The sequence below is a fragment of the Nonomuraea sp. CA-143628 genome (assembly GCF_050942315.1).
Lineage (GTDB): Bacteria > Actinomycetota > Actinomycetes > Streptosporangiales > Streptosporangiaceae > Nonomuraea.
In genome coordinates, this window is the sequence record NZ_CP192072.1 from 13,567,135 (window position 1) to 13,680,430 (window position 113,296).

The 113,296-nt window shown below is 69.3% G+C and carries 105 protein-coding genes, 1 tRNA gene and 1 other RNA gene (1 of these 107 cut by a window edge); 55 read left to right on the top strand and 52 right to left on the bottom strand.

The features are described from left to right. A protein-coding gene (locus ACQP2T_RS62275; protein WP_433513974.1) for an AAA family ATPase crosses the window boundary here: on the top strand, positions 1–826 show its 3' portion. Its footprint begins 770 nt before the window's first position; only the last 826 of its 1,596 coding nucleotides appear in the window; its start codon lies beyond the left edge, outside the window; its stop codon occupies positions 824–826. 31 nt (positions 827–857) lie between these two features. Here the strand turns inward: ACQP2T_RS62275 and ACQP2T_RS62280 are convergent, their stop codons facing one another. After that, positions 858–3,113: an AAA family ATPase gene (locus tag ACQP2T_RS62280; protein WP_433513975.1), complete on the bottom strand. Its 2,256-nt coding sequence runs from the start codon at positions 3,111–3,113 to the stop codon at positions 858–860. A 114-nt stretch (positions 3,114–3,227) separates the two neighbouring features. Here ACQP2T_RS62280 and ACQP2T_RS62285 point away from each other — a divergent pair, with 114 nt between their 5' ends. Then, complete coding sequence (locus ACQP2T_RS62285; protein WP_433513976.1) at positions 3,228–4,184, top strand: NAD(P)H-quinone oxidoreductase; 957 nt, start codon at positions 3,228–3,230, stop codon at positions 4,182–4,184. Between the two features lie 5 nt (positions 4,185–4,189). Continuing rightward, positions 4,190–4,705 carry a bacterial proteasome activator family protein gene (locus tag ACQP2T_RS62290; protein ID WP_225301362.1) on the top strand — a complete coding sequence of 172 codons (516 nt, stop codon included), beginning with the start codon at positions 4,190–4,192 and terminating at the stop codon, positions 4,703–4,705. On the opposite strand, the gene ACQP2T_RS62295 is transcribed toward ACQP2T_RS62290, so the two are convergent. Next, positions 4,696–5,502, bottom strand: coding sequence for an HAD family hydrolase (locus ACQP2T_RS62295; protein ID WP_433513977.1), 807 nt, complete (start codon positions 5,500–5,502; stop codon positions 4,696–4,698). The two genes, ACQP2T_RS62290 and ACQP2T_RS62295, sit on opposite strands and share 10 nt — an antisense overlap. Positions 5,503–5,725: 223 nt before the next feature. Here ACQP2T_RS62295 and ACQP2T_RS62300 point away from each other — a divergent pair, with 223 nt between their 5' ends. Both ACQP2T_RS62300 and ACQP2T_RS62305 read left to right on the top strand, forming a co-directional pair. Then, entirely contained in the window at positions 5,726–5,929 is a 204-nt protein-coding gene (locus ACQP2T_RS62300; RefSeq protein ID WP_043619750.1) for a cold-shock protein, read from the top strand. Between the two features lie 271 nt (positions 5,930–6,200). Next, positions 6,201–7,298 carry a hypothetical protein gene (locus ACQP2T_RS62305; protein WP_433513978.1) on the top strand — a complete coding sequence of 366 codons (1,098 nt, stop codon included), beginning with the start codon at positions 6,201–6,203 and terminating at the stop codon, positions 7,296–7,298. 60 nt (positions 7,299–7,358) lie between these two features. Here ACQP2T_RS62305 and serS read toward each other — a convergent pair whose 3' ends face one another. The 4 genes from serS to ACQP2T_RS62325 are packed head-to-tail and all read right to left on the bottom strand — an operon-like array spanning position 7,359 to position 11,255. After that, the gene (serS, locus tag ACQP2T_RS62310; protein WP_433513979.1) at positions 7,359–8,621 is read right to left on the bottom strand and encodes a serine--tRNA ligase; all 1,263 of its coding nucleotides are present in this window, start codon (positions 8,619–8,621) and stop codon (positions 7,359–7,361) included. 41 nt (positions 8,622–8,662) lie between these two features. After that, complete coding sequence (gene pheA / locus ACQP2T_RS62315; RefSeq protein WP_433513980.1) at positions 8,663–9,583, bottom strand: prephenate dehydratase; 921 nt, start codon at positions 9,581–9,583, stop codon at positions 8,663–8,665. A gap of 49 nt (positions 9,584–9,632) precedes the next feature. Next, positions 9,633–10,049 carry a DUF4446 family protein gene (locus ACQP2T_RS62320; protein ID WP_433513981.1) on the bottom strand — a complete coding sequence of 139 codons (417 nt, stop codon included), beginning with the start codon at positions 10,047–10,049 and terminating at the stop codon, positions 9,633–9,635. A gap of 21 nt (positions 10,050–10,070) precedes the next feature. Further along, positions 10,071–11,255: a glycosyltransferase 87 family protein gene (locus tag ACQP2T_RS62325; RefSeq protein WP_433513982.1), complete on the bottom strand. Its 1,185-nt coding sequence runs from the start codon at positions 11,253–11,255 to the stop codon at positions 10,071–10,073. Between the two features lie 180 nt (positions 11,256–11,435). Here ACQP2T_RS62325 and ACQP2T_RS62330 point away from each other — a divergent pair, with 180 nt between their 5' ends. Further along, positions 11,436–13,913: a hypothetical protein gene (locus ACQP2T_RS62330; RefSeq protein WP_433513983.1), complete on the top strand. Its 2,478-nt coding sequence runs from the start codon at positions 11,436–11,438 to the stop codon at positions 13,911–13,913. Here ACQP2T_RS62330 and mptB read toward each other — a convergent pair. Continuing rightward, positions 13,795–15,300, bottom strand: coding sequence for a polyprenol phosphomannose-dependent alpha 1,6 mannosyltransferase MptB (gene mptB, locus ACQP2T_RS62335; RefSeq protein WP_433513984.1), 1,506 nt, complete (start codon positions 15,298–15,300; stop codon positions 13,795–13,797). The genes ACQP2T_RS62330 and mptB overlap by 119 nt on opposite strands. A 93-nt stretch (positions 15,301–15,393) precedes the next feature. Beyond that, the gene (locus ACQP2T_RS62340) at positions 15,394–16,287 is read right to left on the bottom strand and encodes an NmrA/HSCARG family protein (protein ID WP_433513985.1); all 894 of its coding nucleotides are present in this window, start codon (positions 16,285–16,287) and stop codon (positions 15,394–15,396) included. 120 nt (positions 16,288–16,407) lie between these two features. Here ACQP2T_RS62340 and ACQP2T_RS62345 point away from each other — a divergent pair, with 120 nt between their 5' ends. Then, entirely contained in the window at positions 16,408–17,121 is a 714-nt protein-coding gene (locus tag ACQP2T_RS62345; protein ID WP_433513986.1) for a TetR/AcrR family transcriptional regulator, read from the top strand. Between the two features lie 41 nt (positions 17,122–17,162). Here ACQP2T_RS62345 and ACQP2T_RS62350 read toward each other — a convergent pair whose 3' ends face one another. The 4 genes from ACQP2T_RS62350 to ACQP2T_RS62365 form a co-directional block, all read right to left on the bottom strand. Further along, a complete protein-coding gene (locus tag ACQP2T_RS62350) occupies positions 17,163–17,624 on the bottom strand; it encodes an STAS domain-containing protein (RefSeq protein WP_433513987.1) in 462 nt (153 codons plus the stop codon). 120 nt (positions 17,625–17,744) lie between these two features. Then, positions 17,745–19,175 (bottom strand): PH domain-containing protein, encoded by a 1,431-nt coding sequence (locus tag ACQP2T_RS62355; RefSeq protein ID WP_433513988.1) that lies wholly within the window; start codon positions 19,173–19,175, stop codon positions 17,745–17,747. Then, entirely contained in the window at positions 19,172–19,675 is a 504-nt protein-coding gene (locus ACQP2T_RS62360; RefSeq protein WP_433513989.1) for a PH domain-containing protein, read from the bottom strand. The genes ACQP2T_RS62355 and ACQP2T_RS62360 overlap by 4 nt, the downstream gene beginning before the upstream one ends. Positions 19,676–19,736: 61 nt before the next feature. Then, positions 19,737–20,333, bottom strand: a complete 597-nt coding sequence (locus ACQP2T_RS62365) for a TetR/AcrR family transcriptional regulator (protein ID WP_433513990.1) — start codon at positions 20,331–20,333, stop codon at positions 19,737–19,739. Between the two features lie 112 nt (positions 20,334–20,445). Between ACQP2T_RS62365 and ACQP2T_RS62370 the strand changes: the two genes are divergently transcribed. The 4 genes from ACQP2T_RS62370 to ACQP2T_RS62385 all read left to right on the top strand — a co-directional run bounded on the left by ACQP2T_RS62370 (position 20,446) and on the right by ACQP2T_RS62385 (position 23,594). After that, positions 20,446–21,045, top strand: a complete 600-nt coding sequence (locus ACQP2T_RS62370; RefSeq protein WP_433513991.1) for a sulfite oxidase-like oxidoreductase — start codon at positions 20,446–20,448, stop codon at positions 21,043–21,045. After that, positions 21,046–21,771 carry a ferredoxin reductase gene (locus ACQP2T_RS62375; RefSeq protein WP_433513992.1) on the top strand — a complete coding sequence of 242 codons (726 nt, stop codon included), beginning with the start codon at positions 21,046–21,048 and terminating at the stop codon, positions 21,769–21,771. It begins immediately after the preceding gene. Between the two features lie 33 nt (positions 21,772–21,804). Further along, the gene (locus ACQP2T_RS62380; protein ID WP_433513993.1) at positions 21,805–22,071 is read left to right on the top strand and encodes a DUF6510 family protein; all 267 of its coding nucleotides are present in this window, start codon (positions 21,805–21,807) and stop codon (positions 22,069–22,071) included. 116 nt (positions 22,072–22,187) lie between these two features. Further along, the gene (locus ACQP2T_RS62385; protein ID WP_433513994.1) at positions 22,188–23,594 is read left to right on the top strand and encodes an LCP family protein; all 1,407 of its coding nucleotides are present in this window, start codon (positions 22,188–22,190) and stop codon (positions 23,592–23,594) included. Positions 23,595–23,624: 30 nt separating this feature from the next. Here ACQP2T_RS62385 and ACQP2T_RS62390 read toward each other — a convergent pair whose 3' ends face one another. Further along, entirely contained in the window at positions 23,625–24,221 is a 597-nt protein-coding gene (locus tag ACQP2T_RS62390; RefSeq protein WP_433513995.1) for a TetR/AcrR family transcriptional regulator, read from the bottom strand. A gap of 69 nt (positions 24,222–24,290) precedes the next feature. On the opposite strand from ACQP2T_RS62390, the gene ACQP2T_RS62395 reads away from it, so the two are divergent. Further along, positions 24,291–25,577: a cytochrome P450 gene (locus ACQP2T_RS62395; RefSeq protein WP_433513996.1), complete on the top strand. Its 1,287-nt coding sequence runs from the start codon at positions 24,291–24,293 to the stop codon at positions 25,575–25,577. On the opposite strand, the gene ACQP2T_RS62400 is transcribed toward ACQP2T_RS62395, so the two are convergent. Further along, positions 25,540–25,710: a DUF3073 domain-containing protein gene (locus ACQP2T_RS62400; RefSeq protein WP_433513997.1), complete on the bottom strand. Its 171-nt coding sequence runs from the start codon at positions 25,708–25,710 to the stop codon at positions 25,540–25,542. The genes ACQP2T_RS62395 and ACQP2T_RS62400 overlap by 38 nt on opposite strands. An 86-nt stretch (positions 25,711–25,796) precedes the next feature. On the opposite strand from ACQP2T_RS62400, the gene ACQP2T_RS62405 reads away from it, so the two are divergent. Beyond that, positions 25,797–26,129 (top strand): ArsR/SmtB family transcription factor, encoded by a 333-nt coding sequence (locus ACQP2T_RS62405; RefSeq protein WP_358437194.1) that lies wholly within the window; start codon positions 25,797–25,799, stop codon positions 26,127–26,129. A gap of 60 nt (positions 26,130–26,189) precedes the next feature. Here the strand turns inward: ACQP2T_RS62405 and abc-f are convergent, their stop codons facing one another. Beyond that, complete coding sequence (abc-f, locus tag ACQP2T_RS62410) at positions 26,190–27,869, bottom strand: ribosomal protection-like ABC-F family protein (protein ID WP_433513998.1); 1,680 nt, start codon at positions 27,867–27,869, stop codon at positions 26,190–26,192. Positions 27,870–28,020: 151 nt separating this feature from the next. Continuing rightward, positions 28,021–28,590 (bottom strand): hypothetical protein, encoded by a 570-nt coding sequence (locus ACQP2T_RS62415; protein ID WP_433513999.1) that lies wholly within the window; start codon positions 28,588–28,590, stop codon positions 28,021–28,023. A 76-nt stretch (positions 28,591–28,666) separates the two neighbouring features. Here ACQP2T_RS62415 and ACQP2T_RS62420 point away from each other — a divergent pair, with 76 nt between their 5' ends. The 6 genes from ACQP2T_RS62420 (at position 28,667) to ACQP2T_RS62445 (ending at position 36,305) form a co-directional block, all read left to right on the top strand. Continuing rightward, positions 28,667–29,179: a PadR family transcriptional regulator gene (locus tag ACQP2T_RS62420; RefSeq protein ID WP_433514000.1), complete on the top strand. Its 513-nt coding sequence runs from the start codon at positions 28,667–28,669 to the stop codon at positions 29,177–29,179. Positions 29,180–29,188: 9 nt separating this feature from the next. Further along, positions 29,189–30,067 carry a 1,4-dihydroxy-2-naphthoyl-CoA synthase gene (locus tag ACQP2T_RS62425; protein ID WP_225301384.1) on the top strand — a complete coding sequence of 293 codons (879 nt, stop codon included), beginning with the start codon at positions 29,189–29,191 and terminating at the stop codon, positions 30,065–30,067. Positions 30,068–30,248: 181 nt separating this feature from the next. Continuing rightward, positions 30,249–31,394 (top strand): hypothetical protein, encoded by a 1,146-nt coding sequence (locus ACQP2T_RS62430; protein ID WP_433514001.1) that lies wholly within the window; start codon positions 30,249–30,251, stop codon positions 31,392–31,394. A gap of 204 nt (positions 31,395–31,598) precedes the next feature. After that, positions 31,599–33,977 carry a DUF4132 domain-containing protein gene (locus ACQP2T_RS62435; protein ID WP_433514002.1) on the top strand — a complete coding sequence of 793 codons (2,379 nt, stop codon included), beginning with the start codon at positions 31,599–31,601 and terminating at the stop codon, positions 33,975–33,977. A 302-nt stretch (positions 33,978–34,279) separates the two neighbouring features. Further along, positions 34,280–35,110 (top strand): DUF3800 domain-containing protein, encoded by an 831-nt coding sequence (locus tag ACQP2T_RS62440; protein WP_433514003.1) that lies wholly within the window; start codon positions 34,280–34,282, stop codon positions 35,108–35,110. Positions 35,111–35,390: 280 nt separating this feature from the next. Next, positions 35,391–36,305, top strand: a complete 915-nt coding sequence (locus tag ACQP2T_RS62445) for an aminoglycoside phosphotransferase family protein (RefSeq protein WP_433514004.1) — start codon at positions 35,391–35,393, stop codon at positions 36,303–36,305. Positions 36,306–36,436: 131 nt separating this feature from the next. On the opposite strand, the gene ACQP2T_RS62450 is transcribed toward ACQP2T_RS62445, so the two are convergent. Continuing rightward, the gene (locus tag ACQP2T_RS62450) at positions 36,437–37,357 is read right to left on the bottom strand and encodes an NADP-dependent oxidoreductase (RefSeq protein ID WP_433514005.1); all 921 of its coding nucleotides are present in this window, start codon (positions 37,355–37,357) and stop codon (positions 36,437–36,439) included. Between the two features lie 154 nt (positions 37,358–37,511). Between ACQP2T_RS62450 and ACQP2T_RS62455 the strand changes: the two genes are divergently transcribed. The 3 genes from ACQP2T_RS62455 to ACQP2T_RS62465 are packed head-to-tail and all read left to right on the top strand — an operon-like array spanning position 37,512 to position 45,046. Continuing rightward, positions 37,512–38,045: a hypothetical protein gene (locus ACQP2T_RS62455; protein ID WP_433514006.1), complete on the top strand. Its 534-nt coding sequence runs from the start codon at positions 37,512–37,514 to the stop codon at positions 38,043–38,045. Continuing rightward, positions 38,045–40,141, top strand: coding sequence for a flotillin family protein (locus ACQP2T_RS62460; protein WP_433514007.1), 2,097 nt, complete (start codon positions 38,045–38,047; stop codon positions 40,139–40,141). Before ACQP2T_RS62455 ends, ACQP2T_RS62460 begins: the two co-directional genes overlap by 1 nt. A gap of 6 nt (positions 40,142–40,147) precedes the next feature. Next, positions 40,148–45,046 (top strand): DNA repair ATPase, encoded by a 4,899-nt coding sequence (locus ACQP2T_RS62465; RefSeq protein ID WP_433514008.1) that lies wholly within the window; start codon positions 40,148–40,150, stop codon positions 45,044–45,046. An 85-nt stretch (positions 45,047–45,131) separates the two neighbouring features. Here the strand turns inward: ACQP2T_RS62465 and ACQP2T_RS62470 are convergent, their stop codons facing one another. Next, on the bottom strand, positions 45,132–45,575 hold the full coding sequence (locus tag ACQP2T_RS62470; protein WP_433514009.1) for a MarR family winged helix-turn-helix transcriptional regulator: 444 nt from the start codon (positions 45,573–45,575) through the stop codon (positions 45,132–45,134). A gap of 84 nt (positions 45,576–45,659) precedes the next feature. On the opposite strand from ACQP2T_RS62470, the gene ACQP2T_RS62475 reads away from it, so the two are divergent. After that, positions 45,660–46,805: an FAD-dependent monooxygenase gene (locus ACQP2T_RS62475; protein WP_433514010.1), complete on the top strand. Its 1,146-nt coding sequence runs from the start codon at positions 45,660–45,662 to the stop codon at positions 46,803–46,805. Here the strand turns inward: ACQP2T_RS62475 and dapA are convergent. After that, positions 46,795–47,670 (bottom strand): 4-hydroxy-tetrahydrodipicolinate synthase, encoded by an 876-nt coding sequence (gene dapA / locus ACQP2T_RS62480; RefSeq protein ID WP_433514011.1) that lies wholly within the window; start codon positions 47,668–47,670, stop codon positions 46,795–46,797. The genes ACQP2T_RS62475 and dapA overlap by 11 nt on opposite strands. A 71-nt stretch (positions 47,671–47,741) precedes the next feature. On the opposite strand from dapA, the gene ACQP2T_RS62485 reads away from it, so the two are divergent. Continuing rightward, positions 47,742–48,611 carry a LysR substrate-binding domain-containing protein gene (locus ACQP2T_RS62485; RefSeq protein ID WP_433514012.1) on the top strand — a complete coding sequence of 290 codons (870 nt, stop codon included), beginning with the start codon at positions 47,742–47,744 and terminating at the stop codon, positions 48,609–48,611. Positions 48,612–48,688: 77 nt separating this feature from the next. Here ACQP2T_RS62485 and ACQP2T_RS62490 read toward each other — a convergent pair whose 3' ends face one another. Continuing rightward, on the bottom strand, positions 48,689–49,303 hold the full coding sequence (locus ACQP2T_RS62490) for a TetR/AcrR family transcriptional regulator (RefSeq protein WP_433514013.1): 615 nt from the start codon (positions 49,301–49,303) through the stop codon (positions 48,689–48,691). Between the two features lie 84 nt (positions 49,304–49,387). Between ACQP2T_RS62490 and ACQP2T_RS62495 the strand changes: the two genes are divergently transcribed. After that, on the top strand, positions 49,388–50,347 hold the full coding sequence (locus ACQP2T_RS62495) for a quinone oxidoreductase family protein (protein ID WP_433514014.1): 960 nt from the start codon (positions 49,388–49,390) through the stop codon (positions 50,345–50,347). Here the strand turns inward: ACQP2T_RS62495 and ACQP2T_RS62500 are convergent. The 4 genes from ACQP2T_RS62500 to ACQP2T_RS62515 form a co-directional block, all read right to left on the bottom strand. Continuing rightward, positions 50,344–50,898, bottom strand: coding sequence for a TetR/AcrR family transcriptional regulator (locus tag ACQP2T_RS62500; protein ID WP_433514015.1), 555 nt, complete (start codon positions 50,896–50,898; stop codon positions 50,344–50,346). The genes ACQP2T_RS62495 and ACQP2T_RS62500 overlap by 4 nt on opposite strands. Then, the gene (locus tag ACQP2T_RS62505) at positions 50,891–51,742 is read right to left on the bottom strand and encodes an alpha/beta fold hydrolase (RefSeq protein ID WP_433514016.1); all 852 of its coding nucleotides are present in this window, start codon (positions 51,740–51,742) and stop codon (positions 50,891–50,893) included. The genes ACQP2T_RS62500 and ACQP2T_RS62505 overlap by 8 nt, the downstream gene beginning before the upstream one ends. Before the next feature lie 57 nt (positions 51,743–51,799). Next, on the bottom strand, positions 51,800–52,753 hold the full coding sequence (locus ACQP2T_RS62510; protein ID WP_433514017.1) for a serine hydrolase domain-containing protein: 954 nt from the start codon (positions 52,751–52,753) through the stop codon (positions 51,800–51,802). Positions 52,754–53,121: 368 nt separating this feature from the next. Next, positions 53,122–54,276 (bottom strand): hypothetical protein, encoded by a 1,155-nt coding sequence (locus ACQP2T_RS62515; RefSeq protein ID WP_433514018.1) that lies wholly within the window; start codon positions 54,274–54,276, stop codon positions 53,122–53,124. Between the two features lie 278 nt (positions 54,277–54,554). On the opposite strand from ACQP2T_RS62515, the gene ACQP2T_RS62520 reads away from it, so the two are divergent. The 4 genes from ACQP2T_RS62520 (at position 54,555) to ACQP2T_RS62535 (ending at position 58,663) form a co-directional block, all read left to right on the top strand. Then, a complete protein-coding gene (locus ACQP2T_RS62520; RefSeq protein WP_433514019.1) occupies positions 54,555–55,535 on the top strand; it encodes a polyprenyl synthetase family protein in 981 nt (326 codons plus the stop codon). Positions 55,536–55,673: 138 nt separating this feature from the next. After that, positions 55,674–56,624: a 3-oxoacyl-ACP synthase III family protein gene (locus ACQP2T_RS62525; RefSeq protein WP_433514020.1), complete on the top strand. Its 951-nt coding sequence runs from the start codon at positions 55,674–55,676 to the stop codon at positions 56,622–56,624. Beyond that, positions 56,621–57,748, top strand: a complete 1,128-nt coding sequence (locus ACQP2T_RS62530; RefSeq protein WP_433514021.1) for a cytochrome P450 — start codon at positions 56,621–56,623, stop codon at positions 57,746–57,748. Before ACQP2T_RS62525 ends, ACQP2T_RS62530 begins: the two co-directional genes overlap by 4 nt. A gap of 30 nt (positions 57,749–57,778) precedes the next feature. Further along, on the top strand, positions 57,779–58,663 hold the full coding sequence (locus tag ACQP2T_RS62535) for an NAD-dependent epimerase/dehydratase family protein (RefSeq protein WP_433514022.1): 885 nt from the start codon (positions 57,779–57,781) through the stop codon (positions 58,661–58,663). Here the strand turns inward: ACQP2T_RS62535 and ACQP2T_RS62540 are convergent. Then, a complete protein-coding gene (locus ACQP2T_RS62540) occupies positions 58,618–59,496 on the bottom strand; it encodes a class I SAM-dependent methyltransferase (protein WP_433514023.1) in 879 nt (292 codons plus the stop codon). The genes ACQP2T_RS62535 and ACQP2T_RS62540 overlap by 46 nt on opposite strands. A gap of 126 nt (positions 59,497–59,622) precedes the next feature. On the opposite strand from ACQP2T_RS62540, the gene ACQP2T_RS62545 reads away from it, so the two are divergent. Beyond that, positions 59,623–60,990, top strand: coding sequence for an LCP family protein (locus ACQP2T_RS62545; protein WP_433514024.1), 1,368 nt, complete (start codon positions 59,623–59,625; stop codon positions 60,988–60,990). A gap of 55 nt (positions 60,991–61,045) precedes the next feature. On the opposite strand, the gene ACQP2T_RS62550 is transcribed toward ACQP2T_RS62545, so the two are convergent. Further along, positions 61,046–61,774, bottom strand: a complete 729-nt coding sequence (locus ACQP2T_RS62550; protein ID WP_433514025.1) for an SAM-dependent methyltransferase — start codon at positions 61,772–61,774, stop codon at positions 61,046–61,048. Between the two features lie 105 nt (positions 61,775–61,879). Between ACQP2T_RS62550 and ACQP2T_RS62555 the strand changes: the two genes are divergently transcribed. From ACQP2T_RS62555 to ACQP2T_RS62570, 4 genes are read left to right on the top strand one after another with little or no spacing between them, the layout of a single operon-like run. Continuing rightward, complete coding sequence (locus tag ACQP2T_RS62555) at positions 61,880–62,911, top strand: ABC transporter substrate-binding protein (protein WP_433514026.1); 1,032 nt, start codon at positions 61,880–61,882, stop codon at positions 62,909–62,911. 5 nt (positions 62,912–62,916) lie between these two features. After that, a complete protein-coding gene (locus tag ACQP2T_RS62560) occupies positions 62,917–63,705 on the top strand; it encodes an ABC transporter ATP-binding protein (RefSeq protein WP_433514027.1) in 789 nt (262 codons plus the stop codon). Positions 63,706–63,752: 47 nt separating this feature from the next. Next, positions 63,753–64,607 carry an ABC transporter permease gene (locus tag ACQP2T_RS62565; RefSeq protein WP_433514028.1) on the top strand — a complete coding sequence of 285 codons (855 nt, stop codon included), beginning with the start codon at positions 63,753–63,755 and terminating at the stop codon, positions 64,605–64,607. Continuing rightward, positions 64,607–65,017 (top strand): RrF2 family transcriptional regulator, encoded by a 411-nt coding sequence (locus ACQP2T_RS62570; protein WP_433514029.1) that lies wholly within the window; start codon positions 64,607–64,609, stop codon positions 65,015–65,017. Before ACQP2T_RS62565 ends, ACQP2T_RS62570 begins: the two co-directional genes overlap by 1 nt. 71 nt (positions 65,018–65,088) lie before the next feature. Here ACQP2T_RS62570 and ACQP2T_RS62575 read toward each other — a convergent pair whose 3' ends face one another. From ACQP2T_RS62575 to ACQP2T_RS62585, 3 genes are all read right to left on the bottom strand, one after another. Next, positions 65,089–65,979: a lipase family protein gene (locus tag ACQP2T_RS62575; RefSeq protein ID WP_433514030.1), complete on the bottom strand. Its 891-nt coding sequence runs from the start codon at positions 65,977–65,979 to the stop codon at positions 65,089–65,091. 147 nt (positions 65,980–66,126) lie between these two features. Beyond that, on the bottom strand, positions 66,127–69,279 hold the full coding sequence (locus ACQP2T_RS62580) for an NACHT domain-containing protein (protein WP_433514031.1): 3,153 nt from the start codon (positions 69,277–69,279) through the stop codon (positions 66,127–66,129). Positions 69,280–69,312: 33 nt separating this feature from the next. Further along, positions 69,313–70,536, bottom strand: coding sequence for an MFS transporter (locus tag ACQP2T_RS62585; protein ID WP_433514032.1), 1,224 nt, complete (start codon positions 70,534–70,536; stop codon positions 69,313–69,315). A 76-nt stretch (positions 70,537–70,612) separates the two neighbouring features. Between ACQP2T_RS62585 and ACQP2T_RS62590 the strand changes: the two genes are divergently transcribed. Then, entirely contained in the window at positions 70,613–71,176 is a 564-nt protein-coding gene (locus ACQP2T_RS62590; protein ID WP_433514033.1) for a TetR/AcrR family transcriptional regulator, read from the top strand. A 140-nt stretch (positions 71,177–71,316) separates the two neighbouring features. Then, entirely contained in the window at positions 71,317–72,108 is a 792-nt protein-coding gene (locus ACQP2T_RS62595) for a class I SAM-dependent methyltransferase (RefSeq protein WP_433514034.1), read from the top strand. 505 nt (positions 72,109–72,613) lie between these two features. Here the strand turns inward: ACQP2T_RS62595 and ACQP2T_RS62600 are convergent. Continuing rightward, on the bottom strand, positions 72,614–73,141 hold the full coding sequence (locus ACQP2T_RS62600) for a tetratricopeptide repeat protein (RefSeq protein ID WP_433514035.1): 528 nt from the start codon (positions 73,139–73,141) through the stop codon (positions 72,614–72,616). Positions 73,142–73,213: 72 nt separating this feature from the next. Here ACQP2T_RS62600 and ACQP2T_RS62605 point away from each other — a divergent pair, with 72 nt between their 5' ends. The 4 genes from ACQP2T_RS62605 to ACQP2T_RS62620 all read left to right on the top strand — a co-directional run bounded on the left by ACQP2T_RS62605 (position 73,214) and on the right by ACQP2T_RS62620 (position 76,721). Next, entirely contained in the window at positions 73,214–74,155 is a 942-nt protein-coding gene (locus tag ACQP2T_RS62605; RefSeq protein WP_433519998.1) for an ArsA-related P-loop ATPase, read from the top strand. A gap of 77 nt (positions 74,156–74,232) precedes the next feature. Next, entirely contained in the window at positions 74,233–74,619 is a 387-nt protein-coding gene (locus ACQP2T_RS62610) for an SCO5389 family protein (RefSeq protein WP_433514036.1), read from the top strand. Positions 74,620–75,124: 505 nt separating this feature from the next. Further along, positions 75,125–76,303, top strand: coding sequence for a calcium-binding protein (locus ACQP2T_RS62615; protein WP_433514037.1), 1,179 nt, complete (start codon positions 75,125–75,127; stop codon positions 76,301–76,303). Positions 76,304–76,604: 301 nt separating this feature from the next. Continuing rightward, complete coding sequence (locus ACQP2T_RS62620) at positions 76,605–76,721, top strand: DUF397 domain-containing protein (protein ID WP_433519999.1); 117 nt, start codon at positions 76,605–76,607, stop codon at positions 76,719–76,721. Between the two features lie 24 nt (positions 76,722–76,745). Here ACQP2T_RS62620 and ACQP2T_RS62625 read toward each other — a convergent pair whose 3' ends face one another. Next, positions 76,746–77,711 (bottom strand): DUF2332 domain-containing protein, encoded by a 966-nt coding sequence (locus ACQP2T_RS62625; RefSeq protein WP_433514038.1) that lies wholly within the window; start codon positions 77,709–77,711, stop codon positions 76,746–76,748. Between the two features lie 90 nt (positions 77,712–77,801). Beyond that, positions 77,802–78,281: a MarR family winged helix-turn-helix transcriptional regulator gene (locus ACQP2T_RS62630; protein WP_433514039.1), complete on the bottom strand. Its 480-nt coding sequence runs from the start codon at positions 78,279–78,281 to the stop codon at positions 77,802–77,804. Between the two features lie 113 nt (positions 78,282–78,394). On the opposite strand from ACQP2T_RS62630, the gene ACQP2T_RS62635 reads away from it, so the two are divergent. Continuing rightward, the gene (locus tag ACQP2T_RS62635; RefSeq protein WP_433514040.1) at positions 78,395–79,480 is read left to right on the top strand and encodes an epoxide hydrolase family protein; all 1,086 of its coding nucleotides are present in this window, start codon (positions 78,395–78,397) and stop codon (positions 79,478–79,480) included. 105 nt (positions 79,481–79,585) lie between these two features. Here ACQP2T_RS62635 and ACQP2T_RS62640 read toward each other — a convergent pair whose 3' ends face one another. The 4 genes from ACQP2T_RS62640 to ACQP2T_RS62655 form a co-directional block, all read right to left on the bottom strand. After that, complete coding sequence (locus ACQP2T_RS62640) at positions 79,586–80,494, bottom strand: hypothetical protein (RefSeq protein WP_433514041.1); 909 nt, start codon at positions 80,492–80,494, stop codon at positions 79,586–79,588. 148 nt (positions 80,495–80,642) lie between these two features. After that, positions 80,643–81,623, bottom strand: a complete 981-nt coding sequence (locus tag ACQP2T_RS62645) for an LLM class flavin-dependent oxidoreductase (RefSeq protein ID WP_433514042.1) — start codon at positions 81,621–81,623, stop codon at positions 80,643–80,645. 67 nt (positions 81,624–81,690) lie between these two features. After that, a complete protein-coding gene (locus ACQP2T_RS62650) occupies positions 81,691–82,362 on the bottom strand; it encodes a ribonuclease HII (RefSeq protein ID WP_433514043.1) in 672 nt (223 codons plus the stop codon). Positions 82,363–82,374: 12 nt separating this feature from the next. Next, positions 82,375–83,310 carry a LysR family transcriptional regulator gene (locus tag ACQP2T_RS62655; RefSeq protein WP_433514044.1) on the bottom strand — a complete coding sequence of 312 codons (936 nt, stop codon included), beginning with the start codon at positions 83,308–83,310 and terminating at the stop codon, positions 82,375–82,377. A 79-nt stretch (positions 83,311–83,389) separates the two neighbouring features. Here ACQP2T_RS62655 and ACQP2T_RS62660 point away from each other — a divergent pair, with 79 nt between their 5' ends. The 3 genes from ACQP2T_RS62660 (at position 83,390) to ACQP2T_RS62670 (ending at position 88,729) form a co-directional block, all read left to right on the top strand. Continuing rightward, the gene (locus tag ACQP2T_RS62660) at positions 83,390–84,676 is read left to right on the top strand and encodes a pyridoxal phosphate-dependent aminotransferase (protein ID WP_433514045.1); all 1,287 of its coding nucleotides are present in this window, start codon (positions 83,390–83,392) and stop codon (positions 84,674–84,676) included. Positions 84,677–84,817: 141 nt separating this feature from the next. After that, positions 84,818–85,465, top strand: a complete 648-nt coding sequence (locus ACQP2T_RS62665) for a GNAT family N-acetyltransferase (RefSeq protein WP_433514046.1) — start codon at positions 84,818–84,820, stop codon at positions 85,463–85,465. Positions 85,466–85,717: 252 nt separating this feature from the next. Continuing rightward, positions 85,718–88,729, top strand: a complete 3,012-nt coding sequence (locus ACQP2T_RS62670; RefSeq protein ID WP_433514047.1) for an AfsR/SARP family transcriptional regulator — start codon at positions 85,718–85,720, stop codon at positions 88,727–88,729. Between the two features lie 285 nt (positions 88,730–89,014). Here the strand turns inward: ACQP2T_RS62670 and ACQP2T_RS62675 are convergent, their stop codons facing one another. Then, positions 89,015–90,424: a DUF7059 domain-containing protein gene (locus ACQP2T_RS62675; RefSeq protein ID WP_433514048.1), complete on the bottom strand. Its 1,410-nt coding sequence runs from the start codon at positions 90,422–90,424 to the stop codon at positions 89,015–89,017. Between the two features lie 164 nt (positions 90,425–90,588). Between ACQP2T_RS62675 and ACQP2T_RS62680 the strand changes: the two genes are divergently transcribed. After that, positions 90,589–90,933: a hypothetical protein gene (locus ACQP2T_RS62680; protein WP_433514049.1), complete on the top strand. Its 345-nt coding sequence runs from the start codon at positions 90,589–90,591 to the stop codon at positions 90,931–90,933. Here ACQP2T_RS62680 and ACQP2T_RS62685 read toward each other — a convergent pair. Both ACQP2T_RS62685 and ACQP2T_RS62690 read right to left on the bottom strand, forming a co-directional pair. Next, positions 90,887–91,477: a TetR/AcrR family transcriptional regulator gene (locus ACQP2T_RS62685; RefSeq protein WP_225302223.1), complete on the bottom strand. Its 591-nt coding sequence runs from the start codon at positions 91,475–91,477 to the stop codon at positions 90,887–90,889. The genes ACQP2T_RS62680 and ACQP2T_RS62685 overlap by 47 nt on opposite strands. A gap of 26 nt (positions 91,478–91,503) precedes the next feature. Further along, positions 91,504–91,986, bottom strand: a complete 483-nt coding sequence (locus ACQP2T_RS62690; protein WP_433514050.1) for an N-acetyltransferase family protein — start codon at positions 91,984–91,986, stop codon at positions 91,504–91,506. Between the two features lie 60 nt (positions 91,987–92,046). On the opposite strand from ACQP2T_RS62690, the gene ACQP2T_RS62695 reads away from it, so the two are divergent. Next, positions 92,047–92,514: a winged helix-turn-helix transcriptional regulator gene (locus ACQP2T_RS62695; RefSeq protein WP_358534501.1), complete on the top strand. Its 468-nt coding sequence runs from the start codon at positions 92,047–92,049 to the stop codon at positions 92,512–92,514. 31 nt (positions 92,515–92,545) lie between these two features. Here ACQP2T_RS62695 and ACQP2T_RS62700 read toward each other — a convergent pair whose 3' ends face one another. Then, positions 92,546–93,205 carry a VC0807 family protein gene (locus ACQP2T_RS62700; protein WP_433514051.1) on the bottom strand — a complete coding sequence of 220 codons (660 nt, stop codon included), beginning with the start codon at positions 93,203–93,205 and terminating at the stop codon, positions 92,546–92,548. A gap of 164 nt (positions 93,206–93,369) precedes the next feature. On the opposite strand from ACQP2T_RS62700, the gene ACQP2T_RS62705 reads away from it, so the two are divergent. The 3 genes from ACQP2T_RS62705 (at position 93,370) to ACQP2T_RS62715 (ending at position 96,274) form a co-directional block, all read left to right on the top strand. Next, positions 93,370–94,155, top strand: coding sequence for an SURF1 family cytochrome oxidase biogenesis protein (locus ACQP2T_RS62705; protein ID WP_433514052.1), 786 nt, complete (start codon positions 93,370–93,372; stop codon positions 94,153–94,155). A 10-nt stretch (positions 94,156–94,165) separates the two neighbouring features. Further along, entirely contained in the window at positions 94,166–94,915 is a 750-nt protein-coding gene (locus ACQP2T_RS62710) for a tyrosine-protein phosphatase (RefSeq protein WP_433514053.1), read from the top strand. A gap of 162 nt (positions 94,916–95,077) precedes the next feature. Then, positions 95,078–96,274, top strand: a complete 1,197-nt coding sequence (locus tag ACQP2T_RS62715; RefSeq protein ID WP_433514054.1) for an amidohydrolase family protein — start codon at positions 95,078–95,080, stop codon at positions 96,272–96,274. On the opposite strand, the gene ACQP2T_RS62720 is transcribed toward ACQP2T_RS62715, so the two are convergent. From ACQP2T_RS62720 to ACQP2T_RS62740, 5 genes are all read right to left on the bottom strand, one after another. Then, the gene (locus ACQP2T_RS62720) at positions 96,271–96,654 is read right to left on the bottom strand and encodes a YkvA family protein (RefSeq protein ID WP_433514055.1); all 384 of its coding nucleotides are present in this window, start codon (positions 96,652–96,654) and stop codon (positions 96,271–96,273) included. The two genes, ACQP2T_RS62715 and ACQP2T_RS62720, sit on opposite strands and share 4 nt — an antisense overlap. A 136-nt stretch (positions 96,655–96,790) precedes the next feature. Next, complete coding sequence (locus ACQP2T_RS62725) at positions 96,791–98,209, bottom strand: amidase (RefSeq protein WP_433514056.1); 1,419 nt, start codon at positions 98,207–98,209, stop codon at positions 96,791–96,793. Then, positions 98,194–98,355, bottom strand: a complete 162-nt coding sequence (locus tag ACQP2T_RS62730; protein ID WP_433514057.1) for a hypothetical protein — start codon at positions 98,353–98,355, stop codon at positions 98,194–98,196. The genes ACQP2T_RS62725 and ACQP2T_RS62730 overlap by 16 nt, the downstream gene beginning before the upstream one ends. 13 nt (positions 98,356–98,368) lie before the next feature. Beyond that, complete coding sequence (locus ACQP2T_RS62735; RefSeq protein ID WP_433514058.1) at positions 98,369–99,325, bottom strand: LLM class F420-dependent oxidoreductase; 957 nt, start codon at positions 99,323–99,325, stop codon at positions 98,369–98,371. Between the two features lie 158 nt (positions 99,326–99,483). Beyond that, positions 99,484–100,152: a TetR/AcrR family transcriptional regulator gene (locus ACQP2T_RS62740; protein WP_357937857.1), complete on the bottom strand. Its 669-nt coding sequence runs from the start codon at positions 100,150–100,152 to the stop codon at positions 99,484–99,486. A gap of 362 nt (positions 100,153–100,514) precedes the next feature. Between ACQP2T_RS62740 and ACQP2T_RS62745 the strand changes: the two genes are divergently transcribed. After that, positions 100,515–101,618, top strand: a complete 1,104-nt coding sequence (locus ACQP2T_RS62745; protein WP_433514059.1) for a hypothetical protein — start codon at positions 100,515–100,517, stop codon at positions 101,616–101,618. A 150-nt stretch (positions 101,619–101,768) separates the two neighbouring features. On the opposite strand, the gene ACQP2T_RS62750 is transcribed toward ACQP2T_RS62745, so the two are convergent. The 5 genes from ACQP2T_RS62750 to ACQP2T_RS62770 all read right to left on the bottom strand — a co-directional run bounded on the left by ACQP2T_RS62750 (position 101,769) and on the right by ACQP2T_RS62770 (position 105,659). Next, entirely contained in the window at positions 101,769–102,827 is a 1,059-nt protein-coding gene (locus tag ACQP2T_RS62750; RefSeq protein WP_433514060.1) for an aspartate-semialdehyde dehydrogenase, read from the bottom strand. Next, positions 102,824–104,098, bottom strand: coding sequence for an aspartate kinase (locus ACQP2T_RS62755; RefSeq protein WP_358449137.1), 1,275 nt, complete (start codon positions 104,096–104,098; stop codon positions 102,824–102,826). Before ACQP2T_RS62755 ends, ACQP2T_RS62750 begins: the two co-directional genes overlap by 4 nt. Positions 104,099–104,182: 84 nt before the next feature. Further along, positions 104,183–104,713 carry a DUF5063 domain-containing protein gene (locus ACQP2T_RS62760; protein ID WP_358534489.1) on the bottom strand — a complete coding sequence of 177 codons (531 nt, stop codon included), beginning with the start codon at positions 104,711–104,713 and terminating at the stop codon, positions 104,183–104,185. After that, positions 104,706–105,305, bottom strand: a complete 600-nt coding sequence (gene recR, locus ACQP2T_RS62765) for a recombination mediator RecR (RefSeq protein WP_225302238.1) — start codon at positions 105,303–105,305, stop codon at positions 104,706–104,708. Before recR ends, ACQP2T_RS62760 begins: the two co-directional genes overlap by 8 nt. Positions 105,306–105,308: 3 nt before the next feature. After that, a complete protein-coding gene (locus ACQP2T_RS62770; RefSeq protein WP_225302239.1) occupies positions 105,309–105,659 on the bottom strand; it encodes a YbaB/EbfC family nucleoid-associated protein in 351 nt (116 codons plus the stop codon). Positions 105,660–106,048: 389 nt separating this feature from the next. Between ACQP2T_RS62770 and ACQP2T_RS62775 the strand changes: the two genes are divergently transcribed. Then, entirely contained in the window at positions 106,049–107,275 is a 1,227-nt protein-coding gene (locus ACQP2T_RS62775) for a transcriptional regulator (protein WP_433514061.1), read from the top strand. Between the two features lie 151 nt (positions 107,276–107,426). On the opposite strand, the gene ACQP2T_RS62780 is transcribed toward ACQP2T_RS62775, so the two are convergent. Further along, positions 107,427–110,021 carry a DNA polymerase III subunit gamma and tau gene (locus ACQP2T_RS62780; RefSeq protein WP_433514062.1) on the bottom strand — a complete coding sequence of 865 codons (2,595 nt, stop codon included), beginning with the start codon at positions 110,019–110,021 and terminating at the stop codon, positions 107,427–107,429. A gap of 31 nt (positions 110,022–110,052) precedes the next feature. Then, an RNA gene (gene ffs, locus ACQP2T_RS62785) (signal recognition particle sRNA small type) lies at positions 110,053–110,148 on the bottom strand. A gap of 105 nt (positions 110,149–110,253) precedes the next feature. On the opposite strand from ffs, the gene ACQP2T_RS62790 reads away from it, so the two are divergent. The 4 genes from ACQP2T_RS62790 (at position 110,254) to ACQP2T_RS62805 (ending at position 113,002) form a co-directional block, all read left to right on the top strand. Beyond that, positions 110,254–110,338: transfer RNA gene (locus tag ACQP2T_RS62790), tRNA-Ser, on the top strand. 548 nt (positions 110,339–110,886) lie between these two features. Further along, positions 110,887–111,330 carry an HIT family protein gene (locus tag ACQP2T_RS62795; RefSeq protein ID WP_433514063.1) on the top strand — a complete coding sequence of 148 codons (444 nt, stop codon included), beginning with the start codon at positions 110,887–110,889 and terminating at the stop codon, positions 111,328–111,330. A 122-nt stretch (positions 111,331–111,452) separates the two neighbouring features. Further along, positions 111,453–111,686 (top strand): hypothetical protein, encoded by a 234-nt coding sequence (locus ACQP2T_RS62800; protein WP_433514064.1) that lies wholly within the window; start codon positions 111,453–111,455, stop codon positions 111,684–111,686. A 278-nt stretch (positions 111,687–111,964) separates the two neighbouring features. Next, a complete protein-coding gene (locus ACQP2T_RS62805) occupies positions 111,965–113,002 on the top strand; it encodes a hypothetical protein (RefSeq protein WP_433514065.1) in 1,038 nt (345 codons plus the stop codon). Positions 113,003–113,296 lie beyond the last annotated feature (294 nt).

The following is a 113,296-nucleotide window of genomic DNA, read 5'->3' on the forward strand; positions in this document are numbered from 1 at the left end:
GGTCAACGCCCTCGCCAACGAGATCATCATCAAGATGCAGGTGACCGCCAGCATCACCACCGCGCTGGCCGACGAGGCCAAGGAGCGGCTTATCCGGGCCCGCGCCACCCACCTGGACTCGCTGGCGGCCCGGCTGCACGAGCCCCGGGTCAAGCGGGTGATGGAACCGATCCTGGCCGGTGGCCTCTACACCGACCGCAGCAACTCCGACGACCTGTCCTACGCCCGTGATCTGGGCCTGATCACGCAGAAACCTCCGCCGCAGGTGGCCAACCCGATCTACCGGGAGGTCATCCTGCGCGTGCTGGGCGACCTGACGGAACAGAACATCCACGCCGACCCGCACAGCTTCGTACTGCCCGACGGCCGGTTCGACCTGCCACGCCTCCTGGAGGAGTTCGTCGTGTTCTGGCGCGAACACGGCGAAGTCCTCATACAGCAGGAGGGATACCACGAGGCCGCCTGCCAGATCATCCTCATGGCCTTCCTGCACCGCCTGGTCAACGGCGGCGGCTATCTCGACCGCGAGTACGCCGCATGTACCAAACGCCTGGACGTCCTGGTCCGCTGGCCCTACACCGGCCCCGAAGGCGAACGACTGATGCAACGCGAAGCCATGGAACTCAAGGTCTGGCGAGCCGGCGAAAAAGACCCGAAGCCCGACGGCCTCACGCAGCTCGACCGCTACCTGGACCGGCTCACCCTCTCCACCGGCGCGCTGGTGATCTTCGACCGGCGCCCCGAAGCTCCACCCTGGAAGGAACGCGGCGGATTCGCGCAGGCGACCACACCGTCCGGCCGCCAAGTCACCGTTCTGCGCGTGTGACGGGCGGCGGCCGGGCAAAGGTCCCCCGCGTTCACTCCCCCTGAGCGGCGAATCCGTCACCGACGCAGGCGGCCAAGTGCAGGTAGGCCTCCCTGGTCGGTTCCTGGAGCCGGTCGAGGTCGATCTCCGCGCCTTCCTCCAGATGCGGGTCGTACGGCACGCGGATCACCGCGCGGCACCGCGCCGCGAAGTGGGCCTCCAGCTTGGAGATGTCGACCGCCGACTTCGAGCGCGGCCGGACGCTGCAGAGCACCACGGTCGCCTCCCTGACCAGGTTGCCGTAGTGGTGCGCCTCCAGCCAGTCGAGCGTCGCCGACGCGGCCCTGGCACCATCCACGGACGGCGAGCTGACCAGCACGATCTGGTCGGCGAGGCCGAGCACGCCGCCCATGGCCGAATGGAGCAGGCCGGTGCCGCAGTCGGTGATGCAGATCGAGTAGAAGTTCTCCAGCACCTGTGAGACGGCCTGGTAATCGGCACCGCTGAACGCCTCGGACACCGACGGGTCACGGTCCGACGCGAGCACCTCCAGCCGCGAAGGCGCCTGCGAGGTGAACGCCCTGATGTCCACGTACCTCTTGACCTGGTCGCTCTCGTTGAGCAGGTCGCGTACGGTCGCCGAGGTCTCCAACGTGAGCTTGTCGGACAGCGTCCCGCGGTCGGGGTTCGCGTCGACCGCGATCACCCGGTCGCCGCGCATCGCGGCGAGGGTGGCGCCCAGGCCGACCGTGGTCGTGGTCTTGCCCACACCGCCCTTGAGACTCAGTACGGCCACGCGGTGGTGACCGGTGGCGACCGGGGTGCGGGCCCTGGTCAGCAGCTCGCGGCGGCGGCGGACCTCTGGCGGTTCGCCCGGCTTGATCCAGCCGCCCGACGCCTTGTAGATCAGCCGGCGCCAGCCCTTGGAGGGGGCGTTGCGGCGGCCGCGCAGAAGCGACTCGGGGTCGAGGCTGTCGGCCGTGGGCCTGCCGGTGATCGGGGGGCGGGGTGGGGCGTTGAAGACCGGTACGGGGGCGGGGCGGCGGCGCGGAGCGGGGGGCTCTGGCTCTTCGAAGGTGCGCGGCTGCGGCTCTTCGAAGGTGCGCGGCTGCTCGTAGGCGCGGTCCTGGTCGTAGGAGCGCGGCTGGTCCCATGAGCGGTCCTGCTCGTGGGAACGGTCCCGCTCGAAGGAACGCTCAGGCTCATGGGAGCGGTCCTGCTCGTAGGCGCGGTCCCGTTCGTACGGCTTCGGCTCGTCGAACAGCCGGGACGGCGGCTTCGTCTCGTCGAACAGCCGGGACGGCGGCTTCGTCTCGTCGAAAGCGCGAGGGGGCGGCTCGTCGAGGGTCCGCGGCTCCTCGAAGGCGCGTGACTCCTCGAAAGCGCGCGGCTGTGACGGCTGGTCGAGGGCCGACGGCTTGTCCAGAGCCGACGGCTTGTCGAAGGCGGACGGCTGGTCGACGGCCGGGGGCTTCTCGGCGGCCGGTGGCTTGTCGAAGCTCAGCGGCAGATCGAAGCTCAGCGGCTTGTCCAAGCCCGGCTTGTTGAAGAGCGGCTTTTCGGACGCGGGCTTGTCGAAGGCCGGCGAGTCGAACGCGGGCGGGTCGAACGCGGGCGGCGTGTCGAAGTTCAGCGACTTGTCGAAGGTCAGCGGGACCTCCAGCCGTGGCTCCGTGGCGTCCTCCGCGGGCGGCGGCTCGAAGGCGCCTTGGGAAGACTCCTCGGCCTTCTCGGCCGGGCGCGGCTCTTCGGACGTCTCCGTCGGGCGCGACCACTCCGGCGGCACGGGCCAGGCGGACTTCGTCTCCTCCTCCGCCTCCTCGACCACCGGCTTCTTCGCCGGCTCCGGGTACGACAGCAGCGAGTAGGCGTCGGTGTCGTCGGGCCGGGGCAGCGGCTTGAGCGGCAGGAACCCGTCGTCGGCCTTGCCCAGGCTCATCGGTGGCGAGACGGGCTGGGCGTCGTCCTTCGTGCCGATGTCCTGCTTGCCGAAGTCCTTCGTACCGATGTCCTGCTTGCCGAAGTCCTTCGTACCGAGATCCTTCGTGCCGGACGGCGGGCTCCCCCCGTCGGCGAGGTCCTCCGCGGGCGTCGTGCCGTACACCGAGTCGACCGCGGCCCTGAACAGCGGCGTCGGCGTCTCGTGTTGGGACGGCACCGAGAGCCAAGGGTCCTGGGGGTACGGCGAAGCGACGGAGTCCTCCGAGGCAGAGGCGCTGACCGAGATCGGAGCCTCTTCCGTCTCCTTGATCGCGTCCAGCCAGGCCAGCTGTTCCTCGAGAGATTCCTCTCGATCGTGTCTTGCCACCGTGTTTCTCCCCCTGGTGGGTGTAAAGGGGCAGCAAATACATTGCAGGTTAACGCCATGACTCGCGGCAGTGGTCGCCAACCTATAACTTCCTTGCCCGGCTACGGTGATTGCATGCGAGCCATCGAGATCACCAGGCCCGGAGCACCAGAGGTTCTGGAGTGGCGCGAGGTGCCGGATCCGCGTCCTGACCGGGGCGAAGTCCTCATCGAGGTGACGGCCGCCGGGGTCAACCGGGCCGACCTCCTCCAACGTCAAGGATTTTACGATCCGCCGCCCGGCGCGCCTCCGTACCCGGGTCTGGAGGTCTCCGGCGTGGTGGTCGAAATCGGCGAGGATGTGGAGCATGTCACGCCGGGTGATGAAGTGTGCGCGCTGCTGGCCGGGGGCGGCTACGCCGAGCGGGTGGCCGTGCCGTGGCAGCAGGTGATGCCCGCGCCCGAGGGCGTACGGCTGGTCGAGGTGGCCGGGCTGCCCGAGGTGGCGTGCACGGTCTGGTCCAACGTGTTCATGACCGCCCGGCTGCGGCGCAGCGAGACGCTGCTGGTGCACGGCGGGGCGAGCGGGATCGGGACGTTCGCGATCCAGCTGGCCAAGGCGTTCGGGTCACGGGTGGCCGCGACGGCCGGGTCGGCGGCGAAGCTGGAGCGCCTCAAGGAGCTGGGCGCCGACGAGACGGTCGACTACCACGAGGAGGACTTCGCCGAGCGGGTGGCGGCCGATGTGATCCTCGACATCATCGGCGCCAAATACCTGTCCAGAAATATCCGGGCACTCCGTACGGGCGGCCGATTGGTGATCATCGGGCTGCAGGGCGGCGCCAAGGCCGAGATCGATCTGGGCGCCCTGATGGCCAAGCGGGCGGCCGTCCACGGCTCCACGCTGCGCGCCCGCCCGGCCGATGAGAAGGGCGTCATCGTACGCGGCGTCGTCGACAACGTATGGCCGCTGATCAGCGCGGGAGCGGTACGCCCCGTGGTGTACGCGGAGGTGCCCATGGCGGAGGCCGCGGAGGCGCACCGAATGATGGAATCGGGAGAGCACATCGGCAAAATCCTGCTAGTACGGTGAGTGTTATGAATGCTGAGGACAACAACACCCCCCACATCGTGGTGGTGGGCCCGGACTTCCAGGGTCAGGGTGATAACGGCGAGGATGAGCGCTCGGTGACGAACCTCGTCGAGCAGCCCGCCAAGGTGATGCGCATCGGCAGCATGATCCGGCAGCTTCTCGAAGAGGTCCGGGCGGCTCCTCTCGACGAGGCCAGCCGTAAGCGGTTGAAGGAGATCCACGAGTCGTCCATCAAGGAGCTCGAGGACGGCCTGGCCCCCGAGCTGGTAGACGAGCTCGAACGGCTGTCACTGCCTTTCACCGACGAGAACGGCACGCCGCCCAGCGAGGCCGAGCTGCGCATCGCGCACGCCCAGCTGGTGGGCTGGCTCGAAGGCTTGTTCCACGGCATCCAGACGACGCTGTTCGCGCAGCAGATGGCGGCGCGCGCCCAGTTGGAGCAGATGCGCAGGGCGCTGCCCGGCGTGCCCCACGGTGACGACTCGCAGCGGCCGCACGGCGGCTCGGGCCCCTACCTGTAAAGCTCTTCGATTACGAGCGCGACACCGTCGTCGTTGTTGGCCGCCGTCACATGGTCCACGGCGGCCAGTACGTCAGGGTGCGCGTTGGCGACCGCGTAGGACGTACCGGCCCAGCCCAGCATGGGCAGGTCGTTCGGCATGTCACCGAACGCCACCACCTGTGATGGCTTGATCGCGTAGCTTTCGGCGAGCGCGGCCAGGGCGGTGGCCTTTGTCACACCGTGGGCGCTCATCTCGATCAGCCCTCGGCCGCTGGAGTGCGTGGGGGTCACCAGGTGTCCCACGAGCCCGCACACGGCCTCGTGCAGCGGGTCGGGAGCCATGTCCGGGTGCAGGGCCAGCAGTTTGGCGCAGGGTCGTGAGGTCAGCGTCGCCGCGCCGACGCGCAGACCGCCGATCGCCTTGCTGTCCCAACCGCCGAGTGGGAAATCGGACTCGTGCGCAAAACCACCTTCATACTCGACCGAAAATGCGAGTTCGGGCACGTTCGCTCTTAGCTGAGCGACGACTTGCTCGAGTACCTCGACCGTGATGAGGTGAGATTCCACTATCTGTTCGGTATGCAGATCGTAGATCAACGCACCGTTTGCACAGATTGCCAACCCTCGGTGACGCACCGCACCCGCCACACTGCTCATCCATCTAGGCGGGCGACCCGTGACGAACACGAGGACGGCACCAGTTTCTTCGACTCTCGCGAACGCCGCTGCCGTACGGGGAGAGACGGTTCCGTCGGTCCGCAGAGCGGTTCCGTCGAGGTCGGTGGCCACAAGACGCGGCGTTGCAAGGCTTCGCATAACAGGTTCCAGTTTGCCCGGTCATGCCGCCGGCCAGAAATCTTCCTAGGGACGGGAACACCAACGCGCCAGAATGGTGTTAGATGTGATGGCGTTGTATTAGCTGATCCCGTAGTGAAAACCAGCATGACTTTGTCTGAGCCACCCCGGGTGCTTGCTGTACGACACACCGGGACTCGCGAGGTGCGGGTCCCATAGATTCACATCCTGAGGGAGAGCTTTTATGGCTCAGGGAACCGTCAAGTGGTTCAACGCCGAGAAGGGCTTCGGCTTCATCGCCCCGGACGGCGGTGCGCCGGACGTGTTCGTGCACTTCTCCGAGATCGTCGGCAACGGCTACCGCAGCCTTGAAGACGGCCAGCGGGTCGAGTTCGAGATCACGCAGGGACAGAAGGGGCCCCAGGCCTCGCAGGTCCGTGCCATCTGACCTGTAGCAGCGAGACAGACCGGGGTTCGCTTCCAGCGGGCCTCGGTCTTTCGCGTTTCTGGGCCCCGACACGCGCTGTGGTGACAGCCCGGTCACAGGTGTGACTCAACTCACACAGCGGTCGAACCTCTGATCCTTCACCGCCATCGGCCCATATATGAGGTACGCGTGGCTATGTCACCCAGCGACCTTGGTCGCCGTGTTCGTGCTGCTACTCAACGGCCGTCTGTTCAAGCGCCTCTGGCCCTGGCGCGCTCACCGGAGGAGCCTGGTGGGCCCCTCAGAGCGTCTGACAGCGCCGCTGGAGCGTCGGGCGGATCACTGGTGGCTCCAAGGGCTCTCGGAGCGTCTGGCCGGGCTTCCGGAGCGTCTGAGAGGGCTCCCCGATCGGTGGCGGGTGGCGGCGATCGTGCCGTTGGCCCTGTTCGCCGTGGCGGCGGCCGCTGAACCGCCTTCCGTGGTCGACTCCGTACAGGTGGACGGAGATCAGATCATCGTGCTGATCGCCGGCCGCGATCAGGGCTCCCCCACAGGGATCTCCTCCGTGGACGGCGGGGTCACCTGGTCCGCGTACTACGGCCGACAGGTGCGGCCGCCGCAGACCGCCGCCTGCGTGCCCGGACAGGCCCAGCGGTGCTACCGGGTGCTTCCCGGGCGGCCGGCGGTCGCCGAGTCCGACGACGGGGGCAAGACGTGGCGCCCCTCCTGGAGCCTGTCAGATGATCAGTACGACCGCTTGGCCAGGCGGTCCACGGTCGGGCCCAGGTCCCTGGCACTGGCCGTACAGGCTCGGCCCGGCGGTCATGTCGTGGTCGTCGCCGACGGGCTCGACGGCGTGCTCGTACGGGACGTAGCAGGAACGTGGCGGCGGGTGGGATGGCCGGAGCCGCTCGCGTTCGCCGGGGACGAGACGGCGAACCTGGACCCCGAACAGCGCGTGGCGCTGGTCCTCGCCGCCCTGATGCTGCTCGGCGCCGTCGGGACGGGGATGCGGCGGCTCGGCGGCGTCTACGCCGTGTCCGCGTTGGTGGTGTGCGTGGGGCTGTACGCCATGCTCGGCGCGGACCGCGATCCGGCGGCCGGCGTGACAGCGCTCGGGGCCATGGTGTGCTTCCTCGTCGCCATCGCCGGGCAGGCCAGGGGTGTGACGGTGGCCGTCGGGTTCGGGGCGGCGCCGCTGGTGTACGCGGCTGTGTACATGCCCTTCTACGGCTGGGCCCACGGGATGCCGGGCTCGTACGCCGTGGCGGTGGGGGCCGCTGTCGTCATGACGGCGGGAGTGGTGGCGGCGAGCGGCGCGCTCATCAGACGCGACCTCCATCGCCGCACGGCCACCTACTCACCGCTGGAACCGACTCAGGCGCCTTGAGACCGGCTCAGACGCTTTGAGACCGGCTCAGACGCGGACCGCCTGAGCCGGTACAGGCGTCTACTTGGGTGGCTCCAGGACGTCGAGGCCGACATACGGGCGCAGTGCCTCGGGCACCACGACCGAGCCGTCGGCCTGCTGGTGGTTCTCCAGGATCGCGACCATCCAGCGGGTGGTCGCCAGCGTGCCGTTGAGCGTCGCCAGGTGCTGCGGCTTGCCGTCCTTGTCGCGGTAACGCACGCCCAGCCGACGGGCCTGGAACTCGGTGCAGTTGGACGTGGAGGTCAGCTCGCGGTAGCGCCCCTGAGTGGGGATCCACGCCTCGCAGTCGAACTTGCGGGCCGCCGACATCCCCAGGTCTCCGGCCGCCGTGTCGATGACGCGGTAGGGCACCTCGATCTTGGCGAGCATGTCCCGCTCCCAGGCGAGCAGCCGCTGGTGCTCCTCGCGCGCGTCCTCAGGACGTACGTAGGAGAACATCTCCACCTTGTCGAACTGGTGGACACGGATGATCCCGCGGGTGTCCTTGCCATAGGAGCCGGCCTCCCGGCGGAAGCACGACGACCAGCCCGCGTAGCGGAGCGGCAGCTCGCCGCCGCCCAGGATCTCTTGGGCATGGTAGCCCGCCAGCGCCACCTCCGAGGTGCCGACCAGGTAGAGGTCGTCCTCGGGGAGACGGTAGATCTCCTTGTCGTGGGCCACGTGGAAGCCGGTGCCCTGCATGGTCTCCGGCTTGACCAGCACCGGAGTGATCATCGGGGTGAACCCGTTGGCGATCGCCTGCTGCATGGCCATGTTGAGCAGGCCGAGCTGCAGGCGCGCGCCGACGCCCTTGAGGAAGTAGAACCGCGAGCCGGACACCTTGGCGCCCCGCTCCATGTCGATGGCGCCGAGCAGCTCACCCAGCTCCAGGTGGTCCTTCGGCTCGAAGTCGAACACGCGGGGCTCGCCGTAGGTCTCGAGCACGACATAGTCGTCCTCGCCGCCGTGGGGCGCGTCCTCGTCGACGATGTTGGGCACCGACTGCACGAGCTCGTCGAGCTCGGCGCCCAGCGTCTCGGCCTCCGCCTCGGCGGCCTTGACCTGGCCGGCCAGGTCCTTGGCCCGCTGAAGCAGCGCGGCCTTGTCGTCGCCCTGCGCCTTGGAGACCGACTTGCCCAGACTCTTCTGCTCGGCGCGCAGGGACTCGAACGAGGTCAGCGCGGCGCGGCGGCGCTCATCGAGGTCGAGCAGCGTGTCGACGATCGAGTCGTCCTCGCCGCGGGCACGCTGCGAGGCCCGTAGCCGGTCGGGATGCTCACGAAGGGTACGCAGGTCAATCACGCATAAAGGCTACCGGCGCCCGGCCACCGCCCGCCTCAGGATTAGACGCGTCCGGCGCGGATTCGCGCCAGCCACTCGCCCGCCTCGGCGAACTCCGGGTCGGCCGTGCCCTTCTTGATCTGCGGCGCGACACCGTCGGCACGCGGGTAGCTGCCCAGGAATCGCACGTCGCCGCAGATGCGGTGCAGCCCCGAGATCGCCTCGCCCACGCGCGCGTCGGCGACGTGTCCCTCGAAGTCGAAGTGGAAGAAGTAACGGCCGATGCCGCCGCCGGTGGGCCGCGACTCGATGCGGGTCAGGTTGACCCCGCGTACGGAGAACTCCGTCAGCATCTCCAGCAGCGCGCCCGGGTGGTCGTCGGCCAGGAACACGACGAGCGTGGTGCGGTCGTAGCCGGTCGGCGCGGGCAGCTCTCCCCCACGACTCACCCGTACGAACCTCGTCACGGTGTCGTTGCGGTCGCCGATGTCGTCGGCGAGCTCCACCAGCCCGTAGTGCTCGCCCGCGATGCGCGCGGCGATGGCCGCGTCGTACGGCGAGCCGGGCAGCGCGACCTCCTGAGCCGCGGCGGCCGTCGAAGGCGCCGCCACCACGACCGCGTCGGGCAACTCCCGGGCGCAGAACGCGCGGCACTGCGTGATGGCCGCGGGATGCGTGTAGACCCGCTTGATGTGCACGATCTCGGTGTCGGGCCGGGCCAGCAGCGAGAAGCGCACCGGCAGCAGCAGCTCCGCCGTGATCAGCAGCGGCTCGCCCCAGGCGAACTCGTCGAGCGTCGTGGTGATCGCGCCCTCGATCGAGTTCTCCAGCGGGACGACCGCGCCGTCGGCCTCGCCGTTACGGACGGCGGTCAGGGCGGCGGGGACGTTGGCGCGGGGCAGACGCTCGGCTTCGGGCGCGAGGAGCCGCAGGGCCTCTTCGGTGAAGGTGCCTTCCGGTCCGAGATAGGCGAGTCTGGGCATGCTTACAGAGTATCCGCAGGTAGGCGGGTAGTGCGGACCTTTCCGTTCTTTACCATCTGCCCGCTTGTGCGTCGATCAGCGGGCCGTGACCCAGCCGGGCGGCTCGCACCGCCTGCTCCTCCTCCGGGGACAGCGGCTCCTCTCCCTTGCCGCTCACCACCGGGCGTACATAGGTGCGGGTCTCGGTTCGTCCGTTGATCGAGGTCAGTACGATGCCGTCACCCAGCCCGTTGATCATCGCGATCGAGAACGACAACCGCCCGGTCATCTCCTCCAGCGCGTCGTAACGGCACACGGCGACGTCCCGGATGGCCTTGAGATCGCCCTTGCCCTCGCTCGTCTGCAAGACCAGCGTCTCCCGGCACTCGTCGAGAGCGGCCCTGGCCTGCTTGAGCGCTCTGTAGCCAATGGCCACGCCACTCACCCCGGAAACGAGCCCCACCATGACCCATACGGTAATCAGCACGTAACAGAGGGTAATCGTTTGTCACACCACGTCGCGCCGTTTCGGCAACCAGGAGGCCAACAACCAGACCAGACCCAGCGCCCCCAGTCCGTAGCCGTCCTGCACGATCTTGTCGAGCACCGGCACCCCCGCCACCTTCAACGCCACGCCCCACCAAGGAATGGGCAGCACGTAGTACAACCACACCCCCACGGCCACCCGCACCCTGACCGGATCGCGCCCGTCACCCACGATCGCCCCGAGCACCACGACCACCCAGGCGAGATGGTGGATCCAGGCGACCGGGGAAAGCAGCACGGCCATCAGCCCGACCAGCGCGACGGCGGTGATCGGGTCCTTCGCCTGGTACGCGGCGCGCGCCCCGCGGAAGCCGTACCAGCCCACGACCGCCACCAGGGCGATCCAGATCACGGACGTCAGCGCGTCGGGCAGGTACAGGCGGATCAGCATGCCGCGGATCGACTGGTTGGTGGTGGCGGCGTTCGCGCCGAGCCGGTTGGGATCGAACAGCGCGGAGAACCAGAAATCAGCCGCGTCCTGCGGAATCACCACGAACGGCAGCAACGTGAGCAGCGCCGCGGCGAAGGCCGCCATGAAGAACGTCCGCCACTGCCGCGTCACCAGCAGGTAGATCAGGAAGACGCCCGGCGTGAGCTTCACCGCCGTGGCCAGCCCGATCAGGAACCCCCGAGGCCACCACGGCCGCCTGGCCACACAGTCGGCCAGGCACAACGCGACCAGCAGAATGTCCACCTGCCCGAACCGGACCTGGTCGCGGATCGGCATCAAGTACGTGCAGGCCACCATGAGGAAGGCGAAGAGCCACGGCGCGTACCGCGCCCACCCCAGTACCCCTCGGAAGGAGTACGCCACCACGACGGCCAGCGACACGAAGACCCCGGCGGTCCACACCCACTGGGCGGTATCCCAGGACATCTTGGCCAGCAGGACGGCCAGCATCGCCGCGACCGGCGGGTAGGTGAACGGCAGCAGCTGAGGTGCGGGCGTCGCGAACTCGTAGACGGCCCGGCCGTCGAGGATCATCTGCCCGCCGGTCCGGTACACGTCCAGATCGACCAGTCGCTGGTCGTCGGGATTGGTCAGCCACTGCTGTACCAGCGGTGCGACGGCCACCGCGATGACCAGGGCGGCAATCGCCCACGCCCACCACTGCCGCCGGATCGTCGTCGCCCTGCCACCTGTCACGGTGTGGCACGTTACCGTGGCTGTTGTTGATCGAGCGCGTCGATACTGGGGGTCCCGCACATGCCGCACGCCACCTTCAGCGCGGCCTCCCCCACCTCGGACCGCCCTCCAATGCCGCGAGAATCGCCCGGACGACTGCCTCAAGAAGCCCCCCGACGTCGGGGCCATCGTCCGGCCGCCTTGGTCTTCGTCGCGATGCTCCTCGCCACCGTTCTGGCGCTCCTCTTCGGCGCCGGCCCGGCCGCCGCAGCCTCCGCATCCGGTACGGGTCCCGCCTCGGCATCGTCCGCGCGCGGCCGTGTGGCGCTCATCGGGGTGCCTGGGCTCCAGTGGAGTGACCTGGACGAAACCCGTACCCCCAACCTGTGGAAGCTGGTCGCCCACGGCGGCTCCGCGTCGCTGTCCACGCGTGCCGTGCCGCCGCCCGACCGCGGCATCACCTGCCCGATAGCCGGGTGGCTGACCGTGTCGGCGGGCCAGCGGGCCGGGACGCCCGAGCGTGGGTGCCCCGCTGTCCCGACGCCCCAGGTCAGCGGCGAGGGCGCCACGGTTCCGGGCTGGTCGGAGCTGGCCGCGTATCAGGCCGAGACTGGGTACGACGCGCGGCTCGGCACCCTGGGCCAGCTCGTGACGTCCTCGGGGGGCCATGTCGCCGCCATCGGGCCCGGCGCCGCGGTGGCCGCCGCCGACGCGACCGGAAAAGTCGCCACATACGTCGACATGCCGGAAGCTCTCGGCGACCCGGCTCCCTTCAACCTGATCGTCCTGGACGCCGCCGACCTGGCCGACGCCTGGGCCCGCCGGCCGCTCGACGAATACGGCGTGCCGACCCCTCTCCCCACCGCGACGCGGCAGGCCGCCGCCGCACAGGCGGACCGCCGCGTCGGCGACCTGCTCGGCAGGCTGCCGGGCGACACGACCGTCCTGGTGGCGGGCGTCTCCGACATCACCCCGAACCCCCACCTCCACGTCGCCATCGCCACCGGCCCCTCCCCGAGCGGGCGGCCGTACCAGCACGGCTTCCTGACCGCGACCTCCACCCGCCAGGACGCCCTGGTCACGATCACCGACCTGACCGCCACCGCGATCGAGCTGCTGGGTCTGGAGGCGCCGCGCGAGGTGGTCGGACGCGCCTGGCAGACCGACGGTACGGCGAGCGCGGCCACACCCGTCGACACGGTCAACGAGCTGTCGGACAGCGACCTGGCCAGCCAGGTGCTTCGGGACGTCCGGGGGCCATTCTTCGCGGTGTTCGTGACGGTACAGCTGCTCTTCTACGCCTTCGCCGCCCTGGCCCTCCGCCGCCGTCGCCGCTCCGCCTCCGTCTCCGTCTCCGCCGGTGAAACGGCCACCGACGCCACGCCTGCGGGGGTCGCGTCCGGCGAGGCGACGCCCGTCGAGGCCGGGTCCGCTGAGAGCGGGTCCGATGTGGCCGCATCTGCTGAGGCCGGGTCCGGTGTAGCGGCGTCCGCTGAGGCCGGGGCCGCGGAACCCATCTCTGCGGGGACTCACGGTGACGCCGGAGGGCCGTCAGCGGAGTCGGCGGGGTCGGCGGGGGCTCTGCCGGGCTACGAGGCGGCGAGCGCTTCTCGGCTGCTGGCCGTCGTCCAAGTAGTGGCCGTGGTCAGTGGGTCCATCGCCGTCTCGACGTTCCTGGCGCAGCTGGTGCCGTGGTGGGCCCTCCCTCTGCCGATGCTCGGCGTCATCGTGACCATCCTCGCCTTCGCCGCGCTGATCACCGGGCTGGCCTTCGCGGGGCCGTGGCGGGCGCACGTGCTCGGGCCCCTGACCGTGGTCGCGGGCATCACCTCCGTCGCCCTGCTCATCGACGTGATGACCGGTTCGAAGTTGCAGGTCAACGCGGTGACCGGCTACGAGCCTGTCACCGGGGGGCGGTTCTACGGGTTCTCCAACATCGCCTTCGCCGTGTACGCGACGGGGACCGTGCTCGCGCTGGCCGGAGTCGCTCAGTGGCTGCTCAAGCGGGGCGTGTCGAGATTCGTGACGGTGATGGTGTGCGGGGCATATGGGGCGTTGGCGGTGTTCGCCGATGGGTGGCCGTCGTGGGGGGCGGACTTCGGCGGGGTCCCGGCCTTCGTGATCGGGCTGGCCGTCTTCCTCATCCTGCTCGCCGGGCGGCGGGTCTCGATCGTGAAGCTGCTGCTGGTCGGAGTGGCTGGAGCGGTGCTCATCGGGGGCATCTCGCTGTTCGACTGGCTGCGGCCGGCGGCACAGCGTACCCATCTGGGGAATTTCGTCCAGCAGATCATCGACGGTCAGGCGTGGACGGTGATCGGGCGCAAGTTCAGCGCGATGATCGGCGTCACCGTCGGGAACTGGTCTCTCACGCTGCTCACGCTGGTCGCGCTCGCGTTCCTCTTCTGGGTGCTCAACCGGCCGTCCCGCTGGGGCGCTCCGGCGCTCGGCCAGGCGTACGCGCTCGCGCCGACGCTCCGCGCGGGCCTGTTCGGGGCGCTGACGTGCGCGTTCATCGGGTTTCTGATCAACGACTCGGGCATCGCCATCCCGGCCATGGCGCTCACGGTGGCGGTGCCGTTGACGCTCGCGGCGTCCGTACGCGCCTTGCAACTCGCCACGACCACCACACCAGAGCCACCGTCAGCGCGAACAGGGCCCACGGAGCGATCCGCGACCTGACCACCGTACGGAGCCAGTCGAGGTCCTGCGGCATGACGCCGTCGAGGACGCGGGCGGGCAGGTAGGCCAGCGACAGCACGAGCAGGTGCGTGAACAGCAGCCCGTCGAGCGCCGACGCCCCGATCAGGGCGAGCATCCCGAACGCCAGGCCGTCGTACCAGGGCAGGATGTACGGAGTCGCGAACAGGTAGGCGATGACGATCACGGCGGCCACGACGGGGGCACTCAGCCCCGCCGACCCATGGGCGTTGGCATAGCCCTGGTAGCCGTCGGACCTGGACATCAGGCGGAACAGCGACCACGCCACCAGAGCGAGCACCAGCAGCGAGCCGATCTGGATCTCGCCCCGGTAGGCGCTGCCCGCGCCGACGATCGACTGCAGCCAGCCCTGGACGAGTTTCCAGAACGAGGCCAGCGAGATCGACTTGCTGGTGCGGGTCATCGGGCCGATCGCCTCGGAACCGACGATCACGTAGCCGACGACCACCACGGCCAGCGCGGTGCCCGCCATCAGGGCCAGGCGGGCGGGGCGCCGGCACAGCTCCCAGGCGGGGCCGAGCGCCACGAGGCCCGCGTTGATCTTCACCGCCACGCCGAGGCCGAGCAGGAGCCCGGATCCGACCGGGCGGCTCCGGGCCAGGAGGGCGGCGACCATGCAGGCGATGGCCAGGGTGTCGACGTGCATGCCGGCGACCAACTGGTAGAGCAGCAGCGGGTTGGCGGTCCAGAGCAGGGCCGCCCGCAGCCGTCTGGCGGGATCGTCCCGGGTGAACCGGTCGATCAGCAGGCCCGTCGCGATGAACGCGGCCGCGTTGACCAGCGCCAGGACGAAGATGGTCAGCCGGAGCGAGTCGCCGCCGATCCAGCTCGCCAGGGCCTGCACGGCCGTCGCCACCGGGCCGTAGACGCTCGGCTCCTCACGCCAGGGGGCTTCCACCGCGCGAGCGATGGGATCGGTGGGCAGGTCGACGGCTCCGTGGGTGTACGGGTTGACGCCCAACGTCACCATGCGTCCGTAGGCGGCGTAGTTGAGGTGGTCACCGGAGCCCGACGGAGGCAGGAACGCCAGCAGCGCGGCGGCCAGGCAGCCGAGACGCACCAGCAGCCGAGGATCCGGCGACCACCGACCGCCGGCGAGCAGCAGGCCCAGCGAGCCGAGCGCGCCGAGCACGATCGCCGCCGCGCCGAGCCCCACCACGAGGTGGGGGGCGGGGTGCAGGTTCAGGGAGTACGGCGGCTGCCAGGCGGGGCCGCTCAGGGCAGGGACCATGACGGACGGGCCGAGGAGGCTGATGGCGATCGTCAGCAGGACCGAGGCGCCGATCGCCGCCGTGGCCGACTGGGCGAGCCGGCCTGGCGCCTTTCCGCGCCGCGTCTCCGAAGTCACCCGCAAATTCCAGCACACTCGCCGGAACGCTCAGGCCCGAGCCGCGACCTACCAAGGGCCGATGATGGGGGCCGATGACGATGGGTGGGCCGGTCAGGCGCCTGGCAGGGAGTCCAGTTGCGCCAGGAGCCGCGCCTTGCCCGAGCGGTTCAGCCAGGTGCTGAAATCCGTGAGGGTGGTGTTGGCCTTGCGCAGGGGCTCGAGGTCGGTGTCGTAGTAGGTCTCGTTCGCCCAGGTGAAGACCTTCGCGACCTCGGGGTCGTGCTCCCAGAGGACGTCCAGCGGAATCTGGGAGTGCGGAATCTGGCGACCGGCCGCCGTGCCGAGCGCGGCGGCGATCTGCGGGGCGGTCAGCCGATCGCCGGTGATCTCCATCGCCTGCCCCAGGTAGGTGTCCGGGTCCGCGAAGGCCAGCGCGGCGAAGGCGCCGGTGTCGTCGATGGCGATGAGCTGCATGACCAGGTCGTCGTGCCAGGGCACGTTGAGCGAGCCGTTCTGGAAGAACCGCGCCGGGCTGGTGAAGTCCTCCATAAAACCGGCGGGGCGCAGGATCGTCGCGGGCACCCCCAGCTCGCGGATGCGCTCCTCGATCTGCCACTTGTCGATGGCGCCCCACCCGTGCTCCACGTAAAAGCGGTTCTGGCTCTCGACGCCGCCGACCGAGGAGTACACCAAGTGCCGCACGTCCGCGGCCTTGGCGGCGTCCGCGACGTTCATGCCTTGGGCGATCTCGTTGTCGTTGGCGGACTGGACGCTGTAGATGCCGTACACACCACGGGCCGCCGCGTCGATGGAGGCGCGGTCGTCCAGGTCGCCGCGGACGAGCTCGGCGCCGGCGGCGGCGAGCTCGGCGGCCGCGGGGGCGCTCTCGTCCCGGACGAGGGCGCGGACCCGCCAGCCGTCGGCGAGCAGGTGGCGGGCGGTGGCGCCGCCCTGGTTCCCGGTGGCGCCGGTGACGAGGACGGTCTTGTCGCGGGTGCTGTTCATGACTCGCTCCAGTCGCAGGTGTTGCCGCTGTGTCGACGTGACTGTATGACGAAATTTGAAAGATAGTCAATCGACAAATATGAGTTGACCAGATCTCGTATGGGGTCATACGGTCCCTACGTGAGCGCCAACGCCGAACGACTCCGAGACCCGCGGCAGCGCGCCGAACGGGCCACCCGCATCCTCGATGTGGCAGCCGACCTGCTGTTGCGCCACGGCTACCGGCGGGTGACCATCGACGACGTGGCCGAGGGAGCCGGCATCGGCAAGGGCACGGTCTATCTGCACTGGAAGACCCGCGAGCAGCTGTTCGGCGTGGTCTTCGCCCGCGAGGTGCTCTACGCCATGGACGAGCTACGGCAGGCGCTGCGGCAGGACGCGACGGCATGCCTGCTGCACAACTTCGCGCGCGCCTACTTCGTGGCCATCACCAACCGCCCGCTGCTGCGCGGGTTCCTCTTGGCCGATCCCCACCTGCTCGGCAAACTGACCAGCTCGCCCGACACCGCCCGCGACGAGCGGCACGGCACCATGGCGCGCGACTATCTCAACCTGCTCGCCGAGTACGGCCTGCTCCGCGACGACCTGCGCACCGACGAGATCGGCTACGCCTACCAGGCCACGTTCGAGGGCTTCCTGCGCGCCGAAGGCGATGCCGCCGCCGATGGTCCGGAGCGACGGGCGGACCTGCTCGCGCGGACCGTCCAACGCGCCTTCGAGAGCGAGGCGGCCATTCCCGAGGCCAGGCTGCGCGACCTCGCCGCGGCCAGCGTCGCCCTGCTCAGCGACCTGATCGACGCTGATCGCGCCGAGTCCGGCACCCCCGAGGTCTGACGCCTCAGGACGTCTATCGCAGAGACGGTAAGTCAGAACATCTACCGCAGATACGGCAGAACAGTTCGGAAGTCCCGCGCACCGCGGCCCTCTTCGGCGGACGCGCCGCCGGAGCCCGCCCTATGCTTCCGCCCCCGCTCCCGCTCGATCATGATCTCCGCCACCGTCTCCTGGACACCGTCGCGGATCTCCACGTACTCCAGCAGACCGGTACGTTCCAGAGCGGTGAGCAGCCGGTCGGGAGGGCTGGCCAGGATGATGCGGCCGCTGCGCGTGGCCCGTACGCGCTGCAACGCCACCGCCAGCGCCCCGATCAGGGAAGAGTCGTAGAACACCACGTCAGTCAGGTCGAACACCAGGATGGGCCCGTCGGACCAGTCCCATACCTCCCGGATGCGCGCGCTCAGGCGCGCCCGGCCGGCGTGATCCAGCTCGCCGCTCGCTCGAAGGACTGTGCAATGAACGTGTCGGATAGTGTCGATTCGCACCGCACGCGCGCTCATGGTTCGCACTCACTTCCAGTAGCGTCACCTTTCTTTCTGCCCTGGAAAAGCCGCATTCAACGGCTGGCCAACGTGAAGGCCGTCACACACCACGAAACCCCCTGGGATGCTCGTGGTTCCCTAAACCAGGAATTCGGTGAGGATGCCCGGCGCGGCCCCCTCCGCCAGCGTCGGAGCGTCGCCCGCGGCGAGGTCGGGGATGCGGTAGCCCTGCTCGCCCGCCGCCACCGCGGCCGTCAGCGTCACGACACCGGCCCGCCGGCCGAACGGCGAGGAGCTGAAGGTCCAGGCGACGATGCCGGTACGGCGCAGCGCGAGCGTGTCGCGGCTGAACGTGCCGGACCGCGCCACCAGATAGTCGCCATCGACGGCGTGACCCAGGTTGCGGTAGGCGTCCCGGGCCAGCCACCAGACGATCGGTGTCGTCACGACCAGGAAGATGCCCGCGACGAGCGGCAGGCCGAGCGCGGCCAGGACGACGGCCACGGGCAGGACGACCAGCGTCAGACCGCGCATGACGCGGCGCCGCAGCGCGACGCGGGGATGGCGGAGCAGAGTCCGGTCGGCCGCCTTGCCGGTCAGCCGCTCGACCACGCGCAGGGCCTCGGCGCGGGGCGCGGGCGGCAGCAGCGAGCTGCGGCGCCGGTTCTCCTCGTCGTCGCCGAGCCCGCTGGCCACGGCGGTGACCTTGGCGCCGCCACCGGCCCGGAGCAGCAGCGGTTCGCGCAGCAGTACGCCACGCAGCCGCTCGCGGTCCATCGACACCGATCGGGTCGTGAACAGGCCGCGGCGCACCGCGAGCGTGCCGGAGTCCGCCCATTCCAGGCGGTAGTTCCACCAGTTCTCGGCGTACAGCGCGGTCGCCCCCACACTGCCGACGACCAAGAAGGCCAGGAACGTCAGCGGGATCGTCACCCAGACCGCGCCGGCCGCGAGGTCGCGCAGGAAGCCGAGGCGCCACGGCTCGATCCCGATGTCGTTCAGGATCCGGTACGCGGTGCCGAGGACCACGAACACGCCGCCGATTGTCCAGAACGTCAGCGGCGCGTAGCGCACCCACCGCGGATCGAACATGGCCAGCACCGGATCGGCGCTCTCCCGCGTATCGGCCCGCCGCAGCAGCTCACCGCGCAGCCGGGCCGCGTCCTGCCGGGACAGGGCCTCCAGCCGGAGCTCGTCGCGGTCGGCGGTGCTCGCGCGCAGGACGGCGAGGCCGAGGAGACGGTGTACGGGGTTCGCGGTCAGGTCGACGTTGCGGATCCGGCTCAGCGGCACCGAGCGGAGCCTGCGGACGAACAGCCCCGAGCGCACCTCGAAGTGCTCGCCGGTCACCCGGTATCGGGTGCGCAGCCAGCGCGCAAGGCCGTTCGCGCTGATGACGGCGAAGGTCAGGGCGATCGAGCCGAGCGTGATCCAGGCCCGCAGGTCGAACCGGCCACCGGTGGCGAGCGCGGTCAGCCCGAACGTCGCCAGCGGCGCGACCAACCAGAAGCAGTGCGCCGCGATGACGCGCCCATCAAGCCGCCGCCACTGCGTGTCTTGTCCGTTCACGCGGCATCACCCGGTACGGCCTGCGCCGCGGCGCCGATGCGGCGGGCGAGCTCCTCGGCGTCGGCGTCGGCCAGGCCGGCGATCTTCACGTTGCCGGCCGTCGAGGCGGTGGTCACGGTCACCGTGGCCAGCCCGAGCGACTGCTGGATGGGGCCGCGCATGGTGTCGACGGTCTGCACCCGGGACAGCGGCGCGATCCGGCGCTTCTGCCAGAACCACCCGCTGGCCGAGTAGACGGCGAGCTCGCCCAGCTCCCACGCGTGCACCCGGTAGCGCCAGCGCGGCATGACCGTCAGATAGACGACCGCGGGCAGCACCAGGACGACCAGCAGCAGCGGCCCCAGCCAGACCAGCGCCCCGGGGAAGAACAGCAGCGACAGCACGAACAGGCACAGCGCCGTCAGCAGCGCCGGCCCCGACAGGACCACCAGCGCCTGGAGCGTCCACCATCGTCTGGCCCTGGGATCGACCCTGTGCAGCGGAGGGCGGAGATTGTTCACGCGGCGCGTCCTTTCCAAGTCAGCTGTATTGCTTCGACCATAGCAAGACAGCTGACTTGGATCAACCGCCGAAGAGCCGGGCCAGCTGCCCGTCCATCAGCGCCACCGTCTCCTCGGCGGTGTGCACGCCCAGGTGGAAGTTGGCGCGCAGCCCGTCGGCCAGGCTGACCAGCAGCGCCGCCTCGGCCGCCGGATCGCGGGACCCGTCGATGTCGCCCGCCCGCATGGCCAGCGCGATCTGACCCTCCAGCACGCCACGCAGCGCGAGCGCGCGCTTGCGGGCGTAGTCCCGCAGCGGCTCGCTGCGCGCGGCCTCCAGCAGGAAGCTGATGTTGATCAGGCTGCCCGCCTCCGCCGCCCGGTCGACGGGGAGCATCTCCAGGACGATGGCCCGAAGCCTGGCCCGCGGCGCCTGCGACCCGGCGGCCAGCATGCGCTCGGCCACGCGCTCGACGTTCTTCCTGTTCATGAACTCGACCGCGAAGACCATCATGTCCTCACGGTTGGTGAAATAGTGCTGGAGCTGGCCGAGCGACATGTCCGCCGCCGCGGCGACCTCTCTCAGGCTCACCCGGTCGAGCCCCCGGGTCCGTGCCACCCGCCACAGTGCCTTGGCGATCTGGGTACGCCGGGCCTCATGGTCCACCTGCTTGGGCACCCGTGCTCCTCTCTTTTTACGTCCCCCAACGGTACTCAATACGCATGACTTGGCATAACCAAAGCAAGAAGTACCGTGTACTTGAACATGAGATCCGCTGAAGGGAGTGCCGGTGGGCATCATTTCGCGCGGCTTCCAGGGTCGGCGCAGGGGCGACGACGACCGGTTGCCGCCCGGTCAATACCTGGTCGACGACTTCCCGGTGCTGTCGACCGGGCCGACGCCGCGGATCCCGCTGGAGCGGTGGGAGTTCGCCATCGACACCGAGGCCGGGCAGACCCACCGGTGGACCTGGCCGGAGCTGATGGCGCTGCCGCAGGAGACGCCGACGGTCGACATCCACTGCGTCACCAAATGGTCCAAGCTCGGCACCGGCTGGCAGGGCGTCTCGCTGGACACGCTGTTCGAGAACGTCGAGTCGGCCGCTGAATACGCGCTGGCCTACTCGTACGGCGGCTACACCACGAACCTCCCCCTGGAGGACCTGCTCGACGGCAAGGCGTGGCTCGTCCACAAGTTCGACGGCGAGGAGCTCGCACCCCAACACGGCGGCCCGGCCCGGCTGCTGGTGCCGCACCTGTACCTGTGGAAGTCGGCCAAGTGGATCCACGGCATCCGGCTGCTCGACGAGGACTGGCCGGGCTTCTGGGAGACCGCCGGCTACCACAACTACGGCGACCCGTGGCGCGAGCAGCGCTACGAGGGCGACTAGGTGCGCCGGCTGACCTGGCGACCGGCCAGGCTGATCGCGCTGCGCGACGAGACCGCCAGCGCCCGCACGCTGGTCTTCCAGGTGCCGGGCTGGCCAGGACACCTGGCCGGTCAGCACGTTGACGTGAAGCTGACCGCGGGGGACGGCTACAGCGCCCAGCGCAGTTACTCGATGTCCGCCCCGGCCGACGGAGACACGGTCGAGCTCACCGTCGAACGCGTACCCGACGGGGAGGTCTCGCCGTACCTCACGGAGGTCATGGAGCCCGGTGACCAGGTGGAGATCCGTGGGCCGGTCGGCGGCTGGTTCGTCTGGCGGCCCGAGAACACCGCGCCGGTGCTGCTGGTCGGCGGCGGCTCAGGCATCGTCCCGCTGATGGCCATGATCCGTGAGCGTCGCCGGGCGGGCAGCCGGGTGCCGTTCCGGCTGCTGTACTCGCTGCGCGGGCCCGGCAGCCGCTACTACGCCGAGGAGCTGCGCCGTCCCGACGCCGGGCTCGACATCGGCTACATCTACACGCGGGCCGTGCCGGACGGCTGGCCCCGGCCGGCCGGTCGCATCCTGCTGGACGACCTGGCGGAAGGCGGCTGGCCTGCCGGCTTCGAGCCGGAGTGCTACGTCTGCGGGCCGACGGGGTTCGTCGAGGCGACCGCCGACCTGCTGCTCGCGCTCGGGCACGCGCCCGAGCGCATCAGAACCGAACGCTTCGGCCCGACCGGAGACTGACATGACCGCAGAAGGCACCGACCGGAGACTGACATGACCGCCGAACATCTGGACGGCAACGTCCTCGCCGGCCCGCTGAGCGAGATCTTCGCCGTGGACGTCACCGCGGCCGTCGGACGGTGCGCGAGCTGCGGACTGACCGGCCCCGTCGCCGAACTCCGCGTGTATGGCCCCGAACCGGGGCTGGTCGCCCGCTGCCCCGGCTGCGAGGAGGTCGTGCTACGCCTGGTACGCGGACCGGGCGCGGCCTGGCTCGACCTGCGCGGCGCCGTGTCGTTGCGCGTGCGACTACCCGAATAGCGGGTCCCACTCGATCCGGCTTAGTACACTCGGCAGGTCCAACCGGCCGAGATCTGTACGGCGGAGGTCTTGGCCATGGGCGGCGGCCGCCTGCGGCCCTGTCCAATGGGAGTCACGTGAACCGCGGGCTGCTGGACGCGCCACCATCCCCACAAGCTCCGGCACGCGGCCGCAAACGCTGGCTGAGGTGGACGATCGCGATCGTGATGACGATCGTGCTGGTGATCGCGGGCGTCGCGGTCGGCGTCTACCTCAAGCTGTACGGCAACGTGAAGCACGACGCCGTCTCGGCCGAGGACCTCGGCGCGTCCCGTCCGCCCAAGGTGGCGGACACCGCGATGAACGTGCTGATCGTCGGCTCCGACCAGCGCGACGGCAAGAACGCCAAGTACGGCCACCGCGTCGCGGGTGAGCGTACCGACACGATCATGCTGGCACATGTCTCGTCGAAGCGGGACAACGCCATGGTCGTCAGCTTCCCGCGTGACTCACTGGTGCAGCTGCCCGCCTGCCGCGCCAAGGCCGGACTGGCCGGCCAGCAGCCGCACCTGGGCATGATCAACGAGTCGTTCAACTCCGGCGGCATCGCCTGCACCTGGAAGACGATCGAGTCGCTCACCGGCATCCACATCGACCACTTCGTCAAGGTCGACTTCACCGGCTTCAAGAGCATGGTCGACGCCGTGGGCGGTGTGGAGATCTGCCTTCCTGAGGCGGTCAACGACAAGAAGGCGCTGCTCCACCTGGCCGCCGGGCGGCAGACGGTCAACGGCGAGCAGGCGCTCGGCTACGTCCGTGCCCGCTACAGCATGGGTGACGGCTCCGACATCGGGCGGATCCAGCGCCAGCAGATGTTCATCGCGTCGATGGTGAAGAAGGTCATGAGCGGGCAGACGCTCACCGATCCGGCCAAACTCTTCAACTTCCTCGACGCGGGCACCAAGGCCGTCACCACCGACCCCGACCTCACCCCCGGCGTGATGAAGGACCTGGCGACCAGCCTGCAGGGCCTCAACGCGGGGCAGATCCGCTTCATCACCACGCCGTGGCACTACTCACTCACCCAGCCGGGCCGGGTGGAATGGGTCCAGCCGCAGGCCGGGAAGCTGTTCCAGATCGTGTCCAAGGACGAGAGCGTGCAGGGCGTCAAGGGCGGGCAGACCAAGGTGTCCAGGTCCAAGATGCAGATCGAGCTGCGCAACGGCACCTACCGCACCGGTCTCGGCACACAGGTGGCCGCCTCGTTGGAGCAGCGGGGCTACCACATCACCAAGATCGGCGACACGGCCCGCAAGCCGAACGCCAAGACGACGATCTTCTACGGACCCAAGGGCGAGACGGGCGTCCCGACCCTGACCAAGGACCTGCTCACGTCCACGACGCGGTTGGTGGCGGGAGCGCAGACGAGCCGGTTGGTGCTGGTGATCGGCGACGACTGGAAGGGCACCAAGCCCATCCGCACCGACGACACCGAGGCGCTGAAGGGCTTCGACGCGACCCACGACACCTGCGCGGCGTCCTGATCGCGCGATCAGGGGTCAGGCGATCAGGGGTCAGGCGATGAAGTCCGACAGTGCGGCCAGCGCCTCCACCACCTGGTGGGCGTCCGGGGTACTCTCCGGGTCCAGGAGCCATTGGATCATCAGGCCGTCCGAGATCGCGATCAGGACCGCGATCAGGGCGTCCGGCGCGAACCCCAGCTCCACCCCCAGCTCCGCCGCCGCCCTGTTGATCATGTCGACGCCCGCCTTCCTGGCCCTGGCGTAGACGGCGGCCAGCTTCTCCCTCAGCACGTCCTCGCGCAGGGCGGCCGGGTATGCCTCCACGGCCAGGACCAGCTGCGGCCGTACCTCCGCGAAGACGTCGACCAGGGCCACCATGGCGCGTTCGAGCATCTCCTTCGGGCTCGCCAGCGGCCCCCCGAAGACCGACTCCTCCACGTGCTCGATCCAGGCGTCGTAGGCGGCCACGATCGCCTCGTTGAGCAGGGCGTCCTTGCCGCCGAAGTGGTAGCCGATGGAGGCCAGGTTGGTGCCCGACGCGGCGACCAGGTCGCGGGCGGTCGTACGGGCGTAGCCCTTCTCCTGCAGGAGGTTGACCGCCGCCGCCAGGAGTCTCTCCCGGTATCCACCGAGCTCTGTTCTCGACACGCGTTCTATGCTATCGATATATACGAACGTATATGACGTACGTATATATACGAGGAGAGAGGTCGAACGATGCTTCCCCCTGGACCGAGACTCCCCGCGCTGCTCCAGACCGCCTGGTTACTGAGCGACCCGGTAGGCGCGCTCGAGAAGTGCCGCCGCAAATACGGCCCGATCTTCACCGTGCGCCTCTTCGGCTTCCCACCCGAGGTCTACGTCGCCACCCCCGAGCTGGCCGAGCAGGTCTACCGGCTCGACCAGGGCGGCGGACGGGCCGGCCGCGTCCGGCGCGACTTCCTTGAGCCGATGGTCGGCGCGCACTCCCTGCTCACCCTGGACGACGAGCCGTGGTGGCGGCACCGGCGGCTGCTCACCCCGCCGCTGCGCGCCAAGCAGATCGCCGGGTACGAGGGCGAGATCGCCGCCATCGCCGCCGAGAAGATCGCGACCTGGCCGCTCGGCACCCCGTTCGGGCTGCGCGACCGCATGCAGGAGATCACGCTGGAGGTCATACTTCGGCTGGTCTTCGGCATCCGCGACGCCCAGCGGCTGGACCGGCTACGCGTGCTGCTGCCGAAGCTGATCGAGGTCGGCGGCTCGCCGGCGATGATGGTGCTGCCGCCCCGGCTGCGCGAGGCCTCGCGACGTCTGCCGTTCACACCGTACGCGCGGTTCCTGCGGCTGCGCGCGGCCGTCGACGAGATCCTGTTCGACGAGATCGGCCGGCGGCGCGCCGAGCCGGGCGGCACCGACGTGCTGGGCAGGCTCCTGGAAACCGAGCTCGGGGACCAGGAAGTGCGCGACGAGCTGATCACCCTGCTCATCGCCGGTCACGAGACGACGGCCACGGGGCTGGCGTGGGCGTTCGAGCGGCTGCTGCGCACCCCGGACGTGCTCGACCGGCTGCCGCACGACGAAGAGTATCTCGATGCCGTGGTCAAGGAGGCGCTGCGCGTCAGGCCGGTCGTCTTCGAGGCGCCCCGGCTGGTCGACGCCCCGCTGCGGCTGGGCGACTACGAGGTGCCCGCGGGATGGTACGCGGCACCGCTCATCGCGCTCATCCACCAGGACCCGTCGATCTGGCCGTCACCCGAGGAATTCAGGCCCGAACGCTTCCTGGACGGCGCGGACGCCCACGGCAAGGCGTGGATGCCCTTCGGCGGCGGCCGGCGCTTCTGCGTCGGCGCCCAGCTCGCCCTCCTGGAGATGCGCGTCATCCTCCGAGAAGTGCTGGGCCGCCTGGAGCTCTCCGCGCCGGATCCGGCGCCGGAGGCCAGGCGGCTCAAGCTCGTCACCCTTGCCCCTGCGAAGCTGACACGCGTCAGCGCGCGTGCTCGGACTCCTGCTCGGACGCCGTAGGCGGGTGCATCTCGTCATGCGGCGAGTCGGCGCCCAACTCCTTGCGGAGCCGGTCGTAGTCGATGTTGTGATCGGTGTACTTAAGCTGGCGAGCGACCTTCGTCTGCTTCGCCTTGGCTCTTCCTCGGCCCATGGCTACTCCCTAGTCCCCGCTGTCATCTTAGCCAACAACGTTACGACTTGAAGAACTATGCAAGTGCGCTGGATTAGTCTGACACTATGCACGTGGAGGTCTACCAGGCCAAGGCCGATTTCTTCCGAACTCTCGGCCACCCCGCTCGCATCAAAGTGTTGGAGCTACTCCAGGAAGGCCCGCTCCCCGTCCGGGAACTCCTGGCCCAGATCGACATCGAGCCGTCGAGCCTCTCCCAGCAACTGGCCGTGCTGCGAAGAGCCGGGATCGTGAGCGCCATCCGCGAGGGCAGCACCGTCGTCTACACGCTGGCCACCCCTGAGCTGGCCGATCTGCTCGGGGCCGCCCGCCGCATCCTCACCGACATGCTCGCCGACCAGGGCGAACTACTCGCAGAGCTACGAGCCGAGGTTCCCTGACCTGGGGCGTCATCCGGACCGACATACTCCGAGGCGGCCATCTGGGACGGCCGTGACCGGCTATGCCGCCACGCCCTCGTCCAGCTCCAACCGGGAGCCGGCGAAGGAGGCCCGCAGGCGCCGATCGTGCGTCACGACCACCAGCGCGCCACGGTAGGAGGCGAGCGCCTCCTCCAGTTGCTCCACGAGCATCGGCGACAGGTGGTTGGTCGGCTCGTCCAGCAGCAGCAGGTCGACGGGCTCGCTCACCAGCCGGGCCAGCTCGATCCGGCGCCGCTGCCCATAGGACAGCTCCCCGAGGCGCAGCCCCAGGTCGGACGGCCGGAACAGGCCCAGGGCGAGCAGCGCGTCCGCGTGCTCGTCCGGGCTCCCGGGACGCCCATGCGCGTAGGCCCGCAGGACGGTCCACTCCGCCGCCCCGGTCGGCCCGTCCTGCCGGAAGAACCCGACCCGGCCGGTGCGTCGTACCTCGCCCGCGTCCGGCCGCAGCTCCCCTGCGAGAACGCGCATCAGCGTGGTCTTGCCCGCTCCGTTCGGGCCGGTGACGAGCAGCCGCTCACCGGTCCGGACGGCCAAGGACTCCAGGCGGAGCCGCCCCGCCACCACCACGCCGTCGAGCGCGACCACCTCGGTCCCGGCGGTGGCTCCCGCGACGGCGGCTACCCCGGCGGCTCCTGCGGTGCCTTCCGCGGCGGCTCCCGTGGTCGCGAGGGTGGCGGTGAGGCGCAGCGGCTCGGGCGGCGGCGGCGCCGGGTGGTCGGTGAGCCACCGTAGCCGCTGCTGGGACTGCCGGATGCGCCCGGCGGCGCCGTGTGTACGCGAGCGCGCCCGCCAGGCCCCGGTGCCCATGCCCGCCTTGGCCGTCTTGCGCGGGATCACCGCCAGCCGTCCCGCGTTGGCCGCCACCAGCGTGGCATGCCGGTCCAGCTCCGTCTTCCACTCGTCGTGGGCCCGTACCTGCGCGGCGCGTTCGGCGGCCTTGGCCGCCAGGAATCCCGCGTACCCGTCGCCGTAACGGCGCACCTGCCCGTCGGCGACCTCCAGGATGGCGGTGGTCACCCGCTCCAGGAACATCCGGTCGTGCGTGATCGCCACGACCGTACCTCGGTGTGCGCGCAGGCGCTGTTCGAGCCAGGCCACCGCCTGGTCGTCCAGGTCGTTGGTCGGCTCGTCGAGCAGGAGCAGCTCAGGAGCGGAGGCCAGTGTGGCGGCCAGGGCGAGCCTGGCGCGTTCGCCGCCGGAGAGCGTGCCCAGCTGACGGCCCCGGTCCAACGCGGGCAGCCCCAGCCCGTACAGCGCGGCGTCCACGCGAGCGTCGGCCTCGTAGCCGCCCCGCGCCTCGAACTCCACCACCAGGCGCGCGTAGGCGGCCAAGCGGGCTTCCAGACCGGTCTCTCCGAGCGACCGCTCGGCTGCCCGCACCCGGGCTTCGAGCTCTCGCAGATCGGCCAGCGCCAGGTCGATGGCGTCGGCCACCGTCGCGTGCGGCGGCAGCGCGAGCGACTGCGGCAGGTAGCCGACGCCGCCGGGCGCGACGACCACGAGCTCGCCGTTGTCCGGCCGTTCGGCGGCCGCCATGAGCCTGAGCAGTGTGGACTTTCCCGATCCGTTGTCGCCGATCACCCCGATTCGCTCGCCGGACTTGATGGTGAGTGACACTCGGTCCAGGACGACGCGGGTGCCGTAACGCTTGGTGATCTCGGTGAGTGCAAGTTGGGCGGCGGTACGTATGGAGCCCATCTCCTCTTCTCGGCGCGGATATTCACGAGACGAGACGGTCCGCCTCGCGAAAGGGGAGTCTGCAGGCGCATCGCCTCGATGTCAAGACGAAACGTCTCGTCTCGTGCAACAGCACCGATTTCGGGGCAACCTCCAGGCGCGATTCCTCCCCCTACCTGTCGGCTGCGGCCCGGCGGGCGCGGGCCTCGACGACCTTGGGGTAGCGGGCGGTGAAGACGGCCGGGGCGGCGAACGTGATCACCTTGACGGCGATGACCGCGGCGGTCGCGTGCGGCGCGGCGGCCAGCACGAACGCCAGCGACACGGCGGCGACGGTGAACGCGCTGGCCCAGACCGTGGTGATGACCGCGTTGACCCGGTAGAAGGCCGGGGTGTTCCAGGCCTGCTCGGGCGCCATGGTGCGCGCGATGCCGAGCGTGAACGGCCGGCGGATGGCCAGCGAGCCCCAGGCGGTGCCCGCGAGCCAGACGTTGACCAGCGCCGGGCCGTACGGCGTGAGGAACGAATGCGGATCGATCAGCGAAAGGACCGTGAGGCAGGCGAAGAACACCGCGGCGCTCGACTCGATCACCATCTCGTCCCAGGCCCGCCCCGCTCGGCGGTCCACGACGACGAGGACCAGCGCGATGACGAGGCCGGCGATGGCGCCCCAGCGCCACTCGTCGCCGGTGGCGATGATCGCGTAGATGATCCAGGGGGCGAATCCCAGCAGGCCGCGCATGTCGAGCTCCCTATGACATTCCTATGTAGACATGTCGAAAGTAGAACCTGCGCCCTCGATATGTCAATATAGGAATATGAGTCTTCGACATGCCGTGCTCGGCCTGCTTTCCGAAGGACCGGCGAGCGGCTATGACCTGATGAAGATGTTCGACGTCTCCCTGGCGAACGTCTGGCCGGCCACGCAGAGCCAGCTCTACGCCGAGCTCGGCAAACTGGCCGATGCCGGGTTGGTGAGCGTGGCGGCCGAGGGGCCGCGCGGCCGCAAGGAGTATGCCATCACCGAAGAGGGCCTGGCCGAGCTGCGCCACTGGATCACCGACGTGGAACCGGTCAGGACCATGCGCAGCGACATGCTGCTGCGCGTGTTCTTCCTGGCCCAGGTGGATCCGCAGCAGGCCAAGGTATATCTGCGGCGGCAGTCCGAGATCGCGGGCAAGAGTCTGGAGCAGATGGAGGGCATCAAGGACTTCGTGGAGAGCGGGCAGGACAACCTGTCGGTGTTCGGAAGGCTGGCGTTGGAGTACGGCCTGCGTGTCGCCACCACGCAGCGCCAGTGGGCTGAATGGGCGGAGGAGCAGATCCGTTAGGCTCGCCCCATGGTCTCCGAACTGTTCGATCCGAAGGCATGGCAGGTGGTCGAGGGATTCGACTTCACCGACATCACCTATCACCGGGCGGTCGACCAGGGCACCGTACGGATCGCCTTCAATCGCCCCGAAGTACGCAACGCGTTCCGGCCGCAGACGGTCGACGAGCTCTATCGCGCGCTCGACCACGCCAGGCAGACGACGGACGTGGGCTGCGTGCTGCTCACCGGCAACGGCCCCTCGCCCAAGGACGGCGGCTGGGCCTTCTGCTCGGGCGGCGACCAGCGGATCCGGGGCAAGGACGGCTACCAGTACGCCGACGGCTCGGCGTCCACCGGCCGGCTGCACATCCTGGAGGTGCAGCGGCTGATCCGCTTCATGCCCAAGATCGTCATCTGCGTGGTGCCCGGCTGGGCCGCGGGCGGTGGGCACAGCCTGCACGTCGTGTCGGATCTCACGCTGGCCAGCGAGGAGCACGCCCGCTTCAAACAGACGGACGCCGACGTGGCCAGCTTCGACGGCGGCTTCGGGTCGGCGTACCTGGCCCGGCAGGTGGGGCAGAAGTTCGCCCGCGAGATCTTCTTTCTCGGCGACACCTACTCCGCCGCCGACGCGCACCGGATGGGGATGGTGAACGCCGTCGTACCTCATGCCGAGCTGGAGGAGAGGGCGTTGGAGTGGGGCCGCAAGATCAATGGCAAGTCACCCACAGCCCAGCGGATGTTGAAATATGCCTTCAACATGGTCGATGACGGGTTGGTCGGGCAGCAGGTGTTCGCCGGCGAGGCGACGCGGCTGGCGTACATGACGGACGAGGCCGCCGAGGGCCGCGACTCGTTCCTGGAGAAGCGCGCACCCGACTGGTCCCCCTTCCCCTGGCATTACTGACCTTCTCCACCCAATCGTGACCAAGGGCTGGAATTCTGATAGCCCTGTGGCCCATGGGATGGAGATGAGACAGTTGCCGGCTTCCACGGTGTGGCGACGCTTCGTCAGGCACGCGTCCGCTCTGTGGCTCGTCGGCGCGGTGATCGCGTTATGCCTGCCATCTCCCGCGCAAGCGCAAGCCATGGCCGACAAGACCCTCACCCTGGCCTACACCTGCACAGGCGGCCCGTTCAGCGACACCTCGCTCAGCGTGCCGCTCACCATGCCCGACACGGCGACTGGCACATTTGACGTCAAGTGGCGCATTCCCGCCCTGACCCTGCGCACGGCGCCGACCACCACCACGCAGGTCCACGTCGCCGGAAAGCTCATGGTGACCGGCGGAACGCACACGGATCTCAGCAAGACCGGCGCGAGCGTCACCTCCGGATCCACCTCCGTGCTGGCCGCACAGGTGACGAGCACGGTGTCGGTGACCGCCACGACGGGTGGCGAGGTGACGGTCCAGGGCTCCACCGAGCAGGGCAGCCTGAAGCTCAGCCTGGCCAGCGCGCCGTCGGACGTAACCTCGTGCACGACCACCAGCACGACCAGCGTGGTGATCACGGTCGGCCAGGGCGGCGGCACCGGGAACGGCACCGGCGACGTGGTCACCTACTCCTGCAAGACCGGCACCGAGGCCAGCCCGCAGACCGTCAAGGTCAAGGTCACGCTGACGATGCCGACGACCACCCCCAAGACCGGCGAACAGTTCTCGATCGGCTGGTCGGGCACCTATGAGACAGGTTACGAGCTCGAGGCCCCGTCGACCGGGCTGCCCACCGGCAGCAAGCTGTACGCCTACGCCTCGATCTCCGGCATCACCCAGCTGACCTCCGCGACCGGAGTGGGCGAGCTGGCCGCGGTCACCGCGAGCGAGCCCATCACGCTGCCCACCAGCGTCGACATGAAGACCACCTCGAAGAACTCGGGCTCGGCGACGGTGAAGCCGGCCGCCATCAACATCGGCACCTCACCGACCGCCCCGGTCATCGAGTGCGAGGTTCAGAGCGACACCAGCCTCAAGACGTACCCCCTCACCATTGGGGCAGGCAGCGGCAGCAGCCCTTCGCCGACCCCCACGAAGTCCAAGTCCTCGACCCCGAAGTCGTCGACCAAGACCTCCTTCAAGTCCGAGCCTTCCGCCACCCCGAAGGCGGGAGCCGACACGGGCGCGGGCGGCGACGCCGGTCCGGACGGTCGTCTGTTCGTGCTGACGGGCTCCGCCCTGATCGCAGCCGCCGGTATCGGCGGTCTGCTCATGCGCCGCCCCTCGGCCAAGCCCTGAACGGGGGGCAACCTCAGCAGCAGTCGAGATCGAGATTCTGTCGGCAACCGCTGTTATTAATTACGCCATGATCCGATACTTCGCACGGAGGCGTGGTTTCGATGGCGTTGGTGATGTTTCGCGATGAGAGGGCGACAGGACGGGCGTTGATCGCCGACCCCGTCGTCTCCTTCGTCAAGCTCGTCCCGCTGGCCGGCGGCTGACGTGGGCGTTCTCGACGGCCTTCCGCCCGAGGTCCGGCATGTGCTCGACGAGCTCGATCCGGCCACCCTGGAGCGGTTCCGGCAGTACGACGAGACCCTGCGGAGCGGTCATCCCTACCGCTATCCCGACGACTCCCGGCTGCGGCCCCTGGCCGTCGATGACGCCGGGTGGCGGGCCATGGCGCTGTGGACCCAGCTCGCCCTGCGCACCACCGACGGCAGCATGCCCTCGTTCGAAGTGCTCAGGTCACTGGCCCAGCGCAAGATCGGCTGGACCGCCCGCGAACGGGAGCTGCTGTGGCGGACCACCCTCGCCGCGCCGGACCCCAATCACCTGCACCACCAGCTCCCCATCTCCGCGATCAAGGACCTGCCCGCGGCGGAGCTCGGACCGCTGCTGCCCCAGCTCCGCCAAGCCCAGCGAGAGCTGGACCAGGTGCCCTTCTCCAACCTCTGGCTGACGAAGCGCGCCCTGGACATCCTCCTGTCTGAGCACCCGACCGGCGAACCAGGCGAAGCCACCCGCTCCCTGATACCCGAGTGCGACGGCTTCGCCGCCCTGGTGCGCGGGAAGTACAGCGAGCGGCTCGAGGTCCCCGAAGTGCTCCCGATCCTGAGACACTGGGTCACCGCCACCTCGCCCGATCCCACGCCGAAGTGGACCGCGAAAGCACGCGAACTGCTCACGCCCGAGGCCGTCGCACTGGCCGGGGAGATCCTCGGCTGCATCCCGGCTTACCGCGAGAGTCTCTGGAACACCGGTTACCGGGACGAGATCACGTATCTCGAGCAGCGCACCGCAGAGCTGGTGCGCGGGATGGTCTGGACCTGCGAGCTCGTCGACGAACCCTGGGTGGCCGGACTGCTGGGCGACGTGGCCGTGGCCACCGGCACCGGGATGGGCGGGGCCGGCCCGAACTCACGCAGCGAGCGGGTGGCCAACGCCGCTCTGGGAGCCCTGTCCCGGCGCGGCGGGCTGGAGGTGGTGCCCCAGCTGGCCAGGGTCCAGGCCAAGGTGCGCAAGAAGAGCATCCTGGCCAAAGTCACCCGGACGTTGGACGCGGTGGCCGTACGGGCAGGGCTGTCTCCGGAACAGCTGCTGGAACGCACTGTCCCCACCTTCGGCCTCAGCCCGGACGGCACCCGCGCCGAGCAGGGGCTCACCCTCTCACTCAACGGCACGATCACCTTCAACGGCCGCAAAACCATCCCCAAGAGCGTCGACCGCGAACTGCTGGCCGAGTTCAAGGCCAGGGCCAAGGAGCTGAAGAAGGCGATCCCCGCCGAACGATTCCGCGTCGAGCGCGCCCTGGCGACCGAGCGGCTCTGGCGCTGGCACGAGGTGTGCGAGTTCTACCTCGATCCCCCGGTCACCGGCTTCTTCGCCCGCACCCTGATCTGGGAGATCCTCCAGGGCCCGGCCGGGCTTCCCGTCCGCGTCGACGGCGCCTGGGAACTGACCGACCCGGCCGGACGTCGCATCCAGCCCTGTCCCGACACCCCTGTCCTGCTGTGGCACCCCATCTCGCACACGGCAGACGAGGTTCGGGCTTGGCGCGACCACCTGATGGCGATCGGTCTGCGCCAGCCGTACAAGCAGGCATTCCGCGAGCTCTACCTGCTCACCCCAGCCGAAGAGCAGACCCGTGACCGCTCACGCCGCTTCTCCAACCACCTGCTGCGGTACGGCCAGGCCAAGGCGCTGCTGACCGAACGCGGCTGGACCGGCATGTCGCTGGGCCACTGGGACGGCGCCGGAGGATCCGGCATGTGCACCGCCACCAAACAGCTGCCCGGCGGCCTGACCGCCGCTTGGGACTTCCACCTGGACGAGCACTCCTACGAACGCGACGGCTACGGCAACACCGCCTCCATCTGCGTCAGCGGCGATCTCCGCTTCACCTCCGAGGGCGAGACAGTCCTGCTGGCCGAGGTACCGCCGCTCATCCTGTCGGAAGCGCTGCGCGACGCCGACCTGGCCGTCGGCGTCACCTCCACCGGGCTGGACCCCAACGGAACCGGCGACTACTGGCAGTCCTACAGTTTCGGCGACCTGACCGAGTCCGCCCAGGTCCGGCGCGACGCCCTGACCCGGCTGCTGCCCCGCCTGACCATCGCCGACCGCTGCACCGTGGAAGAGCGGTTCCTACGCGTCCGCGGCGACCTGCGCACCTACAGGATCCATCTCGGCTCGGGCAACATCCTCATGGAGCCCAACGACGCCTATCTGTGCATCGTGCCCAGCGGCTCCGGTGACCAGGTCTTCCTGCCCTTCGAGGAGGACGGGGGTGTGCTGTCGATCATCCTGTCCAAGGCTTTCCTCCTGGCTGCCGACACCACCATCACCGACCCGTCCATCACCCGCCAGCTCCAGCTCTGACAGGGACCATCGGCATGCACCTCTCCCCTAGCGCAGCGGCTGACCGAACCGGTGCGAAGCATCCGAAAGGCCGCGAAGCGCTGGAGTTCGGGACCGCAGCGAAGCGAAACCGGGAAGCCCGGCGGCAGCACTACGCCACCACAAACAACATCGAATCACCAGCGCGAACTGATGACCCATTTGCTTTCGGGTATGTGGTTGTGCTTACCTGAATCTAGAAATTTTCTACCGGTGCCTAGGGGCAACCCGAACACCACATCCTAAGGCCGCCCATGGGGCGGCCTTAGCGCTATCTTGACCTAGTGCAGCTCTGTTACCTCGATGAGTCTGGTGGCTGCGAGTCCCCCGACATGAGCTTGACGGCCACCCCAGTCATGGTACTTCTGGGGCTGATCGTCAACAGTGCCTCGATTCCCTCGCTGACCAGAGACTTCCTCGCGCTGAAGCGCAAACACTTCCCCGCAAGGTTCGCTTGCGGACATGCCCTTGATCACATCCTTGAAGAGATCAAGGGCAGCGAGATTCTGCAGATGACCCGGAAGCCTTCGCGCAACCAGCGGCGCAAGGCGCATCGGTTTCGTCAAGACCTACTGGATCTCGTAGAAGCACACGACTGCCGGCTTGTAGGTCGAGTGTGGATCAAGGAAGCTGGCAAGGGGCTCAATCCGTCAGCCAGTTACAGCTACGCCGTTCAGGACATAGCTCGTCACTTTAGTCAATATCTTACATACCGGGGAACTTTGGGCGTCTTAATCGCCGACGGTAGGGATCATGAGACTAACCGCAGTGTTGCACATTCGATCTTCACTCAGAAGTGGAGAACGGGTGGTGACCCTTATACGCCCCTTGGCGAAGTACCGCTGTTTTCCGCCAGCGACAACCACGCTGGGCTCCAGATCGCTGACCTACTTGCGACTACTCTGGTATTCCCTATGGCGGCATGGGCATATTGCCCTCGGCGGCCTGGAAATCCTCATTCATCAGGACTATATGCCAACGTGCAAGCAGACTTCGGTGCCCGACTCCGAACTCTGCAGTATCGCTACCGCGACGAAACGGGGAAGTGGCGCGGAGGTCTCGTCGTCAGCGATCCCGTGTCCAAGAAGCCCGGCTCCTGGCTCTTCGGATCTTAATGGCGCCAGTGGTGCTGGCCGGGATCAGGCTGCTGGCATATCCTCGACGCCGTCCCCGGTTGCGAACGCGACAGCTGGTATCCCGACGTCATGCCCCACCGTGAAACGGATGCCGGTGAGGTGATCTGGTCCAATCTCATGGATCCGCAAGCGGCCGCCTCACTTCTGCCGGATGTCGGACGCGACTAGCGGATCCCCACGATCTCACCGCAAATCAGTCCCCCGGTCAGAGGATCGGCGTGGGCGGCACCATGGATGTCGTCTACGGCAGACTGGGGTGATGGAGATCGTTGTGCCTGCCGCTTTGACCGAGTTTCACGTGAAGCACGATGGAGAGGCCGGGCGCGCCTGGTCGGCGGGGTTACCCGCGCTGGCCGAGCGGTACCTCAAGCAATGGGACCTGCGGCTGGACGGTGCGCCCGCGCACGGGATGGTGTCGCTGGTGCTGCCCGTGGTGCGGGCCGATGCGACGCGGGCGGCGCTCAAGTTGCAGCCCGTCAGCCACGAGAACGTCGGCGAAGGGCCTGGGCTGCGGGCCTGGGCGGGTGCCGGGTCGGTGTTGCTGCTCGACGAGGACCCCGCCACCGGCACCCTGCTGCTCGAACGGCTCGACGCCGAGCGGCCGCTGTCGTCCGTGCCCGATGTCATGAAGGCGCTCGGGATCCTCACCGAGTTGCTCCGGCGACTGGTGGCGCTGCCCGCTCCCGAGGGGATGCGGCGGTTGGGGGACATCGCGAATGACATGCTCGACGGTGTTTCCGACGCGGTGGCGGTGCTGCACAGGGAGCGGGATCGGCACTGGTTGGAGATCTGTGCGGGGGCGGTACGCGAGTTGGTGGGTGAGCCGGGCGATCGGTTGCTGCACTGGGATCTGCACTACGACAACGTGCTGGCCGGGGCACGGGAGCCGTGGCTGGCCATCGATCCCAAGCCGCTCGCCGGGGACCCCGGGTTCGATCTGGCGCCCGCGCTGTGGAACCGGTGGGAGGAGGCCGTGGCGACGGGGGATGTACGGCGGGCGGTGTTGCGGCGGTTCGACTTCATGGTGGACGGGCTCGGGCTGGATCGGCGGCGGGCCGCTGGATGGACGCTCGGCCGGGTGCTGCAGAACTCGCTCTGGGACGTGGCGTGGGGCGAGCGGGAGCTCAACGAGATCCAGCTCGCCGTGGCCGAGGCGGTCCATCATCGTCTGTAGATCTCGGGGTCTTCGTGTGGCAACCGGGCGAAGGTGGGCCCGGTTCAACCAACGCCAGCGCACCGCGGGCTGACCAGCCCAGCCGGCCAGCCCGGGAAGTCCGGTCAGGGCGGGCTGACCGGCCCGAAGGGTCAGATGAGGAGGGCGAGCTTGCCGCGGCCGTGGCGGGTCTCGATCTCGCGGTGCGCGTCCGCCGCCTCCTCCAGCCGGTACGTCCGGCGGATCAGGAACTTCAGCTCCCCCTTCGCGCAAAGGGCGGCATAGCGGCCAAGGCGCTCGGCCGTGCGGACGCCCTTCGTGACCATGACGCCCAGCTCGTCCGCCTTGTCGTGGTCGACCATGGTCAGAATGCGGCCACGGTCCGGGACCAGCTCCAAGGAGACGTCCAGCGCCGCGCCACCCGCTCCATCCAGGGCCGCGTCCACCCCGCCGGGCGCGAGTGCGCGTACTCGGGAGGCGAGGCCGTCCCCGTAGGCGACGGGGATGGCGCCCAGATCGCGTAGGTAGGCGTGGTTCTCCTCGCGAGCGGTGCCGATCACGGTGGCGCCCCTACGGACGGCGAGCTGTACGGCGACCGAACCGACCGCTCCGGCGGCGGCGTGGACGAGGAACGTCTCGCCCGCAGCCGGATTCAGCTGGTTGATGGCGATGTCGGCGGTCTGCACCGCGGCGGTCAGCGCGCCGGCCACCTCCCAGGGAAGCTCCGGCGGCTTGGGGGTCACGTCGGTGGCGGGGACCACGATGTACTCGGCGTAGCTGTTCAGCAGCGAGAAGCCGAGCACCTCGGCGCCCACCTCAAGGGTCACATCCGGCCCCACCTGGTCGACCACGCCCGCGAACTCGTTGCCCGGGATCCGTGGCAACGGGTCGATCAGGCCGGGCGGCGTCCAACCGGCCCGCACCGCCGTGTCGAAGGGCTGCATCCCGGCGGCCTTGATCCGTACCCGGACCTGGCCCGGCCCGGCCTCCGGCATGGGCCGGGACATCACGGTGAGCACCTCAGGTCCGCCGAACTCAGCAAACGCCGCCGCTTTCATGAAATTTCCACTCATGGGGACGACTGTGCATCCTCAAGTGCACTTGAGGTCAAGCCAGATCGCATTTCGGGAACTTTCGGCTTTAGTCACGCTTTATCTGTATATAGTCCGACGGGGGCATAGCAGGGGGCGGGGTAACCGGGGTTCGATGACCGAGTTCTTACATGTCGTGCTGAGCTTCCCGACGGTGGTATTCACCTTCCTTCTCGTCGTGGTGGCCGGCTACTGGTTCATTGTCATAACCGGCCTCTTCGACTTCGAAGACGGCGAGGCGCCCTGGCTGGGACTGGGCGGAGTGCCCGCCGGGATCGCACTGTCACTACTGATCGCGTTCGCGTGGCTGCTCGCCTTGATCGGCAGTCAGGTGGTGCCGGGAATCGCGCTGCCGGTCGTACCCATCCTCGCCCTGGCCGGGGCCTGGTTGGGTACGCGGGCGCTGCTCAGGCCGCTGCGGCGGCTCTTCCCCGACGCGCGGCGCCCGTCGCGCGGCGACTTCGTCGGCCAGATGTGCGTGATCCGCACCGGCCAGGCGACCGCCGACTTCGGCCAGGCCGAGGTCACCGCGCCCGACGGCTCATCGGCCGTCGTCCAGGTAAGGACGACGGGCCAGGACCGGCTCGCGCGCGGCGACAACGCGCTCATCTTCGAATACGACACCCATGGCGAATTCTTCTGGGTCATGCCTTACGAAAGCGAGCATTGATGGACGTCATCTCCACCGGGTTCGGCGTATTCCTCGCGGTCGTGCTGGTCATCGTGATCGGCTTACTTGCCGTCATCAGCCGCCTTTTCCGGAAGGTCGAGCAGGGCAAGGCCCTGATCATCTCGAAGGTCAACAAGGTCGACGTGACGTTCACCGGGGCCACCGTGCTCCCCGTCTTTCACAAGGCCGAGATCATGGACATCTCGGTGAAGACCATCGAGATCGAACGGACCGGCCGCGAGGGGCTGATCTGCCGGGACAACATCCGGGCCGACATCAAGATCACCTTCTTCGTACGCGTCAACAAGACCGCCGAGGACGTCATCAAGGTCGCCCAGGCCATCGGCACCGTCCGGGCCAGCGACGAGTCGACCCTGCAGGCGCTGTTCAACGCGAAGTTCTCAGAGGCGCTCAAGACCGCCGGCAAGCAGCTCGACTTCGTCGATCTCTACACCAAGCGTGACGAGTTCCGCGACCAGATCGTCCGGCTCATCGGCACCGACCTCAACGGCTACAGCCTGGAGGACGCCGCCATCGACTACCTGGAGCAGACCTCGCTGGCCGCGCTGGACAAGAGCAACATCCTCGACGCGCAGGGCATCCGCAAGATCACCGAGCTGACGGCGATCGAGCACGTACGGACCAACGAGTTCCAGCGCCGCGAGGAGAAGGAGATCACCCGCCAGAACGTGGACGCCCGCGAGGCGATCCTGGAGCTGCAACGCCGGCAGGCCGACGCCGAGGTCAAGCAGCGGCGCGAGATCGAGACGATGAAGGCCCGCGAGGAGGCGGAGATCGCCCGCGTGGCGGCCGAGGAGCGGCTGAAGTCGCAGTCGGCCAACATCAAGACCGACGAGCAGCTCGGCGTACAGCACGAGAACCGGGCCCGTGAGGTCGCCGTCGCGGAGAAGAACCGCGAGCGGGTGATCGCGATCGAGACCGAACGGATCGAGAAGGACCGCATGCTGGAGATCATCGCCCGCGAGCGGGAGACCGAGCTGTCGCGCATCGCCAAGGACAAAGAGGTCGAGACCGAGAAGCGGTCGATCGCCGAGGTGGTGCGCGAGCGGATCGCCGTCGACAAGACGGTGGCCGAGCAGGAGGAGAGCATCAAGCGGCTGCGCGTGGTCGAGGAGGCCGAGCGCACCCGCCAGAGCGTGATCATCGCCGCCGAGGCCGAGGCGCAGGAGAACCTGGTCAAGGGCATCAAGGCGGCCGAGGCCGCGGAGGCGGCGTCGAAGTTCAAGGCCCGCGAGGAGCTGACGCTGGCCGAGGCCAGGCAGCAGGCCGCCGAGCTCGACACCCGTGCCAAGATCAGGCTGGCCGAGGGCATCCAGGCCGAGTCGGCCGCTACCGGGCTGGCCGAGGTCCAGGTCAAGGAGCGGGACGCGGAGGCGATCGAGAAGGTCGGTCGCGCGGAGGCGGCGGTCCTGGCCGAGAGGCTGCGGGCCGAGGCCGAGGGCGCCAGGTCCATGGCCATGGTCGAGGGCGACCGGCTCAAGGCGCAGGCGGAGGGCGAGCAGGCGATGGCCCTGGCCGCCGCGACGGCGGTGGGCGAGAAGCTCAAGGCCGAGGCCGAGGGTCTGACCGAGAAGGCCGCCGCGATGGCCGCGCTCGACGACGCGAGCCGGGGGCACGAGGAGTTCCGCCTGCGGCTGGAGGCCGACAAGGACGTACGCCTCAAGCAGATCGACGTCACCCGGCAGGTGGCGGAGTCGCAGGCCAGCGTGCTGGCCGCCGGTCTGGCCAAGGCGAACATCGACATCGTCGGCGGCGACACGATGTTCTTCGACAAGGTCGTGGGCTCGATCACCGCGGGCAAGGTGGTGGACGGGTTCGTGGAGCACTCGCAGGTCGCCGGCACGCTGGCGGCGCCGTACCTCAACGGGTCGGCCAGCCTCGCGGGTGACCTCAGCGCGCTGGTCAACGGGGTGAGCACCGAGGACCTGAAGAACCTGACCGTGTCGGCGCTGCTGCTGCGGCTCATCCAGAACGGCGGACCCGACTCGGGCCCGCTGGGCGAGCTCCTGGAGACGGCCCGCCGCCTGGGCGTGGCCGACTCCCCGGTGGCCGCGCTCACCGCCGCGAAGGTCTGATCGCGCGTGACCGACGACGCACAGCGCCAGGGCTCCCGTACGGCGGAGCCCGGCGCGACCGCTCCAGCCGGCCAGGTCGGCACCAGCGGGCCGGCGGCCGGCCCGAGCGGGCTTGAGGCCGGGACCTATGAGGTGCTCAAGTCCCGGCTGGAAGCCCAGGCCAAGGCCCTGGCCACGGCCACCGAGGGGGTCAACGCCCAGCGCCTGACCGTTTTCGGCGGCACGGAGCTCCGCCTGCTCGGCACCGAGCGCATCCGTACGGACAACAACTGCGTTCCCCGGGACATCGTCTCGCTGGGCGGCGTCATGCTGTTCGGCTACAACGTCTTCATCGGGCTGAAGCCGGAGACCACGGTCGCCGACGTCTTCTCCGTGCACCGCTTCACCAGGGACGGCGACGCCTTCAGGTTCGACCCCGACCGTCTCCCCGCCCTGGAGGAGCCGGCGTTCCAGAAGGACTTCGCCGAGCTGTACCGCTACTACAAGGACTCCAGGCTCCACCACCTGAGACGCGTCGAGGGCAAGCTGCTGGCAGTCTTCCAGACCGGCCCGGCCGACACCCGGGTCTTCAGATGGACGGTCGACTCCCAAGGAGTCACGAAATATCAGGACAACAGGGGTGAGCGGGACCATGCCTTCCCGCCTTCGCACGACTTCGTGTGGACCCCCGCCACCCGTGACGACCACGTGCTCGGCCGCCACCCGCACATCTCCATCCGCGACGAGGTGTTCGTCGAAACGGTCGGCGGCGACCTCACCATCAAGATCGAGAACAACACCGAGACCGGCGAGGGCATCTACGCCGAGCCCGTGGCCGAACCCCTTCAGAGCTTGGCCGACGCCGACGTCGAGCACGCCGTCATCGGCCCGCTCATCCTGATCAGGATCCGGCCGTACAAGGAGCCCGACTGGCGCCACCTGGTCTTCAACACCCGCACCAAGGCCGTGACCAGGCTCGACGGCATCGGCCAGTCCTGCCAGCGCCTCCCCGAGGACCAGGGGTTGATCTTCCCCGGCGGCTACTACCTGGCCACCGGGGTCAGCAAGACGTTCGACACGGACGTCACGGACCTGGAGTTCGACCGCGTGGTCCGCTCCCCCAACGGCGAGGACGTCCTGTACGTCTTCCACGCCAGGGGCGACGGCCGCTCCCTGCTCTTGCCGTACAACGTCATCAGGAAGGAGGTGGCCAACCCCATCGTCTGCCACGGCTACTCCCTGTTCGACGACGGCACGATGGTGGTCTTCCGCGCCACCTCCGAGGAGCCGACGCGGGTCCACCCCATGCAGGTCTGGCAGACGCCGTACGTCTCCGACACCTACGCCGCCGCCCAGCCCACCGGCACCGGCCCGCTGGAGCGCATCGGCAACGCCGAGCTGGTGCGCGGCATCTCCGACTGCCTGTCGGTGGCCCGCATGATCGGCGAGATGGCGCCGTCGGCCGCCACGTTCGAGGCGCTGATCGCCGCCTGCACGCGGGCCTTCGACCACTACCACTGGCTCGGCGAGCAGGGCCTGCGCGCCCCGCTCGCCGAGGTGCGGACCACGGCCGAGCAGGTGCTCGACGAGTACGAGCACGTGGAGGCGCTCACCCACCAGGCCGCCCGCACCCTCGCCGAAGCCACGGAGGAGACCACCCGGCTCGTCCGGCAGGCCCGGGGCGACACCCCCGCCACCGCCGACGCCTGGGTGACGCTGCTGGCCACGTTGCGCCGGGCCCAGGGCCGCCTGGTGACGCTGCGCGAGGTCCGCTACCTCGACCTCGCCCAGCTGGACACGCTGACCGGCTCGCTGGCCGACGAACTGGCCTCCGTGGGGCAGCGGGCCGTCGGGTTCCTCCAGGGGGCCGAGGCGTTCACCGGCTACCACGAGGCGGTCGAGCGGCTGGCCGCCGAGGCCGCCGCGATCACCACGGTCGCCGAGGCCGAGCCCGTCACCGAACGCCTGGCCACCCAGTCCGAGGGGCTGGAGGTCGTCACCGAAGTGGTGGGCTCGCTGGAGATCGCCGACGCCACCGTACGCACCTCCATCCTGGAGCGCATCGCCGAGGTGCTCGGCGGCGTGAACCGGGCGCGAGCCCTCCTGGACGGCCGCCGGCGGGAGCTGCTCGGGGCCGAGGGGCGGGCGGCGTTCGCGGCCGAGTTCGCGCTGCTCGGGCAGGCCATCACCGGCGCGCTGGCGGCGGCGGACACGCCTGAGCGGTGCGACGAGCAGCTCGGCAGGCTGATGCTGCGGCTGGAGGCGCTGGAGACGCGCTTCGGTGAGTTCGACGACTTCGCCGCCCGGCTCGCGGTCAAGCGGGACGACGTCTACGAGGCGTTCTCGGCCCGCAAGCAGACGCAGCTGGACGAGCTCGCCCGCCGGGCCGACCGGATCTTCGCCTCGGCCGAGCGCATCCTGGGCAGCGTCACCAGGCGGCTGCCGTCGCTGGGCTCGCTCGACGAGGTCAACACCTTCTTCGCCACCGACCCGATGGTGGCCAAGCTCCGCTCGGTCGCCACCGAGCTGCGCGGGCTCGGCGACGCGGTACGGGCCGAGGAACTGGACGGCAGGGTCAAGGCCGCGCAGCAGGAGGCGGGCCGGGCCCTGCGCGACCGTCTCGACCTGTTCTCCGACGGCGGCGAGACGCTGCGCCTGGGGCGGCACCGGTTCGCGGTCAACACCCAGCCGATCGACCTCACGCTGGTGCCGCACGACGGTGACATGCACTTCGCCATCACCGGGACCGACTACCGCGCCGCCGCCCCCGCCGCGTTCGCCGACACCCGCCCTTTCTGGGACCAGTTGCTCGCCTCGGAGACTCCGGAGGTCTACCGCGCCGAGCACCTGGCCGCCTCGCTGCTCGACGTGGCGGTGCCGGGCGGGCCGCTCCAGGACCTCGTACGGCAGGCGGCCGAACAGCGCTACGACGAGGGGTACGAACGCGGCGTCCACGACCACGACGCCACCGCCATTCTCGACACGCTGCTGCGGCTCCGGGAGGGAGCCGGGCTGCTGCGGTATCCGCCGGACGCTCGGGCGGCGGCGCAGCTGTACTGGGCGTTCGGGGTGGACGAGGTTTCACGTAAAACATTGGCCACACGGGCCGTGTCGCTGGTGCGCGCCCGCGCGGTCTTCGGCCCCACACCGGAGATTGCCGCTCTGGCAACGGAACTGGGCTCGCAGATCGCCGCATTCCACGTTGGGCCCGGCTCAGTGCCCGGCGAAACGGCTTCGCTCGCCGGGGAGTACCTCGTCGAAGAGCTCGCCACCCAGCCCACCGGCTTCGTGACCAGCACGGCGGCCCGCGCCCTCCTCCAGGGCTTCCACCAGACGCTCGGCCCGGCCAGGTCACGCGAGTTCGAGGAGGATCTCAAGGCCGTGGCGCTGCCGGAGCGGCTGGAGCTGGCCCGGGCCTGGATCGGCGCCTTCGGCAAGGGCCCCGAGGTGCCCGAGTCCATCGCCGTACAGCTCTGCGACCTGCCCCGGCACGACTCCAGCGCCACACTGACCGCCACGGTGGAGGGCCTGCTGGGCACCCACCCGCGCGTCGCCGACCGCAAGCTGGAGCTGCGCCTGGACGAGACGCTGGCCAGGACCCGCCGCTTCCGCACCGAACGCGTCCCCGCCTACCGGGCCTACCAGAAGCGGCGCACCGAGCTGGTGACCGCCGAGCGGGCCCGGCTGCGGCTGGACGAATACCGCCCCAAGGTGATGAGCGCGTTCGTCCGCAACCGGCTGCTCGACGAGGTGTACCTGCCGCTGATCGGCGACAACCTGGCCAAGCAGCTGGGCGCCGCCGGAGGGGACAAGCGGACCGACCAGATGGGCCTGCTGCTGCTCATCTCGCCGCCGGGCTACGGCAAGACGACGCTGATGGAGTACGTCGCCAGCCGCCTCGGCCTGGTCTTCGTCAAGGTGAACGGCCCGGCGCTCGGCCACGCCGTCACCTCGCTCGACCCGGCGGAGGCGCCCGACGCTACGGCCAGGCAGGAGGTCGAGAAGATCTCCTTCGCCCTGGAGACCGGCAACAACACGCTGCTGTACCTGGACGACATCCAGCACACCTCGCCCGAGCTGCTGCAGAAGTTCATCTCGCTGTGCGACGCCCAACGTCGGATCGAGGGCGTCTGGAACGGCCGCACCCGCACCTACGACCTGCGCGGCAAGCGGTTCGCGGTGTGCATGGCGGGCAATCCGTACACCGAGTCGGGGCAGCGCTTCCGCATCCCCGACATGCTCGCCAACCGCGCCGACGTCTGGAACCTCGGCGACGTGCTGTCGGGCAAGGACGAGCTGTTCGCGCTGAGCTACATCGACAACGCGCTCACCTCCAACCCGGTGCTCGCGCCGCTCTCCGCCCGCGACCGGGCCGACGTCGAGCTCCTGGTACGGCTGGCGCGCGGCGACCAGAGCGCCCGGCCGGACCAGCTCCGGCATCCGTACGCCAAGACCGAGCTGGACCAGATCCTCAGCGTGCTGCGCAAGCTGGTGCGGGTGCAGGAGGTCGTGCTTGCCAACAACCAGGCGTACATCGCCTCGGCCGGACAGTCCGACGCAGCCCGTACAGAGCCGCCGTTCCGGCTGCAGGGCTCGTACCGGAACATGAACAAGCTGGCCGAGCGGATCGTGCCCGCCATGAACGAGGCCGAGCTGGAGGCGGTCATCGACGACCATTACCTCGGCGAGGCGCAGACCCTGACGAGCGACGCGGAGGCCAACCTGCTCAAGCTCGCCGAGCTGCGCGGCCGGCTGACCCCCGCCCAGGCCGCTCGCTGGAGCGACCTCAAGGCGGCCTACCTGCGCGCCAAGGCGCTCGGTGGCGCCGAGGACGACCCGATGACCAGGGCCGTGGGCGCCATCGGCCTGCTGGCGGACCGGGTGGGCGAGGTCGGCTCGGCCATCAGGGAGAACACGACGGACTGACGCGCGATCACCGCGACTTCGCGGTGACGCGGCGGACTGACGCACGCCACGGCGACGAAGGCCAGACACCGCGGACCTCGACGCGTCACCGTGGCGAGGTCAGCTGCGTCGTGCACTCTCGCTGGATGGCCGTGGCCCGGGTGAGGAAGTCGAGGATCAGCTCCAGCTGCTCGTCCGAGTATCCGGCGTAGAGCTCGGACAGCCCGGTCACCAGCGGCTCGAACACCTCGGCACCGCCGGCCAGCGCCTCGTGGTTGACCTCGACGATCACCCGCCGCCGGTCCTTGGTGTCGCGGGTGCGGCGCACCAGCCACTTGCCCTCCAACCGGTCGATCAGCCCGCTCACCGAGGCGGGCGCGAGGCCGGTGTGCTGCGCCAGCTCCCCCGCCGTCAGCGGGCCCAGCCGTTGCAGCAGGTCGAGCGCCTTCTCCTCGGTCATCCCCACCCCCAGCAGCTCGCCGACGGCGCTGTGGAACATCACGGCGGCGTTGCTGTTATCCCGCCCGGCCACGAACAGGGCTTCGAGCAAATTCTTTCGGTGTTCCGAAATATCTGTGGACACGGCCCTCCCTCCCGGCATATATTTCGTTCGACCGAACGAAAGGTTATCACCATGAAAGCTCTGATCATAGGATGCGGCATCGGCGGCCCCACCACCGCGATGGCCCTGCGCGAGGCCGGCATCGACGCCAAGATCTTCGAGGCATACCCGGACACGGCCGAGAGTGTCGGCTCGTTTCTCAACGTCGCCTCGAACGGCTTGGACGCCCTGCGCGTGCTGGGCGCGCACCGTCGTGTGCTGTCCGCCGGCATTCCCACTCCACGGATGGTCATGTGGAGCGGCACCGGCAAGCGCCTCGGCGAGGTGGCCAACGGCCTGGCCCTGGACGACGGCACGGTGAGCCACACGATCCTGCGCGCCGACCTCTACCGCATCGTCCGCGACGAGGCGCTCTCCCGTGGCATCAAGATCTCGTACGGCAAGCGCCTGGTCTCCTTCGACGACACGGGCGACCACGTGACGGCCCGCTTCGAGGACGGCACGGAGGAGACGGGCGACATACTGATCGCCGCCGACGGCGTCCACTCGCGGACCCGCGCCCAGCTCGACCCGAGCGCCCCGAAGGCGCGCTACAGCGGCCTCTACAGCTTCGGCGGGCTCGTCCACGACCCGAAGTTCACCGGTGAGCCGGGCGTCTACAACATGGTCTTCGGCAAGCGCGCCTTCTTCGGCTACACCGTGGCCGCCTCCGGCGAGACCTGGTGGTTCGCCAACCTGCCCCGCGAGCTGGGCGACGTACCAGCGGACTGGAAGCCGGTGCTGGTGGCGGCGTTCCGGGACGACGCGAACTTCTCCGCCGAGGTGATCGAGCGGAGCGAGGTGGCGCTGGCGGTGCCGATCCACGACCTACCGCCCCTGCCGACCTGGCACAAGGGACGGGTGGTGCTCACCGGCGACGCCGCGCACGCCACCTCGCCGAGCGCCGGTCAGGGCGCCTCGATGGCCGTCGAGGACGCCGTCGTGCTGGCCAGGTGCCTGCGTGAGGCCAGGGACCACCGGGCGGCGTTCGCGCGGTTCGAGAATGAGCGGCGCGGGCGGGTGGAGAAGGTCGTCGCCTATTCGCGGACGATCAGCAACAACAAGGCCGCGGGCCCGGTCGCCCGGGTGTTCCGCGACCTGATGATGCCGATCTTCCTGAAGAAGCTGGCCAGCCAGGAGTCACTGTCCTGGATGTACCGCCACCAGGTCAGCCTGTGACACCGGTCGCCAGGTCAGCTTGTGACACCGCCTCCGCTGTGGCGGGGAGCAGCGGCAGGCGCACGTCGGGGGTCGGGATCAGGCCCCTGGCGTGCAGGACGCCCTTGATGACGGTCGGGTTCGGCTCGGCGAACAGCGCGGCCGACAGCCGGGCGAGCCGACGACCCAGCACCCGAGCCCTGGCCGCATCACCCGCGCGCCACGCCGCGGCCAACTCGACGAACCGGTCGGTGGCCAGGTGCGCCGAGGCCAGGATGCCGCCCGCGGCACCCAGCGCCAGCAGCGGCGAGATGAACAGGTCATCACCCCCGAGCACCTCGAACCCCTCGGGCAGGTCCCCGAGCAGGTCAACGGCGTCCTGGTCGATCCCGCCCGTCGCGTACTTCACTCCGGCGATCATCGGGTGCCCGCCCAGATGACGCAGGGTCGCGGCGCTGACGGCCTGCCCGGTCCGGTAGGGAACGTGGTACATCACCAGCGGCACCGGCGTCTCCTCCGCCAACGCCTCGAAGTGCGCGATGACACCGCGCTCCGAAGGACGCAGGAAGTACGGCACGGTCACCAGCGCGGCCGAGACCCCCGAGGGCAGCTCCTTCAACGCCGCCGCCGTTGAGCGCGTGTCGTTGCCGGTGATGCCGACGGTCAGCGGCACCTCGCGTTCCGCGCAGACCGCGACGCAGACCTCGATCACCCGGGCCCGCTCGGCGGGCGTCAGCGCCGCGACCTCTCCGGTGGTGCCCAGCGCGACCAGCCCGGCGGCGCCCTGGTCGAGAACGTGGCGGGCGAGCTTGTCGATCGCCTCGACGGCCACCTCACCCTCCTGGGTGAACGGCGTGACCAGCGGCACATGGATTCCTGTCAGCATGCTCTCAGCCTGACGGGGATCAATACGTTAGGTCCAGCGCGGATTTCTGCTGACGAGCTTAAGCTTGTCTGATGCTCGACCCTCGCAAGCTCCACCTCCTGCGCGAACTCGCCCAGCGCGGCACCATCGCCGCCGTCGCCGAGGCGCTCAGCTTCACCCCGTCGGCGGTCTCCCAGCAGCTCAGCGCCCTGGAACGGGAGGCGGGCGTACCACTGCTGGAGCGTACGGGCCGGACGGTCGCCCTGACGCCCGCCGGCCACCTGCTCGTCGAGCACGCGCAGGACGTACTCGAACAGCTGGAAAGGGCGTCCGCGGCGCTCGCCGCGGTGCGCAGCGGCCCGTCAGGACCGCTCCGGGTCGGCGCGTTCCCCACGGCGGCCCGCGTGCTGCTGCCGCCCGCGCTCGCCGAACTGGCCCGCGCGCATCCGGGGCTGCGGCCGATGGTCTCCGAGATCGACCCCGCCGACGTCTCCGCCGCGCTGCGGGCGGGTGAGCTGGACGTCGCGCTCGTGCACGAGTACGACTTCGTGCCGCCGGTCACGGACGCGTCGCTGGAGACGGAGCCGCTGTTCGGGGAGCAGATGTACCTCACGGACCGGGCCACGATCGCCGACGCGCGCGATGACGCCTGGATCGTCGGCAAGCCGGGGACCCTGTGCCACGCGATGGCGATCCGGGCCTGCCAGGCGGCCGGTTTCGAGCCGCGGGTCCGTCACCGGATCGACGACTTCGACACCGTGCTCGCCTTCGTCGCCGCCGGTCAGGGTGTGGCGCTCGTCCCCCGTCTGGCCGCGCTGGCGCCGCCGCACGGGGTGACGCTGACCGGACTGCCGCTCAGCCGCCGCACTTTGGCCGCCTTTCGCAGGGGGTACGGGGAGCATCCCGCGATCAAGGCGGCCGTCGCGGCCTTCCACACAGCGATCACCCACCTCCCGCTCTGAGCGACCGTCGCGGTTGCCCGCCCCACCGTCACCCGCCTCCGCTCTCCGCGCGGCCGTCGCGGTTGTGCGCCCCGCCGTCACCCGCCTCCCGCTCTGCGCGGACCTCCTGAGTCGCCGAGTAGGCCCCTGGCCAGGTCGCCCAGAGTGGCGGCGACCCTGGCCGACTCCCCGGCGAGCAGCAGGCTGCTGATCGGCTCCGTGTGCAGCGTGCCGAGCAGGACGTGCCCGGCCAGGTCGGCGTCGGCATCCGGCCGCGCCTCGGCGATCAGGGCCGAGACGTGCCGGTGCCACGACACGTAGATCGGGTTGGCCAGCCGCGTCCCACCCCCGGCCTTCTGGGTCAGCCGGGCATGCTCGTGCGCGGCGATCAGTCCCGCGTTCCGGGTGGCCATCGCGACCACCGCGTCGAGGAAGGCCACCAGCCGTTCCCCGGCCGGCGCGCCCGGCCCCAGCGGCGGCGGCCCGTCCACGACGGCCTGCTCCAACGCGTGCGCCCGCTCGGACATCAGCTCCTGCATGAGCCCGACGCGGCTGCCGAACCGGTGGAACACCGTCCCCTTGCCCACCCCCGCCGCGACGGCGACCCGCTCGACGGAGACCTCCTCCGGCGGATGCTCCCGCAGCAGTTCCTCGGCGGCCGCCAGGATCGCCCGCCTGTTGCGTGCCGCGTCGGCTCGCTCCCGCCGTTCCATCGGATCATTGTCCCCCATGGACAAACTTGACCGCCGGTCCATATATTAACTGGACCAGAGGTTCACTTACGAGGAGTGTGTCCCATGCGCGCGATCGTTGTCCACGAACTGGGCGGTCCCGAGGTACTCAAGGCCGAGGACTGGCCGGAGCCGAAGGCGGGAGAAGGGCAGCTGGTCATCCGTACGCAGGCCATCGGCGTCAGCTACGCGGAGACCCAGCTGCGGGCGGGCACGATGCCGTTCCCGATGCCGGTGCCGCTGCCCGTGGTGTTCGGCGCCGAGGTGGCCGGCGTGGTCACCGAGGTCGGGCCCGGAGTCGATGAGGCCCTGCTGGGCACCACCGTCGCCGGCGTGACCGGCGGAGTCGGCTCCTACGCCGAGTACGCGGCGGTGTCCGCGTCGCTGATCTGCCCGGTGCCCGACGGCGTGTCGCCGGTCGACGCCGTCGCCGCAGCCGCGCCGGGCGCCATCGCGCTGGGGCTGCTGCACCGGGCCGGGCTCAAGGGTGGGGAGACGGTACTGGTGGAGGCCGGGGCGAGTGCCGTGGGGACGTACCTGCTGCGGCATGCCAAGGAGTTCGGCGCGGGCCGGGTGATCGCCACCGCAGGCGCCGCGCCGAAACGGGAGCGGGCCCGGCAGATGGGGGCCGACGAGGTCATCGACCACCGGGAGCCGGGCTGGCCCGACCAGTTGCCCGACGTGGACGTGGTCTTCGAGTCGATCGGTGGGCCGTCGGCCAGGCAGGTGCTCGATCACCTCACGCCGGGCTCCGGGCGCATGCTCTGCTACGGCCTGCTGAGCGGCGAACCCGCCGCGGTGAGCGCCGCCGATCTGCTCGCTCGCGGCGTGTCGGTCATTGGGTGCGGCGGGCCGGCGTGGGGCGCCGGGGTGTTCGGCGTCAGCTACCCGGAGATGCTGGCCAGGGTCGCCGACGGGCGCAGCCGCGCGTACATCGAGGCCACCCTGCCGTTGGAGTCCGCCGCCGAGGCGCACCGCCGCCTCGAAAGCCGCACCGCACTGGGCAGAGTGATCCTGACCCCTTAGCGAGGGGTGTGGAGGCCCGAGATGACCATGTGGATCAGCAGCTCGTAGCTGTCGTCGAGCTTCTCGGGAAGCCCGAACGCGCCCGCCGCCTCCAGCACCGAGAAGCCGTGGGCGGCCGCGCGCAGGGAGCGCGCCGCGTGGATCGCGTCCGGGCCCTCCAGGCCGTACGCCCTGAGGGCCGCGAGCAGGATGTCGATCAGACGCGCGCCCGCCTTGGCCGTCGCCGGGTCCGGAACCTGGATCAGCGCGGCGTAGCGGCCGGGATATTGCGCGACGTACGAGCGCCAGGCCTCCATCAGCGCCCGCAGCGCGTCGTCGCCGGACCGGCCGAGCACGGCCGCGCCCACGTGCTCCGCCATCTCGTTCAGTATCCGCACGGACAGGAGTTCGCGCAGCTCGGCGAGGTTACGCACGTGTTTGTACAGGGATGGGGTGGCGACGCCGGCCCGCGCCGCCACCGCCGACAGGGTCAGCGCGGCGGGGCCCTCCTCGTCGACGATGGCGACAGCGAGCGAGACGACCGCGTCTGGGGACAGCGCCGCCCTAGCCACGGACGTTCTCCTTGAGGAAGGACTGCTCAAGGAAAGACAGCATGGCCGTGGCGACCTCCTCGGGGAACTGCGCGTGCGGGTAGTGCCCGGCGCCCTCGATCATCGTGACCGTGCCGCGCCCCTGCGGCATGGCCGCGACGATGCCCTGGGCCTCGGCCTCGGGGCTCGCCCAGTCGGGGTCGAGCGTACCCATGACGACCAGGGCGGGAACCTGGAGGTCCGGGAGCACGGAGCCGGCGTCGGTGGGCGCGGACGCGCCCATCTTGCCGACGACCGCCATCCGGCCCGGCCTGCGCAGGTCGGCTTCGAGCGCGGCGATGTACTCGGCGTGGTCGGCCGGCCTGGTGCCGGGGAAGGCCACGTCGAGGTAGCTCTTCCACAGCCCGACACTGCGCAGGATGGCGGCGCCGAGGAGCCGGGTCATTCCCTTGCGGTGGCGGGCGATCCGCAGGCCCTTCAGGTCGAGCTTCTGCGCGCGGGTGAAGGGGTCGATCTCGACGACCGCGCTGACCAGGCCGCTGTCCCGGGTCGCCGCGATGGTGGCGGCCCCGCCGGAGAACGAGTGGCCCACGACGACGGCGGGGCCGGCGCCCAGGTGGCGGATGAGCGCCAGGATGTCACCCGCCACGTCGACGCGCGTGTAGGAGTCCCAGCCGGTGCTCGACTCTCCGTGGCCGCGGATGTCCAGGTTCGCCACCTGGTATCCGGCTGCCACGAGCTTCGGGACCAGGAAGCGGTACGCCTGCCTGCCGTCGCCCATGCCGTGCGCCAGCACGACCAGCGGGCCCTCGCCCGTCACGTCGTACGCGAGTTGTCCACCCTCGTGCTTCAGGAACTCGGTCATGTCGCCCTCCTTGGCTAAGCTCTGTAGCCAGAAAGCTAATGCCTTTAGCCAAAAGCGTCAAGCCCCTTGGAGGACCGCGTCGAGCACGGCCGCGGAGCTGAGCTGTTCGTGGTCGTACTCGCCCGCCGTGATGGCCACGACCAGCCCGCGCTCGGGGGTCACGTGGAGCGCCTGACCCCCGTTGCCGTACGCGGCGATCGAGGAGGGCTCGCCGGTGCCGACGTACCACTGGTAGCTGTAGTGGGACCTGTCGTCGATCTTCACCCGGGGCCGCGACAGCTCCTCGATCCAGCTCCGGGGCACGATCCCACGCCCGCCGTCGAGCAGCATCGTGCCGATGGCGGCCAGGTCGCGCGGCGCCAGCCGCAGTCCCGCCGCCGCCATCTCGGCCCCGTCATCACCTCGCGACCACTCGAACTCGCCGATGCCCAGCGGCTCGAACAGCGCGCTCCTGGCGAACTCGGCCAGCGACCGGCCGGTCCCCTTGACGATGAGCCCTCCGATCAGGGCCGTCGCTCCGCCGCAGTAGATCCGCCGCTGCCCCGGCTCCTCGACGATGGGCCTCTCCAGCACGAAGCGGTAGCGGTCGGGCGCGTACTCCATCGCGATCTCGCTGTTGGCCGTGCTGGTGTACGGCACGCTCTCGTCCCACTCCAGCCCGAGCGTCATCGTCAGTGCGTGCTCGACGGTGAGGCGGGCCCGCTGGGGATCATCGGCCAGATCCGGATATTCCGGGAATTGCGCGAGCAATCCCTCCTCCGGGGGTGCCACCAGCTTGTCGGCCAGCGCGATGCCGTACAGGAGCGAGACCACGCTCTTGCTGACGGACCGGACGTCGTGCAGCGTGTCCGGCCCGAACGTGACGTGCCCGAGAGAGTCGCCGAGCTGGAAGTCCTGGCCGGCGCCGTACCGTTCGAGGATGATCTGCCCGTTCTCGACGACCACGAGCCCGTGCAGATTCGGCGCCTTACCCGCCTGCAGGACAGCGTCCACCCGATCCGCCAATGCCATGACGACCTCCACTTCGCTGGGACTTCCCGGTCTATGACCTGACACCGTGTGAGAGTCAACCGCGCTCAGGGTGCCAGACCACCCAGGACCTCACTCCCAACGAGCCGTCCGCTCGCGGCTCGGAAACTATGATCGCTTCATAGTTTGATCGGATCATAGTTTGGCGCTCTGTGATCGTTCCAGGCTGCCAGGCGCCTTCGAACGCAGTCGAGCCGTCTGCTCGCTTCAGCGGCGAGCAGACGGCTCGAGAGAGTGGGAGCCGCGACCGCGCCGGGCGTCAGGTCAGGCCCGGAGCGGTCGCGTCGGGTCGCGGGTCGGACCGTCACCAGGGACGATGGACCCGCGCCCGTGCTCATCTCACAGCGGAGTTACCTCGTGGCGATCGCCCATGCGCGCTCGGAGCCGCGCGCCGAGTCGCGCTCCGACGATGCCATCCAACCGCTCCAGCCGGCGGTACGGATGCCGTTCCAGGCGGTGGACTGAGAGGCGGACTGGGCCGGCGCGCAGTCCTCGGCGCGGCCGGTGTTCACGGCGATGGCGACGGTGGGCCGGACCGCGGTCGACACGGAAGCCCAGGCCGTACCCACGACGGAGGGGCGGACCGTGATCGCGTTGGCGGTCCAGGCCGTACCCACGACGGCGGGACGGACCGTGGCCGTCGTGTTGGCGGCCCAGCTCGTGCTCACGTTCACCGGACGGACGGTGGTCGTGTTAGCGGCCCAGAGCGTGCCCACGATGACGGGGCGGACGGTGGTCGTCGTGTGGGCGGCCCAGGTCGTGCTCACGTTCGCGGGCCGGACGGTGGTCGTGCTGGAGGGGCAGGCCATGGTCACCACGGCGGGGCACGCCGCGCTCACGACCGGCCGAACCGGGGCCTGCAGAACCGGGGCCGGCTGGACCGGGGTCTGCGGGATCGGAGCCTGCTGAACCGGGGCCGGCTGAGCCGGAGCCTGCTGGATCGGAGCCTGCTGGACCGTGGTCACCGCGGCAGGGCAGGCCGTGCTGCTCGTGGCGGTCGGCCGGACCGTGGCCACTGCGGCGGCGCAGGGCGAACTGGTCGTGGCGGAGGGCCGGACCGTGGTCACCTGAACCGGGCGAACCGTGGTCACGCTGCTCACCGCGGCGGGGCAGGCCGTGCCGGTCGTGGCGATGGGCCGGACGGTGGTCACCGCGGCGGCACAGGGCGTGCTGCTCGTGGCGGACGGCCGGACCGTGGTCACCGAGTCGGGGCAGGCCACGCTCACCTTGGCGGGGCAGGCCGCGTTCGCGGTGGAGACGGTCGTGGGGACGGTGCGGACGCCGGTCAGGCTGGAACGGCTGAGGTCGAACGTGCCGGCCTGGACACCGTGCCAGTAGTCGGTGGCGAAGAAGTGGCCTTCTGCCTTGTCGTTCCGCGCCCCGATCGCACTGCTCGGGGAGCTGGTGAAACCGCTGTCGAACTCGTCGTCGGCGGCCGCTGGCCCCGCAACCAGCAGCAAGCCGGAGGCGGTTAGAGCCAGAGCGGTGATGGCGTGCTTGTACAAGGTCTGTCCCCCAGAAATGGATGCGCTGTTGTTTCGGCCCGCTGGAGCTTACCCCCCAACAATGGAGCATCTATCTCCCAGAACGATCTGGATTTCTTTACACTCGAGGATTTTAACCAGTGGGGCGATCTGCCATTTCCCGCAATTACTTTTAGATCCCAGATCTTTCTCCAAGTCACCGTACTTACGAGTAATCGACGGCAATTCGGGCAGTCGGCTGAGAATTTCCTCAGCGTTTCTCAGGGATGGCTCAGCCGCCGCGGAGCAGGCTGGTGACCATGGAACGACTGCTGAACACCCCCGCCATCGCCCAAGGACTGCGCAAGGTCGAAGCCAGGATCCGCCGTCTCAGCGGATCGTCCACACTGCCGGGCATCAACGCGGGCGCCGGGCGGATCATCAGCGCCGGCGGGAAGCGACTGCGCCCCGCCATGACCTTGGCCACGGCGATCGCCTTGGGCAAGCAGCCCGACCGCCGGGTGATCACGGCCGCGGCGTGTGTGGAGTTGATTCACGCCGGTTCCCTCGTACACGACGATCTGATGGACAACGCCACCGAGCGGCGCGGCACCAGAACGCTGAACGCCGAGCTCGGCGACGGCAAGGCCCTGGTGATCGGCGACTTCATGCTGGCCAGGGCGGGTTTGGCGGCCATCACGGCCGTGTCGAGACCGGTGGCCGAGGTGCTGGCCGCGACCGTCGTCGAGCTGGCGGAGGGCCAGTACCTGGAGACCACCGACCTGTTCGACCCGCACCGGACCGTGGAGAGCGCGCTGCGATCCGTCACCGGTAAGACCGCCGCGCTGTTCCGGGCCGGGTGCCTGGTGGCCGCCGTGTGCGCGGGCGCCTCGCCGGAGGACCGGGCCAGGATGGCGGCGTACGGCGAGCGGTTCGGGCTGATCTTCCAGGTGCTCGACGACCTGCTCGACCTGACCGCCTCCAGCCGGCAACTCGGCAAACCCGCGGGCAACGACCTGCGCCAGGGCGTCTACAGCCTGCCCCTGTTGATGGCCGGCGAGGACGTGTCGGAATTGCTGGGCAGGAATATGACCGAGGAGCAGGTGGCGGAAGTTCTGCGTCGCCTGCGCGCCGGCGGCATGGTGGACAAAACTCTGGAATACTGCCGCGGCCTGGCCGCCGACGCGCTCGCCGCCCTGCCGGTGATTCACGATTCCGAAACAGCCGGCATCCTGTACGCCTTGCCCACGGCATACATAGAGCAGGTTTCGCAAATAACTCTCCTGGCCACCGTTAATTGAGATTCATTGAAATGATTGGCGGTCGCCCACCGGCACGCCGCGACGCCCGGCGAACGGGCCTGGCGGACGAGCGCGGCTGACAGGCCCGGTGAACGGCTCGCAAACGTTCTGCAAGGCCGACCCGCTAGGTTTCGGCAGATGAAGGCCCGCATCACCCAGATCTCCACGTACCTTCCCGCAGCCACGCTGACCAGCGACGAGGTCGAGCGACGCATCGAGGGCTACCGGCCGCCGACCGGGATCATCGAGCGGATGACCGGCATCGAGCGCCGCCACGTGGCCGCCGACGATCAGCAGGCCTCGGACCTGGCCGTCGAGGCCGCCAAGGGGCTGGCGGCCGATGTCGATCTGCTGATCTTCGCCTCGGCCTCGCAGGACCTTGTCGAGCCCGCGACCGCGCACATCGTGGCCGCCAAGCTCGGCCTGTCGTGCCCGGTGTTCGACGTCAAGAACGCCTGCAACAGCCTGCTCAACGGGATCCAGGTGGCCGAGGGCCTGATCGTCTCCGGGTCGTACCGCAGGGTGCTGGTGTGCTCGGGCGAGACGCCGTCGCGGGCGATCCGCTGGCGGGTGCGGGATCGGGCGCAGTTCGTGGACGCGTTCGCGGGATACACGCTGTCGGACGCGGGCGCGGCGGTGCTGGTGGAGGCCGACCCGCTCCGCGGCATCTTTTATCGCGATTTTTCGGCGGATAGTACGGCGTGGGGTATCGGCACCCTTCCGGGTGGTGGGTCCATGCATCCGCGCGACCCGGACTACTCCTACTTCCGCGGCGACGGCCGCCGGCTGAAGGAGGCGTTCCAGCTCGTCGGCCCCGACCTCTTCCTCAACGCGCTCAAACGCACCGGCCTGACCTGGGACGACTTCGCGGTGATCGCGGTGCACCAGGTGGCGTTGCCGTACCTGGACGTACTGTCGCGGGCGCTCGACCTCCCCGAGGACCGGCTGGTGATCACGCTGCCCGAGCACGGAAACTGTGCGTCGGTCACACTCCCGCTCCAACTCGCCCACGCCCGCAGGGGCGACCGCGTGGCGCTGCTCGGCCTCGGCGGCGGCATCAGCCTGGGCATCATGCTGGCGGACCTGTGAACAGCCGCCACGAGACGCGGCTCTACCTCGCCGCCCACCCCTTCACCTACCCGCTGATGCGTCTGCTGGCCCGCCTGGGTCCGGTGGTGCGGGTGCCGGGTCTGGGTGTGGTGGTGAACGACGCGGCCATGGCCCGGCGCGTGCTCATGGACGGCCGCTTCCGTAAGGACGGCCCCGGCTCGCCCGGCGACCTGTGGACGCCCGTGCTCGGCCCGTCGGTGCTGCTCAACATGGAGGGCGAGCCGCACGCCGCGCTCCGTGCCAAGCTGGCGCCGCTGTTCACGCCGTCGTCCGTCGCCACGCTGGTCGCCGACGTGCTGGCCGGCCCGCTGGACGATCTCCGTGTACGCCTGGCGAAAGGCGACACGGTCGACCTGGTGGACGAGATGCGGCTGCTGGCCGGAGCCGTGATCTGCCGGGTGATCGGACTCGGCGAGGTGCCGGCGGCCAGGGCCAGGCGGTTGTTCGCCGATGGGGAGCGGGTGGTGTCGATGGTCTCGCTGCGTACCAGAGGACTGAACGCCCGCCAGCTCACAGTGGCCCGCGAGGTGCTCGACGGGATCGGCGATATAGCGCAGGCCGCCTACGACGCGGGGGATCCCGCCACGGTGATGGGCCGGATGCGCGAGCTCGGGCTGTCGGCGGCGGAGGCCCGCGGGGCGGCCGGGGCGTTCTTTCTCACCGGGACGGAGACGGTCGCCACGTTCGTACCCAGGCTGGTCGCGTTGCTGCACGACCACGACGCCTTCGGCGCCGACCTGGATCTGGCGATCGAGGAGGCGATGCGGATCACCACGCCGACGCCGGTGATGCTGCGTTCCGTCGCCGAGCCCGTACGCCTGGGCAAGGTCCTGGCCCGGCCCGGTGACCGCGTGGTGATCGTGACGCACAACTGCGCCCGCGCGTACGGCCCGTTCGACCCGTCTCGCCCGCACCCGCCCGAGCTGCGCCGCCTGTGGTTCGGCGCCGGGCCGCACTTCTGCATCGGCTACCCGCTGGCGCTGGCCGAGATCCGCGCGGTGGCCGGGGTCGTGCTCGCCCGGCCGGTCGAGGTGGTGGCGCGGCGGGCCGCCAGGGGCGTGCTCCTCCCGACCTACAAGCACCTGCTGATCAGGGCCGCATGAGGATCGGGGTTGTATGAGGGTCGGGGCCGCATGAGGGTCGGGGTGACCGGGGCGTCCGGTTTCGTGGGTGGCGCGGTCTGCCGGGCGGCCGTGGCCAGGGGCTGGCAGGTGTACGGCTTCGGGCGCCAGCCTGCGGAGATCCCCGGAGCGACGTACCAGACGTGGGACCTGACCGGCGACGAGCGCCCGGACCTGGACCTCGACGTGCTGATCCACTGCGCGGGGAGCGTCACCGACTGGGGCCCGCCGGCCGGGATCTGGCGGGCCAACCACACCGGGACCGCCAACGCCATGGCCGCCTTCCCACACGCCCGGTTCGTGCACGTCAGCACGGCCAGCGTGTACGACCCGCGACGGCCGACGGTCATGGCCCGCGAGCACGAGGCCCCGGTGAGCCGGTACGTCAACGCCTACGGCGCGTCCAAGGCGGCGGCCGAACGCCTGGTCGAGGGCCGGGCGGTGATCCTTCGCCCGCACGCCGTCTACGGTCCGGGCGACACCACGCTGCTCCCCCGAGTGCTGCGGGCGGTCAGAGGCCGCAGACTGGTCGCGGTCGGCGACGGGCGGCAGCGGGTCAGCCTGACGTCGGTGTCCAACCTCGCCATGGCCTGCCTACTGGCCGTCACGGGTCCGCTCGGGACGTACAACGTGACCGACGCCGAGCCGGTCGTCCTGGACGACGCGCTCCGGGCCGTACTGAGAGAAAAAGGCATCGACGCGACCCCGCTCTACCTGCCCCGGCCTCTGGCCCATGGCCTGGCCGCGATCTCCGAGCGGATCGCCCGAGAGCCGCGCCTGACCCGCTACGCCGTCGGCCACCTGGCCGTCGAGCGCACGCTGGACATCACCGCGGCCCGCGAGCGACTGGGCTACGCGCCGTCGCCGACGTCTTTCACCGGCGCCGCATCCTGGTGAACCCGCCCTACCTCCGGCACCGCCGACACCACCGCGCCTTCGCCGTCGGCTGAGCGAGACTCACCGTCAGCCGAGCGCGCCTCGCCACCGACCGAGCGCGCCTCGCCACCGTTTGGACCTGGTTTGCGAGCCTCCAGCATCTCCGACTTGAACCACGGCCCGCCGTACCAGAACCGCCACCCCAGGTCGCGCCTGCGCACGTCGACCACGCCGAGCTCACGCAGCACGTCCTCGTAGGACGACGTGTGCTGGAAATCGGCGATCAGCATCAGCCCGCCCGGACGCAGCACCCGATGCGCCTCCTTGACGGCCTGGTCGCGGCCTTCGGCGGTCGGGATGTTGTGAATGGCCAGGCTGGACACGATCACGTCGAACCGCCCGTCCTCGAACGGCAACTCGCGCATATCCCCCGTGACCAGATCGACCCGTTCCGACACCCCTTCGGCCTCGGCGTTGGCCCTGGTGACGCTCTCGGCGTTGCCCGACTGGTCCTTGCCGCTCCACAGGTCGATGCCGGTGGCCCGGCCGCCGCGCAGCCGCTGGGCCGCGAGCAGCAGCACCATCCCACGCCCGCAGCCGAGGTCGAGCACCTGCTCGTTCCCCTCGATCCGGCCGAGCTCCTCGCCCCACACGACGAACTTCCCCCGCCGGGTCGTGTAGAGGTAACTCCCCGCGCTGGCCAGCGTGTAGAGCGCGCCGAGCAGGAACGCGATCCCGGCCGCCGGTACGTCGAAGGCGAACGAGACCGCTACCAGGGCCAGCTGCGCCACCGCCCCGAAGAAGAGTCCGGCGAGGGCCCATGGTGCGTCGAATCCATAGCTACCACGTCTCACACACACGTTATATCTCAAGATGGACTTCACCGAAACTTGCCGCGACACTGCCTTTTCACCAAATCGCCCGCCTCCAAACCGTTACTAACCTTGCCCATAGTTCGTAGAACGAGGGGTTGACCAGGGATGACAGTCAGAACACGCGGGTTCGGCCTCGGCTTCAGCATCGCGCTCACCCTGGCCTCAGCCTTGTTGTGGGGAGTGGCCCACCTGGCCGCCGACCGCCGGAAGACCGGCTTCGCCCTCATGGTGACGTACGTGCTGATGCTCGCGTCGATCCTCACCGTGCTCACCGTGTTCAGCAGCAGACTGCTCTCGCTGGCCGTCCAGCCCGCCTGGCTCACCGCTCTCACCATCATGGTGGCCACGCTCGGGGTCGTCTGGACGGGCGTGATCATCTGGTCGTACCTGCTCGTACGTCCGGCGCCCGCGAACCGCGTGGGCCGCGCGGTGACCACCGTCCTGACCATCGCCCTGTGCGGGCTCATCCTGGCCCCGGCCGTGTACGCGGCCCGCGTGGCCTACGTGTCGCGGGACGTGGTCAACACCCTGTTCACCGCCAACGTCTCCCCCATCGTGTCGCAGGACCCGTGGAACGGCGCGAGGCGGATCAACCTCCTGCTCCTCGGCGGCGACGCCGCCCCCGGCCGTCCCGGTGTGCGTACCGACAGCATCACCGTGGCCAGCGTCGACGTCGCCACCGGAGCGACGACCCTGCTCGGCCTGCCACGCAACCTGCAGCGGGTACGCCTGCCGGAAGGCCCGCCCAGGGACCGCTTCCCTGACGGCTTCACCGGCGCGGGCCCCGACACTCCGGGCCTGCTCAACGAGGTCTTCCAGTACGCCGAGGACTATCCCGAGATGGAGCCGGGCGTACGCAAGGGGCAGCGCGGCCCGGCCCTGCTCAAGAAGACGATCAGCGAGATCCTCGGCATCCCCGTCACCTATTACGCCCTGGTCGACATGAGGGGCTTCGCGCAGATCATCGATGCGATGGGCGGCGTGACGGTCACCATCAAGTACCCGATCGTCTACGGCAAGTACCGCGAGGGCCTGCTGAGCCCCGGCACCCGCAAGCTCTCGGGTCAGGAAGCGCTCTGGTTCGGCCGCTCGCGTACGGACAGCGACGACTACGTGCGCATGGGCCGCCAGAAATGCCTGCTCAACGCCGTCGCCAAGCAGGCCGACCCGGTGACCGTGCTGAACAGTTTCGAGAAGCTGGCCGCGGCGACGAAGCGTGCGATCTCCACCGACATCCCGCAGAACGTCCTGCCCGACCTGGTGGACCTGGCGCAGAAGGTGAAGGACCACAAGATCAGGAGCCTGAACTTCGTACCGCCGCTGATCGACACCGTCTATCCCGACTGGACCCTGATCAGGCACAAGGTCTCCCAGGCCCTGTCCGAGCAGAGCTCGCCCACCCAGCACCCACAGGCCGCCCCGCAGACGGCGAACCCCGAGAACCCGATCACCCTCGACTCGGCCTGCCGTTAGCGACCCGCCGTCAGCCACCTGCCGCTCAGGCGCGTGCCATCAGGCGCGTCCGGCATCAGCCGCGCCTGAGCAGCAGCGTCACAAACCCGAGCAGGTCACGGTATCCGTCGAGCCACATCTTCCGGTGCTCCAGCGCCGCGGCCATCGCGGCGTCACCGTCGTCGCCGGGATGGCGCAGCGCCCAGTCGATGAGCGTCCCGGTCCACGACCACTCGTAGTCGTACCACTCGCCCCGCTCGCTGACGTGGGCGTACACGGTGTGAAATCCGGCCGACTCGGCCTGTGCCACGGTGCCCGGCAGGTCCGCGTACTCGCCGATCTCCGCCTCGATCTCCCGACCCGGCGGCCGCTCCCAGAACCCCTCACCCACCAGCGCCAGCCCGCCGGGAGCGAGCAGGCCGCCGATCGCCTCCATCGACGGCGTCAGCCCGCCGAACGCGTGCGTGGCACCGACGCACAGCACCAGGTCGTACGGCTCAGCTGCGGCAAAGGCGGTCGCGGAGCCATGATGCAGGGTCAGCCGGTCCGCCACCCCGGCCTCCGCCGCCATCCGGCGGGCGTCGGCGAAGCCCGCGTCGGCCAGGTCCACACCGTCGGCGGTGGCGTCGCCGTACAGCTCAAGAAGCCGAACACTCCAGACCGCCGCACCGCACCCCAGGTCCAGGATCCGCGCGCCGTTCGGCAGCTTTGCCCGGCGCAGCAAGCGGATCAGGTTCGCCTCGCTGATCGGGGAGGCGATCGGGTGGTCGGCGTGCGCGATATGGCTGATCAGTTGTCTCTCCATACGGACAGATCCTAGTTATCCCCCTATACCAACTTGACGTGTCGGGATTTGGAGAGTTTCATATGCACATAGCCGACTTATTAAGTAGGAAATAGGGAGTAGGGCATGAACGCTCGCAGGGTGCTAGCCGCTCTGGCCGCAACCGCACTCACCGCGCTCGTGGCGGCCTGCGGGAGCAGCGCCTCTCCCAGCGGCGCGGCGAAGGAACTGCGCCTCGGCTACTTCCCGAACATCACCCACGCCACCGCCCTGGTCGGCGTCGAGAAGGGCTTCTACGCCAAGCACCTCGGCGTACCGGTGAAGACCAGCACGTTCAACGCCGGCCCGGCCGCGATCGAGGCGGTCTTCTCCGGCGCCGTCGACGCCACCTACATCGGCCCGAATCCGGCGATCAACGCCTGGGAGAAGTCCAAGGGCAAGGCCATCAACATCGTCGCGGGCGCCGCGTCCGGCGGTGTGTACCTGGTCGTCAAGCCCGGGATCAACTCGGCCGCGGACCTCAAGGGCAAGAAGATCGCCACGCCGCAGCTCGGCAACACGCAGGACGTCGCGCTGCGCTACTGGCTGGAGAGCAAGGGGCTCAAGACCGACACCAAGGGCGGCGGCGACGTCCACATCGTGCCCCAGGAGAACGCGCAGACGCTGCAGACGTTCGCGACCGGTGACATCGACGGCGCCTGGGTGCCCGAGCCGTTCGCCAGCCGCCTGGTCATCGAGAGCAAGGGCAAGATCCTTCAGGACGAGCGCGACCTCTGGCCGAACAAGCAGTTCGTGATCACCCACCTCATCGTCCGCCAGGACTGGGCCAAGGCCAACCCCGACCTGCTCAAGAAGCTGCTCGAGGCACACGTCGAGGCCACGAAGTACCTCAACGACGACCCCGCCGCGGCCGCGCAGACCGTCAACGCCGCGATCGAGAAGCTCACCCAGAAGCCGCTCAAGCCCGAGGTGCTGCAGAGCGCGTTCAAGAACATCACGTTCACGAACGACCCCATCGCCTCCTCCCTCACCGGCAGCGCGGACCACGCCGTCAAGGTCGGGCTGCTCAAGCCGGTGGACCTGAACGGCATCTACAACCTGAAGCCACTCAACGAGGTGCTGGCCGCGCAGGGTCAGCAGTCGATTTCGGACAGGTGACGCACATGACGACGCAGGTGGTCGATCGTACGGCGGCGGTCCGGCTGGAGGCCGTCTCCAAGGTCTACGGTCACGGCGGCAACGGGCTGCTCGCCCTCGACAAGGTCTCACTGTCGGTACGGCCCGGCGAGTTCGTCTGCCTCCTGGGCGCCTCCGGCTGCGGCAAGAGCACGCTGCTCTCGCTGGTCGCCGGGCTCGACCGGCCGACACAGGGGGAGATCTCCACGACCGGGCGACGGGTCGCGATGATGTTCCAGGAGCCGGCGCTGTTTCCGTGGCTCACGGTCTCGGCCAACGTCGAGATGGCCTTCCGCGGCGAGGGTCTGGCCAAACACGAGCGTCGTACGAGGGCGGCCGAGTTCCTTGAGATGGTGCATCTAGGTGGGTTCGGGAAGAAGCGCCCGCATGAGCTGTCCGGCGGCATGCGCCAGCGTGTCGCCCTGGCCCGCGCGCTCGCCCAGTCATCCTCATCCTCGTCGACGGACGGCGCGGTGCTGCTGATGGACGAGCCGTTCGGGGCGCTCGACGCGATGACCCGCGACCTGCTGCACGACGAGCTCGAACGGATCTGGCGGGAGCGGGCGCTGTCCGTCCTGTTCGTCACGCACAACGTCCGCGAGGCCGTCCGGCTCGGCGACAAAGTCGTGCTGCTCAGCAGCCGTCCCGGCAGCGTGGTCGAGGAGTTCCCCGTCGAGCTCGCCCGGCCCCGCCGCACCGACTCCGCGGAGGTCGCCGAGCTGGCCGCGAAGATCACCGACCGGCTGAAGGAAGAGGTCATCCGCCATGGCCACTGACGACTGGGCCGCTCGACGCAGGACCGCTCAAGGCAGGGAGGCGAACGATGGCCGTTGACACGCACGCGCGGCAGCTCGCCGGGCTCGACGCGCTGGAGCTGGCCAGTGAGCAGCGTGCCGGAGTGGCGTCCCGGATCTGGGCGAGGCTCTGGCCGATGCTGACCGCGGTCGCGCTGGTGCTGGTCGCCTGGGAGCTGGTCGTGCTGAGCGGCCGCTGGCCCGAATACGTCTTCGCCGGACCGATCACTACCTTCCAGGACCTCGGGCACCGCCTCGGCGACCCCGAGTTCTACCAGGCCGTGGCGACCACCATGCGTCGGGCCGTCACCGGCTTCGCGCTGGCCGTGCTCGTGGGCCTGGTCGTCGGCGCGGCCGTGTCGCGGGTGAAGGTGCTGCGGGCCGCCTTCGGCGCGCTGATCACCGGCCTGCAGACCATGCCGTCGATCGCCTGGTTCCCGTTCGCGATCCTGCTGTTCGGGCTGACCGAGAGCGCCATCACTTTTGTGGTGATCCTGGGTGCCGCCCCGTCGATCGCCAACGGCCTGATCACCGGTGTCGACTACACGCCTCCGCTGCTGCTGCGGGCCGGGCACGTGCTCGGGTTCCGGCGATTGCAGCTCTACCGGCACGTGATCCTGCCCGCGTCGCTGCCGTCGTTCCTGGCCGGGCTGAAGCAGGGGTGGGCGTTCGCCTGGCGCTCGCTGATGGCCGGCGAACTGCTCGTCATCATCGCGTACCAGTCGTCACTCGGCGAGCAGCTGGCGATCTCACGGGAACTGTCCGACTCGCCGGGACTGATCGGCACGATGATCGTGATCCTGGTGATCGGCATCGTGATCGACATGCTGTTCGAGGCCGCCGACAGCGCCCTACGGCGGCGCTGGGGCCTCAATCCGGTGTGATGCGGGTCTCCGCGCGAACCGATTACGCGCTGCGGGCGGTCACCGAATTAGCGGCGGCACCGCCGGGACCGGTGCCGGCCGAACGCATCGCCTCGGCCCAGAACATCCCGCGCCGCTTCCTCGACAACATCCTGCTGCAGCTCAGGCGGGCCGGACTCATCCACAGCCTGCGCGGCCCTGACGGCGGCTACTGGCTGGCCCGCCCGGCGGACGACATCACGCTCGCCGACGTGATCGCGGTCATCGAGGGCAAGCCCGAGTATCCCGCGCACGGCGGCTACCCGGGCGTCGCGGGCCCGCTGGCCGACGTCTGGAGCGCGCTGCGCGAGCACGAGGAACGCCTGCTCACGGAGGTCACGTTCGCGCAGATCGTCTCCAGCGACTCCGCCACCCGCCCCAGCACCCGCTAGTCAGGTCTTATGCGGTGCTGGACACGGCAGTCGATCTGTCGGCGATGTGATGCCGCTGGTGCCCAGGCGTTTCAGGGAATGCGCATGTCAGGATTCGACTGGGACATGCACGTATCAATGCCCTGGTTGTAGGGCGTGTCTGGGTTGAACAGGGCGTAGGAGTACGAACAGCAGGGATTGTGGCATTCCCCTTCGGTCGGGTAGTCGGCACCGAACAGGGCCTCGACGCCGACCGCCTCATACGGCCCCGACGGCAGCTTCGGCACCTTGTCGAAGAAGTTCACCAGCCGGAACGTCTGCACGCGCAGGCCGTTGTAGTAGTCCTTGAAATTCGACTCCCCGACCTTGGGGCTGGCCTGGTTGCAATGCAGGATCTTCGCGACGGATATTCCCGCCGAGCAGGCCAGCGGAACGAGCAGGGTCGCCAGGGTCGAGCCGAGGCTGTGCCCGGTCACGATGAGCCTTGCGCCGCTCTCGGCGATCTGCGACAACTCGGCCGCGAAGGCGCCCTGGTCGAAACCGTTGAAGACGTCGTTGAACCCTTTCTCCACCTGGGTGTTCCTGATGGGCGTGCTCGTCGGCGGGTCATAGGGCACCAAATCGGTCTTGCCGTCCATGATGAAGTCGTCGTCCGTCTGGGACCCGCGAAAGGCCAGGAACACGGTGCTGCTGTCAGGCCCGTAGGCGAAGATCGCGAAGGGCTCCGCGATCTTCTTGACGACCGGGGTAAAACTGCTCCAGAACGGGCCGCGGAACCTCCACTGGTCAAGCGGGAACGCCGGGCCGGTGATAGGGCAGCTGTCCGAGGGCGTCCAGGAGAACGTGGGAGCACTCGGCTTGCCCGCGGCCTTCCATTGCTCACACATCTCGCAGGCTACGTTGACGACGAAAGAACAGGTTCGGGCGATGTCCAGGTCATAGCCGGGAGGAACCTTGAGTGGCATCTCGTTTCCGTTGGGCACCGGTGCTCCTTGGTGATGTCGGAACGGTCGATTGCGATCGCCGTGAACCTAACCACCCCGGTTCAGCGCTACTCATGAGTGCATAGGTTTTGGGCTTATCCATGCCATGTCCATCCAGACCGACAACCCGATGGGTGTCACTCCTCGTCAGCCAGACAGCTCCCACAACTGGATGATCTTGTCTTCCGCGACGGTGGCGAACAGGTGCCCGTCGGGGCTGAAGGCCGCCGCGGTGGACCACTGGCCGTGCGGGATCCGCAGGATCTCCCATACCTCCGTACCGTCCCCAACGTCCCAGAGCCGGACGTCGGAACCGTAGCCGGCGGCGGCCAGCAGAGTGCCGTCAGGGCTGAACGCGACGCGCCGGGCCTGCTCGCGCAGCGTGACGAGGGCCGCGCCGGAGCCGGCGTCCCAGACGCGGGTGGCGTCGGAGCCCGCGGTGGCCAGCAGGCCCCCGTCGGGGCTGAACGCCACGTCACGCGTCCACGAGAACAGTTCGGTATCCGATTCGTGCAGCCGCAGCAGCGCTATGCCGGTCTCCGAGTCCCAGATCTCCGCCTCCCAGGTCCGGTCGCGTCCCCAGGAACTGGAGGAGGCGGTGGCCAGGCGGGTTCCGTCGGGGCTGAAGGCGAGGCCGGGAGGGCCGCCGAGGTGCGCGATGCGCAGGAGTTCGGTGCCGTCCGTCACGTCCCAGATGCGAGTGGCGGCCTCGGTGTCGCTGACGGCCAGGCGGGCGCTGTCAGGGCTGAAGGCCATCGCCTGTACGCGGCCGTCGTTGCCGAGCTCCACGAGCTCGGCGCCGGTGGCGAGGTCGGCGATCCAGATCTTGCCGGCGATGGCGTCGAAGTCCCTGAGGTCCAGGCGTTCCCTGGTGAAGGCGATCAGCCGGCCGTCGGGACTGATCGCCGTTATCGGTCCCGTGTCCAGCAGGCGGGCGATCAGGCGGCCGCTGTGACGGAAGACGCGCTCGGGGCTGCCGGTCAGGTCCGCCAGGGTGGTCGTGCCCTCGCCGGTCCAGGTCAGGCGGGTGCCGTCCGGGCTGAACGCGAGGTTGTGGACCTTTCGAGGGGTCTCGATCGTACGCAAGGGCACGGGGGTGACCACCCGACCGGCGCGGCGGGGCACGGGCGGACGGGGCGTGATGGCCTGCCGGGGGGCGGTAACCGGCGTCCCACGCCCGGCGAGATGGTCGTGGAACTCGGCGTGCCGGAACTGGTAGAGCGGCCCGACCGCACGCAGCAACCCGAGGCGGTGCGCGTCGTCCAGGAACGCCATCAACCGCCGCGGCAGCCGCCCCCGCCGTGCCAGGCGGAAGGCGGCCAGCTCGTAGACCGGCCAGGCGTGGTGCTTCCCTGACACGAGCCCGGACGTCATGCCGGCCATGGCCGCGACCAGGGTCGCGACCGCTATCTCGGCCGCGGATCCGCGCGTCGCCCCGATCAGGGCCGCGCCGATGATCGCGCCGAGCGCCCCTCCGGCGAGCAGTCGTACGAGGTTGAGCCTGCGGTCCGCGCGCCAGCTCGTGAGCGGCGTGCTGGCCTGCCCGTCCATCACCGGATTCTCGGCCCACTCGGCCACCGCGTCCGTCATGAAGACGAGCGCCATCGCCGGCCCGAACACCACCGCCACGATGAAGGCCCCCACCAGCCCGTCTGTGACCGCGTCGCCCGCGATGAGATTGACCACCGCCTGCACGACGCCGCCCACCAGCGCGGACCCAAGCGCTATCCCGCTCGCGATCGAGAAGCCGGCCAGCAGCTTGTTGAGCAGTGAGAAGATCCGCCGCCTGATCCGCAGGTCGGCGTAACCGGGCCGGTCACGCGCCCAAGACGGGTCGCCGGACCTTTCCCGATACATGGTGATGATCCCCAGGCCGCCGACGAGGTACCACCATGTGAAGTCGTCCAGCGCCAGTGTGGCGAGCACCCCTCCCCAGGCCACGCTCGCCACCAGCACCAGGAACATGACTCCCGGCCCTGGGGGCGGCCGGTGCATGGTCAAGGCCGCGAGCCGCCACCAGGCGAAGTCCCTGACCCCGATGCTCTTGCCGCCCAGAGGTACGGCCTCGGCCTCGACGGGGGTGCGGTCGAGCAGCGCGGCCAGGTAGCTGAGCCATTGGGTGACCTGTTCGGGCCGGTAGACGCGGCTGGGCCGGAACAGGTCGGCCTCGTTCTTCTGTGCGGGAGGCCGGGCCTCGATGAGCGCCGGGACGAGCCGGTCGAACAGATGGGCGCGCAGCTCGGCCGCGGTGGCGAAGCGGGCGGGGTCGAGCAGCCGGGACGGATCGGCGGCCGGTCCGTAGACGGTGCGCAGCAGCCACAGCCCCAACGGGCTGGACACGGTCTCGGAGAGCGGCGTCGGCCCGTCGTCGCGCAGCCGGCCGAGCAGACGTGCCCAGCCGGGATTCGGGGTGGTCCGGGCGAGGATGCCGTCCAGGTAGTCGGCGGCGGCAGCGGCCGACATGGGCTCCGCCTCGACCACGGCGGCCCGGCCCAGCGCCTGCGCGGCGGCGGTGTACTCGGCGGTACGGCTGGTGAGGACGAGCTGGGTCTCCGCGGGCAGCCCCTGGTTCAGCTCGGCCAGTGCCCCGGGTAACGAGGCGGCCGGCATCTCGTCCAGCCCGTCGAGGACCGGCACGATCTTGCCGTCGCGGAAGAGCCGGCGCGCCACGTCCTTGCCGTACGCGGGCAGCGCCTGATAGGTCTGCTCCAGCTGGTCGACCAGCCAATCCTCGAAGTACGGATACGCCTTGACGTCCCAGCCGTTCATCGTCAGCAACACCGGTACTGAGCCGTCCTGGCTCTTCAGCAACTCGCGTACGAGCTGGATCGCCAGCGTCGTCTTGCCGGCGCCGGGTCCGCCCAGCACGACCAGGCGGCGGCCCGACACGCGGAACCGGTCGGCCAGCTCCTGGATCTGATCACCCGATCCCGACCAGGTGATCTCCCCTCCGATGCGCGGGCCGTCGATGAAGCGCACCTTGTCGCGCAGGTTCCACCGTACGGGCATCGGGTCCAGCCCCAGCCCCAGCACCCGGGTGGCCTCGTTGCGCCACTGGTCGTTCACCAACGCCCTGAGCTGGGCGAGCGCGGGCTCCACCGGCGTGACCTCGGCGACCTTCCTCGCGCCAAGTGCGCCCATCACGACGACCAGGCCGAACAGGCCGGTCAGGCCCCAGGTGAGCGGCTTCCACCACCACGCGTCCACTTCGACGGTGCCGGTCGCCATGTTGCTCACCAGGCCCAGCGCGACGCCCGCGGCCGCCAGCGTGACCCGCGACACCGCCCCACGACCCTTCATGTGCACAAGGATCAGGGCTGGAGCCCGCCTGGATCAACAGAGTCCAGTACTCCTGTGAGGTGCCTGGCCGTCGGCCGGCGACACCGTGCCTCGGCCGGCCACCATCGCGACGATCACCTGGCCGGTCGCAGCGCCGCACATCAGAATGATCGGTGCGTGCCACCCGGAACTGACGCTGTGGAGCAGCCCGAAAATCACCGGTCCGGCGGCGGCCAGCAGGTAACCGATCGACTGCGCCATCGCTGACAACGCGCCCGCCATGGTCGCGTCCTTGGCACGCAGGCTGAGGAAGGCCAGGGCGAGCACCAGGCAGGCTCCGCCACCCAGCCCGAGAACGACGCTCCACAGCAACGCCCACCCCGGCGCCACCAGAAGTCCCAGGTAGCCGACGAGCAAAACGACCGAGCTCACCGTCGCCACCGCGCGTTGGTCACGTGCCCACCGCAGCGCGGCGGGCACCGCCAGGCTGGTCAACACCGCGACCGCCTGGAACACGAACAGCAGCCATCCCGCCGCGACCGCATTTACTCCGCTGTCCTGGAATACCTGCGGCAACCACGTTACGACGACATAGAAGCCCAGCGACTGCAGCCCCATGAACGCCGTGACCGCCCACGCCAGCGCCGATCCCCATGGCAACCGGTGCCCGCGAATCGCCTCCGAGGCAGGCCGCCGCGAAGTCCTCACCTGTGGGAACCACAGCACGACAGCCACCAGCGCGAGCACGATCCAGCAACCCAACGCGGTGTACCAGCCGCCAGGGGCGACCTGGCTGATCGGCACCGCCACCCCGGAGGCCACCGCGGCGACGGCCCCCATCACAGTGGCGTACGCGCTGGTCAGCAGTCCCACTTTGAGGGGAAAGTCGCGCTTGATCAGGCTCGGCAGCAGCACGTTGCCCACGGCGATGCCCGCCCCGATCAGCACGGTTCCCGCGAACAGCCCGATCGCCGTCGGTACCCACCGGACCGCGATCCCGAGCGTCAGCACCACGAGCGCACCCCAGAGGAGCCGCTCGGGTCCCCACCTCGCCGCCAGTCGCGGAACCATCGGCGATACCGCGGCGAACGCCAGCAACGGCAGCGTGCTCAGCAGCCCCGCCACGGCCGGAGCCAACTCCAGATCGGCCTGTACGCGATCCAGCAACGGCCCGACACCGGTCAAGCTCGGCCGTAGGTTCGCCGCTACCACCAGCAACCCCCACACCAGTAGGGCCTGCCCGGTCGACCGCCTGGAATCTAGTGGGAACGTCGGCATGGCGTTGACCTCTCATGCATAATACGGAATAAGGAATCCGGATTCCGCATGAAGTCTAGGCAGAGGATCGTTTGGGATGTCAACTCCGCAGACCCGCCGCAAGACGCGTACCGACGCCGAGCGCAATCGAGATCGCGTCCTGGAGGCGGCTCGCGCGCTGTTCGCCGAGTCCGGCTACGACGTGCAGATGTCGGAGATCGCACGGGCGGCGGGCGTCGGCATCGGGACCCTCTACCGCAAGTTCCCGACCCGAGAGGCCCTGATCGAGGCCATCGCCGAGCACCGGGCCGCCGACCTCATCGCCACCGCCCGCCGGCTCGCCGACACGGACGATCCGGCTCAAGGCTTGGCCAGGTTCCTGCGCCATGTGGGCGAGGTGCTGGCCGGTGATCGCGGCATGTCCGAGGTCATCGAGAAGGCCATGGGCTCGACCGAGCCGCGCGACAAGACCCGCGAGGCGCTGCTCGCCATCGTCGCGGAGCTGATCGACCGGGCGCGGGCGCGCGGCACGGTCGGGCAGGACGTGACGGCCGGGGACGTCAACATGGTCATCTGTGGCTTGGCAGCGGTCATCCGCAACGCCGCGGGCGATTGGCGGCGGTACATCGAGGTCGCCCTCGACGGCCTCCGTCCCCGCTGAAACGACGGTGGTGCGGGAACGGCGTGCCGCGCCAGGGCGCCCTGGCCAGGTCAGCACCAACCGAAGGCACCAACCGGGTCAATGCGGCACCGAACTGTCAGTACCGTTGGTGTCCGCTTGGCTGAAGCAGGGAGTTAAACATGCAGGACATTGTTGTCGACCCTGTCGCCCATAATCGGGCAGCCTGGGACAAGTATGTCCATGAGGGCAACGAGTGGTCGAGGCCGGTGAGTACTGAGGATGTCGAACGCGCCCGCACGGGCGACTGGTCGATCGTTCTCATCGGGCATGAGCCGGTCGACCGCTCCTGGCTGCCGGCGGACATGACCGGCAAGGACGTGTTGTGCCTGGCCTCCGGCGGTGGCCAGCAGGGTCCGATCCTCGCTGCCGCAGGGGCGCGGGTCACCGTGTTCGACAACTCGCCCCGCCAGCTCGGCCAGGACCAGATGGTGGCGGCGCGCGACGGACTCGAGCTGCGCACCGTCCTAGGCGACATGCGCGACCTCAGCGCCTTCGGCGACGCAACATTCGACGTCGTATTCCACCCGGTATCCAACGTATTCGTACCAGACTTGGCCCCAATGTGGCGTGAGTGCTTCCGCGTCCTGCGGCCGGGCGGAACTCTGCTCGTGGGCTTCCTCAACCCTGATGTGTACTTGTTCGACCACGAGGCGCTCGACGAGCGCGGCGAGCTGGTCGTCGTGCACAAGCTGCCCTACAGCGATGTCACGCAGTACTCCGCCGAGGAACGCGCCACGAAGTTCGGCGCGGATGCCCCTCTTGAATACAGTCACACCCTCACCGACCAGATCGGCGGGCAACTCGCCGCAGGGTTCGTCGTCACCCGCTTCGCAGAAGCACCGCACCAATCCAACGCATCCGCTCACTACATGTCGCACTATTTTGCGACGCTGGCGGTCAAGCCGGGCTGACCCAGCCGCGGACCGGCCGAGACGGCCGTGTCTCCGAACGGCCAAGTGGAGCGCTGTGCCAGCCCGACCCCCCTAACCTCGCTGAGCCGTATTCCCCCGAAGACGATCCGGGCTGCCCGTCGCGGTGGACGGTGCCGTGTCCGTGCAGTCGTCACGATCCATCACGTCACACCGGTGATGGCCCGCCTTTCCAGGTCGATGATCGCGGCGAAGTCGGCGGGGTCGAGGTGGTGATTGCAGAGAATGGCCGAGGTCCAGTTCATTGGGAATTCCCGCTCACGTAGAGGGCGGTGCAGGCCGGGTTGAGCAGCTTGTGGCTCAGCAGAGCATGCGCGAAACGGACCAGGTCAGGTGCCGCGGAGAAGCCATTCCCGCCTCCTGTGCCGATGTAGCTGCGCGCACGTCGTGGCGGTTGGTTCGCGGCCATGAAGGTGATCGAACTCGGCGGCCTGTTTCCCGGCCGTTTCCAGGCCCTGTGACACCGGCGAAAAGCCGGGCGCGGGCCTCAGATCGTCTCGTCCAAGTTCGCGGCGTAGTACGAGATGGCCCTGGCGTAGCCGCCCGCCCGGTCGGACTCGGCGACGACCGTGAGCAGCGTACTGACGGCCTCGCGGGCCTGGCCGGCGTTGTAGAGCGCCATAGCCCTGAACGTCCGCAACCCCGCGTCGCCGGGGAACTCCGCCAACCCGCGCTCGAACGTCGCCAGCGACTCCGCCACCCGCCCCAGTACCCGGTAGGTGCTGCCCAGGCCGAGGAAGGCGCCCAGCCGGTCTTCGGCGTTCAGCCCGTCACCCGCCAGCGCGCGCACATAGAACGGCACCGCCTCGGCCTCCAGGCCGAGCGCGTCGTGCACCCACGCGGTCTGGTAGGCGACCTCAGCGTCATCGGGATGCCGCGCGGCCAGCGCCACCAGCAGTTCCCGGGCCTCGTCCCGCTTGCCCGCCGCACGCAACCCCACGGCCCGCGCCAGCTCGTCGTCCCGCTCGCCCGTCTCGCGCAACCCCGCGACCTGTGCCAATTCATCGTCATGCACGCACTCAGTGTGGCATGATGAGCGCGACATAAAACGGTAACGGTTTTCATAATCATCATTGGGAGGGTGCTTATGAAAGTGGCGTTCGTCGGCAAGGGCGGCAGCGGCAAGACGACGATGTCGGCGCTGTTCGCGAGATACCTGGCGAGCCAGGGCGGCCCGGTGGTCATCGTGGACGCCGACATCAACCAGCACCTGGCGCTGGTGCTGGGCGTCGAGGAGCCGCCGGAGGCGCTGGGCTCCCGGCTCACCGAGATCAAGGAGCTGCTGCGCGGCGACAATCCGCGCATCCCCTCCGCCCAGGCCATGGTCAAGACGACCCCGCCGGGCCGCGGCTCCCGGTTGCTGAGCTTCAAGGACCTGGCGACCAGCGAGTTCGCGGTCACCACGCCCGAGGGCATGCGGCTGATGGCCACCGGCCCCTTCAGCGAGGACGACCTGGGCGTGGCCTGCTACCACTCCAAGGTCGGGGCCGTCGAGCTGCTGCTCAACCACCTGGTCGACGGCGCTGGCGAATACGTGGTGGTCGACATGACCGCCGGGTCCGACTCCTTCGCCTCCGGCCTGTTCACCCGCTTCGACCTGACGTTCCTCGTCGCGGAGCCGACCAGGCAGGGTGTCAGCGTCTACCGGCAATACCGTGACTACGCCGCCGACTACGACGTGCCGCTGGCCGTGATCGGCAACAAGGTGCACGGCCCGTCCGACGTCGACTTCCTGCACGGCCAGGTGGGTGACGACCTGCTCACGTGGATGGAGCACTCCTCCGCCGTACGCGCGATGGAGCAGGGCCACCGCTTCTCCCTCGACGACCTCGAGCCCGCCAACGCCGACGCGCTGGCCATCCTGCGCAAGCACCTCGACGCGCAGGACAAGGACTGGGCCCGCTTCGGCCGCCAGACCGAGGAGTTCCACCTGCGCAACGCCCGTTCCTGGGCCAACGCCAAGACCGGCCTCGACCTGGCCGACCAGATCGACCCGGAGTTCGTCTACGGCGGCCGGCCGACCACATGACTGTCCCCTCCGGTCATCTGGAAGCTCGTACCGAGCCCGCCTAGCGTTCGCATCAATCCCCGTTGAGAGGAGACAGCATGTCGCTGACCGTTCCGAACGATCTACTCGATCAGGCCAGAGCCGGCGAGGTCGACGACGCGGCGTTCATCGTCTGCGTCCGCGAATCCCTGCCGTACGCCTGGTCGGTGATCAGCGAGCTGGTCCAGCACCGTGACAGGACCGGCGCCGACTTCGCCGACAACCAGGTGCCGCCGCCGTCCGAGGAGGCCCGCGGCCAGCTCCTGCGCTGCCTGGCCAGTGACGCGATGCGGGGGGCGCTGGAGCGCCACTTCGGCGTCCGCCTGGCCTTCCAGAACTGCCACCGGGTGGCGGTGTTCGCTCCGTCGGCCGCGGACGCTTGGCGAGAGTTCGTCACGCCGCGCGCACAGATCCTCAACCAGAAACCCGAGCTGGTGGACTGCTGATTCCCCCCTGTGGCGGGCCGGTTCTCCCGGCCCGCCACTTTCCATTTGCGCCTGGATGATGACCTCGTGCGCCTTGCTGGTGACCTCGTACCGAGCCAAGGCCGATACGAGCCACCAGCCTGATCCGCCGGGAAGGACGAGGACACGCGCACCGGTCGCCGACAGGCGCAATGGTCAACGGTACGGAACCGGAGCGGAAGAGGAACGGAAGAGCGGCCCCATAACCTCCTCCCTCATCGGCCGTGGCCAAATAGGAGAAGCGATGCCCGAGTGTGTGAGTGTCGTGACGACGCCAGTGGTCATGAGGCGGCGCGACGCCCAGCTCAGAGGAATTGCGGCTCGTGTGATCGGCTGACCAGATCAGCATTTCGGGTGAATATTACCCTCGAATTCATCGCAGCAGGCGACGCAGGCTCGTGGTCGGAACACCGCTGCCGAACGACCATCAAACGCTGAGCTTGCCATCCGCCGTGCCCGCATTGTCAGTCATAGAATCGGAGCTCACGTGAATAAGATCGTCCCCGCAGCACTTTTCGGCTCGCGGGCGAAGAGAAAACCCGCCGCGAACACACGAGAGCAGGAAGTTCGCACAGCGAAGCGCGGTACGCGGAAGAGGATGCCATGGCTCGGCGCTGCGGCACTGGTATCCGGCATGGTGTTAGTCTCACCGGCCGTCGCGATGGCCGACACGGATCCACCCGCGGGCTACGCCGGTGTGGTCGGGACCACGCTGACTATCGATGGAAGTTACGGAGCCAACCGCATCACCATCACCCCGGCCGCCTACGGCCGGGTGCGTGTCGCCGATGAGAACTACCCGATAATGCCGCTCGGCGACTGCATCGCCATCACCGCTAACGAAGTTGAATGCGGGCGGAGCGGCACTCCCACGGGATTGGACGTCGACGGCCACGAAGGCGCCGATACGATCATCAACCTGCTGCCCACGAGCAGCAAGACGCACGCCCGCCTTTACGGCGGCTCCGGGAACGACGTCATATACGGCGGCCCCGGAGTGCAGTGGATCACTGGTGGTCTCAGCCCGGACGACGTCCGCACGAGCCAAGGTAAGCCCGACAATGGCAACGACCAGCTCTTCGGCGGCTGCGCGCAGGAATGCGCGGACGGTGGCGACCTCCTGGAGGGCTCGGACGGCAACGACAGCCTGACCGGAGGCCCGGGCGACGACGATCTGCGAGGCGGAGTCGGCATCGACACTTACGCCGGCGGCAGCGGTCAGGACGTGGTGAGCTACGCGGACAAGGGGGAGCCGGTGAAGGCATCTCTGAATGGCGTCGCCGACGACGGCATCGCGGGCGAACAGGAAAACATCCCGAACGATGTGGAAGATATTTACGGCGGATACAAGGCCGACGTCCTCGTCGGCAACGACGAGGACAACACGCTGAACGGCGGCCCCGGCAGTGGGGGCGACGTAATATACGGCCACGGGGGCAGCGACTGGCTTTACGGCGGCGCGGGCGCGGACAAGCTCTACGGCGACTACAACGATTCCGGCATGATATACGGCAACGACTATTTGTACGGCGGCGCGGACGGCGACCGGCTTGTCGGCGACAGAGGCATCGACCACGCCCGCGAATACACCTACGACACGGGCACCGATACCTGCCAGTCGGTCGAGTACGAAGATCAGGACAAATGCGAGGCCAAGCTGTCTTAGCCCCCTGGCGCCGTGGTCGTTGGCGCCGTTACTTTCGACTCCGGCTTGGGCGCCGGCGACGTGGTGGCAGGTTTCGCTGAGGAGAACCTTGAAGCGGTTCCGCATCAGCTCGCTGCCTTTAACCGCCCAGCTGGCAGCCACGTCGTAGGAGAAACCAGCCGGTATCAGCCCGGCGGCAGTCCCTCACTGCCCTAGGTGAGGGACTGCCGCCGTTTGATCACCTGCTGTCCTGCCAGTTCTTCTTACTTGATCTTGAGGGCCGGCGTACGCCGCTCACAACGGTCACCCCAGCATCCCCGGAATCGTCGCCGTCCGCGACAGCAAGGACCGCGGCGGCCCCCTACTCACCTTCACGCCCGGCGAGTGGAGGGCCTTCCTGGGCGGCGTCAAGGACGGCGAGTTCGACCAACCAGGCTGACCATCCGTCCCCGGCAAATCGGTTTCATTCTGGCAACCAGTCCAGGAACTGCCCGTGTGGTCCGGTGAAAGCGACCGGCTCTTCGTCCAGGGCCAGGACGAACGCGCTACGGTCGGTCGATGGGCTCCGGGTCAGCCGGGCGGCCACGCCAGGCAATACGGTGGGCGCCTCGTTGGAGATCCACCGAGCGGGCAAGCCACGCATCGTCTCGGCGAACCGATCGCGTTGGTCCTGCGGCAAGTAGGCCAGAACCGCGCTGTGGAACACGACCAGCGTGGCGTCCGGCGGGGCCTGTCCAGCCAGGTCGGCGATGGTGGCATTCAGATCACCCTGCACGAGGTGGGGCGGTTCGGCGCGCGCGATCTGAGTCGCGGCGCGTAGCCGTATCAGCCGATCTTGCTGCTCGGGCCAGACCAGCGCCTCCAGCCAGCGCAGCTGATCGGCATCAGCGACGTCGAGAGGGTTCAGGTCGATCCCGGCTCGCCACACCACCGACGGCACCTGCTGCGGGATCGGTACCGGTCCGCTGGTCTGGCAGGTCAGCATGACTGGGCTGACTGGACCCAGGGCGGGTCGGTCATCGAAGCGGTAGGTGTAACGGTCCGGGTAAAGGCACAATCCGGCCGAGGCGCCGACCTCGATCAATGCCAGTGGCTGCGGCAGGCGCGCCAGCAGCGGCAGCAGCGTCGCACACCGGCCAGGCTCATTGGTTTGGGTACGGCGGGCCAGCATCTCTGAGCTGACCTCCGCCCAGTGCTCGAGCACCCAAATGCGAAACGCCCCATAGTCATGCACCGGACCGCCGAAGAACCGGACCGCGCCGAACAGGAGGTTGGGTTGTCGTTTGGCCGTGGGCAGCGTGTCGACCAGGGCCAGAATTTCGGCGTCGGCGCCGACGCCCATGCATAGCTGCTCGTAGCTGGGCGAGTGGCCCCGAGCCTCCATCTCCCCGAACTTTCGGTACCGCTCCGCCGTACTCGTTTCGCCCATCCCGTGCACGATGATCCACCCTCCCCTTGGGACGGACAGCCTTCCACACGATTAATTGAAACCGGCGATCGAGGGCGGATCGAGCCGCCGTCAGCGCCACGACTCTTCAGGGGTGCCGGTTCGCCGGTTGTGGTGATCCACCAGCCTGGACAGCAGTTCGGTCAACTGCCCCCGCTCCTCGGGTGACAGCGGAGCCAGCAGCTCTTCCTGGATTTCGGCCAGCCGCTTCTCCAGCCGCCGCAGTTGCCGCTTGCCCGCCGCAGTCAGCGAGACGATGTTGCGCCGCCGGTCGAAGGGGTCCGGGGCGCGCTCGACCAGTCCGCCGTCGGCGAGTTCGTTGATCGCCGCGACCATGTCGCTCAGGTGGATGCCGCTACGGCGGCCCAGCGCGGCCTGGCTGGCCGGGCCGGACTGCTCCAGGGTCGCCAGCAGGCGGTAGTGGTATCCGCGGGCGCCGACGGCCGAGAACCCGTCGCCCACCAAGCGGTGCGCGTGGTTGGCGGTCTGGCTGAGCAGCCAGCTGGGCAGGCCCCGCCATCGGGCGGGCGTCTCCTCGGACGGGTTCTCCATGTGACAAGTCTAACGAATCGTTCGGAGCACTAATGATTATGCTATCGTTCGGGACGTAAACGTTAGTCGCCCGAACGTTTGGCGGCCGAATTGACCTACTTGGAGCTGAGACCATGATCAAGCCGTTCCGCATCGACATCCCCCAAGTCGACCTCGACGACCTGACCGACCGGCTCGCCCGTACCCGCTGGCCCAACGAGGTAGCCGACGCCGGGTGGGACTACGGCTTCCCGCTGGCGCGGCTCAAGGAGCTCGCCGAACACTGGCGGACCAAGTACGACTGGCGCGAGCACGAAGCCGAGCTCAACAAGCTCCCGCACTTCACCACCGAGATCGAGGGCCAGAACATCCACTTCGTCCACGTCCGGTCCGCGAAGCCGGACGCGCTCGCGCTGATCCTCACCCACGGCTGGCCCGGCTCGTTCCTGGAGTTCCTCGACGTGATCGAGCCGCTGTCGCGCGACTTCCACCTGGTGATCCCCTCCATCCCGGGGTACGGCTTCTCCGGGCCGACCCACGAGCGCGGCTGGGATGCCGTACGGATCGCGCGGGCCTGGGCCGAGCTCATGCGCCGTCTCGGGTACGAGCGCTACGGTGCGCAGGGCGGCGACTTCGGCGCGGGCATCTCCCTGGCGCTCGGCGCGGTGGCGCCCGAGCAGGTCGTCGGCGTGCACATCAACTACCTGCCGACCCGGCCGGACCCGGATGCCGGCATCGAACTGTCCGCAACGGATGAAGCTCGGCTGGACAAGGTCAGACAGCTGATGGCGAACCGGCCGCCGTACCAGGCGCTGCAGGCCCTCACCCCCCAGACCATCGGCTACGCGCTGACCGACTCACCGGTCGGCCAGCTGGTCTGGATCGCCGAGCGCTTCGCGCAGTGGACCGACCCCCGCTCGCAGATCAGCGACGACCGGATGCTCACCGACATCTCGCTGTACTGGCTGACCGCCACCGCGGCTTCGTCAGGGCGGCTGCACCACGATGTTCCGCGGGGGCAGACCGCGCCGTGCCAGGTGCCGGTCGGCGTGGCGGTGCTCCCGCACGACATCACGCAGTCGGTGCGACCGCTGGCCGAGCGGCTGTACGACATCAGGCACTGGTCGGAGTTCGAGCGTGGCGGCCACTTCGCCGCGATGGAGGTGCCGGAACTGCTCGCCGAAGACGTCCGGGACTTCTTCCTGACCCGCGTCGAGTAGGGCTATCGACTCGCCACCGCTAGTCCTACGGCCAGAACCCGGGTCCGGTCAAGGTCATCGTACGGAGCAGGCGGTCGAGCCGGCGCAGACCAGGCGGCCCGGCACTCAGCCCGCTTCGTCAAACAGCCCTTGGAGGGTCTGGGTGGTGGCCGCGCGGGTGAGCCAGGTTTCGAGTTGGGCGAGGTCTGTGCAGGTGGTGATCTGGGTGCGAATGTCGTCGGGGACGGTGAAGTCGCGGGCGGCGAGCACGAGCAGCACCGATCTGGCGGCCTCTTCCGCTTTGCCCGCTGTCCAGCCTTCGGCCATGCCTTCGGCAATGCCGTCTGCTTTGCCGCGGCCGTAGTGTTCGCGGGCGAAGGGGCTGTAGACCGGCCATGTTGGGGACGCGGACTTCATGATCTCCTCCATGAGGTGGCGGATCTCGGGCGCGGACATGTCGTAAGCGTATTCATAGTAATCCGGAGCGTGTTCGTCGGTCACGTCCGGCAGCGCGGCGGTGAACGCCTCGATGACCTTGCGGTCGCGGCCGTGGACCATGACCGACATGGCGGCAAGGTCCAGGCGGGCGGCGGCCTCTTGGGGGTCGGTGATGGCCGGGATGCCGTCCGGCCCCAGCACCCAGGGCCGCAGGCGGTAGCCGGTCAGCCCGGACTCGATCGGCTGCGCGTAGTGCTCGGCGACTTTGCGGTCGGGGCAGATGACCAGGACCGAGACGTCACAGCCCAGCATGAGCCACAGGGCGGCGGCGTAGCGGGCGAGCTGCCGGGGATCCTTGGACTTGTCCTGCTGGATCTCCACGATGATGGCGTGGGCGGGCGTTTGTGGTGGGCCCAGCACGAGGACCAGGTCGGCCTCGATGTCGTCGGAAGGGCGGGTGTTGAAGGTGCTCGTCTCCCGCCGGATCAGCGGAGTGGCGGGCAGGTCCGCCCCCAGGAAATCACACAGGATCTCCACCGCCAGTTGAGGGCGGTCGGCGAACAGCTTGATGAGGGTGTCATGTCGGGGGGACGGCATGTCGCTCATTGTTACATCACGAGCGCGTAAAGTGACGATCATTTACTCATCTTCGGCCTGGCGCCTGCCCGGACGTCAAGGCACCACAGTGCGTCGGCCATCCCCACAAGCTAGAAGAGACACTGGCGGGCCGACATTGCCGTTTCGCTCAGCCGGTGACCTGCGGTAACACCTCTGCCCCGAGGCGGCGGATGTTCTCCAGAGTGCGCTGATGGTCGCCCATCCCCTCGACCATGAGGATGAGGTGCTGGATTCCCGTGGCTTCCGAGGTGCGCAGGATGGACTCCACGCAGTGCGCCGGTGAGCCGACCGGGTGGACGCGGGTCAGGAAGTCTGCGTATACCGAAATATCCCGTGATGGTGGCTCTCTGTGGTCCACCGGTACGTAGCCGGCCAGGCCGGGCGTCAGCCAGCGCGGCAGGGACTCCTTCAGGTCGTTTCGGGCTTCGGCGGTGGAGTTCGCCACGTGGGCGACGGCCGCTGCCATGTGGGCTTGAGGCGTTCCCCCGTGAGAGGCGTACATGGCGATCATCGAGCTCTTCTGCCGGTCGTCGATGTGCATGCCGAGCAGCATCGGCAGGCCGCGCCTCGCGGCCAGTGCCACGGTCGGCGGTGAGGTGCAGGCCAGGACCGGGCGCAGCCTGGCCGGCGGGACCAGCGGCACTTCACGGAAGCTGAAGAACTCCCCCGCCGCCGACACCCGCTCTCCGGAGAGCCCGGCGAGCAGTACGTCCAGCGCCTCCTCGAAGCCCTGCTCGAAGCGCTCCAGCCCGGTGCCGAACACCTCCAGGTCCACCCACGGGCCACCCCTCCCGACGCCCAGCGTGAAGCGGCCGTCCGACAGGTGGTGCAGCATGGCCGCCTGTTCGGCCAGGGCGATCGGGTGCTGGGTGGACAGTACGCTCACGGCGGTGCCGAGGCCGATGCGGCTGGTCCTGCCGATCGCCACAGCGGCCAGTGTGGTGGCCGAAGGACAGACGCCGTAGGACATGAAGTGGTGCTCGGCGATCCAGGCATCGGCGAACCCGGCCTCCTCGGCCGCCACGATCAGGTCGAGGGCGCTCGCCAGCACCCGCTCCGATTTCTGGCCCGGAAATCGGGCCACGATCAGAAAAATTCCGATTCGCATCCCATCGATGATGATGATTCCCGGCGCTCGGAACAACGCTCACCGAGGTCCGGCTAACCGAAAAACGCTAACCGAAGAGGCTCGCCTGCCCCTCACCCACCGCCGGGTCCCGGTGCCTCTTGAGGTGCCGCCAGCGGGGCAGATCGTCCAGGTACGACCACGACAGCCGATGATGCTCCGTAGGCCCCAGCCGGGCCAGCGCCTCCTGATGGACCGGTGACGGATAGCCGGCGTTGTCCGCGAACCCGTATTCGTCGCACCCGATCGTCCCCATGTACGCGTCACGTCGCACCTTGGCCAGGACCGAGGCGGCCGCCACCGAGATGCTGGCCGAGTCGCCCTTGACCTCAAGCCGTACCGGCCACGGAGCCCCGATGTAGTCGTGCGAGCCGTCGAGGATCAGCGCGTCGGGCCGTACGGGCAGGGCGGCCAGGGCACGGCGGGCGGCGCGGCGCAGGGCCTCCGTCATGCCGAGCTCGTCGACCTCGGTGTGGGAGGCGTCGCCGAAGCCGATGCCCACAGCCCAGGACTCCAGGGAGGCGGCCACCGTCCCGCGCTTGGCGGCGGACAGCTGCTTGGAGTCCGTCAGCCCGGCGGGCGGGTCGGACAGGTCGGTGATGACGGCGCACACCGTCACGGGACCGGCCCACGCGCCCCGGCCCACCTCGTCGAGGCCCGCGACCGTGGTCGTGCTGCGCTGGGAGAGCAGCAGGTGCTCAATGTCATAGGTGGGCGCCATGGGCACCAGACGTTATCGCTCCGCGAGCGCTACCGGATCCAGATCGGCGGCGAGATAGCGCGCGGCGACGTGGATGGCCCGCAGCGTCACCGACACCGACGGCCGGTGGACGCTGGAGCCGCGCGCGACGGCCCGTATCTCGCGGCCCACCGGATTGCCGGGGAACTGGCGCACGGCGATGCCGCGCACGCCGGCGGCCAGCGCGAGGGCGGGCACGGCGGCGATCCCGATGCCCTTGGCGACCAGCGACAGGATCGTGCCCAGCCCCTCGAACTCCCACGGCGTCGGCTTGGTGCCGCCCACGTCCACGAAGAGCCGGTCGACCGCGAGGCGCGACGGCTCGCCGTCCGGAGTGGCCATCCACGCCTCGTCACGCAGCTCGCGCAGGTCCAGGGGCACCTCGGGGTCGGCCAGCCGGTGCTTGCGCGGCACCACCAGCACCAGCGGGTCGTTCAGCAGCGGGAACGTCCGCAGGCTGTCGCTGTCGCCGACCCGCCCGTACCAGTCGTCGACGAGCGCGATGTCCACTTCGCCCGCCTGCACCTCGCGCATGCCCCGCCCCGACCGGCTCTGCCCGAGCCTGAGCGTCAGCTCGGTGTAGCGGCGCAGCGAGCGGGCCAGCGCGGGCGCGAACGCGACCGCCGCCGTGGGGAAGGCGGTCACCACCACCCGGCCGGACGGCGTGCCCGCGTGAGCCGAAAGGTCGGATTCGGCCTCTTCGACCATGGACAGAATGCGTTCGCCGTGGATCACCAGGCGGCGGCCCGCGTCGGTCAGCTCGGCGCTGCGCGCGGTCCGGTCGATCAGCGCGGTTCCGGTCTCACGTTCGAGGGCGGCCAGCTGCTGGGACACGGCGGAGGGACTGTACCCCAACGACTCGGCGGTCGCCGAGATACTGCCCCGACGGGCAAACTCGCAGATCAGCACCAAGCGCCGCAATTCGAGCATCGGACTTCCTTCCGCCCACCCACAAAAAGCCTCGCTTGTGGTGATGCCTTCATCCAACCACGCTGGGAACGTGACAAACATGACGGTTACCCTCTCCGCCACTCTGGCGACCAACGAAGACATCGAACGAAGACGGCGCGCCGGGGAACGGGTGCTGCACCTCGCATTCGGCGAGGCCGGCCTGCCCGTCCACCCGGCGCTGCGCGACAAGCTGGTCGCCGCATCCGAGCGCAACGGCTACGGGCCGGTCGCGGGGGCGGCCGACCTGCGGGACGCGGCGGCGGGCTACTGGACACGACGGGGGCTCCCCACCGACCCCGAACTGGTCGTCTGCGGCCCCGGCAGCAAGTCGCTGCTGTACGGCGTGCTGCTGGCGATCGGCGGCGACATCGTCCTGCCCATGCCCAGCTGGGTCAGCTACGCGGCGCAGGCCGACCTCGTCGGCGCCCGTCCGATCATGGTCGCGCCCCCGCAGGGACAAGGCGGCGTACCGGATCCGGAGCGGGTGACCTCGGCCGTGCTGCACGCTCGCGCCCAGGGCCGGACCGTCCGCTCGGTGCTCGTGACGCTGCCCGACAACCCCACCGGACGCCTCGCGCCGCCGCAGACCATCCAACGCCTGGTGGAGGTCGCCCGCGAGCTCGACCTGTACATCATCTCGGACGAGATCTACCGGGACCTGCTGCACGACCCCCTGCTTCCCTTCACCTCGCCCGCGGACCTGGCACCCGAGCGCACGGTCGTCACCACCGGGCTCAGCAAGAGCCTGGCGCTGGGCGGCTGGCGGATCGGTGTGGCCAGGCTGCCCGACGAGGCGTACGACCTGCGCGCCAGACTGCTCGCGGTGGCGAGCGAGATCTGGTCCGCCCCGGCCGCTCCCGTGCAGGAAGCCGCCGCCTACGCCTTCACCGACCCGCCCGAGTTGGTCGAGCGCATCCTGCGCAGCCAGCGGCTGCATGGGACTCTCGCCCGCGCCGTGCACGGCAGGTTCACGGAGATCGGCGCGTCGGTGCCCACTCCGCAGGGCGGGTTCTACCTCTACCCGGACCTGAGCCACCTGCGGCTCGGCGGCTCGGCCGAGATCACCAAGCTTCTGCTCGAGGAGCACGGCATCGGTGTGCTGCCCGGCCACGCGTTCGGCGACGATCCCACCGCCGCGCGGGTACGGGTCGCGGTGAGCCTGCTCTACGGGGACACCACGGAGGAGCGGCTGGCCGCGCTGACCAGCCCCGATCCGCTCCAGCTGCCGTGGATCGCGGCCAATCTGGACCAGCTGTCGATGGGCTTGACAGAGCTCTCGCTGGCGCGGCGGAGCCCGGTGCGTGAACGGCACCCGGCGCTCGTGCCGACGCCATGTCACAGTTAGGCGAAACTTTGTCCACGGGCCGGTGCGGAGACCCCGCAATCGGCCCGTTGACCTGCATGAATACCCAGGTTGCAACAAGCTGCAAAGAATGGTGGGCGAGTGCTGTTCTCTCCCATACCGAGCAGCCTCCATCATGTGCTCATGCCCGCTCTTGTCACCTTGTCCGGGCGCCTCGTGCGCCTGGAACCTCTCAGCCTCGCGGTGATCGACGACCTCGTCGCCGCGGCGAGTGAAGACCGCTCCACGTATGCCTTCACCCGTGTCCCGGCCGGCCGGGACGAGATGGTCTCCTATGTGGAGGCCGCACTGGCTGAGCAGGCGGAGGGCCGCACGCTGCCCTTCGCCGTCCGGTGGCTGAACACCGACCGTGTGGTCGGTGCCACCCGTCTCATGCACCTGGAGTACTGGCAGGGCCCCATGCCCTGGCCGCCGGGTACGCGGGGCGCGGTGGGCGAGGTCCCGTCCGTGGCCGACATCGGTTACACCTGGCTGGGCGCCTCCGCCCAGGGCACGGGTGCGAACCGGGAGAGCAAGTACCTGATGCTCTCGCACGCCTTCGAGACGTGGAACGTCCACCGCATCACGCTCAAGTCAGACGTACGCAACAACAGGTCCATGGCCGCGATAGCCGCCTTGGGCGCGCATTTCGACGGGATACGCCGGGCGGAATGCAGGGGCGCGGATGACACTGTCCGAGATACGGCGTACTACTCGATCCTGAAGTCGGAATGGCCCGGGATTCGAGAACGCCTGGCCCAGAGGCTTGTCCTCGCGGCCGAGGCAGCATAAGCAAGCATCCGCGAAGGCCCCGCCGTATGGCGGGGCCTATGTCTTGATTGCCCCATATATGCCAGTGTCATGGCCGCCCCCGCGTTATCGGGGCCATGCCGCTGTTGACCCTCAGCATCCGCCGCGTGGCTCAACACCCGATTAAAGGCCGATCAACGCTTCGGTTAACGAATGGGCGGATGCCTATCTGTTGCGCAAGGATGGACCTATCATTTGGTAACAAATCTTTCCATTGCGTTGGAGACAGGCGACATGACTGGTCAGAGCGGCGAAGGCGGGCTGAGGTTCGCCGTGCTCGGCCCCGTCCGCGCGTGGCGCGATGGCCAGGAACTCGACCTGGGCACCCCGCTGCAGCGCTCCATTCTCGCCATGCTGCTCCTGCGGGAAGGCCGTGCGGTTACTCCGACCGAGATGATCGACGCGGTGTGGGGCGAGGACGCGCCACCGCGAGCCCTCGGTGCGCTGCGCACGTACGTCTCCAGGTTGCGCACGGTCCTGGAGCCCGGCCGGGCCGCCCGTTCGCGGCCCGAACTGCTGACGTCCGTCGGCCGCGGGTACGCGCTGCGGCTGCCCGACGATTCGCTGGACCTGACCCGGTTCGAGCGTGGCATCCACGAGGCCGAGGCCGCGCGCCGGGCCGGCAAGCCGCGGGAGGCGGCCGATGGTCTGCGGGCGGCGCTGTCGCTGTTCGAGGGTGAGCCGCTGGCCGGGGCCGTCGGGCCGTACACCGAGCATCAGCGTGACCGCCTGGTCGAGCGCCAGATCAGTGTGGTCGAGACGCTCATGGACCTGGACCTGGAGCTGGGTGAGCACGCCGCGGTCGTCTCCGAGCTGATCGCGCTGACGGGCGAGCATCCGCTGCGTGAGCGGCTGCGTGCCCAGCTGATGCTGGCCTACTACCGGTGCGGCCGGCAGGGCGACGCGCTGGCCGTCTTCACCGAGACGCGCGACGCGCTGATCGAGGAGCTGGGCATCGAGCCCGGCCCCGAGCTGACCGCGCTGCACCAGCGCATCCTGAGCGCCGACCCCACGCTGGCCGTCGCCGAGGTGGCCGAGGAGGAGGCGCCGGAGGACCGGGCGCCGGCGCTCGACCTGCCCCGCCCCGCCCAGCTGCCCGCCGCCGTGAGCGACTTCACCGGACGCATGGACATCGCCGGGCGGCTGCGCGCGCTGCTGTCGTCGAAGCCGTCCGAGGGCGTGCCGGTGGCCGCGATCTGCGGGATCGGCGGGGTGGGCAAGACCACCCTGGCCGTGCACGTGGCCCACGCGGCCGACGACCTGTTCCCCGACGGCCAGCTGTACGCCGACCTGCGCGGCTACACCGACGAGGCGACCGGGCCCGAGTCGGCGCTGGGCGCGTTCCTGCGCGCGCTCGGCGTGCCCTCCGACGTCATCCCGGAGCGGCTGGCCGAGCGGTCCGCGCTCTACCGGTCGCTGCTCGCCGAACGGCGCATCCTCGTGCTGCTGGACAACGCCCACAACGCCGAGCAGGTCGTCCCGCTGCTGCCCGGTTCGTCGGGCTGCGCGGCCATCGTCACCAGCCGCCACAAGCTGGCCGATCTGCCCTCGGCCCGGCTGTTCGACCTGGACGTGATGGACCCGGACGAGGCCCTGACGCTGTTCGCCTCGGTGGCCGGGACCGAGCGGGTGGCGGCCGAGCACGGCGCCGCCATGGACGTGGTCGCCGCCTGCGGGTTCCTGCCGCTGGCCGTACGGATCGTGGCGGCCCGGCTGGCCGCCCGGCCCTCGTGGACGGTCGCCTCGCTGGTGCCCAGGCTGACCGACGAGCAGCGCCGCCTGGACGAGATGCGGGTGGGCAACCTGGCGGTCGAGGCGACGTTCGCGCTCGGCTACGGGCAGCTAGACCCCAATCAGGCCCGGGCGTTCCGGCTGCTGTCGCTGCCCAACGGGCCCGACTTCTCGGTCGGTGCGGCGGCCGCCGTGCTGTCGATGAGCGCGTTCGCCAGCGAGGACCTGCTGGAGTCGCTGGTCGACGCCAGCCTGCTGGAGGCGCCCGCGCCGGGCCGTTACCGCTTCCACGACCTGCTCAAGCTGTTCGCCCGCCGGACGCTGGAGAAGTCCGAACGTCCGCAGGCCCGTACGATGGCGCTGCGGCGGCTGCTCGGGTTCTACCTGGCCTCGGCCCAGTCGGCGCACCGGCTGGCCTACGAGGGCAGCATGATCGCCGACAACCTCCAGGTGGACGGCAGCGGGCTCTCCTTCAACAGCGTCAACGAGGCCGTCGCCTGGCTGGTCGCCGAGGGCGACTCGCTGTTCGCCGCGATCAACCAGGCCGCCGCCACCGCCCGCGCCCCCGAGCCGCTGCTGCCCGCCGGTGACCTGCTGGTGGCCATGGAGCCGCTGCTGGAGTCGGGCACCCATACCCGCGAGTTCGACCAGGGCACGCGGGCCGTGCTGGGTACCGCCAGGCGCATCGGCGACGCCGGCAGCGAGCTGCGCGCCCGCTACGTGCTCGGCCGGGTGCTGTTCGCGAGCAACAAGCTCACGCAGGCCGAGGAGCAGTTCAGGATCGTGCACGAGCTCTCTGTCGAGCGCGCGGAGAAGGTCGTCACCGGCGAGGTGATGAACGCCATGGCCGTCGTCGTGGGCCGGCAGCGCCGCCACGCCGAGGCGCTGACCTGGTTCGAGTCGGCGATGCGCTGGTACCGCGAGAACGGCGTGCCGGCCGGCGAGGCCCTCGTGCTCAGCTACTCGGCCCGCGACCATCTCGGCCTCGGCCGCCCCGAGGACGCGATCGCCGCGGCGGAGAAGGGCCTGGCCATCTTCACCGAGATCGGCAGCGGCGCCGGCACCGCCCGCGCCCGCTACCACCTGGGCATCGTCCTGTCGCGGGTCGGCCGCATCACCGAGGCCGTCCACCACCACGCCGAGTGCCTGGCCTTCTTCCGCGCCAGCAAGCAGCGCGTGTGGGAGCAGCGGGTCTGCTCCCGGCTCGCCGAGACGTTCATCGCCGCCAAGCGCTACCCCGATGCCGTACGGCACGCGGAGGAGGCGCTGGAGGTGTCGAGAGAGATCGGCCATCCCTATGGCGAGGCGCTCTCGCTGATGGTGCTCGGCGAGGCGCTCGAAGGTCTGGGCAGTGCCACGAGAAGTCACGACTGCCTACGGCAGGCCTTCGAGATCTTCTCGCTGCTCGGCGCTCCCGAGGCCGAGGACCTCAAGGTCCGCCTCGCCAAGGCCTTGATCATCAAGCCGGTCGTCAGTCCTGTCGTCGATACGGTCGCCGGTCCCGTCGAGCCCTGAGTACAGCTCGTCGTCCAGACGTGTCATCCACACATGGTTGATCAAGGCTGTCCCTTTGGGAGTCACGGATCCCCCGTGATGCGTGCCTGTGGCGCGGATTGCTAGCCCGGCCGGCCATCTGACCGTCACGCGTCGCTAGGGGGCCCGGTTATCCGGATGCTCCGCGTAACGGCTAGCCGCCTCACATCGACGACCGGCCGGACCCGACACGAGCCTCGAACCCCCCGGGCTCGTGTCTTGGTGAGAAGCCTCCACCCGGGGGGTCAACATCCGATCAACGGCCGATCAAAGCAGGAAATAACCCTCGGCGATGAGCGGCCGGATGGCGTCGGGGTGCAGGATCTCCCCGTCGCCGACCAGCTCGGCGATGACGTTGAGCAGCGGGCCGAGGGCGAGGTCGCCGTCGCAGACGCCCGCCAGGGCCGCCTCGACGGTGCCGACCTCCCTGCTGCGGCGCAGACCGTCCGTCTGGCGCAGCACGATGCGCATGGGGTCTTCCGCGCCCGGCAGGCCGATGCGCTCGTCCAGCAGGCCCGCCACGGTCCGCAGGTGGGCCGAGTCGAGGAACTGGACCCGGTGGGCGGTCGCGATCGCGTCGAGCACGCCGTCGACGTAGTCGCCGACGGGCAGCGTGACCTGGTGGGTGAGCTGCTCCACGCGGACCACCGGGTCGAGCGTGCCCGCGTTGCGCATGGTGATCCAGCCGAAGCCGATCCCCCGCACCTTGTGCTCGTCGAACCAGGCCAGCCAGCGGTCGTAGTGCTCGGTGTAGCCGGGGGTGCCCTGTACGGCGGCGTCCCGCAGCCACAGCTCGACGTACTCGGCCGGGTCCTGGACGTCCCGCTGGACCACCCAGGCGTCGCAGCCGGTCTCGCCGAGCCAGCCGCCGACCCGGTCACGCCAGTCCTCGTCCGCCACGTGCAGCCAATTGGCCAGGAAATGGGCCTGGCCGCCGGGATTGAGGAAGCGTGGGGTCTGTCGTACGAGATCGCGGCAGAACGCGTCTCCGTCGGCGCCCGTCTCGCGATAGGTCAGCTCGCCGCCGGGCGAGATGACGAACGGCGGGTTGGAGACGACGAGGTCGAACAGCTCCCCCTCGACCGGCTCGAACAGGGAGCCGGCGCGGGCGTCGACCCAGTCGATCCCAGACAGCCGCCAGCTCAGCCGGGCCAGCTCCAGCGCGCGGGGGTTGAGGTCGGTGGCCACAATCTCGTCGACGCGGTCCGCGATGTGCAGCACCTGTACGCCGCAGCCCGTGCCGAGGTCGAGGGCCCGGTGGACCGGGCGGCGGGTGACGAGCTGGGCCAGGTTGGCCGAGGCGCCGCCCGCGCCCACGACGTGGTCGGGGCGCAGCGCCGGGTCGCCGGGTCGTACCTTGCGATCGGAGACGACGTAGCCGCCGGTCTCCCAGGGCTGGAGGTGCACGGTGGCGCGTACGTGCTCGCCCTCGGCGGCGACCAGGCCCGACGCGAGGGCCTCGTCGAGAACCTCGCCCGGGAACCGCGCGGCCGGAACGGCGGCGCCGAGCCACCAGAGCCGGATCAGCGCGGCCAGCGGGTCGTCGCCGGCCGTGGCGCGCAGAGCCGGGACCAGCTCCTCACGGGACAGGGCCGAGGCCGCCATGACGCCCAGCCGATCGCGGACGCCGTCGATCGAGTAGCCGGTCTCGAGGAGGTGCTCGCGCAGTCGTTCCACGAGACCATCCTTTCACCGCAGACTCCCGCGCATGATCCGATACCCACAGTAATCATACTGTTACCGAAACGTCCAAGCGTTTTGCAAGTGGGCCACGATATCTCTATGAAGACCCACTATCGCTGTGAAGCAGCCACGCTCGGTGTTAGAAGAGGAGCGGATCAATGCAGATCCCTTGCCTGGCCTGCGAGTCCCGTTTCTGGCCCGACGACTACTTCCGCGCCTGCTCCGACTACATCCGCGGGCTGGACCTGGTCTCATGGACCTGCCCCAGCTGCGGCAACCGCGACGACCTGCGGGTGCTGCCGGGAGAGCTGGGATTCGGCTACCCCTGCCGGGGCCGGTTCGACGTGCACGCGCGGGTGCGCGTGCCGGGGCTGCGCAGGCAGCGTGGCGATCTGCGGCTGGACATCTCGCTCGACACGGCCTGCTGGCGGGTGCCATCGCGGATCAGGCCGGTCTCTAGCGCTGCCGCAGGCTCTGCCAGGCGGCCTCACCGAGCCCTTTGATCTCCTCCTCCGTCGGCGTGTGGGCGCCGGCGAACCACAGCCGGCACATCTCCTGCGCCGGTCCGAGCCACAGCACGTAGCACATGGTCGGGTGCACGACCTGGAGCCGGCCGTTCTTCATGTGCGGCCGCCACCAGTCGGACACCTGGCGGAAGAAGGCGCGCCTGGCCTCCGCCACCTCGGCGCCGCCCGGCTCGTTCTTGCGCGGCGGGCGCTCGCTGACCAGGAGTCTCGCGCGCTCCGGGTGCTCGCCGGCCCACCGCATGTGCAGCGCCACGACGGCCTCGATGCCGTCGCGGGCCTCCTCGTGGCTGACCAGCTCGGCGAGGAAGGCCGCCTGGTAGGCGGTGAGGATCTCCGCGTAGAGGACGCCGAAGACGTGTTCCTTGCTGGCGAAGTGGTGGTAGAAGCTGCCGACGCTTACGCCGCTTTCCTCGCGGAGGCTGGCCAGCGTGGTGGCCGAGACCCCGTCCTGGCTGAATCGGCGCAGGGCACCGTCGATGATGCGGGTGCGTCCGTCGCGTCCGTTCTTGGCACTCTTCACACTGTCAATGGTGGAGCAACAGAACCTTATTCCGCAAATACCTCCGCCCGTTGGATCCTAGCGGTCACCTCGACCGATCCGGAAGTCACCTTCATCCGAGCGTCCGGCCAGAGCCTGCGGATCATCCGGAGCACTCGCCTGTTCTCCCCCAGTACGTCCATGCCGACCGTCTTCGCGCCCCGCACCGCGGCCCTGAACAACAGCACGTCGATCAAGTACGGCCCGAGCCCCTTGCCCTGCCACTCGTCGGCGACCACGACGGCGATCTCGACGTCGGCCGCGCCGCCCCGGTAACTCATGGCATGGCCGATGATCTCGCCGTCCAGGGTGGCGACCAGGGCGTCCCTGCGGTCGTCCAATGCCATGAGCACACGCACCAGGGCGGCGGCCGGAGTGCCGATGCCGGTGAAGAAGCGCAGGGTCTGCGTGTGCAGGGACAGCCGGGCGAGGAAGCGCCGGAGCCGTTCGGCGTCGTCGGGCCGGGCGGGCCGGATCTGAGTTCCGAGCATGAACTCAGCTTCCCCTGCTTGCCCTGAGTCTGTCAATTGAACTCAGGTATGATATGGCGCATGAACGTGGCATTCCAGGTGAACAACTGCTCCATCGAGCGCACCTTGGACATCGTTGGGGAGAAGTGGACCTTCCTGGTGCTGCGCGAGGCGTTCCGCGGCGTCCGGCGGTTCGCCGACATGCAGGCGATCACCGGGGCGCCCAGGCAAGTGCTCAGCGCGCGACTGGCGCGGCTGGTCGACGAGGGCCTGCTGCGCAAGGAGCCCTATCGCGAGCCCGGCCAGCGCCAGCGTGACGAATACCGCCTGACCGACAAAGGTCGTGACCTCTATCCCCTGCTCGTGGCGCTCATGCACTGGGGCGACAAATACCTGGCCGACGACGAGGGGCCACCCGTGCTGCTGACCCACCGCGACTGCGGGGCGCCCATCGAGCAGCACTTCCGCTGCGCCGAGGGCCACGAGGTCGCGGGCCCCCGCGAGGTGACGGCGCTCCCCGGCTCAGGCGCCGAGCTGAAGTCCGCCTGAATCCCAACGGCCATGTCGCGCTGAAGTCCGCCTAAATCCCAGCGGCAGTGTCGCGCTGGAGGATACGCAGGCACCAGCGGAAGTCGACCAGCGTCAGCAGCGCCGTCGCCGACAGCAGCACCGCGACGGCCGCGGTGCGCACGATCAGGTACGTCTGGATCGTCTGGCTGAGCAGCAGCCAGAGGCTGAGCGAGGCGTTGCCGAACTGCGCGCATCCCCACATGAGCGACTGCCTGGCGAAGAAGCGCCGCATCACCGGCCGCTCGGTCACGTGCTCCGGCAGCGGCACCAGATCCTCCGCCACCCGCTGCGCCAGCGGCCGGCGCAGCCGGGCGGTCGCCAGGAACCCGGCGCTCGCGCAGAAGACGCCCAGGGTCGGCTGCAGGAAGAAGATCACCGCGCTGCCGGACAGCAGCGCCAGCACCGCCCTGACGGTGACCGTGCCCGCGGCCAGCAGCACCGTCCCCGGCACCGCCCTGCGCCTGGCCAGCCGCCAGACCACACCCCCGTACACCCAGGCCACGGCCACCACGATCCCGCCGGTGATCCCGGAGAGGATCATCCCGACGTAGAAGACGGCGACGGGCAGGATCATGCCCTCGAGCACACGGGGCACGGCATGGCGCACCAGACGGCCGAACCGGGGCAGCTCGAACGCGGGCGCCTCGGACGGCGCGGCAAGCACGGTCATATGGCTTTGGAGGCGCTCTCTGGAGGGGGAGCTGATCGGACGAATCCCGACCGTACGCGATGAAGCGCCGTTCGGTAAGTGTTTCGACCAGATTGCGATTAGGTCACGCTCCGGCAGACCGAGCCAGGTGAAGGAGCACCGGCCCCGGTGCCTACCCTTGAGGGGTGTACCGGTTCCTTCTCACGCCCCGCTGGATCTCGCTCCACATCGTGGTGCTGCTGGTGATCCCGGCCTTTGTGTTCCTGGGCCGGTGGCAGTTCGGGCGCTTCGAGGAGCGGTCGGCCAACAGCACGCAGGTCACCGCGAACCTGGCGGCCGGTCCCGTGCCCGTGGAGAGCCTGGTGGGCAAGGGGGCGCGGGAGGCCGACCGGTTCAGGACGGTCACGGCGTCGGGGAGCTACGACACCGGCCACGCGCTGGTGGTGCGCAGGCGGCCGCAGGAGGGACAGCTGGGCTTTTACGTGCTGACCCCGCTGGTCACCGGGCCGGGTCAGGCCGTGCTCGTCAACCGCGGTTGGGTGAAGGCCGGGGCGAGCGCCGACGCGCCTCCTGAGGTGCCGCCACCACCGACGGGTCAGGTAACTGTCACCGGGAGGCTACGTCTCAGCGAGACCGAGGCGACGGCCGGGGTCAAGGAGCGTGCCGGTCTGCCACCCGGCCAGGTGCTGCTCATCGACACCGGGAAGATCGGCAAGGCGCTGCCGTACCAGCTCATGGGCGGTTACGTGGAGCTGACCAAGCAGCAGCCGACGGCGGCCGCCGCGCCCGCGCCGGTGCCCGCGCCCGACGTGGGCGCCGGGGGCGGCCTCAATCTCGCCTACGGCGTGCAGTGGTGGCTGTTCATCGGCGTGGCAATCGGCGGCTGGATCCTGCTCATCCGGCGCGAGGTGGCCGACAGGAAGGCCGCGGAGAAGGCGCCGGCCCGGGAAGTCGGGGCGTCCAGCAATTAAGCTGGACAGGGTGATCCGCCACATAGAGTTCGCAAGTATCTACAACTTTCGTGACGTAGGTGGATATGCCGCAAAGGACGGGCAAACCGTCCGGTGGCAACGGCTCTATCGTGCCGACTCACTCGGCTGGCTGGCGGGAGACGATCTCATCACGTTCCAGGCGCTCAAGGTGCGGACCGTCATCGACCTGCGCCATCCCTTCGAGGTGGAGCGGACCGGCCGGGTGCCCGAGTCCGACGGGCTCGACTACCGCAACCTGCCCATCGAGGGCCGCCGCTGGGACGTCAACACCTACGACGACCGGCTGGGCGTCGGGAGATACCTCGCCGACCGCTACCTCGAGGTGACCGAGGACGGGATCGACAATCTCCGTTCGGCCATCGAGACGATCTCCGAGTCCGGCAGCGCGCCCGTGGTCGTGCACTGCGCGGCGGGCAAGGACCGCACCGGACTGCTCACCGCGCTCATCCTGCGCCTCATCGGCGTGGCGGACGAGGACATCATCGACGACTACGCGTTAACGGGCCTGGCCACCGAACGCTTCATCGCGAGCTGGCAGCGCAGGCATCCGAACGCCACCCGATGGCCCGGTTTCGGGGTGGCCCCGGCCGAGGCGATGCGGTTGTTCCTCGCCGATCTGACCGCCCGGCACGGCTCGGTCGAGAATTACTGTACGGACGTCCTGCAGGTCGACGCGGGGACCATCGAAGAGCTGCAGAACAGTCTGCTGTCGCGGATTGAACCGATCTCCGGTGGGTAGGCGGCACCGGGGTTCGCAGGGCAGCAACCTCGCAAAGCGGACCTCATGGCCCGGGGTCGCCACATCCCCCTCCCGGCGACCCCGGGTCCTCGGGCATAGTGGATACCCAACGGAGACGTCGCAGCTTGTTCGACGTTATGCGGCCGTCGTACGGTTACCTGCGTGACTACGCCGCTGCTCCCCGATCCGGATCCGAGGCGGCGCGACTATGTGATCATCTCCGCCGACGATCACCTGATCGAGCCGCCAGACCTTTTCGAAGGCCGGCTCGCGGAGAAATACGCCGAGGTCGCGCCAAAGGTCGTGGAGACGGAGGGCGGTCACCAAGTCTGGCGCTACGGCGGCGCCACATACCCGTGTGCCGGGCTCGACGTGGGCGCCGGTCTGCCCCGCGAGCAATGGACGCTCGACCCGGTCAGGTTCGAGCACATGCGCCCCGGCTGCCACGACATCGAGGCCCGCATCGAGGACATGGACCTCGCCGGCATCTGGGCGGCGCTCTGCTTCCCCGGCATGCTGGCCGGCCAGTCGGGCATGCCGTTCGCCAGGACCCGCGACCAGGAGCTCGGCCTCGCCCTGGTCAAGGCGTGGAACGACTGGCACATCGACGTCTGGGCGGGCACCTACCCCGAGCGCATCATCGGCCTGCAGCTGCCCTGGCTGCCCGATCCCGACCTCGCCGCCAAGGAGATCAGGGCAAACGCGGCGCGCGGGTTCAAGGCCGTGGTCTTCCCCGAGTTCCCGACCCGGCTGCGGCTGCCGTCGATCCACAGCGGCCACTGGGACCCGTTCTTCGCCGCCTGCGAGGAGACCGGCACCGTCGTCTGCCTGCACACCGGTGGCTCCAGCTGGTCGCCGGTGCCCTCGCCCGACACACCCATCGAGGCGATCACCACGCTGATGCCGACCAGCGCGATGTTCGCCTGCGCCGACTGGCTCTGGTCCGGGCTCCCGCTGCGCTACCCCAACCTGCGCATCCTCATCGTGGAGGGCGGCGTGGGCTGGCTGCCGATGCTGGCCGCGCGGGCCGACTACGCGCTGGACCACCCCGTGGCGGGCGAGGCGCAGTGGGACGGCGGCCTCAAGCCCAGCGAGGTGCTGCGCCGCAACTTCTACTTCGGCACCCTCGACGACCACTCCCTGTCGGGGGTGCGCCTGGCGGTCGGCCTCGACCACGTGCTGCAGGAGAGCGGCTACCCGCACTCCGACTCGACCTGGCCCGACACCCAGCAGGCGGTGGCCCAGAACCTCGGCGCGCTTCCGCCCGCCGACATCGCCAGGGTCGCCTACGGCAACGCCGCCCGGTTGTTCGGCCACCCGCTGCCGTCACGAGCCTGGCTCCGGATGGAGGAGTTCTAGCGTCGGCGCGGGCGCTTCGGAGTGGGACCGTCGAGCTTGCCCTGGACGCTCCCCTGGATGGTCGCGCGCTCCCAATCCACGTAGCGTCCGCTCTCGCCGAGCAGCGAGGCGATCAGCCAGAGGAAGACCCCGAAGTCGTCCACGACACCGATGAGCACGAGGAAGTCCGGCACCAGGTCGATCGGCGAGATCATGTAGATCACGCCGAACCCCATCAGCGCCAGCTTGCTCTTGCCCATGCCGTCGTACTCACCGCGCATCACGGCGCCGATCATGCGCGGGATCGCTCGTAACCTGGCCATCAAGCCCGGCGTGCCGGGCTTGCTCACTTCGCGGTATGTACGCCAGGCCGCCGCAGCCCGTCCTGCCTTCGCCATCATGTCGCTCCTCATACCCGGGCCTCTCACGACATAACGCGTCACGACCGGAACCGAGTTCCCGGGCTTCCCGACGCTCGGCGTTCCCGGCTACTGGCCCTCTCGGCTACTGGCCTCCTCGGCGCTTGGCCTCCGATGCTCAGCGCAGTGCGGCGTGCTCGAACGGCCGGGCGGCCTCGATCTGCGCCGCGACCCTGACCAGCAGGTCCTCCCGTCCGGCCGCGGCCACCAGCTGGACGCCCACGGGCAGACCCGTCGCGTTGCGGTGCAGCGGCAGCGAGATCGATGGCTGGCCGGTCGCGTTGACCGGCGCGGTGTAGGACACGGCGTGCGCGGTCCTGCCGAACGCGGTGCTCAGGTCGTCCGGCGGGATCCACCCGAGCGGGAACGGCGCGACGCCGAGAGAGGGCATCAGCAGCAGGTCATACCCGGACGCCCACCAAGCGGCCATCCGCCTTCGGAACCCGTCGATCCACTGGGTGGCCAGGATGTGGGCGGCGGCGCTGTGCCCGCGCCCGGCGCCGACCATGGCGGCGTTGCGCGGCTCCAGCTCCTCCAGCTCGACCGCCTTGCCGCGCCAGACGCCGACGTTCTCGATCTCCGCGGCCAGGTTGTTCGCCACGATGGCGCCGAAATGGGCGGGGAAGTCCGGGTCGCCGAGCGCGTCGGGGCAGCCGGGGGCCACATCGTGGCCGAGCGCCGCCAGCAGGGCGGCGGCCACCTCGACCGCCTCGGTCAGCTCGGCGACCGCCGGCACGTCGTCTCTCGGGTGCGTGGCGACGAAGCCGACGCGCAGCCGTCCCGGGTCCGCGCCGACCTCCTCGGCGAGCGGCCGCGGCAGGCGTGGGGCGTCGTAGGGGTCACCCTGTACGTAGCCGGACACGAGGTCGAGCGCCGCGGCGGTGTCGCGCACGCTCCTGCTGACGAATCCCGGGCACGAGAAGCCGCTCCAGCCCTCGCCGGCCGACGGTCCCGCGCTGGAGCGCCCACGGGTCGGTTTGAGCCCCACCAGCCCGCACAGGGCCGCCGGGATGCGGATCGAGCCGCCGCCGTCGCTGGCCGTGGCCAGCGCCACCATCCCGGCCGCGACCGCCGCCGCCGACCCGCCACTCGACCCGCCCGCGGAGTAGGCCGGGTCGTAGGGGTTGCGCGTGGGTCCGTACGCCACGGGCTCGGTGGTGATCGTGCTGCCGAACTCGGGAGTGTTCGTACGGCCCAGCACGACGAACCCGGCGGCCCGCAGCCGGGCCGTACCGTATCCGTCCTCCTTGACCACGACGCCGTCGAGCGTGCGCGAACCCGCGCCGTACGGCTCACCCGCCTGCGGCCAGCCCAGGTCCTTCAGCAGGATCGGCACACCGCGGAAGGGGGCGTCGGCGGGGATGGCGTCGAGCTCGGCCAGCGCCCGCTCGAACCGCCGGTGGATCACCGCGTTCAGCTCGCCGTCGTGCGCCTCGATCCGGGCTATCGCCGCCTCGACCAGTTCGCGCGGCGACACCCGCCCGTCGCGGACGGCCGCGGCCTGCTCGATCGCGTCAGACCTCAGTAGGTCATCCATCGCATCCTCCCGGCCCTTTCGGTCCCGTCGCATCTCGGTACGTCGGCCATCGCATCCCCGGCCTGCTCGGTCGCGTCACGCCCCAGTACGTCGGCCATCGCATCCTCGGCCTGCTCGGTCGCGTCACGCCTCAGTACATCGGCCATCACTTCCGCCCGGTCAGGCCGTGGGGGCCAGGTCGCGGACGGCCTGCGTGATGGTCACCTCGCCACCCGCGATGGGCGCGAGGACGGGGGTGTCGAGGCCGTTGTCGACGTACTCCTGGATCCTGGCCCGGCAGGTCGCGGCGTCGCCGTGCACGACCAGCGAGTCGACCACCTCGTCCGGGATCGCCTTGAGCGCGGCCTGCCGGTCGCCGGCCGCCCACGCCTCGTGCATGGGCCGCAGCACCTCGCCCCGGCCGAGCCAGTCGTGGAAGGCGGCGTAGGCCGGCACGGTGAGGTAGGCGGCCAGCATCCAGCGGGCCAGCGCGCGTACCTTGTCGGTGTCCTCGCTCACGCAGACGAACAGGCGGGCGATGAGCTCGGTGTCACCGATCTCGGCGCGCACCTTCCGTACGTCCTCGGGCGATAGCCAGTTGGTGATCGCGCCGTCCGCCTCCTCGGCGGCCAGACGCAGCATCCGGGGCCGCAGCGCCGCCAGCACGACCTTCGGCGGGATCTTCGGCGCCCGGTCCAGCTTGAACCCCTTGATCTCGAACGTCTCGTACCGCTGCGACACCTTCTCCCCCGTCAGCGCCTCTTTGAGGAAGCGCAGGGTGTCGCGGGTCCGCGCGTACGGCTTGGCGAACTCGACCGCGTTCCAGCGCTCCACGATCGCCGGGGAGGAGGAGCCGATGCCGAGCAGGAACCGGCCGGGCGCCAGATCGGCCAGCGTGGCGGCCTGCATCGCGAGCAGCGCCGGACCGCGTGTGAACACCGGCACGATCGCGCTGCCGAGCCGGATCCCCGGCGCCCACTGCGCGGCCATGGCCAGCGGCACGAACCCGTCGACACCGTTGACCTCGGCCGACCACGCGTCGGTGTAGCCGAGGGCGGGCAGCTCCGCGATCAGCTCCTGCGAGTCCGCCAGTGAACGGTCGGTGAACGGGATCGTCATGCCCCAGTTCTGAGTCATCGCGGCCTCCAGCTTGCCCCTCGCGGGGGGATCGGGCGTCAATGCCAGGTAGGCCGACCATACCAACCGACCGGTATGTAGTCGCCGCCCTGACCACTCTGACCCGCCCCGCACTCAGCCGTCTTGCCAGGCGTCGTCTTGCCGAGCGTTTTGTCGGGTCAGGCGCGCAGCTCGTGGACCGCCGCGATGAAGTCCTTCGTGATCCCGCGCAGCCCCGGCAGGTGCGACAGGCCGACGAGCCGGTCCACCAACGGGACCGTCACGTCGATCAGGCGATGCGTACGGTCGCAACCGGGCGAGGTGTCGTGCACCCAGAACAGCACCATGCCCATCGACAGCAGCCACAGCAGCTCCGGCAGCTCTTCGCGCAGCTCGGAGTTCATGCGGTCGCGCGCCCCCTCGACCACCTGCCGGTAGATGTCGATCGACGCCTCACGGGCCGGCGAGGACTGGGCGCTGAACGGGCTCAGCGGGTTCGTGGGCTCGGCGGCATGCTTGAAGAACTTCACCGCGAACTCGTGATAGGGCTCCGAGACCCGTACCCATTCGCGCAGCACCCCGCTCAGCCGGGCGGCGAACGACGACTCCGTGGCCAGCAACTCACGGCAGGCCGCCTCGTGCTCGGCCTGGGCGCGGTCGTAGTACGCCTGGATCAACGCCTCCTTGCTTTCGAAGTAGTAGTAGGCGTTACCGACGGATACACCGGCCTCGGCCGCGATGGCCCGCATCGTCGTCGCATCGAAGCCGCGTTCCCGGAACAGCCGCAAAGCCGTCTCGACAATGACTTCCCGGGTGCTCTCCGGTCCTCGGTTTCGGGCTTCGGACACGTTCGTCACTTTACGTGGTAGTCGTGCGTTAGGTCAGGAAGGATCACGGTGATCGCCACCACAGGGCAAAAATCCCGGTGAGATAGGGGTTAGCTCCTGCGAAGGATGGGATTGATGTTTCTGGCGGAAGGGCTATTCCGCGAAAAGGCATCGACATGTGGATACGTGGAACAGTACGGCTGGTAGCGGTCGTATTCCTCAACATTGAGATCTCCATAATCGCGCTGGCGTCGGCCGCTTCCGCCGCTTCCCAAGCACCCGGCAGGGCGCCGCGGCAGACACCATCACCGATCACTCGGTCCTACCACATCGGGGGGACGATCGAGGCGCGCCGCTGGCACCCTTCGGTGGATCCGGCCGCTTTGAACCGAGGGGGCCCCTCCGCCCACGGCCAGAAGTCGATCGGGCGCGACCCCGACACGCTCGCGGGCGCGCCGGAGTCGTCGGTCCCAGAACCGATCTCCTTCGGCCCGCTCGCGAACGAGAGCGGGCCGGCCGCGCTCCTGCGGGACCCGGGAACGGCGACCGGCGGCCTGGAGACGGTGGCGGCGGTCGTACGTCGCCCGGACGCGGTCGTACCTCTTCCGGACGCGGTCGTACGTCGCCCGGACGCGGTCGTACCTCTTCCGGACGCGGTCGTACGTCGCCCGGTCGCGGTCGTACGGGATAGGGATGCGCTTGTGCGGGACCGGGATGTGCTCGTGCGGGACCCGGAGAGGGACGCGAGCGGGCCAGAGACCCCCGCAAACGGCCCGGAGAGGGCCGTACGTGACCGGGACGTGGCCAACCCGCCGACGATGTCACAGGACGCCATACCAGTCGCTCTGCGACGCGACGCGCCGACCTCACCGGCCGAGGTGTCCACTACCGCGGCGCGCACCCTGTCGTCGGTGAGCCATCCAACCGCCGTGACCATGCGGAAGCTCGAGGCCGACACCATGCGAAAACCCAGCACCGCCACTCCGCGGAAGCCGGGCGACGCCACCACACGGACCGCCGCCAAACTCCAGAAGGCCGGCAAGTCCCAGAAGGCCGACGTGGACCTGGCCCGCGTCAAGCCCAGGTACGCGACCGTGTTCATGTCCCACGCGCTGGCCGCCGACTGGCTGCGTGATGAGGGCCTGCGTACGCATTCGTCGGGCCACTGCACGAACAAGCAGGTGTACCGCTGCACGTCCCTGGAGGATGTCCGCACCTCGACCATCTCGCGGGTGATCGGCATCAAGCGCCAGAGCGGCTGCCCCGTCATGGTCACCGGCGGCACCGAGGCAGGCCACGCCCCGGGCCCGTACAGCCACGGCAACGGCTACAAGCTGGACATCACCCACAACCCATGTATCGACCGATACATCACCAAAAATCACGAGAAGTCCGGCACTCGGGGTGACGGGGCCGCCCTCTACCGATCACCCTCGGGCACGGTCTTCGCCGACGAGGTGGACCACTGGGACATCCTGTTCCGGTGACAGGGCCTGGCGACACGGCCTGGTGACACGGCTTCGTGATACGCCCAGATGACAGGGCCAACGGCCCAGACGGCGGCGCGTCGTGCGAACACGCACGACGCGCCGCCTACCGGGAGCCCCGGCGAAGCGACCACACCTCGCGAGGGGCGACTACAGCTCGCTCGCCACCAGCTCGGCGATCTCGGCGGCGTTGAGCGCCGCTCCCTTGCGCAGGTTGTCGCCGCACACGAACAGATCCAGCGTGTTGGGGAAGTCCACCGCCTGCCGGACCCGCCCGACATACGTCGGGTCGGTGCCCACGACGTCGATCGGCGTCGGGTAGACCCCGTTGGCCGGGTCGTCCATCAGCACCACCGTCGGCGCCGCCTCCAGCACCCGGTGCGCGTCCGCCACCGTGATGTCGCGCTCGAACCGCGCGTGCACCGCCAGCGAATGCGTGGTGACCACCGGCACCCGGACACAGGTCGCGGAGACCTTCAGGTCGGGGATGCCGAGGATCTTGCGCGACTCGTTGCGCAGCTTGAGCTCCTCGGAGGCCCAGCCACCCTCCTTGTACGAGCCCGCCCACGGCACCACGTTGAACGCGATCGGCGCCGGGAACGGCGACTCCTCGGGCAGCTTGTTGCCCAGCACCTTGCGTACGTCGCCCGCCACCTGGCCGATCGACCGGTCGCCGGCCAGCGCCTCGACCTCGTCGTACAGCCGCGCGGAACCGGCCACGCCCGCGCCGGAAACCGCCTGGTAGGAGGCGACGACGAGCTCCTTGAGCACGTATTCGGCGTGCAGCGCGCCCATGGCCGCCATCATCGACAGCGTGGTGCAGTTGGGGGTCGAGATGATGTTGCGCGGCCGCAGCCGGGCGTCGAGCGGGTTGACCTCCGGCACGACCAGCGGCACGTCGGGCTCCATGCGGAACGTGCCGGACTTGTCGATCGCGATGGCGCCACGCTCGGCCGCGATCGGCACCCACACGGCCGACACCTCGTCGGGCACGTCGAAGATGGCGATGTCGATGCCGTCGAACACCTCGGGCGCCAGTGCCTGCACGACGACGTCCTCGCCACGCACCCGGAGCAGCTTGCCGGCCGAACGCGCCGAGGCGACGAGGCGTACCTCGCCCCAGATGTCGGCGCGGGTGGAGACGAGGTCGCGCATGACGGTGCCCACGGCCCCGGTCGCGCCGATCAACGCCAGATTGGGCCTGCTCATCGTCCTGAACCTCCGTACACCACTGCTGAGACCTGGTCCGCGTCGAGATCGAAGGCCCGGTGCGCGGCCGCCACGGCCGTGTCCACACCGTCCTGCCCGACGATCACCGAGATGCGGATCTCCGAGGTGGAGATCATCTCGATGTTGACCCCCGCGTCGGCGAGAGCCGCGAAGAACGTCGCCGTGACGCCCGGGTGCGAGCGCATGCCCGCCCCGATCAGCGACACTTTCCCGATCTGGTCGTCGAAGAGCAGCGACTCGTAGGCGATGTCACCCTGGATCTTCTTCAACGCCGTCAGCGCCGTCGAGCTGTCGGTCGTGGGCAGCGTGAAGGAGATGTCGGTGCGGCCCGTGGCCGCGGCCGAGACGTTCTGCACGATCATGTCAATGTTGATCCCGGCGTCCGCCAGAGTTTTGAAGATCGCGGCAGCCTCGCCGACCTTGTCGGGCACCCCGACAACGGTGATCTTGGCCTCGCTCCGGTCGTGCGCGACGCCGGAGATGATCGGCTGCTCCATCTCGGTTCCTTCGGTATAAGGATCAGAAACGACCCAGGTGCCTTCTTTGGTGCTGAACGAACTGCGTACGTGGATCGGCACATGGAAGCGCCGAGCGTACTCGACGCAGCGCAGGTGCAGGATCTTCGCACCGCAGGCGGCCATCTCCATCATCTCGTCATAGGAGATCTTGGGGATCTGCTGTGCCGCGCCCACGATGCGGGGGTCGGCGGTGAAGATGCCGTCGACGTCGGTGTAGATCTCGCAGACATCCGCGCTCAGCGCGGCGGCCAGCGCCACGGCGGTCGTGTCGGAGCCGCCGCGGCCCAGCGTGGTGATGTCCTTGGTGTCCTGCGAGACGCCCTGGAACCCGGCCACGATCGCGATGTGGCCCCGGTCGAGCGCCTCGCGGATGCGGCTCGGCGTCACGTCGATGATGCGCGCCTTGCCGTGCGTGGAGTCGGTGATCACACCCGCCTGCGAGCCGGTGAACGAACGGGCCTCGTGCCCCAGGTTGGCGATCGCCATCGCCAGCAGGGCCATCGAGATGCGCTCGCCGGAGGTCAGCAGCATGTCGAGCTCGCGGCCCGGAGGCAGCGGCGACACCTGCTCGGCCAGGTCGAGCAGCTCGTCCGTCGTGTCACCCATCGCGGAGACGATCACGACCACGTCGTTGCCGGCTTTTTTCGTCGCAACGATCCGCTGCGCGACCCGCTTGATGCAGGACGCGTCGGCGACGGACGAACCACCGTACTTTTGCACAACGAGCGCCACGAGAGTCTCCCGGTTCGGACTGTGAGCTGCCAGTCTACTGGGGGCTTCTCATGCGCCTGATGGTTCATACCACTATGTGGATGATCACACCGTCGTGGCTTCCTCCGCCACGTCAAGCCGCGAATGGGCGGCGAGTGCCTGAAGTGCCCGCATGGCCGCGCCCGCGTGGTTGCCCCACGTATTGAAATAGGAGTATTGCCACCACCACAGCGCCTCGTGCGGCCGACCGGCCTGAAAATGCCGCAGCCCGTGGATGAGGTCGGCGGCGACCGCCGTCAGGTCGTCGGAGAGCCGGTAGGGGGTGACACCCGTGTCTTTGTACGGGTCGAACACCTCGGCATAGTCGTCGACCGCCTCCAGCAACTCCGACATCGCGGTACGTACGCCGTCGATGTCGGGATCCTCACTCAGCGGCGGCTCGTAGTTGCCCGAGAGGATCACATCCTCGTTGGCGCCGAGCTTGGCGCCCGCGAGACTTACCTGCGCCACTTCGACCAGCAGTAGCGACCAGATGGCGTCGCCGCCCTCGCCGCCGGCGACCCTGGTCAGGCCGTCCACATAGTTCTGCGCGTGAGCGGCGATCTCCTCCGCCAGCGCGCTCCACTGGTCAGACATCCAGCAGCCTCCGTCCTTCGAACGCGCGGCCCAAGGTCACCTCGTCGGCGTACTCGAGGTCACCGCCCACAGGCAGACCGCTGGCCAGTCGTGTCACTTTCAGACCCATCGGCTTGACCAGACGGGCAAGGTAGGTAGCCGTCGCCTCCCCCTCGAGATTGGGGTCCGTGGCGAGGATGAGCTCCGTGACCCGGCCGTCGGCCAGGCGCGTCATGAGCTCCCGGATGCGCAGATCGTCAGGGCCGACGCCGTCGATCGGGCTGATCGCGCCGCCGAGCACGTGATAGGTCCCGCGGAACTCGCGCGTCTTCTCGATCGCGACGACGTCCTTGGACTCCTCGACCACGCAGATCACATGAGTGTCGCGCCGCTGGTCGCGGCAGATGCGGCACTCCTCCTCGGCGGCCACGTTGCCGCAGACCCGGCAGAACCTGACCTTCTCCTTGACCTCCAGCAGGGCGTGGGCCAGCCGCTTCACGTCGGCCGGGTCGGCCGCCAGCAGGTGGAACGCGATCCGCTGCGCGCTCTTGGGACCGACGCCGGGCAGCATGCCGAGCTCGTCGATCAGGTTCTGGACGACCCCTTCGTACATGGCCTAGAACCCTGGCAACTGTCCGAGACCGCCGCCGCCGAGTCCCTGGGCCAGCGGGCCCAGTTTCTCCTGCTGCAGGTCGGCCGCCGCGCGAACGGCGTCGCGTACGGCGGCGATCACCAGGTCGGCGATCGTGTCGGCCGTGTCCTGCGGGTCGTCGGCGTCTATGACGCTCGGGTTGATCTTCAGCTCGAGCAGCTCTCCCGAACCGTTGACCACGGCTGTGACCATGCCGCCGCCGGCCGAGCCCTCGATCTGCGCGTCGTTGAGCTCCTGCTGGGCGCTCACAAGCTGCTGCTGCATGAGCTGTGCCTGCTCCAGCAGCTGCTGCAGGTTGACATCCCCTGGGTTCACCGTCGTGCGCTCCTCGTGGCTCCGCGTTCTTGACTGCCACGAGCCTACGGTGTTTGGGCGTCGTCATGTACTGCGGCATCCCCAACGTTTCGCCTTGGCCGGATCCCGGCCCCCCTCCAGTGTCCGAGACCCGGCCAACACGTCGGCCGGAGCGGCCGCACCACGCCGACGCGTTGCCGCACGCTAGCCTCGGCAACGTTGCACACACGTTGCGATCGTTCAATCACCCCTTGCAATCCCCCCGAACCGGTTGCGGCCACCAATCGCGAAGCGGATGCTCACCGTAAGGGGTTGACTACTTGGAGTGGCCCATGTGTCACACACATCCGGAAGCGCACTCTCGCGCGGCGGCGGTTATGGAGGAGGCGGCGTCGGAGGGACCGTACGGGATGGTCACCACAGGGCCGCGCGTCGACCAGGAGAACACGAACGAGATCGGAAACACCCACGACCTCTGCGATGTGCACCCGTTGCAGCCGCTGCTCCCCTTACTCGCCCAGTCACTCACCCACATGGCCGACGAATCCGCCCACATGATGGTCGTGACGGACGCCGACGGCATGGTCCTGTGGCGCGACGGCAACCCTGGCATCCTGCGCGTCGCCACCGAACCCGAGCCCTGCACCGACAGACCTCTCATGCGCGTCCTGCACGTACAGTCACGGAGCGCCGCCCCGATCATCGACCCCGACACCGACCGGGTGCTCGGCTGCGTCGACATCAGCGGCACCGCGCGCTCCCCGCACCCGGCCACGGTCGCGCTGGTCTGCGCCACGGCCAAGCTCGCCGAGACCCAACTCGCCCTGCGCATGCACGAACGCGACGAACGCCTGCGCCGCCGCTACGAGGCCCTGGGCGGCCACCCGGGCATCCTGCTCTCCCCGACCGGACGCGTACTCTCCGGAGACCCGCTGGGCACACTCGGCGAACGGCTCCCGCTACCCGCCCCCGGCGAGCGCATGATCCTCCGGGACGGCCGTTTCGTCCTCCTCGAACCCTTCTCCGACGGCTACCTTCTGCGCGCCGCACCCCCTGCGTCCGCCCCGACGTCCACCCGCCTCCGCCTGCACGGCTTCCTCGGCGAAGGCTCGCCGACCGCCCTGGTGGGCGAGCACCGCCTGCCACTCTCCCTCCGGCACGCCGAGATCCTCGCCCTCCTGGCCCTGCACCCCAGCGGTCTCACCGCCGAACAGCTCTCTTTCCATCTGTACGGCGACGACGGCAATCCGGTGACGATCCGGGTCGAGATCCACCGCCTCCGCGCCGAGCTCGGCGACACGATCGGCGCCCGGCCGTACCGGCTGACCTCACCCATAGAGGCCGACTTCCTGGAGCTCCGGGGCCTGCTGGCGAGCTCGGACCCCGCCTCACTGGCCCGCGTCTACGCCGGCCCCCTGCTGCCGCGCTCGGAGTCGCCCGAGATCCGCCGCGAACGGGACGAATTCGAGGTCCAGGTACGTACGTGTCTGCTGCTGCGCGGCTCACCCGACGATCTGTGGGCGTACGCGCAGACCTCCGGCGGACGGGAGGACTTCGAGGTCCTGCAGCGTCTCGCGACCACCCTCCCCGCGACCGACCACCGCGCCGCCGCCGCCCAAGCCCGCCTACGCGCCTGAGACCGCCGCCGCCCGAGTCTGCCTGAGATGTCGCCGCCCGAGTTTGCCCGCACGCCTGCGACCGTCGGCATTCGAGCCCACCCGCACGCCTGAGACCGCTGCCTTGGACCGCCGGCTCACCGCATGCCCGACCACGGGAGACGGTGTGGCCTCAGAGTTCGCCGATCACCTGGGCGCCGAGCTCGCTCTGGAGGAGGGCCATGCCGGAGCGCGCGTCCACGTCCGCGTCAGCGTCGTTGAGCGGGTCGACCTCGTCGGCCTCCGGACCCTTCCGGCGGTTGGGGACGGCCTCGGGCCAGGCGGCAGCGCTTGCCTGCTGCCTGGAGGCGGGGGCCCTGGGACCCGCCTGGGCGGCTGCCTTCGCGGCCGACCTCGCGGCGGCCAGTCCCGCCCCGGGCGAGCCAGTGCCCGCGCCCACGCTCACGGTTTGTCCCGCGCCCTGGGGCCGGACACCGGTGGTCGAGTCGGTGGGGTCCGGGGTGGGCGGAGAGCCGGGACCCGGATCGTCAGGCGCTTCCGGCCAGGACTCGTCCGTCGTCGGGCGGCCACCGTTTTGTGAGGCGTGGTCGGCTGGTCCGGGTGGTTGGCCCGCCTCCTGAGAACCGGAGTCGTCGTCCGACGAGCCATGCGAATGAGCACGGGCGTGCCCCGGCTGAGCACCGCTCTGCGGGGCTGTCGCAGACCCCGGCTGGTCGTACCGGGAAACGCCCGACTGCGGCGAATCCGTTTGCGGGCCCGAGTGCGAGCCTTGGTGCGGTCCTGTGTGCGAGCCCGCTTGCGGACCCGCGTGAGAGCCCGGCTGCGGACCCGTGGGCGGACCGGACTGAGGCCCCGGCCGCGAGCCCCCAGAGCCCTGCGGGACCGGGGAGCCGCCCACGACCGCCTCAACCCGCCAGGTGCCGCCGAACACATCACCCAGCGCGCCGGCCACCACGGCGTCCTTGCCGCCACCCGTGAAGTTCTTCATCGCGCCGACCTGACCGAAGCCGAGCGTGACCAGGTTGCCCTCGATGCCCACCACCTGGGCGTTGGTGCTCACATTGGCCCAGACGACGATGCTGCGCCGCTTGAGCGCGGCCAACACGGCGGGCCACTGCTGCTGGACCGCCCCACCACCACCAACTGGAGCAGCACCCTGATGGGACGACGCCCCTTGCCCCTGAGGCGCCTGCCCGTGGGACGCCTGGCCTTGGGCCGACGGGCCCTGAGGCGCGGCCGCGTGCGACGTCGGCCCGTGGGACCCGGCGCCGGGCGTCGACGCTGCCTGGGATCCAGCGGGTGACTGCGCGGGCCGCCCGGGCCGAGCCGGCTCCGGCCAGTCATCGGCGCCGCCCCCCTGGGACCCCGCGCTCGCGGACACACCACCCGCCGAACTGTCGGCCTGCGCGCCCCCACCAGCATGAGCGCCATCCCCAGCCTGCGGAACACCAGCATGCGCGGACCCACCACCCTGCGCGGGACCACTCGCGTACTCAGCACCACCATGCACCGGACCACTCGCGTAAGCAGCAGCACCCGCATGGGCCGGACCACTGACCTGCACAGCACCACCAGCAGTCGATGCTGCCCGGGCGGCCATCTGGGCGACGGCGCCGCCGCGTTCGAGGCGTTCAAGACGGGCGAGCAGGGCGTCCTCGCCCTGCGACGCGCCGGGCAGCAGAACGCGAGCGCACATCAACTCAAGCAGGAGCCGCGGCGAGGTCGCGCCGCGCATCTCGGTGAGGCCGGCGTTGAAGATCTCGGCGGCCCGCGTGAGCTCGGCCGGCCCCATGGAGCTCGCCTGCTGGACGAGGCGCTCCAGCTCGTCGGCCGGACGATCGAGCAGGCCGCTGCCCGCGGCCTCGGGGACGTTCGCCAGGATCACCAGGTCGCGGAAGCGTTCGAGCAGGTCGGAGGCGAACCGGCGTGGATCGTGGCCGCCCTCGATCACCCGGTTGACGGTGTGGAAGACCTGCGCTCCGTCACGGGAGGCGAACGCCTGGACGACCTCGTCGAGCAGGTCACCATCGGTGTAGCCGAGCAGCGAGACGGCCTTGGCGTAGGTGATGCCGTCGTCCTCGGCTCCGGCGAGCAGCTGGTCGAGGATGGACAGCGAGTCACGCGCGGACCCGGCTCCCGCGCGTACGACCAGTGGCAGGGCGGTCGGCTCGAACGGCACATTCTCCGCGACCAGAATCTCTTCGAGCAGCGCGCGCAGCGTCGCTGGCGGCATCAGCCGGAAGGGATAGTGGTGGGTCCGCGACTTGATGGTCCCGATGACCTTTTCCGGCTCGGTGGTCGCGAAAATGAACTTCAGGTGCGGCGGAGGCTCCTCGACGAGCTTGAGCAGCGCGTTGAAACCCTCGCGGGTCACCATGTGCGCCTCGTCGATGATGTAGATCTTGTAGCGCGCGGAGACGGGCGCGAAGAAGGCCCGCTCGCGCAGGTCACGCGCGTCGTCCACGCCACCGTGGGAGGCGGCGTCGATCTCGATGACGTCGAGGTGACCCGGCCCGGTGGGGGCGAGCGCGACACACGACTCGCAGACGCCGCACGGGTCGGGGGTGGGGCCCTTCTCACAGTTGAGCGAACGCGCCAGGATGCGGGCGCTGGAGGTCTTGCCGCAGCCGCGCGGCCCGCTGAAGAGGTAGGCGTGGTTGATACGGCCTGTGCGCAGCGCCTGTCGGAGCGGATCTGTGACGTGCTCCTGACCCTTGACCTCGGCGAAGGTCCCAGGTCGGTACCTGCGATAAAGCGCAAGGCTCATGCGACCATCCCGCCTGCGAGGGGGCTCTCAACGAAGAGACCCCCCGCACACCCGCCAGAGCCCGCTTATCCTTGCTGCCTTCCGGCCCTGGGGAGGTTCACAGGATGACGCCGCGCGAGGGGTCCTTGGACAGTCTAGCCACATCCAGCAGTGCTCGCTGCAGCCAAATCGTGGTCTCGCCGGACGTAAATCATGGTCTTGTCACGTACGGGAGTCCGGTAAGCTACTCGGCGGAGGATTCGCCTAGTGGCCGAGGGCGCACGCTTGGAAAGCGTGTATAGGGCAACCTATCAGGGGTTCAAATCCCCTATCCTCCGCGCCTGGTTGAGGTAGTAAACGCGAAGGGGCCGACCCCATCCAAGTCGGCCCCTTTCGCTGTTCCGGGCCTCAGTTGGCTTCGGCGGAGGACTTGTCCCCATCCCAGAGCAGGCCGTCAACCTGCTTTGCCACCGTGTTCCGGATGCCGTCGGTGACGTGCCGGCACCGACGTGCCATGCCGCTACTGGACCACCCCATGATGACCATCACTGTTCGCTCAGGAACCCGACCAGCAGGACGGTCGCGGCGGTGTGCCGGGCGTCGTGGAGCCGCCCATCCCTCAGTCCAGCCGAAGCCAGAAGTTCCTTCCACTCGTGGTAGTCGCTGCATGGGCTGACGGGGCGACCGATCGCCGTGGTGAAGACCCATTTTCCTAAGCGCTTCGCGCAACGTCCGACCAAGGTTTGCGGAGGTGTCGCGGGTCGTCGGCTGCGGTTCGTGGCCAGTCACCCGCGACGTTCCCCATCCACTTCAGGGCGCAAACCGCAGCGAGCCTCGCCGAAACTAGACTCCACGGACGCCGACAACCAGCCAGGGAGGCGCCCCGGTGCACAACCACGAACCAGCCGACTACCACTGCCCGTTCTGCCACCTCACCCCGGACCGGGAACCCGACGTGGTCTACCGCGACGAGCGCGTCTTCGCAATGATCTGCCCCCGCTGGTGGCCGCGGAACGCGGGACATCTGCTGATCATCCCCGTCGCCCATCACGAGAACCTCTACGACCTCCCCGCCGCAGACGGCCACGCGATCTTCGACGCCACCCGAATGCTCGCCCGCGCCATGCGCACCGCCTACGACTGCGCGGGCGTCTCCACCCGCCAGCACAACGAGCCCGCCGGCAACCAAGATGTCTGGCACTTCCACCAGCACCTCTTCCCCCGCCACCCCGGCGACGACCTCTACGGCACACCCCCGCAGCCCGACTGGCTCCCCGCCGACCGCCGCCGCGCCTACGCGGAGCGGCTGCGCGCCGCACTCAACCCCTAGCCAGCAGGCGCGTGCAGATAGTCCATTCGTGAAACTTGACATAAACGTCCAGAAACGTGAAACCAAGATCGTTAGGCTGCGGCGATGGGACGCGCAACCAGATGGCGTCGGAGCCCTTCCCGATGAGATTCTGGCGCAGGACGTTGCACGCGATGACCGATGCCTTCACCACCGCCGGCTTCCGCCTTGCCCTCATCAGCGAGCCCCAGCCCGACCCGGCCGCCCGTGAGCTGTTCCCCGACGACTTCCATGCCCTTTCGACCAAACTCAGCTCCCTGTTCTTCGTCGCCGAGGTACCGCCGTCGGCTCCGGGCTCGGCCTGCTGCCCCCGGCCACCGCATCGGCCGACGAACTGACCAACAGTCTCAGTTCGCGCCCGTACAGGGGCGTTCACCAAGGTCGGCACGGGGGTCTTTGCCCTAGCTTAGAGACCCAGTTACCAGCGGTTAACGAAGGTCTACGGACTCGGAAACGTATATGGAGCAACCGGGCCGGTACGCCATGGGCACCTTCCTGAGCGCCATGGCGATCCATACGGCCACCGACCGCTCGGAGGCGCTCGTCTTCACCTGAGAGTCGATTACATTCGAGTATTTCCCCCGAACCCCATCTGCCCTAAGGTGATCAACGTCAATTGGGGGTCACCGTGGAAAAGTTCGGTCGAACAGGCCTGGTGTTCGTATCTCTCTTGATGGCCGGGATGGCTTCACAACCGGTCGACACCGCCGCAGCCTATCAAGAGCGTCCTATAGTGCATTTCGCGGCATCAACGAGAGTCACGAAGCCACGTGTCCCGAGTCTTCCGAAAAAGCTCTCGGAGCCGATCCGGTACGCCTACTCGCCCTGTGACGGCTTCACGAAGTCATGTGACGACTCATGGCACGTGGTTACCACCTCCGGGAAGCAGTGGGCGGTCCGCGACGCGCTGCCGGATGAGGACATGGGCAAAGTCGCCGTGTCACCGGATGGCGTCTTGCTCGCATACCTGCACGCCAAGAGTGATCGCCTCATGATCCGAGACCTTGAGCAAGGGACGGTCCATATCGTTCCCCTCCCGAAGAACTGGAAAGGATGGGAGGTTTCCTTCGGGTTCTCCCGCAACAGCCGGTGGTTGGCAGTCGACTCGATAGAACACCCCAAGTCACACGCCATCCGGTACGACATGAAAACCGCCAAGGTTCTCACTCTCCCGCGGGCGTGCTGTGTCATCGGCATCGCCGATGCGGGCACGACTTTCATGGCCGTTCACAAGGACTCCGCCAAAACAACTGAGGCATACGCCGTGCGTCCGGGAAGGACGTCGAAGGTCCGATTTCCCATTCTCCCCTACCTGATGCTGGCGAAGACCCATGTCTCTCCCGACGGCCGCCTGCTTGCATTCGACGGCCAGGAGTACGGCGTGCCATCCCGAACCGTTGGCACCTTGGATGCGAAGACCGGCCAGATCGTCAGCCGCATCGCTCCCGACATTGACGGTCTGCTGGAGATCGAAAGCTTCGTCTACTGGTACGACACCGGCAGGGTGCTCATTTGCATCGAGACACAGGAGCATGAACGCCAACTCCACCTGGTCGACGTCCGTACCGGCCTCGCGGAGCGAGTCCCGTTGCCGGAGGAGGCGTTCGATCTCCACTCCGTGATCGTGAGCTCACATGTCGAGGTCGCCGAGTGAGGCTCCGACAGTGAAAGCGACACAAAGTCGGTCAATCCCGACAGCCAGTCTCCCTTGATCACGTCCCGTTCCGGGATGAGGCATGGCATGGTGCTCTGACTTATCGTCGAAGAGGTGGACGATAATGCGGGCCGATTTGGTTCGCGGCGCAGGTCAGAGGCTTGGTCGCGCGTGGCGAAGGGTCTCAGTTCGGGTCTCAGTTCGCTCCCGTCCGAGCACGTTCAGCACCGTGGACCGCACGAACGCCTGGACCGGCAAACCCGCCTTCACCAAGGTCCGCCGTCGCGTGTCCGC

Excerpts from the sequence above, each read along its gene's own strand:
- ACQP2T_RS62285 (WP_433513976.1), top strand. The coding sequence starts at position 3,228 with ATGCGAGCCATCGAGATCACCAGGCCCGGAGCACCAGAGGTTCTGGAG.
- ACQP2T_RS62290 (WP_225301362.1), top strand. The coding sequence starts at position 4,190 with ATGAATGCTGAGGACAACAACACCCCCCACATCGTGGTGGTGGGCCCG.
- ACQP2T_RS62295 (WP_433513977.1), bottom strand. The coding sequence starts at position 5,502 with ATGCGAAGCCTTGCAACGCCGCGTCTTGTGGCCACCGACCTCGACGGA.
- ACQP2T_RS62300 (WP_043619750.1), top strand. The coding sequence starts at position 5,726 with ATGGCTCAGGGAACCGTCAAGTGGTTCAACGCCGAGAAGGGCTTCGGC.
- pheA (WP_433513980.1), bottom strand. The coding sequence starts at position 9,583 with ATGCCCAGACTCGCCTATCTCGGACCGGAAGGCACCTTCACCGAAGAG.
- ACQP2T_RS62340 (WP_433513985.1), bottom strand. The coding sequence starts at position 16,287 with ATGAACAGCACCCGCGACAAGACCGTCCTCGTCACCGGCGCCACCGGG.
- ACQP2T_RS62350 (WP_433513987.1), bottom strand. The coding sequence starts at position 17,624 with ATGAGCGCGCGTGCGGTGCGAATCGACACTATCCGACACGTTCATTGC.
- ACQP2T_RS62380 (WP_433513993.1), top strand. The coding sequence starts at position 21,805 with ATGACCGCCGAACATCTGGACGGCAACGTCCTCGCCGGCCCGCTGAGC.
- ACQP2T_RS62395 (WP_433513996.1), top strand. The coding sequence starts at position 24,291 with ATGCTTCCCCCTGGACCGAGACTCCCCGCGCTGCTCCAGACCGCCTGG.
- ACQP2T_RS62400 (WP_433513997.1), bottom strand. The coding sequence starts at position 25,710 with ATGGGCCGAGGAAGAGCCAAGGCGAAGCAGACGAAGGTCGCTCGCCAG.
- ACQP2T_RS62405 (WP_358437194.1), top strand. The coding sequence starts at position 25,797 with ATGCACGTGGAGGTCTACCAGGCCAAGGCCGATTTCTTCCGAACTCTC.
- abc-f (WP_433513998.1), bottom strand. The coding sequence starts at position 27,869 with ATGGGCTCCATACGTACCGCCGCCCAACTTGCACTCACCGAGATCACC.
- ACQP2T_RS62415 (WP_433513999.1), bottom strand. The coding sequence starts at position 28,590 with ATGCGCGGCCTGCTGGGATTCGCCCCCTGGATCATCTACGCGATCATC.
- ACQP2T_RS62420 (WP_433514000.1), top strand. The coding sequence starts at position 28,667 with ATGAGTCTTCGACATGCCGTGCTCGGCCTGCTTTCCGAAGGACCGGCG.
- ACQP2T_RS62425 (WP_225301384.1), top strand. The coding sequence starts at position 29,189 with ATGGTCTCCGAACTGTTCGATCCGAAGGCATGGCAGGTGGTCGAGGGA.
- ACQP2T_RS62430 (WP_433514001.1), top strand. The coding sequence starts at position 30,249 with ATGGCCGACAAGACCCTCACCCTGGCCTACACCTGCACAGGCGGCCCG.
- ACQP2T_RS62445 (WP_433514004.1), top strand. The coding sequence starts at position 35,391 with ATGGAGATCGTTGTGCCTGCCGCTTTGACCGAGTTTCACGTGAAGCAC.
- ACQP2T_RS62450 (WP_433514005.1), bottom strand. The coding sequence starts at position 37,357 with ATGAGTGGAAATTTCATGAAAGCGGCGGCGTTTGCTGAGTTCGGCGGA.
- ACQP2T_RS62460 (WP_433514007.1), top strand. The coding sequence starts at position 38,045 with ATGGACGTCATCTCCACCGGGTTCGGCGTATTCCTCGCGGTCGTGCTG.
- ACQP2T_RS62475 (WP_433514010.1), top strand. The coding sequence starts at position 45,660 with ATGAAAGCTCTGATCATAGGATGCGGCATCGGCGGCCCCACCACCGCG.
- dapA (WP_433514011.1), bottom strand. The coding sequence starts at position 47,670 with ATGCTGACAGGAATCCATGTGCCGCTGGTCACGCCGTTCACCCAGGAG.
- ACQP2T_RS62485 (WP_433514012.1), top strand. The coding sequence starts at position 47,742 with ATGCTCGACCCTCGCAAGCTCCACCTCCTGCGCGAACTCGCCCAGCGC.
- ACQP2T_RS62490 (WP_433514013.1), bottom strand. The coding sequence starts at position 49,303 with ATGGAACGGCGGGAGCGAGCCGACGCGGCACGCAACAGGCGGGCGATC.
- ACQP2T_RS62495 (WP_433514014.1), top strand. The coding sequence starts at position 49,388 with ATGCGCGCGATCGTTGTCCACGAACTGGGCGGTCCCGAGGTACTCAAG.
- ACQP2T_RS62505 (WP_433514016.1), bottom strand. The coding sequence starts at position 51,742 with ATGACCGAGTTCCTGAAGCACGAGGGTGGACAACTCGCGTACGACGTG.
- ACQP2T_RS62510 (WP_433514017.1), bottom strand. The coding sequence starts at position 52,753 with ATGGCATTGGCGGATCGGGTGGACGCTGTCCTGCAGGCGGGTAAGGCG.
- ACQP2T_RS62520 (WP_433514019.1), top strand. The coding sequence starts at position 54,555 with ATGGAACGACTGCTGAACACCCCCGCCATCGCCCAAGGACTGCGCAAG.
- ACQP2T_RS62525 (WP_433514020.1), top strand. The coding sequence starts at position 55,674 with ATGAAGGCCCGCATCACCCAGATCTCCACGTACCTTCCCGCAGCCACG.
- ACQP2T_RS62535 (WP_433514022.1), top strand. The coding sequence starts at position 57,779 with ATGAGGGTCGGGGTGACCGGGGCGTCCGGTTTCGTGGGTGGCGCGGTC.
- ACQP2T_RS62545 (WP_433514024.1), top strand. The coding sequence starts at position 59,623 with ATGACAGTCAGAACACGCGGGTTCGGCCTCGGCTTCAGCATCGCGCTC.
- ACQP2T_RS62550 (WP_433514025.1), bottom strand. The coding sequence starts at position 61,774 with ATGGAGAGACAACTGATCAGCCATATCGCGCACGCCGACCACCCGATC.
- ACQP2T_RS62555 (WP_433514026.1), top strand. The coding sequence starts at position 61,880 with ATGAACGCTCGCAGGGTGCTAGCCGCTCTGGCCGCAACCGCACTCACC.
- ACQP2T_RS62560 (WP_433514027.1), top strand. The coding sequence starts at position 62,917 with ATGACGACGCAGGTGGTCGATCGTACGGCGGCGGTCCGGCTGGAGGCC.
- ACQP2T_RS62565 (WP_433514028.1), top strand. The coding sequence starts at position 63,753 with ATGGCCGTTGACACGCACGCGCGGCAGCTCGCCGGGCTCGACGCGCTG.
- ACQP2T_RS62570 (WP_433514029.1), top strand. The coding sequence starts at position 64,607 with ATGCGGGTCTCCGCGCGAACCGATTACGCGCTGCGGGCGGTCACCGAA.
- ACQP2T_RS62580 (WP_433514031.1), bottom strand. The coding sequence starts at position 69,279 with ATGAAGGGTCGTGGGGCGGTGTCGCGGGTCACGCTGGCGGCCGCGGGC.
- ACQP2T_RS62585 (WP_433514032.1), bottom strand. The coding sequence starts at position 70,536 with ATGCCGACGTTCCCACTAGATTCCAGGCGGTCGACCGGGCAGGCCCTA.
- ACQP2T_RS62590 (WP_433514033.1), top strand. The coding sequence starts at position 70,613 with ATGTCAACTCCGCAGACCCGCCGCAAGACGCGTACCGACGCCGAGCGC.
- ACQP2T_RS62595 (WP_433514034.1), top strand. The coding sequence starts at position 71,317 with ATGCAGGACATTGTTGTCGACCCTGTCGCCCATAATCGGGCAGCCTGG.
- ACQP2T_RS62605 (WP_433519998.1), top strand. The coding sequence starts at position 73,214 with ATGAAAGTGGCGTTCGTCGGCAAGGGCGGCAGCGGCAAGACGACGATG.
- ACQP2T_RS62610 (WP_433514036.1), top strand. The coding sequence starts at position 74,233 with ATGTCGCTGACCGTTCCGAACGATCTACTCGATCAGGCCAGAGCCGGC.
- ACQP2T_RS62625 (WP_433514038.1), bottom strand. The coding sequence starts at position 77,711 with ATGGGCGAAACGAGTACGGCGGAGCGGTACCGAAAGTTCGGGGAGATG.
- ACQP2T_RS62630 (WP_433514039.1), bottom strand. The coding sequence starts at position 78,281 with ATGGAGAACCCGTCCGAGGAGACGCCCGCCCGATGGCGGGGCCTGCCC.
- ACQP2T_RS62635 (WP_433514040.1), top strand. The coding sequence starts at position 78,395 with ATGATCAAGCCGTTCCGCATCGACATCCCCCAAGTCGACCTCGACGAC.
- ACQP2T_RS62640 (WP_433514041.1), bottom strand. The coding sequence starts at position 80,494 with ATGCCGTCCCCCCGACATGACACCCTCATCAAGCTGTTCGCCGACCGC.
- ACQP2T_RS62645 (WP_433514042.1), bottom strand. The coding sequence starts at position 81,623 with ATGCGAATCGGAATTTTTCTGATCGTGGCCCGATTTCCGGGCCAGAAA.
- ACQP2T_RS62650 (WP_433514043.1), bottom strand. The coding sequence starts at position 82,362 with ATGGCGCCCACCTATGACATTGAGCACCTGCTGCTCTCCCAGCGCAGC.
- ACQP2T_RS62655 (WP_433514044.1), bottom strand. The coding sequence starts at position 83,310 with ATGCTCGAATTGCGGCGCTTGGTGCTGATCTGCGAGTTTGCCCGTCGG.
- ACQP2T_RS62660 (WP_433514045.1), top strand. The coding sequence starts at position 83,390 with ATGACGGTTACCCTCTCCGCCACTCTGGCGACCAACGAAGACATCGAA.
- ACQP2T_RS62665 (WP_433514046.1), top strand. The coding sequence starts at position 84,818 with ATGCCCGCTCTTGTCACCTTGTCCGGGCGCCTCGTGCGCCTGGAACCT.
- ACQP2T_RS62670 (WP_433514047.1), top strand. The coding sequence starts at position 85,718 with ATGACTGGTCAGAGCGGCGAAGGCGGGCTGAGGTTCGCCGTGCTCGGC.
- ACQP2T_RS62680 (WP_433514049.1), top strand. The coding sequence starts at position 90,589 with ATGCAGATCCCTTGCCTGGCCTGCGAGTCCCGTTTCTGGCCCGACGAC.
- ACQP2T_RS62690 (WP_433514050.1), bottom strand. The coding sequence starts at position 91,986 with ATGCTCGGAACTCAGATCCGGCCCGCCCGGCCCGACGACGCCGAACGG.
- ACQP2T_RS62695 (WP_358534501.1), top strand. The coding sequence starts at position 92,047 with ATGAACGTGGCATTCCAGGTGAACAACTGCTCCATCGAGCGCACCTTG.
- ACQP2T_RS62700 (WP_433514051.1), bottom strand. The coding sequence starts at position 93,205 with ATGACCGTGCTTGCCGCGCCGTCCGAGGCGCCCGCGTTCGAGCTGCCC.
- ACQP2T_RS62720 (WP_433514055.1), bottom strand. The coding sequence starts at position 96,654 with ATGATGGCGAAGGCAGGACGGGCTGCGGCGGCCTGGCGTACATACCGC.
- ACQP2T_RS62725 (WP_433514056.1), bottom strand. The coding sequence starts at position 98,209 with ATGGATGACCTACTGAGGTCTGACGCGATCGAGCAGGCCGCGGCCGTC.
- ACQP2T_RS62730 (WP_433514057.1), bottom strand. The coding sequence starts at position 98,355 with ATGGCCGATGTACTGAGGCGTGACGCGACCGAGCAGGCCGAGGATGCG.
- ACQP2T_RS62735 (WP_433514058.1), bottom strand. The coding sequence starts at position 99,325 with ATGACTCAGAACTGGGGCATGACGATCCCGTTCACCGACCGTTCACTG.
- ACQP2T_RS62750 (WP_433514060.1), bottom strand. The coding sequence starts at position 102,827 with ATGAGCAGGCCCAATCTGGCGTTGATCGGCGCGACCGGGGCCGTGGGC.
- ACQP2T_RS62760 (WP_358534489.1), bottom strand. The coding sequence starts at position 104,713 with ATGTCTGACCAGTGGAGCGCGCTGGCGGAGGAGATCGCCGCTCACGCG.
- recR (WP_225302238.1), bottom strand. The coding sequence starts at position 105,305 with ATGTACGAAGGGGTCGTCCAGAACCTGATCGACGAGCTCGGCATGCTG.
- ACQP2T_RS62775 (WP_433514061.1), top strand. The coding sequence starts at position 106,049 with ATGGTCACCACAGGGCCGCGCGTCGACCAGGAGAACACGAACGAGATC.
- ACQP2T_RS62780 (WP_433514062.1), bottom strand. The coding sequence starts at position 110,021 with ATGAGCCTTGCGCTTTATCGCAGGTACCGACCTGGGACCTTCGCCGAG.
- ACQP2T_RS62800 (WP_433514064.1), top strand. The coding sequence starts at position 111,453 with ATGAGATTCTGGCGCAGGACGTTGCACGCGATGACCGATGCCTTCACC.